The organism is Serratia sp. CY74737, assembly GCF_052166775.1.
Lineage (GTDB): Bacteria > Pseudomonadota > Gammaproteobacteria > Enterobacterales > Enterobacteriaceae > Serratia > Serratia ureilytica.
This window is the reverse complement of record NZ_JBJNOF010000007.1, coordinates 1-114,093: the sequence shown is the minus strand read 5'-3', so window position 1 is coordinate 114,093 and position 114,093 is coordinate 1. Positions and strand designations below refer to the sequence as shown.

Genomic DNA, 114,093 nt, shown 5'->3' with positions numbered 1-114,093 from the left:
ACAACCCGGAGATCGTCGCCGCCCGTGAAGCGCGCATCCCGGTGATCCGCCGCGCTGAAATGCTGGCGGAGCTGATGCGTTTTCGCCACGGCATCGCTATCGCCGGCACGCACGGCAAAACCACCACCACGGCGATGGTCTCGAGCATTTACGCCGAAGCCCGCCTGGACCCGACCTTCGTTAACGGCGGGCTGGTGAAGGCGGCGGGCACCCACGCACGATTGGGGTCCAGCCGTTATCTGATCGCGGAAGCGGATGAGAGCGATGCGTCGTTCCTGCATCTGCAGCCGATGGTGGCCGTGGTCACCAACATCGAAGCCGACCACATGGACACCTACCAGGGCGACTTCGAGAACCTGAAGCAGACGTTTATCAATTTCTTGCACAACCTGCCGTTCTACGGTCGCGCGGTGATGTGCATCGACGATCCGGTGGTGCGTGAGCTGCTGCCGCGCGTGGGTCGTCATATCACCACCTACGGCTTCAGTGAAGATGCCGACGTGCGCATCGAAGACTACCGGCAGATTGGGCCGCAGGGGCACTTTACCCTGAGCCGTCAGGACAAACCGTTGCTGACGGTGACGCTGAACGCGCCGGGCCGCCACAATGCGTTGAACGCAGCGGCGGCGGTGGCGGTAGCGACCGAAGAAGGCATCGACGACGAAGATATCCTGCGCGCGCTGGCGGGCTTCCAGGGCACCGGGCGCCGCTTCGATTTCCTCGGCGAGTTTCCGCTGGAGCCGGTTAACGGCAAAACGGGCAGCGCGATGCTGGTGGACGATTACGGCCACCATCCGACCGAAGTGGACGCCACGCTGAAGGCGGCGCGCGCCGGTTGGCCGGACAAGCGTCTGGTGATGATCTTCCAGCCGCACCGCTACACGCGCACCCGCGATCTGTACGACGATTTCGCCAACGTGCTGTCGCAGGTGGATGTGCTGCTGATGCTCGACGTGTACGCCGCCGGCGAAGCGCCGATCCCGGGCGCGGACAGCCGCTCGCTGTGCCGCACCATCCGCAGCCGCGGCAAGCTGGATCCGATCCTGGTTTCCGATGCCGATACCGTGCCGGAAACGCTGGCGCAGCTGTTGCAGGATGAAGACCTGGTGCTGGTGCAAGGCGCCGGCAACGTGGGCAAAATCGCCCGTAAACTGGCCGAGCTGAAGCTGCAGCCGCCGAAGAAAGAGGAGGAGCACCATGGCTGATAAAGTTGCAGTTCTGCTGGGTGGCACCTCCGCTGAACGTGACGTTTCTCTGCAGTCCGGCGCCGCGGTGCTGGCCGGCTTGCGCGAAGCCGGTATCGATGCGCATGGCGTCGATACCCGCGATTTCCCGGTGACCCAGTTGAAAGAGCAGGGGTTCACCAAAGTGTTTATCGCGCTGCACGGCCGCGGCGGCGAGGACGGCACCCTGCAGGGGCTGCTGGAGTTCCTCGAGTTGCCTTATACCGGCAGCGGCGTGATGGCCTCGGCGCTGACCATGGACAAATGGCGCACCAAGATGGTGTGGCAGTCGATGGGCCTGCCGGTGGCGCCTTACGTGGCGCTGAATCGCCAGCTGTATCTCGGCGCCGAAAAAGCGGCGCTGCTGGCGCGCGTGGCGGATCTCGGTCTGCCGGTGATCGTCAAGCCGAGCCGTGAAGGCTCCAGCGTCGGCATGAGCAAGGTCACCGAAAGTGCGGCGTTGGCAGCGGCGCTGGAAGAAGCCTTCCGCCATGACGACGATGTGCTGGTGGAGAAGTGGTTGAGCGGCCCGGAATACACCGTGGCGATGCTGGGCGACCAAGTGTTGCCGTCGATCCGCATCCAGCCGGCCGGCGTGTTTTACGACTACCAGGCCAAGTACATTTCGGACGATACGCAGTACTTCTGCCCGAGCGGTTTGAGCGCCGAGCAGGAAGCCGAGATGGCGGCGTTGGCGCTGCGCGCCTACCGCGGTCTGGACTGCAGCGGCTGGGGCCGCGTCGACGTGATGCAAGACAGCGATGGCAGCTTCTATCTGCTTGAGGTGAACACCTCTCCGGGCATGACCAGTCATAGCCTGGTGCCGATGGCGGCGCGCCAGTTTGGATTAAGCTTCTCGCAGCTAGTGGCGAGAATTTTGGAGTTGGCCGACTGATATGTCGCAAGCTGCCCTGAATGCGCGCGATCGCGAGGTGGATAACGGCCCGCGCCGCAGCAATGGAACCCAGTTGGCGGGAATGATTTTCCTGCTGATGGTGTTGGGAACGGTCGTGTGGAGCGGTTGGGCGGTGCTTGGCTGGATGAAAGACGCCAGTCGCCTGCCGCTCTCAAGGCTGGTGGTGACCGGCGAACGCCATTACACCACCAACGATGATATTCGTCAGGCGATCCTGGCGCTGGGCGCGCCCGGCACCTTTATGACGCAGGATGTGGACGTCATCCAGCAGCAGATCGAACGTCTGCCGTGGATCAAGCAGGCCAGCGTGCGCAAACAATGGCCGGATGAGCTGAAGATCCATCTGGTGGAGTACGTCCCGGTGGCGCGCTGGAACGATTTGCACATGGTGGACGCCGAGGGCAAAGCGTTCAGCGTGCCGGCGGAGCGGGCGGGCAAGCAGAAGTTGCCGCTGCTCTACGGGCCGGAAGGGAGCGAGCAGGATGTGCTGGAAGGCTATCGGGCGATGAGCGCCACGTTGGCGGCCAGCAAATATACGCTGAAAATGGCGGCGATGACCGCGCGCCATTCCTGGCAGCTGGCGCTGGACAACGATGTCCGGCTTGAGCTGGGGCGCGATGACCGCAACGGGCGTTTGCAGCGGTTTATCGAGCTTTACCCGGTATTGCAGCAGCAGGGCCAGGCGGAGAGCAAGCGTGTCAGCTATGTCGATCTGCGCTACGAGTCCGGCGCTTCGGTAGGGTGGGCTCCGGTGTTGGTCGATCCGCAGGCGCTTGGCGGTCAGCAAAACAGTAATCAGCAACAGAATCAGGCACAGGCAAAACAACAATGATCAAGTCGACGGACAGAAAACTGGTAGTTGGACTGGAGATCGGTACTGCAAAAGTCTCCGCGTTGGTAGGGGAAGTTCTGCCCGATGGCATGGTCAACATTATCGGGGTGGGCAGCTGCCCGTCTCGCGGCATGGATAAGGGCGGCGTAAACGACCTGGAGTCGGTGGTGAAGTGCGTACAGCGCGCCATCGATCAGGCCGAGCTGATGGCGGACTGCCAGATCTCGTCGGTGTACCTGGCGCTGTCGGGCAAACACATCAGCTGCCAGAACGAAATCGGCATGGTGCCTATCTCGGAAGAGGAAGTGACGCAGGACGACGTGGAGAACGTGGTGCACACCGCCAAATCGGTGCGCGTGCGTGACGAACACCGCATCCTGCACGTGATTCCTCAGGAATACGCCATCGATTATCAGGAAGGCATCAAAAACCCGGTTGGGCTGTCCGGCGTGCGCATGCAGGCCAAGGTGCATCTGATTACCTGCCATAACGATATGGCGAAGAACATCGTCAAGGCCGTGGAACGTTGCGGCCTGAAAGTTGACCAACTTATTTTCGCCGGTCTGGCCGCGAGCTACGCGGTGCTGACCGAAGATGAACGCGAACTCGGCGTTTGCGTGGTGGATATCGGCGGCGGCACCATGGATATGGCGGTGTACACCGGCGGTGCGCTGCGCCACACCAAAGTGATCCCTTACGCCGGGAACGTGGTCACCAGCGATATCGCTTACGCCTTCGGCACGCCGCCGACCGACGCGGAAGCGATTAAAGTTCGACACGGTTGTGCGCTTGGGTCGATTGTTAGCAAGGATGAGAATGTAGAGGTGCCTAGCGTCGGGGGACGTCCTCCGCGCAGTCTGCAAAGACAGACGCTGGCTGAAGTCATTGAGCCACGCTACACCGAACTGTTGAATCTGGTTAACGATGAAATTTTGCAATTGCAGGAGCAACTGCGTCAGCAAGGGGTGAAGCATCATCTGGCGGCAGGTATCGTGCTGACCGGTGGCGCCGCCCAGATTGATGGCCTGGCAGCCTGTGCGCAACGGGTGTTCCACACCCAGGTACGCATCGGCCAACCCTTGAACATCACGGGTCTGACGGATTATGCGCAGGAGCCTTACTACTCGACGGCGGTAGGTCTGCTGCACTATGGAAAAGAGTCTCACCTGAGCGGTGAGACAGAAGTAGAAAAACGCGCCTCGGTGGGCAATTGGTTTAAACGCATCAATAGCTGGCTGAGAAAAGAGTTTTAATGTTTCAACAAAGAGATCATGCTGAGTAATCTTTTTATGATCTCGCAGCGACAGGCACAAAACGGAGAGAAACTATGTTTGAACCAATGGAACTAACCAATGACGCGGTGATTAAAGTCATCGGCGTCGGCGGCGGCGGTGGCAACGCCGTTGAACACATGGTGCGCGAGCGCATCGAAGGTGTTGAATTCTTCGCTGTGAACACGGACGCCCAGGCGCTCCGCAAAACGGCGGTTGGCCAAACCATCCAGATTGGTAGCGGTATTACCAAAGGTCTGGGTGCGGGCGCGAACCCGGAAGTGGGTCGCAATTCAGCGGAAGAAGACCGCGAAGCCCTGCGCGCAGCGCTGGACGGCGCAGACATGGTCTTCATCGCGGCCGGCATGGGCGGCGGTACCGGTACCGGTGCGGCGCCAGTGGTGGCTGAAGTAGCTAAAGATTTGGGTATTCTGACCGTGGCCGTGGTGACCAAGCCTTTCAACTTCGAAGGCAAGAAACGCATGGCATTCGCGGAGCAGGGTATCGCTGAACTGTCCAAACACGTGGACTCGCTGATCACCATCCCGAACGACAAGCTGTTGAAAGTTCTGGGTCGCGGCATTTCCCTGCTGGACGCGTTCGGCGCGGCCAACGACGTGCTGAAAGGCGCGGTGCAGGGTATCGCCGAGCTGATCACCCGTCCGGGCCTGATGAACGTCGACTTCGCCGACGTGCGCACCGTGATGTCCGAAATGGGCTACGCGATGATGGGTTCCGGTGTGGCTTGCGGTGAAGACCGTGCCGAAGAAGCGGCCGAAATGGCGATCTCCAGCCCACTGCTGGAAGACATCGACCTGTCCGGCGCGCGCGGCGTACTGGTCAACATCACCGCCGGCTTCGACCTGCGTCTGGATGAGTTCGAAACCGTGGGTAACACCATCCGTGCGTTCGCTTCCGACAACGCCACCGTGGTTATCGGTACCTCGCTGGATCCGGAAATGAACGACGAACTGCGCGTAACCGTGGTTGCAACCGGTATCGGTATGGACAAGCGTCCTGAAATCACCCTGGTGACCAATAAGCAGGCCAGCCAGCCGGTGATGGATCACCGTTATCAGCAGCACGGCATGTCGCCTCTGCCGCAGGAAGTGAAACCTGCCGCGAAGGTGGTCAACGACCAAGCTGCGCAGCCGAATAAAGAGCCCGACTATCTTGATATTCCAGCCTTCCTGCGTAAACAGGCAGACTAAGAATATCCTGAGAATTTGGAATCTCCGCTCTTTGTGCTAAACTGTCCCGCCAGCCATGCTGTATGCTTGGCTGGTAGGATGGATAACATTGCGAGATAAAACGATGATCAAACAAAGGACATTAAAACGTATTGTTCAGGCGACTGGCGTCGGTTTGCATACCGGCAAGAAAGTCACGCTGACAATGCGCCCAGCGCCGGCTAATACCGGGGTCATCTATCGTCGCACTGACTTGAATCCACCGGTTGATTTTCCGGCTGATGCAAAATCCGTGCGTGATACCATGCTCTGTACTTGCCTGGTGAATGAGCATGACGTGCGTATTTCGACCGTTGAGCATCTTAACGCCGCGCTGGCTGGGCTGGGCATCGACAACATCGTCATCGAAGTCGACGCCGCTGAAATCCCAATCATGGACGGCAGCGCCAGTCCGTTCGTGTTCTTGCTGCTGGATGCCGGCATCGAAGAACTGAACTCGGCGAAGAAATTCCTGCGTCTGAAAGAGACCGTACGCGTTGAAGATGGCGACAAGTGGGCCGAGCTGTCCCCGCATAACGGGTTCCGCCTGGACTTCACCATCGACTTCAACCACCCGGCCATCGACGCCAGCTCTCAGCGCTATCGTCTTGATTTCTCGGCTGAGTCGTTCGTGCGTCAAATCAGCCGCGCGCGCACCTTCGGGTTCATGCGTGATATCGAATACCTGCAGTCCCGCGGCCTGGCCCTGGGCGGCAGCTTCGACTGTGCCATCGTGGTAGACGACTACCGCGTGCTGAACGAAGACGGTCTGCGTTTCGAAGACGAATTCGTACGTCACAAAATGCTGGACGCCATCGGCGACCTGTTCATGTGCGGCCACAACATCATTGGCGCGTTCACCGCGTTCAAGTCTGGCCACGCGCTGAACAACAAACTGCTGCAGGCCGTGCTGGCCAAGCAGGAAGCGTGGGAATACGTGACCTTCCAGGACGAAGCCGAAATGCCATTGGCATTCAAGGCACCGTCTACCGTATTGGCGTAAGGTCTGCATTCCTCGCCTGCGAATAACGGCAGGCGCATCCCCTGAGAGCCTGAGAATTCAGGCTCACGATGGTGTGGTGCTGGCTGTCCGGTATTTTGCAGTCCGTGTCGCTGATTACTTATCACGACTGGTTGTGTTGGTACCCTCTCCGGCCAATGCAGCCAGCCGTTCCAATATCTTGCGCAGTTTCTCTGGGCTACGGCTCGCCAATCCCCTCAGCTCTTCCGCACTCTCCAGACTCAAATGCCGCATCGGCACGGGTTTTTCCGGCGCTTTTTCGGCGTTTTGCACCTGGTTGCTGCCTTTCGCCATCAAGGCCGGATTAATCCTGATGTCGATCGACGACAATGATGGTAGAATTTGCGCTCGTAGTGCAGACAGCAAAGCGGGTTGTTCGTAGCGCAAGCGCATCATCCAACTGGCATTTGCCGTTTCGAGCACTAAAATACCCTGTCGGAAATTCGCGACGCGGCACCAGGGATGCAGGGGAGCGGGCAACAGGCCTTTCACTGCACGGTTAAGCTTGAGCAGCGCCACCGCGCGTTGCTGGACGTTATGCAGCGGCCCTTTGCTGCCGGCAGACGCGTCGTCGAACAGGACATCTAATAATTGTGGACGGCTATCGCGCATAATGGGCTCCGGCGGATTATAAACTCGTGATCGGTATTCTAAATCGTTGGCGACAATTTGGCAGACGTTATTTCTGGCCCCATCTCCTGTTAGGGATGGTTGCGGCCACGCTTGGCGCGCCTTCCAATTTGTCCGGCGCACCCGATCAGGCCGCATTGCCGAGCACATCGTCCAGCCTTAACCGGCAAAATTCGGCCAACGGCACCTTCAACAGCCTGGCCCTGCTGCAGGACGCGCATCGCCGTCCTACCTTCAGCGTAGATTATTGGCAGCAACATGCGCTGCGTACCGTCATTCGTCACCTCTCTTTCGCGCTGGCGCCGCAGGCGGTTTATGCGCGGGTGCAGGAGAGCGAAGCCGAAGCGGAACCCCCTTTGCAGGTAGCGCAACTGGCGCTGCTTTCTACTCTCAACGCGCTGCTGACGCACGAGCCGAAGCCGCCGACCATCATTCGCCACACCCACCTTGAGGTGCTGCCAACGCTGGCGCGGCACCAGACCGGCCTGTGGGTGGCGCAGGTGCAGGGCATTCGCGCCGGGCCCGTCGCCCTCGTCTGATCTCGCCCTTTGGGCACAAAAACCATAAATAATAGCAAGTTGACTGCCGCGCTCGGCGGTCATGACAGAGATATCAAACATCATGTTAGTGAAATTATTAACCAAAGTTTTTGGCAGCCGTAACGATCGTACCCTGCGCCGCATGCGCAAAGTGGTTGAGCAGATCAACCGCATGGAACCGGACATGGAAAAGCTGTCCGATGACGAGTTGAAAGCGAAAACCAACGAATTCCGCGCGCGCCTGGAGAAAGGCGAATCGCTGGAAAGCCTGATCCCGGAAGCCTTCGCCGTGGTGCGTGAGGCGAGCAAGCGCGTGTTCGGCATGCGTCACTTCGACGTGCAGCTGCTGGGCGGCATGGTACTGAACGACCGCTGCATCGCCGAGATGCGCACCGGTGAAGGTAAAACCCTGACCGCGACGCTGCCGGCTTATCTGAACGCCCTGAGCGGCCGCGGCGTGCACGTCGTGACCGTCAACGACTATCTGGCGCAGCGCGACGCCGAAAACAACCGTCCGCTCTTCGAGTTCCTCGGCCTGAGCATCGGCATCAACCTGCCGGGCATGCCGGCGCCGGCCAAGCGCGAAGCTTACGCCGCCGACATCACCTACGGCACCAACAACGAGTACGGCTTCGACTACCTGCGCGACAACATGGCGTTCAGCCCGGAAGAGCGCGTGCAGCGCAAACTTCACTATGCGCTGGTGGATGAGGTGGACTCCATCCTGATCGATGAAGCGCGTACGCCGCTGATCATCTCCGGCCCGGCAGAAGACAGCTCGGAGATGTACATCAAAGTCAACAAGCTGATCCCTAAACTGATCCGCCAGGAAAAAGAAGACTCCGACACCTTCAAAGGTGAAGGGCACTTCTCGGTGGACGAGAAGGCGCGTCAGGTACACCTGACCGAACGCGGTCTGATCCTGATTGAAGAGATGCTGGTGGAGGCCGGCATCATGGATGAAGGCGAATCGCTGTACTCGCCGACCAACATCATGCTGATGCACCACGTTACCGCCGCGCTGCGCGCCCACGTGCTGTTCACCCGCGACGTGGACTACATCGTGAAAGACGGCGAAGTGATCATCGTCGATGAGCACACCGGCCGTACCATGCAGGGCCGCCGCTGGTCCGACGGTCTGCACCAGGCGGTGGAAGCCAAAGAAGGCGTGGAGATCCAGAACGAGAACCAGACGCTGGCTTCTATCACCTTCCAGAACTACTTCCGTCTGTACGAGAAGCTGGCCGGGATGACCGGTACCGCCGATACCGAAGCCTTCGAATTCAGCTCGATCTACAAGCTGGACACGATCGTGGTGCCAACCAACCGTCCGATGATCCGTAAGGATATGCCGGATCTGGTGTACATGACCGAGAAAGAGAAGATCGGCGCCATCATTGAAGACATCCGAGAGCGTACCGCCAAAGGCCAGCCGGTGCTGGTGGGGACCATCTCGATCGAGAAATCCGAAGTGGTGTCCCGAGAGCTGACCAAAGCGGGCATCGACCACAAGGTGTTGAACGCCAAATTCCACGCCATGGAAGCGGACATCGTCGCCCAGGCCGGCCAGAGCGGTGCGGTGACCATCGCCACCAACATGGCGGGTCGTGGTACCGATATCGTGCTGGGCGGCAGCTGGCAGGCCGAAGTGGCGCTGCTGGAAGAACCGACCGAAGAGCAGATCGAAGCCATCAAAGCCGCCTGGAAAGAGCGCCACGACGCGGTGCTGGCGGCGGGCGGCCTGCATATCATCGGCACCGAGCGCCATGAATCGCGCCGTATCGATAACCAGCTGCGCGGCCGTTCCGGTCGTCAGGGCGACGCCGGTTCATCCCGCTTCTACCTGTCGATGGAAGATGCTCTGATGCGTATCTTCGCCTCGGATCGCGTGTCCGGCATGATGCGTAAACTGGGCATGAAAGAAGGCGAAGCGATTGAGCACCCGTGGGTGACCAAGGCGATCGCCAACGCGCAGCGCAAAGTGGAAAGCCGCAACTTCGATATCCGTAAGCAACTGCTGGAATACGACGACGTCGCCAACGATCAGCGCCGCGCCATCTACAGCCAGCGCAACGAATTGCTGGACGTGTCCGACGTGAGCGAAACCATCGCCAGCATCCGCGAGGACGTGTTCAAGAGCACCATCGACAACTACATCACGCCGCAGTCGCTGGAAGAAGAGTGGGATATTCAGGGGCTGGAAGAGCGCCTGAAGAACGACTTCGATCTGGAGATGCCGATTGCCCAGTGGCTGGACAAAGAGCCGGAGCTGCACGAAGAGACGCTGCGCGAACGCATTCTGGAGAACGCCAAAGAGCAGTACCTGCGTAAGGAAGAAGTGGTCGGCAGCGAAATGATGCGCAACTTCGAGAAGGGCGTGATGCTGCAGACGCTGGATTCCCTGTGGAAAGAGCACCTGGCGGCGATGGACTACCTGCGTCAGGGCATCCACCTGCGCGGCTATGCGCAGAAGGATCCGAAGCAGGAGTACAAGCGCGAATCCTTCAACATGTTCGCCACCATGCTGGAATCGCTGAAATATGAAGTGATCAGCGTGCTGAGCAAGGTACAGGTGCGGATGCCGGAAGAGGTGGAAGCGCTGGAACAGCAGCGCCGTGAAGAGGCCGAGCGCCTGGCGCAGCAGCAACAGCTGAGCCACCACGACGAGAACGCGCTGGTGACCGAAGATCCGAACGCGCCGGCGACCGCCGAGCGCAAAGTGGGCCGCAACGATCCTTGCCCATGCGGTTCCGGCAAGAAATACAAGCAGTGCCACGGCCGCCTGCAGTAATGCCGGCCGCGGTTGACCGATAATACCCGGGGGTTCAGCTTGCTGAGCCCCTGTTTTTTGGCACCCATCAGGAGGGTGAGATGAAACATCTGAATATCGCCGTGGGCATCATCCGCAATGCTCAACGGGAGATCTTTATTACCCGCCGCGCCGCTGACGCGCACATGGCCGGATTTTGGGAGTTTCCCGGCGGCAAGATCGAACCGGGTGAGACGCCGGAACAGGCGCTGAGCCGCGAGCTGCGTGAAGAGACCGGTATCGAAGCCGAGCGGGCCGAACTGCTGGAGGTGGTGGAACATCGCTTCAGCGATCGCATCGTGACGCTGAATTTTTATCTGGTGGAGCATTGGGCGGGCGAGCCGTTTGGCCGTGAGGGGCAGCCGATGCGCTGGGTAAAACAGGCGGAGCTGCGTGAAGACGAGTTCCCGGAAGCCAACGCCGGCATTATCCAACTGCTGGTGGCGCAGGCTGGTGCCGCGCAATAACACTATCGGCCTGGCGTGCGCCAGGCCTTCAATCGGCGATTAGCGGTCGTCGAGTTCGCTCCAGTCCTCACTTTCCGACAGATCGCTGTTGCTCGGAATGCGCTTCTCTTCATCGGCCCACTCGCCAAGATCGATCAGCTGGCAGCGCTTGCTGCAAAACGGCCGGAACGGGCTGACTTCGCCCCAAACCACGCCGGTGCCACAGGTTGGGCATTTCACTACGGTCGTCATAACGGTTCCTTACGCCTTCTGGCGGTGCTGAGAAGGCTTGCTTTCATGAGTTCAACAACAGGCCAGTTCGAACGTCAGGCGTTCAGGCACCATGCCATGTTCGCTGTCCAACGGCAGGAAACGAATGGCATAACGCGTCTTGTGGCCGGAAATTTGCGGATAAAGCTGCGGCGCCAGATGAAGGCGCAGGCGCAGCAGGTCCGCCCCTTCGGCGTTGTCCTGGAAAAAGCCGTTCAGACTGATTTGATTGCGGAACGGCCCCGACTGACGGATCAGATCCAGCACCATGATCAGCGCCTGGTTCAGCGGATCCAGCGACTGCAGCCAGGCGGCGACGTCGGCATCGCGATCCTGCTGCGGCGCATGCATCCACATGTGCAGGGTCGGCAAATCGAAGCTGCAGCAGCCGCCGGGAATGTTCAGACGCTGGCGCACCAGGCCGATCAGCCGGTCTTCACGCAGTGCCTGACCGAGGCGCGGTGCCGCCATCAGCGCCGATGAACGCGACTTCAACTGGCCGCGCAACTGCTCGATCAGCGCCATATCCACGCCCGGCACATCGGCCCAGGCCAACAGTTTTTGCTGCTGACGCTCCAGCTCTTTGAGCAGTTCGGTGCGTACCTCGCCGCGCTCCAGTACGTCCAGCAAATCGGAGACGGTGCGGAAAAAGGTAAGGGCGATGGCGGTTTCGCTCAGGGCGCGCTGGCCGTGCAGCTGTTGCAGTAAAAACTCGATGCGCAGCCAGGTACGCATTTTTTCGTTCAGCGGGTGTTCAAAGAGAACGGTTGGGGAAACATCACTCATGCAGTTTAATCCTGTTGGGGCGCTGTTGCCGCCAGTTCAAGGTAGCGACGATGCAGTGCGGCGACCCGTGGCTCTATCCCCTGAGCGGCGTCGCTGTTGTCAATAATGTCATCCGCCACGGCGAGGCGCTGCTGGCGCGTGGCCTGGGCGGCGAGAATGCTCTGCGCTTGCTCGCGGCTGATGCCGTCGCGCGCGATGGTGCGAGCCAACTGGGTTTCGGTGTCGACGTCGATCACCAGCACCCGATCGGCGCGATCCTGCAGGCCGTTTTCCACCAGCAGCGGCACGACCCACAGCGCGTACGGGCTGGCCGCCTGCGCCAGTTGGCGTTGGGTCTCGCGGTGTATCAGCGGATGCAGCAGTTGGTTCAGCCAGGTTTTATCATCGGGGTGGCTGAAGATGCGCTGACGCAGAGCAGCGCGGTTGAGCACGCCGTCCGGCAGCAACATTTCATTACCAAATCGCTCGGCGATCGCGGCCAGAGCAGGGGTGCCCGGCTCAACGACCTGACGGGCGATCACGTCGGCATCGACAATGGCTGCGCCGTGGCGCGCAAAGGCGTTCGCAACGGTCGTTTTGCCGCTGCCTATGCCCCCGGTCAACGCAACAATGTAGGCCATGGTGTTAGGTGCATCCGATGTTCATAAAAAAATAATAGACGAATCATAAAGCGATCGCGCAGAAGTGCAAGTCGGCAGGCGGCGCTTGCGCCTCGGCCCCGTTTGGACGGCGAGAAAAAGCGCAGCGGCACGGCAGAAATGAGCGGGCAATCACACTGCGATTATGCAGGTAAATTTGTCGGATTGTAGCGTAAATAAAGGCGAATTCGCAGTCTTGTTCGGCGATTATTAGCGCGTATTATAACGTCACTGGAACTGGCATTAATCTCGCCGTCATCTTTCCGCGCCACGGGAAAGCCGTCGGGCAGAGGTTCGAATATCCTCCTTGCGATCCGTCGCCATTAACCAGGAAATCATAAGTCATGCGTATTGAAGAAGATTTGAAGTTAGGCTTTAAAGACGTGTTGATCCGCCCTAAGCGTTCCACGTTGAAAAGCCGTTCCGAGGTTGAACTGGAACGTCAGTTTACCTTCAAGCATTCAGGTTGCAGCTGGTCCGGCGTGCCGATTATCGCCGCCAACATGGACACGGTGGGCACCTTCCGCATGGCCGAGGCCCTGGCTTCTTTCGATGTTCTCACCGCCGTACACAAACATTACAGCGTCGAGCAATGGGCTGACTTCGTGCAGCGCATGCCGGAATCGGTGCTGCGCCACGTGATGGTGTCCACCGGCACCTCAGAAGCCGACTTCGCCAAAATGCAGCAGATCCTGGCTCTGTCTCCGGCGCTGAAATTCATCTGTATCGACGTGGCCAACGGCTACTCTGAACACTTCGTCGCCTTCCTGCAGAAAGCGCGCGAAGCCTGCCCGAATCACGTCATCTGCGCCGGCAACGTAGTGACCGGCGAGATGGTGGAGGAGCTTATCCTCTCCGGCGCCGACATCGTTAAAGTCGGCATCGGGCCGGGATCGGTATGCACCACCCGCGTGAAGACCGGCGTGGGCTATCCGCAGCTGTCGGCGGTGATCGAATGCGCCGATGCGGCCCACGGGCTGGGCGGCCAAATCGTCAGCGACGGCGGCTGCTCGGTGCCGGGCGATGTCGCCAAAGCCTTCGGCGGCGGCGCGGACTTCGTGATGCTGGGCGGTATGCTGGCCGGCCACGACGAGTGCGAAGGCACCGTGGTGGAAGAGAACGGCGAGAAATTCATGCTGTTCTACGGCATGAGCTCCGAGTCAGCGATGAAGCGCCACGTCGGCGGCGTGGCGGAGTATCGCGCGGCCGAAGGCAAAACCGTCAAGCTGCCGCTGCGAGGCGAGGTGGAGTTCACCGTGCGTGATATCCTCGGCGGCCTGCGTTCCGCCTGCACCTACGTCGGCGCCGAGCGTTTGAAAGAGCTGACCAAGCGCACCACCTTTATCCGCGTGGCGGAGCAGGAAAACCGCGTCTTCGGCAGCAAATAAGCCGCACCTTGCATTCGGGCGCAGCGCACCGCGGCGCCCGCTATCCTTTTACCCTTATCCCAACACGCTGCCCAGTTGAAAGATAGGCAGATACATGGCGATCACCAAAGCGCCGACAATCCCACCTACCACTAGCATCAGCAGCGGCTCCAGCGTTTGCGCCAGCGTATCGGCCAGCTCGTGCGTCTGCCGTTCATACCACTGTGCCAATTTATCCAGCAAGGCGTCCAGCGAGCCGGACTCTTCGCCCACCCGCACCAACTGCCGGCACAGCGGCGGAAACAGCGGTTGCAGGGCCAGGGCATGATGAAAGGCTTCGCCTTCGGCGATCTGCCGTTGCACCTGCTCCAGCGCCTGTTTGTACAGCAGATGGTCAGCCGCCAGCGCCGCCGCGTTCAACCCTTCCACCAGCGTCAGCCCGGCGCGTTGGGTCATGGTCAGGATGCGAAATGTTTGGCTCAGCGCGCCGCCGCTCACCAGCCGGGCGATCAGCGGCAGGCGCAGCAAGAGTGCCTGTTCACGTCTGCGCCACGGCGGGCGCGGGTGCAGCCAGCGGCCATAGCCGAACAGCGACGCGCCCAGCAGCAGCGCCAGATAGGGGCCGGTGGCGATCAACTGCGCAGACAACGCCAGCAACCCTTGGGTAAACCAGGGCAGCGGCGCATCGAACGATTGATAAACCTTAGCGAATTCCGGCAGCACCATCACCAGCATCAACACGCTGACCATCAGCGCCACCGCGCAGATGAAGAGGGGATAACGCAGAGCTTTGGTCACCTTGCGGCGCAGCAGCAACTGGGCCTCCTGTTGTTGCGCCAGCTGCAGGCAGCAGCGATCGAGGTTGCCGGTCAGTTCACCGATGGCGATCAGCTGGCGATAGATCAGGGGAAAAATCCCCGGTTGTTCGGCGAGGGTTTCGGAAAGCGGTTGCCCTTCGCGCACCTGGTCGGCCAGCTGGCGCAACAGGCAGCGCCAGGCTGCCGAAGGATGCTCTGCTGCCAGCAACTGCAGCGCATTGACCAGCGGCAACCCCGCCTGCAGCAGAGTGGCGAGCTGGCGGGTGAAGTGGATTAGCGGTTCTCCACGCCATTGGCCGGGCGTAACGCGTTTGCCGTGCCCGATTCGGCACGGTTGCAGGCCTTGTTCGATCAGCAACCGGCTCACCTGCCGTTTTTCCCCGCTCATCAGTTCGCCGCGGCGTAAGGCGCCCTGTGCGTCGAAAGCCTGCCAAAGAAACAGCCGGCGCGCTTTCATGGTGCGGCTATGCCAGGCTGGACGACGTCGATCACGCGGTACAGTTCTTCCAGCGAGGTCGTGCCTTCGGCGGCCAGCGCCAGGCCCGCTTGCAGCAGCGAAAGCTGCCCCTGTTCGCGGGCGATATCCGCTAGCAGACTGGGAGCGGCGTTCGCCAGCAATGCCGCCTGTATTTCCGGCGTAATGGCCAACAGTTCATATACGCCGATGCGCCCATAGTAACCGCCGAAGCAATGCTCGCAGCCATCGGCGCGCCAGACAGTGAGCGGTTCCGGCCAGATCGCGCTGGGAAAATGCGTCGGCTGGCTGTGCGGATAGCGGCAGTGGCGGCACAGTCTGCGCACCAACCGCTGCGCGACGATCAGCTTCAGACAGCCGGCGAGCAGGTAGCCGGGGATCCCCATGTGCATCAGCCGCGTCAGGGTTTCGCCGGTGGAGTTGGTATGCAGCGTCGACAGCACCAGGTGGCCGGTTTGCGCGGCCTTGACCGCGATCTCGGCGGTTTCCGCATCGCGGATCTCGCCGATCATGATGACGTCTGGATCCTGGCGCAGCAGGGCGCGCAACACCCGGGCGAAGCTCAGCTCGGTTTTGGCGTTGATCTGGGTCTGATTAACGCCGAACAGCGGGATCTCGACCGGATCCTCGACGCTGCACAGGTTGCTCTGCGCATCGTTCAACTGGCGCAGACCGCTGTACAGCGTCACCGTTTTGCCGCTGCCGGTCGGGCCGGTCACCAGGATCAACCCTTGCGGGCAGGCCAGCGCCGTCGCGTAGCGCGCCAGATCCGCCCGGCTCATGCCTAACTGATCCAGCGGCAGTTCTTGTTGCTCGCCCTGCTGAACGCGCAGCACCACCTTTTCGCCGTGCAGCGTCGGCAGAGTGGCGATACGCATGGCATAGCGCGCGCTGTCCAGCGTCAGGCTGAGCTGCCCGTCCTGAGGCTGACGGCGCTCGGCGATATCCAACTGGCCGAGGATCTTCAGCCGGGCGATGAGGCGCGCGGCCAGCTGCGGCGGCGGTGAGGTGAGGGTTTGCAGCACGCCGTCGATGCGCAGACGAATGCGAAAATGCTGCCGAAAAGGCTCGAAGTGGATGTCCGAGGCGCGGCGCTGGATGGCCAGGCGTAGCGTCTGGTTGATGAATTGCACCACCGGCGCATCGCCGTCGTCGGGGTAGGCGATGTCGGTTGTGTCCTCTTCGGCCGCCAGCGGCGCCGAGAGCGGCTCGTGGCGCTGGTTAAGCGCCAGCTCCAACCTGGCCGCCGGCCATTGTTCCAGATGGATGCGTTTGCCGGTGGCGAAACGCAGCGCCGCCAGCAGCCCCTGCGGCGCTTCTTCGCTGAGCGCGACCGTCAGGGTGGTCGGGTCCTCGCTCAACGCCAGCGCCTGATAGCGCCGACACAGGGTGTGAACCTCTTCGCTGATTTGCGCGTTCATCGCCGTTACTCCGCCGCGTCGTCGAAGCGGAAGACTTCCCGGCACACCTCAACCAGCGTCGCGTTTTCGCTGCTGCACAGCCGGGTCCAGCGGGTCAGCCCATCGGCGTTCGACTTGGGGGTTAACGCCACCGCCAGCCCCTGCAGCGTTTGGGTGCCGGTCAGCGTGATTACGCCTTTAACGACTTTCACCCCGCTGACGTAACGCGACGCGCCGCCGCTGGGAATGCCTTTGCTGCCGGCTTCACAGCCGGCGGGCGCGCCTTCATCCAGCACGCACAACTCGACCGCCAACTTATATGGCGCCATGGTTTGCAGCATGTCGGTCATCGCCGCTTTCTGGATGTAGCGCTGGTAGGCGGGAATGCCGATGGCGCTGAGGATGGCGATGATGGCGATCACCACCATCAGTTCGATCAGGCTAAAGCCGCGTTGCGTTTCCATGCGTTGTTTCCTCCATAAGGGTGTGGAAAACAACGGTAGCGGTTTGCGCGGGGGAACGGCGAGCGGGTTTTACGCGTTTCTCGGCGTGCTTCCATCAGTATTGATGTCGTTTGCAGCGGAGGGAAAAACGGTGCGAGGGGCTTCGCAAATCTGCGTTAACGCCCCCGGCGGCGGCCGGGGGCGAGGGGATCATTTGAAGCGCATCGACAGATCGAGCGCGGTCACATGTTTGGTCAGCGCGCCGACCGAAATGTAATCCACGCCGGTCTCGGCGAAGGTGCGCAGCGTCTCGCTGGTGACGTTGCCGGACACCTCCAGCTGGGCGCGGCCCTGGGTTTGGGCGACCGCCTGACGCATCATCTCGACGCTGAAGTTGTCCAGCATGATGATGTCGGCGCCGGCGTCCAGCGCCTGCTGCAGCTCATCGAGCGATTCGACTTCCACTTCCACCGGCACGTCGGCGTGCAGCCAGAAGGCTTTTTCCACCGCGTTTTTGATCGAGCCGGAGGCGATGATGTGGTTTTCCTTGATCAGGAAGGCATCGGACAGCCCCAGCCGGTGGTTGCTGCCGCCCCCGCACAGCACGGCGTATTTCAGCGCGGTGCGCAGGCCGGGTAAGGTCTTGCGGGTATCGAGCAGGCGAGTCCGGGTGCCTTCCAGCAGGGCCACGTAGCGGCTGACCTCGGTCGCCACGCCGGAAAGCGTCTGCACGAAGTTCAGCGCGGTGCGCTCGCCGGTCAGCATCACCCGCGCCGGGCCGCGCAGCCGGCAGAGCGGTTGGTTCGGCGTCAGACGGTCGCCGTCCGCCACCAGCCACTCCACCTGCACCTGATTGCCCAACTGAATAAAGACTTCGTTCAGCCAGCGGCGGCCACAGAACACGCCGGCTTCGCGGGTGATGACGGTGGCTTCGGCCTGTTTGTCTGCCGGTAACAATTGCGCGGTAATATCGCGCCCGGCGTCGACTTCACCCCCCAGGTCTTCGCGCAGCGCCTGGGCGACGGCATAGGGAATATCACTTTCAATTCGTTCAAGAAGCTCGGTGCGGCGACGGTCGGCACTGTAGCGGCGTGTCGGCATGGAAAACTCCGAAATGGACGGTTAGATCGTAGGGGAACATGCTACTCTGTTGCAGGAATAAGTACCACCGCAGAGAGGTGTCTGATGCAGTTGGAAAATGGCTGGATTGTCGGGGTGACGCGAGTGGTTTCGCCGCACTGCGATCGGCGCCCGGATGACGAGCCGCCCTCGCTGCTGGTCATCCATAACATCAGCCTGCCGCCCGGCGAATTCGGTGGCCCCTATATCGACCAGCTGTTCACCGGCACGCTCGATCCCGCGCAGCACCCTTATTTCGCCGAGATCCATCAGCTGCGAGTGTCTGCGCACTGTCTGATCCGCCGCGACGGGGAGATCGTGCAGTATGTGCCCTTCGACCAGCGCGCGTGGCACGCGGGCGTTTCTCTGTATCAGGGGCGCGAACGGTGCAACGATTTCTCCATCGGCATCGAGCTGGAAGGCACCGACCAGTTAGCCTACACCGAGGCGCAATATCGCACGCTGCAGGCGGTCACCGCGCTGCTGGCCGAACATTATCCGCCGCTGGTGGCCAATATCGCCGGGCATTGCGATATCGCCCCCGGCCGCAAAACCGATCCCGGGCCGGCGTTCGATTGGGATCGCTATCTGGCATCTCTGGAACAACGCGGCGCGCCCGCCGACGCTATGCTTGAGACAAGAAAAAGGGAGAGGAATCGCTAATGACGCTGTTTACGCTGTTGCTGGTTTTGGCCTGGGAGCGCCTGTTCAAGCTGGGGGAACACTGGCAGCTGGATCATCGCCTCGAAGTGGTATTTCAGCGGCTGCATCGGGTTTCGCTGGCGCAGACGCTGGCGATGACCGCCGCCTGGATGGTGATCGTCTGGGGCGTTCTGTGGTTGTCGCACGGGTTATTCTTCGGCGTGGTGACGCTGCTGCTGTGGATCGTCATCGATCTGCTGTGCGTCGGCGCCGGCATCAAGCGCAAACACTATCGCGCCTACCTGAAAGCGGCGCGGCAGGGGGATACCCATGCCAGCGATCAGATGGCGGAAGAGCTGGCGTTGATCCACGGTTTGCCGGTGGACTGCAGTGAAGAGCTGCGTCTGCGCGAGCTGCAAAACGCGCTGCTGTGGATCAACTTCCGTTATTACCTGGCGCCGCTGTTCTGGTTCGTGGTCTTTGGGCCGTACGGGCCGATCGCGCTGGCGGGATATGCCTTCCTGCGCGCCTATCAAACCTGGCTGGCGCGCCACAATACGCCGCTGGAGCGTTCGCAGTCGGGCATCGATCATCTGCTAAACTGGCTGGACTGGATCCCGGTGCGTTTGGCCGGGGTGGCCTATGCGTTGTTCGGCCACGGCGAGCGCGCGTTGCCGGCCTGGTTCGCCTCACTCGGCGATCGGCATTCGTCGTCGTATCAGGTGTTGACGCGGCTGGCGCAGTTCTCGCTGGCGCGCGATCCGCATATGGATCCGGTGCAAACGCCGCGGGCGGCGGTGACGCTGGCGCGCAAGGTGACGATGATCATCGTGGTGGTGGTGGCGCTGTTGACCATTTACGGCACGCTGCTGTAAACCGCCGTGAAAAACAAAACGGGCGCCTCGGCGCCCGTTTCTTTTTTGCCATCCGGCCGGGATTACAGCTTGGCGAAGCAGCGACGCGCGGCGTCGACGGTGCGCTGGATGTCTTCCTTGCTGTGCGCCACGGACATGAAGCCCGCTTCGAAGGCGGACGGCGCGAGATACACCCCCTCTTCCAGCATCAGGTGGAAGAAGCGCTTGAAGCGTTCCACGTCGCACTGCATCACGTCCTGGTAGCAGGTGACCGCCGGCGCGTCGGTGAAGAACAGGCCGAACATGCCGCCGACGTTGTTGACCACCAACGGAATATTCTCTTCCTGCGCCGCGTGCAGCAGGCCAGCGGCCAGCATCTCGGTCAGTTCGGTCAGCGTCTGATGCACGCCGACCTGCGACACTTCGGTCAGGCAAGCGTAGCCCGCTGCCATGGCGATCGGGTTGCCGGACAGGGTGCCCGCCTGGTAGACCGGGCCGGTCGGCGCCAGCGCGTCCATCACCTCGCGACGGCCGCCGAAGGCGCCCACCGGCATGCCGCCGCCGATGATTTTGCCGAGGCAGGTCAGATCTGGCTCGACGCCGTAATAGGATTGTGCGCCGGCCAGCGCGACGCGGAAGCCGGTCATCACTTCGTCGATGATCAAGAGCGCGCCGTACTTGTCGCACAGGGCGCGCAGGCCCGGCAGGAATTCCGGCAGCGGCGGCACGCAGTTCATGTTGCCGGCGACCGGCTCGACGATGATACAGGCGATCTCGGACGGGTACTGTTCGAAGGCGGCGCGCACCGAATCCAGATCGTTATAGGTGCAGGTCAGGGTGTGTTTGGCGAAGTCGGCCGGCACGCCCGGTGAGTTCGGCTGGCCGAGGGTCAGCGCGCCGGAGCCGGCTTTCACCAGCAGGCAGTCAGCGTGGCCGTGGTAGCAGCCTTCGAACTTGATGATTTTATCGCGGTTGGTGTAGCCGCGCGCGAGGCGGATAGCGCTCATGGTGGCTTCGGTGCCCGAATTCACCATGCGCACCATATCCATCGTCGGCACCAGCTCGGTGACCAGCTGCGCCATTTTGACTTCCATCTCGGTCGGCGCGCCGAAGCTCAGGCCGCGCTGCGCCGCTTCGATCACCGCGTCGCGGATCGCCGGGTGGTTATGCCCCAGCACCATCGGCCCCCAGGAACCGACATAGTCGATATAGGCCTTGCCGTCGGCATCGAACAGGTAAGCCCCGTCTGCACGCTCGATAAACAGCGGCACACCGCCCACGCCGGTGAATGCACGCACCGGAGAGTTTACCCCGCCGGGGATCAACTGTTGCGCCTGGGCGTACAGACTTTCGGACTTGCTGTGTAGGCTCATAAATCGGCTCCTGGATTCTCTTTTGAATGATTTGACCGCGCTATTCTAGAGGAGAGCGCCGCGTTATGAAACGATCACAGTCAGATACCATTAACGGCAGCGCCCGCCGCCGGGTTGGGGTAGAATTATCGCCCTGCCTATTTGTATTACAAATTACCTGACGAATCACTCGCGATGACAGAATCACAATCACAGCCAGTCGGGACGTTGAGCCCGCGTCTTAGCCGCAGCGATGCGGTGCGCCAGTTTATCCGCCGCGATAAAACGCCGGTGGCGATCCTGTTGATGGCCGCGTTGGTGGGGACGCTGGCCGGTTTGCTCGGCGTGGCCTTCGATAAAGCGGTTGAGTGGGTGCAGCAGCAGCGGCTGGCTTCGCTGGCGCAGGTCGCCGACTTCTGGATCCTGGTGTGGCCGCAGGCGTTTATCTTGTCCGCCGCGCTGGCGGCGCTGGGTTATTACCTGGTGCGGCGCTTTGCGCCTGAGGCGGGCGGTTCGGGCATTCCTGAGATCGAAGGCGCGCTGGAGGAGCTGCGGCCGGTGCGCTGGTGGCGCGTGATACCGGTGAAATTCATCGGCGGCATGGGAACGCTGGGGGCGGGCATGGTGCTGGGGCGCGAAGGGCCTACGGTACAGATGGGCGGCAACGTCGGGCGCATGGTCTTGGACGTGCTGCGCATTCGCGGCGCCGAGGCGCGCCATTCGCTGCTGGCGACCGGGGCCGCCGCCGGGCTGTCCGCCGCGTTCAACGCGCCGCTGGCCGGCATTCTGTTTATCATCGAAGAGATGCGGCCGCAGTTTCGCTACAACCTGATCTCGATTAAAGCGGTGTTTATCGGCGTTATCATGTCGAGCGTGGTGTTCCAGCTGTTCAACGGCCAAGGCTCGGTGATCGCGGTCGGCAAACTCGCCTCGGCGCCCATCAACACCTTGTGGCTCTATCTGGTGCTGGGCGCGATATTCGGCGCGGTGGGCGTGGGATTCAACGCGCTGATCTTTCGCACTCAGGACATGTTCGCGCGCCTGCACGGCGGCAAAATGCGCAATGTGCTGCTGGTGGGCGGGCTGCTCGGCGGCGTGTGCGGCATTCTGGGGCTGATCCAGCCGGAGGCGGCGGGCGGCGGCTTTGGGCTGATCCCGATCGCCGCGGCGGGCAATTACAGCGTCGGCATGTTGATGTTCATTTTCATTACCCGCATCTTCACCACGCTGCTGTGCTTCGGTTCCGGCGCGCCGGGCGGCATCTTTGCGCCGATGCTGGCGCTGGGCACGCTGTTCGGCACCGCCTTCGGGCTGGCGGGGGCGCATTTGTTCCCGCAGTACGGCATCGAGGCGGGCACTTTCGCCATCGCCGGCATGGGGGCGTTGTTCGCCGCCACGGTGCGCGCCCCGCTGACCGGCATCGTGTTGGTGCTGGAAATGACCGACAACTACCAGCTGATTTTACCGATGATCATCACCTGCCTCGGCGCTACGGTGGTGGCGCAGCTGCTCGGCGGCAAGCCGCTGTATTCGTCGATCCTGGCGCGCACCCTGCAACGGCAGGAGGCGCAGTTGGCGCGGGAAGCGGCGGAGAAAACAAGTAAAGAAAATACAACAAATGCGGTGAATACTTGAACGCAACACTCAGGTATCGGATAATCGTTAATATTAATCAGGCAGCCCTGGTCGCGATCTGATGCTGAACAATGTTGGGAGTAAAGAGTATGAGTGATGAAACGGCACTGCCCCTGCAATTTACCGAGGCAGCAGCAAACAAGGTCAAGTACCTGATTGCTGACGAAGAAAATCCGAACCTGAAGTTGCGGGTTTATATTACCGGCGGCGGCTGCAGCGGATTCCAGTACGGTTTCACTTTTGACGACAAGGTCAACGATGGCGACATGACCATCGAGAAGCAGGGCGTGGCGCTGGTGGTCGATCCGATGAGCCTGCAGTATCTGGTTGGCGGTTCGGTGGACTACACCGAAGGGCTGGAAGGATCGCGCTTCGTGGTGACCAACCCGAATGCCAAAACCACCTGCGGTTGCGGTTCGTCGTTCAGCATCTGAGTTTGTCTGTCAGAATATCAACCCGCTCGCTTTCCGGCCGGCGGGTTTTTTTATGCCTACCATTCCACAAGGATCACTGCCACGCCGTTCTCCTGGGCCGGTGGGCTGTGGATGATATTCGGCTGTGCCGTCGCGTGGCTGCATTCGCCCCGCAGGGCGGCGGCTCAGCGTTCGAGAATAAAGGCGGGCAGCTTGAGGTGCCAGCGGATGGCCGCCAGCCGAATGGCCAGCGTGATGACCATGCCCAGCATCATGGCCTGTTGCAGCGGCATGTTGAAGGTGTAAAACGCCGTGGCGTGTGCGATGCCACCGATGATGCAGGCGGTGGCGTAAATTTCGGTGCGCAGGATCATCGGGATCTCGCGCGCCAGCACGTCGCGGATAATGCCGCCGCCGACGCCGGTGATCACTCCCATGCAGATCGCCACCAGCGGGCCGGTGCCGGCTGCGAAAGCCTTGTTGACGCCGATGCCGACGAACACCGCCAGCCCGACGGCGTCGAGCACCGGCAGCACCCATTGCGGCAGACGGCGCGGCTGGCGCACCAGCAGCAGCGTCAAGACGCAGGTGATCATCGCCACCACCAGATCGGTGGGATCCTTGACCCAGAACACCGGGCCGTTGGCCAGCGCCATATCGCGGATGGTGCCGCCGCCGACCGCGGTAACCACGCCCAACACCAACACGCCGAACGGATCCATGCGCAGTTTGCCGGCCAGCAGTACGCCGGAGACGGCGAACACCGCCGTACCGAGAATATCCAACCAGAACACCAGCATCAGCGGATCTCCGCCAGCTGGCGGCACAGTTGTTGCGCCGCCAACAGCAGCCGCGGCCCGCCGCGATTGAACCAGTCTTCATTCAGCGCGATCACCGGCACCTGCAGCTGCGGCGCCCAGAAGGCTTTCACATTGGCGGCCTCTTTCGCGCCGCCGGTGATGACGATGGCCTGGGGTTGGCGCGCCAGCACCTGCTCGCGGCTGATCTGCGGCCAAGGCGTGCGGCTGTCGGCGAAGATGTTCTGCGCGCCGCACAGCGCCAACACCTGGCTCTGCAGCGTGGCGCCGGAGCTGGTGAACAGCGGCTGGGTGCCGAACTGCAGCAACACGCGTCGCGGAGGGTTATCGGCGTACTGTTGCCTGAGATCGGCGAACTGGCGGCGAAGGCCGGCGGCGGCCTGATGCGCCTGGTCCGGGTGCGGGCTGTATTGCGCCAGCTTATCCAGCAAGCCGGCGATCCCTTCGAGATTATCGGCGTCCGCATAGAAGATCGGGATGCCGAATGCGGCGAGCTGATCCAGCACGCGCTGCGGATTGCCGCCGCGCCAGGCGAGGATCAGATCCGGCTTGAGCGCCAGCACCCGCTCCAGGTTGATGCCCTGCCAGGAGGCCACCTGCTCCAGCCTGGCGGCCTGCGGCGGATAATCGGAATAGGCGCTCGCCGCCACCAGCACCTCGCCCATGCCGGCGGCATAGGCGAGTTCGGTCGCATTGGGCGCCAGGCTGATCACTCGCTGGGCGGCCCCGGCCGGCAGGGCCAGCCAGAACGCCAGCAGCCAGAGCGCCGAGGTGAAGCGCAGCCTCACATCAACCGCGCTTGGCCAGGGTTTGCAGCATGGCGTTGACCATCAGCGTAGACTGCTTGGCCGCTACCACCAGGAACTCGTCAAAGCTCATGTGCGACTCGCTGTCGGCGACGTCGGAAATGGCGCGCACCACCACGAACGGCGTGCCGAACAGATGGCAGACGTGGGCGATCGCCGCGGCTTCCATTTCCACGGCGGCGACGCGCGGGAAGGTGGCGCGGATGCGCGCCAGCGGCTCGGCGCCGTTGATGAAGGCGTCACCGCTGCAGATCAGGCCGCGCACCGCGTGCAGATCCAGCTGTTTGATGCAGCTTTCCGCCAGCGCGATCAGTGCGTCGTCGGCGACGAACGCCGCCGGGCAGCCGGCCATCTGGCCCGGCTCGTAGCCGAAGGCGGTGACGTCGGCGTCGTGGTAGCGCACTTCTTCCGACACCACGATGTCGCCCACGCGCAGCGTGCTGGCCAGGCCGCCGGCGGAGCCGGTATTGATCACCACGTCCGGGCTGCAGTGCTCCAGCAGCAGGGTGGTGCCCATGGCTGCGGAGACTTTGCCGATGCCGGATTTCAGCAGGGCCACTTCAACGCCGCCGATCTGGCCGGTGTAGATTTCGCAGCCCGCGCGCTGGATGGTTTGACGGTTTTCGATTTGATCGCGCAGCAGGGTGACTTCCTGCTCCATTGCGCCGATGATGCCTACTTTCATAAATAACACTCGCTGATTGGCCGTGAGAATTGCGGCATAGTCTATCATGGCTGTGTATCAGAGATAATGCGTTGCATCCGCCGCCGGGAATTGTTATCACGGGGGCAGGGCGCAACGGCGGAGAAACAGATGTCCGGGATCGACTTCAAGCAAAAAATCAGCTTCCAACGGCCTTTCAGCAAACCGATCGAGGCCGAGGAAGAGTACGACATCGTGCGGCAGTTCGAGAGCGATCGCGGGCGCATCGTCAACTCGGCCGCCATTCGCCGTTTGCAGCAAAAAACCCAGGTGTTTCCGCTGGAGCGCAACGCGGCGGTGCGCAGCCGCCTGACGCACTCGATGGAGGTGCAGCAGGTTGGGCGCCATATCGCCAAAGAGATCCTCAACCGCTTCAAACAGGCGGGTAAGATCGATGAATTCGGCCTGACCCGGCTGCTCGATCCGTTTGAGAGCATCGTGGAAATGGCCTGTCTGATGCACGATATCGGCAATCCGCCGTTCGGTCACTTCGGCGAGTCGGCGATCAACGACTGGTTCGCCCAGCGGCTCGATCCTGCCAGCTGCGGCAGCGAGCCGGGCAGTCACGATCGCTGCCAGGTCGCGTCGCTGCGGCTGCATGAAGGGGAGAGCGATCTGAACCGGCTGCGCAGCCGGATCCGTCAGGATCTCAGCCATTTCGAGGGCAACGCCCAGGCGATCCGCATGGTGTACAGCCTGCTGAAACTCAATCTGACCTACGCGCAGGTCGGCTGCATTTTGAAATACACCCGCCCGGCTTATTGGGCGGGCGACATCCCCGCCAGCCACAGCTATTTGATGAAAAAGCCCGGCTATTATCTGGCGGAAGAAGCCTTTGTCGATAGGCTGCGGCGCGAGCTGCACATGGGCGAGTTCGATCGTTTTCCGCTGACCTACATCATGGAGGCCGCCGACGATATCTCATACTGCGTGGCCGATCTGGAAGACGCGGTGGAGAAGAGCATTTTCACCGTCGAGCAGCTGTATCAGCACCTGATTCAGGAGTGGGGCGAGGTGGTGCCGGGCGATCTGTTCGACAAGACCGTCGCCAGCGCGTTTCGCAAGATCGACCGCGGCGGCGCGCGGCGCAGCGCGGAAGATCAGTTCTTCATGTATCTGCGGGTGTTTACCGTGGCGCGGCTGGTGCCGCACGCGGCGCAGCGATTTATCGACAATCTTGACGCGGTTTATCAGGGCAGTTTCAATCAGGCGCTGCTGGAAGATTCCAGCCCGGCCTATCAACTGCTGAAAATATTTAAAAATGTGGCGTTCAAGCACGTGTTCAACCACCCGGAGGTCGAGCAGCTCGAGCTGCAAGGCTACCGGGTGATCAGCGGCCTGCTGGACATTTACAGCCCGCTGCTGGCGATGTCGCTGGCGGACTTCAGCCGGTTGGTGCGCGAGGACAGCCATCGCGCTTACCCGATCGAAACGCGCCTGTTCCACAAGCTGTCCACCAAGCATCGGCTGGCTTATGTGGAAGCGGTAGAAGGGCTGCAGCATTTATCGCCGGAGCAGCAAACCATTCGGGAATATTATTTCCGCGCGCGTTTATTGCAGGACTATATCAGCGGAATGACCGACCTTTATGCCTATGATGAATATCGTCGATTAATGGCGGCGGAATAATTAAGCGGAGGAATAATTATCAGCAATTCCAACCGGTTGGCTGTCTCGAGTTTTGTAAAGACGAACAATATTTGTTTACTATTGCCAATCATCTGTGCCGGAACTTCGGGCTATTAATTAACTCTGAATAAGCACGCAAGACAGCCATTCTTTTTTGAACGACTTTATAAGAGACACACAGATGAAAAAAACCGCATTAGTTCTGAGCGCACTGGCATTCAGCATCGGTATGGCGATGGGCCCGGTTACGGCCAGCGCCGCTGAAACCGCGTCTTCCAGCACCCAGCAGTTGCCGAGCCTGGCGCCGATGCTGGAGAAGGTGATGCCTTCCGTCGTGAGCATTAACGTTGAGGGCAGCACCACGGTCAATACGCCGCGCATGCCGCAACAGTTCCAACAGTTCTTCGGTGAAGATTCGCCGTTCTGCCAGGACGGTTCACCGTTCCAGGGCTCGCCGATGTGTCAGGGCGCTGAACAGCCCGGACCGGATGGCCAGCAGCCGCAGGGCACGCAGCAGAAATTCCAGGCGCTGGGCGCCGGGGTGGTTATCGATGCCGCCAAGGGCTATGTGGTGACCAACAATCACGTGGTGGACAACGCCAATAAGATCCAGGTGCAGCTGAGCGACGGTCGTCGTTTCGACGCCAAAGTGATCGGCAAGGATCCGCGTTCCGACATCGCCCTGATCCAGTTGAAAGATTTCAAGAACCTGACGGCGATCAAGATGGCGGACTCCGATCAGCTGCGCGTCGGCGATTACACCGTGGCGATCGGCAACCCGTACGGGCTGGGTGAAACCGCTACCTCGGGCATCGTGTCCGCCCTGGGGCGCAGCGGCCTGAACATCGAAAACTACGAAAACTTTATCCAGACCGATGCGGCAATCAACCGCGGCAACTCCGGCGGCGCGCTGGTTAACCTGAACGGCGAGCTGATCGGCATCAACACCGCGATCCTGGCACCGGACGGCGGCAACATCGGCATCGGCTTCGCCATTCCGAGCAATATGGTGAAAAACCTGACGGCGCAAATGGTCGAGTATGGCCAGGTGAAACGCGGCGAGCTGGGCATCATGGGCACCGAGCTGAACTCGGAGCTGGCCAAGGCGATGAAGGTCGACGCGCAGCGCGGCGCCTTCGTCAGCCAGGTAATGCCGAAATCTTCCGCCGCGAAGGCGGGCATCAAGGCCGGTGACGTGATCGTCACCATGAACGGCAAGGCCATCTCCAGCTTCGCCTCGTTCCGGGCAGAGATCGGCACGTTGCCGGTCGGCAGCAAGATGTCGCTGGGCATTATCCGCGACGGCAAGCCGATAACGATTGACGTCACGCTGGAGCAAAGCGCGCAGACCCAGGTGGCCTCGGGCAATATCTACACCGGCATTGAAGGCGCCGAGCTGAGCAATACCCAGGTCGGCAACGTGAAAGGCGTTAAGGTCGACAGCGTGAAAGCCGGCAGCGCCGCCGCACGCATCGGCCTGAAAAAGGGCGACGTGATCCTGGGCGTGAACCAACAGCCGATCCAGAACCTGGGCGAGCTGCGTAAAATCCTCGACAGCAAACCGTCGGTGCTGGCGTTGAATATTCAGCGCGGCGATAGCCAGCTGTACCTGCTGGCGCAGTGATAAACGTCAGGCGCTAAAAGCAACAAAGGCACGCTACGGCGTGCCTTTTTGCATTATGGCAATGGCATGAGGATTCAGGCCGGTTGCGCCAGATGCGCGCGCGCCGCGTGGATCACCAGTTCAATCTCATCCAACAGCTCCAGCCACTCCGGCTCCAGTTCGTCGTTGGTGATGCCCTGGCGCAGCTGCCGCTCGAGGTAGAAACACAGCTGCTTGAGGCGCGGCACGCCGCTGTAGCTGCAGCTGCCGTGCAGCTTATGGACCAGGTCGAGGATCTCGTCGTCGTGTTGCCCCTCGAGCAGCGCCTGCACCCGTTCGCGCACCTGCGGCAGGAAATCGAGCAGCATTTGCAGTAGATCGCGCGCCAGATCCGGTTTATTGGCCGCCTGGCGCAGCGCCAGCGGCCAGTCGAGCGACAGCGGGGCATCGTCGGCGACGGCGCTTTCCACGTCGCCGCTGTGGTAGCGCGACAGCACGCGGGTTAGCATTTTCTCGTCGATCGGCTTGGCCAGGTAGTCGTCCATCCCCGCCTGCAGCAGATGCTCGCGTTCGCCGCTGGCGGCATGGGCAGTGACGGCGACGATCGGCGTGGAGTTGTGGTGCGGCAGTTGGCGGATCAGTTCGCTGGCGTGAATGCCGTCCATCTTCGGCATTTGAATGTCCATCAGGATCAGATCCAGCACGTTGTTGCGCGCCAGCGCCAGCGCTTCCTCACCGCTCTCGCACAGCAGCGTTTTTTCCACCTGTTCGCCCAGCAGCGTGCCGATCAGCTTCAGGTTGGCCGGGTTGTCGTCGACCGCCATCACCGTCAGCGGCAGACGTTTGCGCTCAGGCGGGGCGGCGAGCCGATCGGGCGTTTCCATTCTCAGCAGCGGGAACAGACGCGTGCTGGTGATAGGCTTGATCAGGCAGCCGAGCGCGCCTTGTTGCTTAAGCAGCTCGGCGTCGATCTGCGCCTGGCACGGCAGCGCCAGAATGACCCGATCGGCCAGCTTCAGCGAGGCCAACAATTTGTCCTGATGCTGCGCCATGTTGTCGCGGAACGGGATCGGCACGCCGGCCAGCAGGAAATCGTAATGGCCTGACGGCAGCTGGCCCAGCGTCGGCGAGTGGGTGATCACCAGCTGCGTGACGCTGAGCATGTTGAGCGTCGCCTGTGCCGCCGTCGGGTTGGACTCGATGTAGGCGAGCGTTTTGCCGTTCAGATCCGGCAGGTTCGGCGCCAGCGACAGCATGCCCTCGTTCAGATCCAGCGTGATGTGGAACCAGAAGGTCGAGCCGCGATTCAGCTGGCTGTGGAAGCAGATGTCGCCGCCCATCTCCTTCACCAGCTTTTGCGTGATCACCAACCCCAGCCCGGTGCCGCCGTGGCGGCGGGAGATGCTGGCGTCCGCCTGACGGAACGCCTGGAACAGCTGCGACTGCTGGCGTTCGGAGATGCCGATGCCGGTGTCGTGGATCTGCACTTCCACTTCCACCCGGCGCTCCAGCTGTTTGCGCAGCTCGACGCGAATATCGATATTGCCGGTTTCGGTGAACTTGATGGCGTTGCCCAGCAGGTTGGTGATGATTTGCTGCAGGCGCAGCGAGTCGCCGATCACCTGCTCCGGCACGTCGTTGTGCACATCCAGCGTCAGCTCCAACCCTTTGTCATGGGCGCTGGGGGCCAGCAGCACCACCACTTCGTCCAGCGTTTCGCGCAGGGCGAACGGAATATGCTCCAGCACCAGTTTGCCGGCCTCCAGCTTGGAGAAGTCCAGCACGTCATTGATGATGGTCAGCAGGTTGTTGGCCGAGCGCTCGATGGTCTGCAAATAGTCGGTTTGGGTCGCGCTCAGATCGGTTTTCAGCATCTGGCGGGTAAAACCGATCACGCCGTTGAGCGGGGTACGCAACTCGTGCGACATGTTGGCCAGGAATTCGGACTTGATGCGCGCCGCCTCCTGCGCGCGTTTTTTCGCCAGATCCAGTTCGACGTTCTGGATCTCCATCTGCTCCAGCGTTTCACGCAGGTCAGACGTGGCCTGATCGATGTTCTGCTGCATCTCTTCATGATAGGCGGTGAGCGACATCGCCATCGAGTTGATGCCGTTCTTCAGCATGTGCAGCTCGCCGAGCATGTAGCCCTCCACGCGGCTGTCGAGCTGGCCGCGGCGGATGCGATCGACGGTGTTCACCATGTTGCGGATCGGGCCGGTCACGTCGCGCATCAGGCGGTAAGCGAACAGGATGGCGATGCACATGCACAGCAGCAGCAGCAGGGTGGAGACGAACACCTCTTTATACTGCTGCAGCCGCACCGACTGCAGATCCAGCTCGATCGCCACATAGCCCAGGTTGTTGTCGGGGTGGCTGCCGCCGTCGGCGGTTTCATCCGGATACTGATTTTCCGACAGGATCGGCGTGCGCAGGATCAGCGAATCGCCGCGCCGGGTGAGCATCAGTTCGGTGGGCAACGGCACGCCTTTCGGCAACTGCAGCTGAGCGAAGTTGTGGTGATAATTGGAGGTGACGAACAGGTTGTTCTGCGCATCGAACACGGTGATCGACCGCACGATGTCCGAATGGCGGCGGTGCAGCAGGCTGACCAGTTGCCTGACCGATTCGCGGCTGCGGAACGTCATGCCGTACTCGCTGGCTACCGCCAGCGGCTCGATGATGCTGGCGCCGGCGTCGACCAATTGCTCCTGCAGCTCGTTATAGCGGTGCACCACGAAGAAGGTGCTGAGCAGCAAACCAATCAGCAAGGTCGGGGCCAGAATCAGGATCATCATGCGCGCACGCAGGCTGTATTTGGTCATGGGATTCCAATGTGGGAGAATTGACAGCTGACACTAGCTTAATGAACCAGCACACAATCGACAAATATGGCGCAATTCTACTCTCCCAAACGCCGCGTGACGACCCGGCAGAGCTCACAAATCTTCACCGTGACGGTGAGCGATCTCGATCCTTTCGGCCAGGGCGTGGCGCGCCACGACGGCAAAGCGGTGTTCGTGCCGGGCGTATTGCCGGGCGAGCAGGCGGAAATCCAGCTGACCGAAGACAAGCGCCAGTTCGCCAAAGGCAAGCTCAAGCGCCTGCTGAGCCGCAGCCCGCAGCGGGTGGAGCCGCGCTGCCCGCATTTCGGCGTGTGCGGCGGCTGCCAGCAGCAACATGCGGATGAGGCGCTGCAACAGCAGAGCAAGGCGGCGGCGCTGGTGCGCATGATCGCCCGCGAAACCGGAGTAACCCCGCAACAGGAACCGGTGATCGCCGGCCCGGAATACGGCTATCGCCGCCGCGCCCGCCTGAGCCTGGCGTGGCAGCCGAAGCTGCAGCGCCTGATGATGGGGTTTCGACAGGCGGCCTCCAGCGAGCTGGTGGCGGTGGAGCACTGCCCGGTGCTGCGCCCGGAGCTGGAACAGCTGCTGGCGCCGGTGCGCGCCTGCCTGAGCGGGCTGCAGGCGGTGCGGCGGCTGGGGCATGTGGAGCTGGTGCTGGCGGATAACGCCCCGCTGCTGGTGCTGCGCCATCTCGATGCCCTGAAAGAGGCGGATCGCCAGGCGCTGTTGGCGTTTGGCGAGCGGGAAAAGGTCGCCGTTTATCTGGCGCCGGACAGCGATCGGGTGGAAAAACTGTGCGGTGAAACGCCGTATTATCAGGTTGACGGGCTACGCTTAGACTTCAGTCCGCGCGACTTTATTCAGGTCAATGACGCCGTAAACCAACAAATGGTGGCGCAGGCCCTTGAATGGCTCGACATTCAACCCAATGATCGGGTGCTGGACCTGTTCTGCGGCATGGGGAATTTCACCCTGCCGCTGGCGCGCCGCGCCGCTGAGGTGGTGGGCATCGAAGGTGTTGCCACGCTGGTAGCGAATGGGCAATATAATGCACATAAGAATAAGCTGAATAATGCGTCGTTCTTCCATGAGAATCTGGAGGACGACGTTGAGCGGCAACCTTGGGCAGCACAAGGGTTTGATAAGGTGATGCTGGATCCCGCCCGCGCCGGTGCGGCCGGGGTGATGTCACACATTGTAAAACTGGCGCCGGCGCGGGTGGTGTATGTTTCCTGTAACCCCACCACGCTGGCTCGCGACAGCAAAGTGCTGTTGAACGCCGGTTATCGTCTTGCGCGCGTGCGGATGTTGGATATGTTTCCGCACACGGGGCATCTTGAATCAATGGCGCTGTTTATCAACGAGCGCGCGCCAGAGGTCGCTGCAAAGTAGGGAGAAGTTATGGTTGCGGTAAGAAGTGCACATCTGAATACGGCGGGTGAGTTCGCTCTCGATGAGTGGATCGCCGGCTTGGGGCTACCCAACCCGCAGTCATGTGAGCGATTGGCCGCAACCTGGCGTTATTGTGAGCAGCAGACCCAAAACCATCCCGACGCCTCGCTGCTGTTGTGGCGCGGCCTGGAGATGGTGGAAATCCTCTCGACGCTGAGCATGGACAACGACAGCATGCGCGCCGCGCTGCTGTTCCCGCTGGTGGATGCCGGCATCGTGCAGGAAGAGATCCTGACGGAAACGTTCGGCAAGGGCATCGTCGCCCTGGTGCATGGCGTGCGGGACATGGACGCTATTCGCCAACTGAAAGCCACCCAAAACGATTCGATGGCCTCCGAACAGGTCGACAACGTGCGCCGCATGCTGCTGGCGATGGTGGAGGATTTCCGCTGCGTCGTCATCAAGCTGGCGGAGCGCATCGCCCACCTGCGCGAGGTGAAAGACGCGCCGGAAGACGAACGCGTGCTGGCGGCGAAAGAGTGTTCCAACATCTATGCGCCGTTGGCTAACCGGCTCGGCATCGGCCAGCTGAAGTGGGAGCTGGAGGATTTCTGCTTCCGCTACCTGCACCCGGAAGAATACAAGCGCATCGCCAAGCTGCTGCATGAGCGCCGCATCGATCGCGAACAGTTCATCGACGATTTCGTCGCCGGGCTGCGCGCCGAGATGGCCAAAGAAGGCATTCGGGTGGAGATCTACGGCCGGCCGAAACACATCTACAGCATCTGGCGCAAGATGCAGAAAAAGCACCTGGCGTTCGACGAACTGTTCGACGTGCGTGCGGTGCGCATCGTGGCGGAGCGTCTGCAGGATTGCTATGCGGCATTGGGCATCGTGCATACCCACTTCCGCCATCTGCCGGATGAGTTCGACGACTACGTCGCCAACCCCAAACCCAACGGCTACCAGTCGATCCACACCGTGGTGCTGGGGCCGCGCGGCAAAACCGTCGAGATTCAGATCCGCACCCGGCAAATGCATGAAGACGCCGAGCTGGGCGTGGCCGCACACTGGAAGTACAAAGAGGGCGCGGGGGTTACCGTGCGCTCCGGCTATGAAGAGCGCATCGCCTGGCTGCGTAAGCTGATCGCCTGGCAGGAAGAGATGGCGGACTCCGGCGAGATGCTCGACGAAGTGCGCAGCCAGGTGTTCGACGATCGGGTCTATGTATTTACCCCGAAAGGCGACGTGGTCGATCTGCCGGCCGGCTCCACGCCGCTCGATTTCGCCTACCACATTCACAGCGACGTTGGTCACCGCTGCATCGGCGCCAAGATCGGCGGCCGCATCGTGCCGTTTACCTATCAGCTGAAGATGGGCGATCAGATTGAGATCATCACCCAGAAACAGCCGAACCCGAGCCGCGACTGGCTGAACCCGAACCTGGGCTACGTGACCACCAGCCGCGGGCGCTCGAAGATCCACAACTGGTTCCGCAAGCAGGATCGCGACAAGAACATTCTTGCCGGCCGCCAGATGCTGGATAACGAATTGGAACACCTCGGCATCAGCCTGAAAGAGGCCGAGAAGCTGCTGATCCCGCGCTACAACATGAACTCGCTGGACGAGGTGCTGGCGGCGATCGGCGGCGGGGACATTCGCCTGAACCAGATGGTGAATTACCTGCAGGGCAAGTTCAACAAGCCGAGCGCCGAAGAGCAGGATCGCGAGGCGCTGCGCCAGCTGGTGCAGCAGAAAGCGCCGCCGCCGGCCCGCAACAAGGATAACGGCCGCGTGGTGGTGGAGGGCGTGGGCAACCTGATGCACCACATCGCCCGCTGCTGCCAACCGATCCCGGGCGACGACATCGTCGGCTTTATCACCCAGGGGCGCGGCATCTCGATCCACCGTGCGGACTGCGATCAGCTGGCCGATTTGCAATCGCATGCGCCGGAGCGCATCGTCGATGCGGTGTGGGGCGAAAGCTACTCCAGCGGTTATTCGCTGGTGGTGCGCGTGATGGCCAACGATCGCAGCGGGCTGCTGCGCGATATCACCACCATTCTGGCCAACGAAAAGGTCAACGTGCTGGGCGTCGCCAGCCGCAGCGATACCAAGAAGCAGTTGGCCACCATCGATATGGACATCGAAATTTATAACCAGCAGGTGCTGGGCCGGGTGCTGGCGAAGCTGAACCAGCTGCCGGACGTGATAGACGCCAAGCGTCTGCACGGCAACTAACTCCTGCGCCTTTCGGGCCGCATCCGAGGTCGATGCGGCCTGAACTCCATCAGTTCCGGCGGACATGTCCGTGCGCCCCCATTTTCTCAGAGATTTTTTATGACCCAATCCACTCCGCTGCAGCGCCTGCTGAACATCATGAAAACGCTGCGCGACCCGCAGAACGGTTGCTCATGGGACCGTAAGCAAACCTTCGCCACCATCGCGCCCTACACGCTGGAAGAGACTTACGAAGTGCTGGACGCCATCGAACGGCAGGACTACGCCGATCTGCGCGACGAACTGGGCGACTTGCTGTTCCAGGTGGTGTTCTACGCCCAGATGGGGCAGGAACAGGGGCTGTTCGATTTTGATGAGGTGTGCACCGCCATCAGCGACAAGCTGGAGCGCCGTCATCCGCACATCTTCGGCGACGCTGAGGGCGGAGACAGCGAAGCCGTGGCGGCGCGCTGGGAGCAGCTCAAGGCCGGCGAGCGCGCCGAAAAAGCGCTGCACTCGGTGCTGGACGACATTCCGCAGGCGTTGCCGGCGTTGATGAAGGCGCACAAGATCCAAAAACGCTGCGCCTCGGTCGGCTTCGACTGGAACACGCTGGGCCCGGTGCTGGACAAAGTGTATGAAGAGATCGACGAAGTGATGCACGAAGCCCGCCAGGCGGTGGTCGATGAGAGCAAGTTGGAAGAGGAGATCGGCGATCTGCTGTTCGCCACGGTGAACCTCTCGCGCCATTTGGGCCACAAGGCCGAGAACGCATTGCAGGCGGCCAACCGCAAGTTCGAACGCCGCTTCCGCGAGGTGGAGGCGATCGTCAAGCAACGCGGGCTACGCTTGGAAGACGCCACGCTGGAGCAGATGGAAGACGCCTGGCAACAGGTGAAACGCCAGGAAAGTTGAATCGCTGCAACGACAATGTTGAATGTTGATCACAAACAAGGTTCACTCAGGCTGAAACGGTTAAGCTTACGGTCAGGTCACAGGCGCAGGGCTGCCGTCGGCAGCAAAAGGCCAACAAACTGAAATCTAAGGTGTTTTATCGCTCGAGAGGGGCGGTAAAAAGAAATTTTCTCCGCTAACTCTTTGTATTTCCTGGAGGGTTTTGGGCGCGCCAGCGGAGTAAACCCTGATGAACACGGGAGGGCGGCCGAGATGATGGACAGCAAAACGATCGTTTGTAGGTCAGGAGAGGTTCGGGTATACTACTTTCCCGTCCTGGTTCTTCCATCGTCTTTAAACCTAAACTCTCAGGTTCAGCATGACAACTAATTATATTTTTGTGACCGGCGGGGTCGTATCCTCTCTGGGTAAAGGCATTGCCGCAGCCTCTCTGGCGGCTATTCTTGAAGCCCGTGGCCTCAACGTTACCATCATGAAACTGGACCCGTACATCAACGTGGATCCGGGCACCATGAGCCCGATTCAGCATGGGGAAGTTTTCGTCACCGAAGACGGCGCAGAAACCGATCTGGATTTGGGTCACTACGAGCGCTTCATCCGCACCAAAATGTCGCGTCGCAACAACTTCACCACCGGCCGCATCTACTCCGACGTGCTGCGTAAAGAACGCCGCGGCGACTATCTGGGCGCGACCGTGCAGGTCATTCCGCACATCACCAACGCGATCAAAGAACGCATCATCGAAGGCGGCGAAGGCCACGATGTGGTACTGGTGGAAATCGGCGGCACCGTCGGCGATATCGAATCGCTGCCGTTCCTCGAAGCCATCCGTCAGATGGCGGTGGAAGTGGGCCGCGAGCACACCCTGTACATGCACCTGACGCTGGTGCCGTACATGGCGGCGGCGGGCGAAGTGAAAACCAAGCCGACCCAGCATTCCGTAAAAGAGCTGCTTTCCATCGGTATTCAGCCTGATGTGCTGATTTGCCGTTCCGACCGCGCGGTTCCTGCTAACGAACGCGCGAAAATCGCGCTTTTCTGCAACGTGCCGGAAAAAGCGGTTATCTCTCTGAAAGACGTTGATTCTATTTATAAAATCCCAGGCCTATTGAAATCTCAGGGGCTGGACGATTATATTTGTAAACGATTCAGCCTGAACGCGCCGGAAGCCAACCTGGCCGAATGGGAACAGGTGATCTACGAAGAAGCCAATCCGGGCGGCGAAGTGACCATCGGTATGGTCGGCAAATACGTTGAGTTGCCGGACGCCTACAAGTCGGTGATCGAAGCGCTGAAGCACGGCGGGCTGAAAAACCGTCTGACCGTGAACATCAAGCTGATCGACTCGCAGGACGTGGAAACCCGCGGCGTGGAAGTGCTGAAAGGGCTGGACGCGATCCTGATCCCGGGCGGCTTCGGCTACCGCGGCGTGGAAGGCAAAGTGATGACCGCACGCTATGCGCGCGAGAACAACATTCCTTACCTGGGCATTTGCCTGGGCATGCAGGTGGCGTTGATGGAGTTCGCTCGCAACGTGGCGGGGATGGAGAACGCCAACTCCACCGAGTTTATGCCAGACTGTAAGTACCCAGTGGTGGCGTTGATCACCGAATGGCGCGATGAAGACGGCAACGTCGAAGTGCGCAGCGAAGAAAGCGATTTGGGCGGCACGATGCGCGTAGGTGGCCAACAGTGCAACCTGAGCGACAACAGCCTGGTGCGTCAGCTGTACGGCGAACCGACCATTGTCGAGCGTCATCGTCACCGTTACGAAGTTAACAACATGCTGTTGAAGCAGATCGAAGCCGCAGGGCTGCGTGTCGCCGGTCGTTCCGCCGACAACAAGCTGGTCGAGATCATTGAACTGCCGAATCACCCGTGGTTTGTGGCCTGTCAATTCCACCCGGAATTTACATCGACGCCGCGTGATGGGCATCCGTTGTTCGCCGGCTTTGTGAAAGCCGCAGGCGAGCATCAGAAGCGCCAGGTGAAATAAAATATTTGGTAGGCGGCGCGCGGTGAGAACCGCGCGCTGTTTGTCTGGAGTTTTAGTTTAACTTGTACTGAGGAAAACCTAATGTCCAAAATCGTTAAAGTCATCGGTCGTGAAATCATCGACTCCCGCGGTAACCCGACTGTTGAAGCCGAAGTTCATCTGGAAGGCGGTTTCGTCGGCCTGGCTGCTGCGCCGTCAGGTGCTTCTACCGGTTCCCGCGAAGCGCTGGAACTGCGTGACGGTGACAAGTCTCGTTTCCTGGGTAAAGGCGTACTGAAAGCCGTTGCTGCAGTAAACGGTCCGATTGCTCAGGCAGTACTGGGTAAAGATGCCAAAGACCAGGCGAACATCGACAAGATCATGATCGAGCTGGACGGCACCGAAAACAAATCCAACTTCGGCGCCAACGCCATTCTGGCGGTTTCCCTGGCAGCAGCGAAAGCGGCCGCAGCCTCTAAAGGCATGCCGCTGTACGAGCACATCGCTGAACTGAACGGCACCCCAGGCAAATTCTCCATGCCACTGCCGATGATGAACATCATCAACGGCGGCGAGCACGCTGACAACAACGTCGACATTCAGGAATTCATGATTCAGCCGGTTGGCGCGAAGACCCTGAAAGAAGCGGTGCGCATCGGTTCCGAAGTGTTCCACCATCTGGCGAAAGTTCTGAAAGCCAAAGGCATGAACACCGCCGTGGGCGACGAAGGCGGCTACGCGCCAAACCTGGGTTCCAACGCCGAAGCGCTGGCGGTTATTGCTGAAGCGGTAAAAGCGGCGGGCTACGAGCTGGGCAAAGACGTCACTCTGGCGATGGACTGCGCGGCTTCCGAATTCTACAAAGACGGTAAATACGTGCTGGCCGGCGAAGGCAACAAAGCCTTCACTTCCGAAGAGTTCACTCACTTCCTGGAAGAGCTGACCAAACAGTACCCAATCGTGTCTATCGAAGACGGCCTGGATGAATCCGACTGGGCGGGCTTCGCTTACCAGACCAAAGTGCTGGGCGACAAAATTCAGCTGGTGGGCGACGACCTGTTCGTGACCAACACCAAGATCCTGAAAGAAGGCATCGAGAAAGGCATCGCTAACTCCATCCTGATCAAGTTCAACCAGATCGGTTCTCTGACCGAAACGCTGGCGGCTATCAAGATGGCGAAAGACGCCGGCTACACTGCGGTGATCTCTCACCGTTCCGGTGAAACCGAAGACGCAACCATCGCCGACCTGGCGGTAGGGACTGCAGCTGGCCAGATCAAAACCGGTTCCATGAGCCGTTCTGACCGCGTTGCCAAGTACAACCAACTGATCCGCATCGAAGAAGCGCTGGGTGACCGTGCGCCGTTCAACGGCCTGAAAGAAGTTAAAGGCCAGTAAGTTCGACCGATTCGGTTGCTAAATAAAAACCCGCCGTGGCGGGTTTTTTTATGGCTGACGTACCAATGTTAATCCTGTTTTATTTATTAACAATCGCTGCGTTTAACCTAATAAATTTATTGTGCAGTTTTCTTGCCGGTTTTTATATTCCGTTTTTATTTGCTTTATAATTATTCGTTACTAGACTGCCAATAAGGCGGCGTTATTTTTTTCTTGCCGTTAAATATCGCCATCATCGTAATGCGTTCTTTCATACTGCCGGGTTTCGGCTGGGGGAGGGCCAGATGCGACAGCGAGTCGTCATTATCGGCGGTGGAACCGGCGGCACCATGCTAGCCAATCTGCTGGCCGTGAAATTGCACTGGGAAATTCTCAATAATAAAGTTGAGTTATTAATGATTTCGGATTCGCCGCTGCATTATTACAAGCCGGCGTTTATGTATGTTGCATTCAATAATTTTTTCAAGCAGGAGCTCACGCGTTCACAGCGGAGTTTATTGCGGCCGGAAATACAGTTTGTCGTCGATAAAGCGGAATCTTTTGATTTAAAACAGCGGTATATCATTACGCAAAGCGGCAAGCATTATCCGTATGACTTCCTGGTTTTCGCCACCGGCTGCGTGCCCTGGCCGGAGCGCATCGAAGGGTTGGCGCAGGCGGGCGATCATTTCTACCAGTATCAGGCCGCGCGGCGGTTGGCGCATAAGCTGGCGACGATCGAGAAAGGTCGCATTTTCATCACCGTGTCCTTCCCTGAAACGCCCAACGTGCCCCATCAGTGCGGCATTGCGCCGATCGAAACCACCCTGATGCTGGACGACTACCTGCGGCGGCGCGGCGTGCGCAAGGCGGTAGAGATTGTGTACACCTACCCGACCATTTCCCAACTGCTGCGCAACTGCCTGTTTTTACAGCGCCCGACCGGCGAAGCGTTGCCCGCCATTTTTGCCGCGCGCGACATTCGCCACCAGCGTGGGTTTACCCTCAGCCGGGTGGACGCTCAGCGCAACATCGCCTATTCCGCCGAGGGGGAAGAACAGCCGTTCGACATTCTGATGGCGACGCCGCCCATCCGTGCAGTGGAGGCGGTGCGCAATACCGGGTTGAGCGAGAGCCAAAACGGCGAAGGCTGGCTGCCGACCGATCATCAAACGCTGCAGGTCTACGGCCAGCAGGGGGTGTATGTCATAGGCGATACCGTGGATTTGCCGGTCAGCAAGGCCGGTGGCTCTTGCCATAATCAGGCGCCGGTCATTGCCGACAACATCGTGGCGGAAATGCGGCTGGGCCAAACCGTGAGCCATTATGACGGCAAGGTGCAGGCGGTCGCGCAAATGGGGCTGAATGCCGGCATGCCGCTGGTGTACGACTACCGTCACGACGTGCTGCCGACGCCCGCCACCAAGGCGGGCGGCATGCTGCGCAACGGGTTCAACCGCGGCCTTTACTGGGCCACGGTAAGGGGGCTGATATGACGGAAAGCACGGTGCATGCGGCTGACCTGCAATCATTGGCGGCGTTGCTCGAGAAACTGCAGCCGCTGCTGGCGGGCGGCCGTTTGGATAACGTGATCGATCTGTTGTCGCTGCTGTCGGACGTGGTGGACATCGCCGACAACGCGCTGGTGGAGAAACTGGCCGGCGTCTTTGAAGGTTTGGTGACCATCGGTTGGGAAGGCGGAACGGCGCTGCAGATGGCGCACAGCGAGCTGCAGTTGAATCCTCCGCCGGCCAGTTTTCGCGCGCTGTACGCCTTGCTGAAGCAGCCGGACACCCTGCTGGGGTTGACGCTGCTGCTGCGTACTTTACAAATCATCGGCCAGCGCACGCGAGACAGCGCATTGCCGCCGGCCTTTTCGGATGAATCAAAAAATTAAGCTTCACCCACTCAGGTAAGGAGTTGTGTTATGTCCGCTACAGCAGTTGGCCACGACTTTGCCACTCGGGCTATTCATTACGGCTACGATCCGCAGAGGTATCAGGGGGCACTGTCTCCGCCGGTGTTTATGAGCTCTACGTTTGCTTTTCCCACTGCAGAATACGGCGGCGCCTGCTTTGCCGGCACCGAGCCGGGGTACTTTTACTCGCGCATCGCCAATCCGACGTTAAACCTGCTCGAGCAACGCGTCGCCAACCTGGAGGAGGGGGAGGCGGCGGTGGCGTTCGCTTCCGGCATGGGGGCGATCACCGCCTGTTGCTGGACGCTGCTCAGACCGGGCGATGAGCTGATTGTCGACGAAACCGTGTATGGCTGCACCTTCAGCTACTTTCATCATGGCCTGGCGCGCTTTGGCGTCAAGATAACCCACGTTGATCTGACCCGGCCGGAGCGGCTGGCGGCGGCCATTGGACCGCGTACCCGCCTGGTGTATTGCGAAACGCCGGCCAATCCCAATATGCGTTTGATCGATATCGCCGCCGTGGCGGAGATTGCCCATCGGCATCAGGCGCTGTTGCTGGTGGACAACACCTATTGCACGCCCTATTTGCAGCGGCCTTTGGCGTTAGGCGCCGATATCGTGGTGCACTCGGCGACCAAATACCTCGGCGGACACGGCGATCTCCTGGCCGGAATAGCGGTGACGCGTCAGGCGTTGGCCGAAGCGATCCGTCTGGAGGGGCTAAAGGACATGACCGGGGCGGTACTGTCGGCGCAGGATGCCGCGCTGGTGCTGCGCGGGATGAAAACCCTGCCGCTGCGCATGGATCGTCATTGCGATAACGCGCAGCGCCTGGCGGAGATGTTGGCGGAGCATCCGGTGGTCGAGCGGGTATATTACCCCGGCCTGGCGAACTTCCCGCAGCATGCGTTGGCGCAGCGGCAAATGGCGCGCCCCGGCGGCATGCTGGCGTTTGAGCTGCGGGGTGGCCTGCGTGCGGGCATTCGTTTCCTCAACGCGCTGCAGCTCATCTTGCGCGCGGTCAGCCTGGGCGATTGCGAAAGCCTGGCGCAGCACCCAGCCAGCATGACGCACTCGGCCTACACGCCGGAAGAGCGGAAACGGCACCACATCAGCGAGGGGCTGGTGAGGTTGTCCGCCGGGCTGGAGGCGTTTGACGATCTGCAGGCGGATATCCTGCAGGCGTTGGCGCAGGCGCAATAAAAAACCCGCCGCAGCGGGTTTTAGCAGAAGCGAGCGTTACATCTGTTGCGTCACCGCGGTCACCGGTGAACCGCCGCCTTTCTTGCGCACCCACAGCCAGTAAGCCACGGTGAGTAAAGCGATCCACACCAGCCCGACGTACAGCGCGATGCGGCTCTCTTCGAAATAGCCGAGCAGGCCGATGACGAATGCCATAAAGGCGGTCGCCAATGCCGGCGCCACCGGCCACCACGGCACCGGGAAGCTCAACTGACGCGTTTCTTCCGGCGACAGCGTGCGGCGCATGACGATCTGCGACAGCAGGATCATCAGCCACACCCAGACGGTGGCGAAGGTGGCGATCGAAGCGATGATCATGAAGACCTTCTCCGGGATCAGGTAGTTGAGCACCACCGCCAACAGCAGGGCGACCGACATCACCAGCACCGTCATCCACGGCACGCCGCTGGCGGTCAGTTTGGTGAAGCTGCGCGGCGCCTGGCCGTCCTGCGCCATGCCGTACATCATGCGGCCGGCGCCGAAGATATCGCTGTTGATGGCCGAAATGGCGGCGGTGATCACTACCACGTTCAGCACGTTGGCGGCGGAGCTGATGCCGAGGTTGCTGAAGATCTCAACGAACGGGCTGCCGTTCTGGCCGATGCTGTTCCACGGATAGATCGCCATCAGCACCGTCAGCGTCAGCACGTAAAACAGCAGGATGCGCACCGGCACGGCGTTGATCGCCTTCGGCAGCACTTTGGCGGGGTCTTTCGCCTCGCTGGCGGTGATGCCGATGATCTCGATGCCGCCGAAGGCGAACATCACCACCGCCAGCGAAGCGATCACGCCGCCGATGCCGTTAGGCATAAAGCCGCCGTGCTGCCACAGGTTGCTGATGCCGGTGGCGTGCTGGGTTTGCCCGAAACCGAACAGCATCACCGCTGCACCGCCGACGATCATCGCCACGATGGCGGCGACCTTGACCAGCGACAGCCAGAACTCCAGCTCGCCGAAGACCTTGACGCTGCACAGGTTGAGCGCGCCGATAAACAGGATGATGCTGAGCACCCAAACCCACTGAGCGACGTCCGGGAACCACAGCCCCATATAGATGCCGAAGGCGGTGACGTCCGCCAGGGCGACGATCACCATTTCGAAGGTGTAGGTCCAGCCGGTGAGGAACCCGGCCAGCGGGCCGAGATAGTGGCTGGCGTAGTGGCCGAACGAGCCGGAAACCGGCTGATGCACCGCCATTTCCCCCAGCGCGCGCATCACCATGAATACCGCCGCGCCGCCCACCAGATAGGCCAGCAGCACCGCCGGGCCGGCCAGTTGGATGGCGCCGGCGGAGCCGTAGAACAGGCCGGTGCCGATCGCCGAGCCGAGAGCCATGAAACGGATATGCCGCGCGTTTAGTCCGCGTCTGAGTTGTGTCGTTTCGTTACGCATGTTGTTTCCCGTTAAGTGTTTGCCGAACAGGCACGCGCTGCCCGCACCGGGTGGAACGCACCCGGCGGGGCAGAACAAACTGCGTGATTCAGTGTGTGATGATTATGCCTGGCTAGGCAGCAGCGCCGCAGGCAGCAGCGATGTCAGATGACCGGCCGCCAAGAGTTGGCTGGCGGCTTCAATGTCGGGGGCGAAGAAACGATCCTTGTCGTAGAAACTGACATGCTCGCGCAGCAGACGGCGCGCCTGCTCCAGACCTTCCGAGGTCTTCAGGCCGTTGCGGAAATCCAGGCCCTGGCAGGCGGCCAGCCATTCGACCGCCAGAATGCCGCGCACGTTGTCCGCCATGCTCCACAGACGGCGACCGGCGGCCGGCGCCATGGAGACGTGGTCTTCCTGGTTGGCGGAGGTCGGGATGCTGTCGACGCTCGACGGATGCGCCAGCGCTTTGTTTTCGCTGGCCAGCGCCGCGGCGGTGACCTGAGCGATCATGAAGCCGGAGTTCACGCCGCCGTTTTCCACCAGGAACGGCGGCAGTTGCGACATGTGTTTGTCCATCATCAGCGAGATGCGGCGCTCGGACAGCGAACCGATTTCGGCGAACGCCAGCGCCAGGTTATCGGCGGCCATCGCCACCGGTTCGGCATGGAAGTTGCCGCCGGACAGCACGTCACCCTGTTCGGCGAACACCAGCGGGTTATCGGAGACGGCGTTGGCTTCTATCTCCAGCACCTCGGCGGCCTGGCGGATCTGCGTCAGGCAGGCGCCCATCACCTGCGGCTGGCAGCGCAGGGAGTAAGGATCCTGCACTTTTTCGCAGTTGCGGTGCGAGTCGGAGACTTCGCTGCGCGCGCCGAGCAGGTGGCGGTAGGCGAGGGCGGCGTCGATCTGGCCGCGCTGGCCGCGCACCTCATGGATACGCGCATCGAACGGGCTGCGGGAGCCCAGCGCCGCTTCCACCGTCAGGCTGCCTGCCACGGTCGCGGCGGCGAACAGGTCTTCCGCGTCGAACAGGCCGCGCAGCGCGAAGGCGGCGGAGACCTGAGTGCCGTTCAGCAGCGCCAGGCCCTCTTTCGCCGCCAGCGTCAGCGGTTTCAGACCGGCCTTGGCCAGCGCTTCGGTCGCCGGCAGCCATTGGCCCTGATGACGCGCCTGGCCTTCGCCCAGCAGCACCAGGCTCATGTGCGCCAGCGGCGCCAGGTCGCCGGAGGCGCCGACCGAGCCCTTCAGCGGGATATGCGGATAAACTTCGGCGTTGACCAGCGCGATCAGCGCCTGGATGACTTCCAGACGAATGCCGGAGAAGCCGCGCGACAGGCTGTTGATTTTCAGCACCATGATCAGGCGCACCAGATTGTCGTCGGTGGGCTCGCCCACGCCGGCGGCGTGTGACAGCACGATTGAACGCTGCAGGTTTTCCAAATCGTCACGGGCGATGCGGGTCGAAGCCAGCAGGCCAAACCCGGTGTTGATGCCGTAAGTGGTGCGGTTTTCTTCAACGATGCGTTCCACGCAGGCCACGCTCTGCTGGATAGGGCCGTAGGCGTTGTCGTCCAGCGTCAGCGTCACCGGATGTTGATACACGTCGCGTAGCTGGGCCAGCGTCAGTTTGCCAGGGCGAATAGTCAGCGCTTTCATGCTTTTTCTCCTTGGGTCGCGGCAACCATCGGCAGGTTCAGGCCTTGCTCACGGGCGCAGTCGATAGCGATATCGTAACCGGCGTCGGCGTGACGCATGACCCCGGTAGCCGGGTCATTGTGCAGGACGCGGGCAATGCGCTCGGCGGCTTCGTCGGTGCCGTCGCAGACGATCACCATGCCGGAGTGTTGGGAGAAGCCCATACCGACGCCGCCGCCGTGGTGCAGGGAAACCCAGGTGGCGCCGCTGGCGGTATTCAGCAGCGCGTTCAGCAGCGGCCAGTCGGAAACGGCATCTGAGCCGTCTTTCATCGCTTCGGTTTCACGGTTCGGGCTGGAAACGGAGCCGGAATCCAGGTGGTCACGGCCGATGACGATCGGGGCGGACAGTTCGCCGCGGCGCACCATCTCGTTGAACGCCAGGCCCAGCTTGGCGCGCTGGCCGAGGCCAACCCAGCAGATGCGCGCCGGCAGGCCCTGGAAGCTGATGCGCTCGCGCGCCATGTCCAGCCAGCGGTGCAGGTGCTCGTCATCCGGGATCAGCTCTTTCACCATAGCGTCGGTTTTGTAGATGTCCTGCGGATCGCCGGACAGCGCCGCCCAGCGGAACGGCCCGATGCCGCGGCAGAACAGCGGACGGATGTAGGCCGGCACGAAGCCCGGGAAGTCGAAGGCGTTGTCGACGCCGGTTTCTTTCGCCATCTGGCGAATGTTGTTGCCGTAGTCGAAGGTCGGCACGCCCATCTGCTGGAACGCCAGCATGGCTTTGACGTGATCGGCCATCGATTGCTTGGCGGCGGCGACCACTTTGGCCGGCTCGGTTTGCGCGCGCTGGCGATACTCTTCCCAGCTCCAGCCCTTCGGCAGGTAGCCGTTCAGCGGATCGTGGGCGCTGGTCTGGTCGGTGACCATGTCCGGGCGCACGCCGCGGCGCACCAGCTCAGGCAGGATTTCCGCCGCGTTGCCGCACAGAGCGATGGAGATGGCTTTGCCTTCTGAGGTGTATTTCTTGATGCGGGCCAGCGCGTCGTCCAGATCTTTGGCCTGCTCATCGACGTAGCGGGTTTTCAGACGGAAATCGATGCGGCTCTGCTGACATTCGATGTTCAGCGAGCAGGCGCCCGCCAGCGTCGCGGCCAGCGGCTGCGCGCCGCCCATGCCGCCCAGACCGGCGGTCAGCACCCAGCGCCCCTGCAGGCTGCCGTCGTAGTGCTGGCGGCCCGCTTCGACGAAGGTTTCATAGGTGCCCTGAACGATGCCCTGGCTGCCGATGTAGATCCAGCTGCCGGCGGTCATCTGGCCGTACATCGCCAGGCCTTTGGCGTCCAGCTCGTTGAAGTGTTCCCAGGTTGCCCAGTGCGGCACCAGGTTGGAGTTGGCGATCAGCACGCGCGGCGCGTTGCTGTGGGTTTTGAAGACGCCGACCGGTTTGCCGGACTGCACCAGCAGGGTTTCGTCTTCTTCCAGCGTTTTCAGGGTTTCGACGATCTTGTCGTAGCAATCCCAGTCGCGCGCGGCGCGGCCGATGCCGCCGTACACCACCAGCTCGTGTGGGTTCTCCGCAACTTCAGGATCGAGGTTGTTCATCAGCATGCGTAACGGCGCTTCGGTCAGCCAGCTTTTTGCGTTTAATTGTGTGCCGCGTGGCGCGCGTACATCGACATTGCGAACTTTGTTATTTGTAGTCACAGCAGTTTCCTCAAACAGTATCGGTGCAGATTCCATGCCGCGGTGGGGATGAGTACCACGGCATAACAATGCGTAGGGCTTATTAACATATACTTGTATGTACAAGCATATGCAACACTGACCAGTTGCCGCTGAAAAGTGGCATAAGAAAAAGTTATTTTCTTTTTATATCAGGTTGATATGCGATTTTTTATCGCCGGTCTCAGGTACGGAAAGCCGGAGAAAAGTGAGCTGTTCGGCAAAAATGAATTAAAATTGACTCATTTTTGGGCGGCTAGTCACAATATTTTTACAGTCTGATTACAGTTGACGGCGGAGGATAAAAAAGCCCTATCACCGCAGGAAGAAAGCCCGCCGTGGGCGGGCTTGCAAGGGTCAGGCGGCCGGCTGCAGCGTCGGTTTGCGGCTCATCTTGCACACCGTGGCGATGGCGGCGATCAGCGCCGGCACGCACAGGAACATCAGGATGCTCTGCACTTCCCACTGCATGGCCAGCAGTTGGGCGCCCATCATGGTGCCGGCGACGCCGCCGAAGCGGCCGATGCCCTGCATCCAGGCGATGCCGGTGGCGCGGCTGTGGGTCGGGTAGAAGGTCGCCGCCAGCGTTTGCAGCCCGGACTGCGCGCCGTTCATGGTGACGCCCATCAGGAAGATGAAGGCGCCCAGCAGCACGATCTGTTTATCCTCGGTGGCCATCGCCACGATCAGCAGGGCGGTGACGACAAAGCCGCTCGAGACCACTTTGTGCGCATTCCAGCGGTCCATCAACCAGCCGGCCACCAGGATGCCCAGCGTGCCGCCGAAGGTGAACAGCGAGGTGAGCATCGCCGATTGCTCCAACTGATAGCCCAATCCCTGCATCAGGATTGGCATCCAGCTCAGCAACACGTAGTAGATCACCAGCCCCATAAAGTAGGTCAGCCACAGCATCAGCGTGCCGAGCAGGTAAGGGCGGCTGAACAGCAGGCCGACGCTGGTCTTGGTCTGCGCCAGCTTCTCTTCGTACAGATAAAAACGCGTCACGCCGTTGAGGCTCTGGCTAACGAAGCGCTGCGCGATGCGCTTGATCTTCGCCGCATCCTGGCCGCGGTTAACCATATATTTAACCGACTCCGGCAGCAGCAGGATCAGCAGGACAGTCAATACCAGCGGCGCGATGGCGCCGAGCAGCAGCACGCTGTGCCAGCCGTAGGTCGGGATCAGCCACGATGAAATGGCGCCGCCGCCGGCCGCGCCCAGCGGAAAACCGCAGTACATGGTGTTGATCGCCAGCGAACGGCAGCGCTGCGGCGCGTATTCGGAGATCAAGGTAATGGCGTTGGGCATCGCCGCCCCCAGCCCGAGGCCGGTGAGGAAGCGCCACAGCGTCAGGCTGTTGAGCGAACCGGCGTAGGCGGTGGCCAGGCTCGACAGGCCAAAGAACAGGCAGGAAAACACCAGCACGCGCTTGCGGCCGATGCGGTCGGAGATCGGCCCGGCGATCAGCGCGCCGAGCGACAGCCCCAGCAGCGCAGCGCTCAGCACCGGCCCCAGATCCTGCTTCACGATGCCCCAGTCTTTGGCGACCGAGGGGGCGATATAGCCCATGGCGGCGGTATCGAAACCGTCGATGGCGAGGATCAGAAATCCGAGAATGATCAGTGTCCAGTGAAACAGCGAAAACTTGCTGTCGTCGATGGCCTGTTGAATGTTTAACTCGCTGGTGGAATGAGTCATGGCACCCTCTAAACGCAGATGTAGTCGTGATGGATGGAACGTGGCCGAAACTGGCGCTCGGCTTGTGTTTGCTTGTATATACATCTGCGCGTCGGCGCTTTATGTCAAATATAATTATCTTATTTGTTAACTGTGTGTTGTTTTCTGTGGGGCAGGTTGCACCGCCGATGAAAGGCCAAAGACCGGTTAACAAATTAAATGAACGCCATTGGCGGTGAGATATGCTGACGGCGGCGCGGAGGATAAAATTTAATACAATTTTGGCCGTTTGGTCGCCGGGCCGGAATCTGCGATAATCGCTTTTTACTTTTCCAGATTGAGAAACCGATGCAGTACCCGATCAACGAGATGTTCCAAACCTTGCAGGGCGAAGGCTTTTTCACCGGCGTGCCGGCCATTTTTATCCGCCTGCAGGGCTGCCCGGTAGGGTGCAGCTGGTGCGACACCAAACATACCTGGGAAAAGGAAGCCCATCGGGAAGTCGACCTGCAACGGATCCTGGTCAAAACAGAAGAGAGCGACGCCTGGGGCAATGCCAGCGCCGAGCAACTGCTGGCGGTGATGCGTCAGCAAGGCTACACCGCGCGTCATGTGGTGATCACCGGCGGCGAACCCTGCATCTACGATCTGGCACCGCTGACCGAGCTGTTCGAACAGCACGGCTACCGTTGCCAGATTGAAACCAGCGGCACCCACGAAATTCGCTGTTCCGCCAACACCTGGGTGACGGTTTCGCCCAAGGTGAATATGCGCGGTGGCATGAAGGTGTTGGATCAGGCGCTGCGGCGCGCCGACGAGGTGAAGCATCCGGTGGCGCGCGAGCGCGACATCGAGGCGCTGGATACGCTGCTGGCGACGTTGCAGGATGACAAGGCGCGCATTATCGCACTGCAGCCGATCAGCCAGAAAGAAGAGGCGACCCGTCTGTGTATTGAAACCTGTATCGCGCGCAATTGGCGGCTGTCGATGCAGACCCACAAGTATCTGAACATCGCCTAAAATCAGGGCGCCATTGCGGCGCCCTTTCTTTTAACCTTTATATACGCATCCCGCCGTACAGGTCTCTTTCACCATCACCGCCGTCAATTCCGGCAGCTGGGGCTTGAGCTGCTGCCAAATCCAGGCGGCGAGCACTTCGCTGGTGGGATTTTCCAATCCTGGAATATCGTTCAGATAATGGTGATCCAGCCGTTCCCAGATCGGGGAAAACACAGCCTTGAGCTCGGCGAAATCCATCACCCAACCGGTGTGGGGATCCACTTCACCGGTCACTTCCAGACGCACCATAAACGAATGCCCATGCAGACGGCCGCATTTATGGCCCTCCGGCACGTGCGGCAAGCGGTGTGCGGCTTCAAACTGAAAATCTTTAAACAGCGTGGTTGCCATTATTACGGCCTCATTGACTCAAAAACCGCCGCATAGTACCGGAAAGCGCGTCTGCTTGCCATTTATACCGTTATGGTCTACCGCCACGGCCAACGCGCCCGTTTAACACTTTTTTTGTTTGGTGTTTGCGGCACCTATCGGCTGGGGTTATGAGCCGAAATGTTGAACGGTGAAAAAACGATGAAAAAAAGCGCTTTAATTTCATCTGGATAAAAAACTTTGTTTAACGGTTTAAGCGTTATGCCTTACCAGAAAAACAGCTTAGTCATTTTGGTTATGATTTATTGCTATCCCTTATTTAATCGTTGCTATTCTGCTCGGTAACCTTACAAACTCTCCTGATCTTTTCCGCACACCCGACGCAGCGAAGAGACAGCGACTGACACTGGCGCGCGCCTGGCAGGAAAGGCGCTAAGTATAGGAAATAAGTACAGCAATGACGACTCAGGCTCCTCCAACATCTTTGCTCCCGCTGACGCCCGAACAGCTGGCGCGCCTACAGGCGACGATCGGCGACTATTCGCCGACGCAGCTGGCGTGGCTGTCCGGTTATTTTTGGGGCATGGTCAATCAACAGCCCGGAGCCGTGGCCATTGCGCCTGTTGCCCCTGCGGCTGCCGCCGGCATCACCATCATTTCCGCTTCGCAGACCGGCAATGCGCGCCGCCTGGCGGAGCAGCTGCGCGACGATCTGCTGGCCGCCAATCTGAGCGCCACGCTGATCAGCGCCGGCGACTACAAGTTCAAGCAGATAGCTCAAGAGCGCCTGCTGGTGATCGTCGCCTCCACGCAAGGGGAAGGTGAGCCGGCGGAAGAAGCGGTGGCGCTGCATAAATTCCTGTTCTCGAAAAAGGCGCCGAAGCTGAATGATACCGCTTTTGCGGTGTTCGGGCTGGGCGACACCTCTTATGAGAATTTCTGTCAGTCCGGTAAAGATTTCGACGCCAAGCTGGCCGAACTGGGCGCCGAGCGCCTGGTGGAGCGCGTGGATGCCGACGTGGAGTATCAGGAACTGGCCGCCGCCTGGCGCAAACAGGTGGTGTCGGTGCTGAAGGCGCGCGCGCCGGCCGAAAGCGCCGCGCCGGGCGCGTTGGCCAGCGGCGCGGTCGACCTAATCGACAGCAGCCCGTACAGCAAGGAACAACCGCTCACCGCCCAACTGGCGGTCAAGCAGAAAATTACCGGCCGCGCGTCCGATAAAGACGTGCGCCATATCGAGATCGATTTGGGCGATTCGGGCCTGCGCTACCAGCCTGGCGATGCGCTCGGCTTATGGTTCGACAACGATCCGGCGCTGGTGGACGAATTGGTGCAGCTATTGTGGCTGAAAGGCGACGAGCCGGTCGAGGTGGAAGGGCAAACCCTGCCGCTGGCGCAGGCGCTGCGCAGCCATTTCGAGCTGACGCAGAACACCACGCCGATCGTCGATAAATACGCCGCGCTGTCGCGCGACGAAACGCTGATCGGCCTGCTGGCGGATAAAGCCGCGCTGCAGCAGTACGCGCACAACACGCCGATCGTCGACATGGTGCGCCAGGCGCCGGCGGATCTGAGCGCCGAACAGCTGGTCGGCCTGCTGCGCCCGCTGACGCCGCGCCTGTACTCCATCGCCTCTTCGCAGGCGGAGAACGAAAGCGAAGTGCACATCACCGTGGGCGTGGTGCGTTACGACATCGACGGGCGCGCTCGCAGCGGCGGCGCCTCCGGTTTCCTGGCGGACCGCCTGGAGGAGGACGGCGACGTGCGGGTGTTTATCGAGCACAACGACAACTTCCGTCTGCCGGCCAACCCGGAAACGCCGGTGATCATGATCGGCCCGGGCACCGGCATCGCGCCGTTCCGCGCCTTTATGCAGCAGCGCGACGCCGACGGCGCCGGCGGCAAAAACTGGCTGTTCTTCGGCAACCCGCACTTTACCGAAGATTTCCTGTACCAGGTTGAATGGCAGCGCTACGTGAAAGACGGCCTGCTCACCCGCATCGATCTGGCCTGGTCCCGCGACCAGCAACATAAAATATACGTACAAGACAAACTGCGCGAACAGGGCGCGGAAGTGTGGCGCTGGATTCAGGAAGGCGCGCACATTTACGTCTGCGGCGATGCCAATCGCATGGCGAAAGACGTGGAACACACATTACTGGAACTGGTGGCCGAGCACGGTGGCATGGATACCGAGCAGGCGGATGAATTTTTAAGTGAGCTGCGCCTTGAGCGCCGTTATCAGCGAGATGTTTACTGATGAGTGATAAACACCCCGGGCCTTTGGTGGTCGAAGGCAAACTGGCCGATGCGGAGCGCATGAAGAAGGAGAGCAACTTCCTGCGCGGCACCATCGCCGAAGATTTGAACGACGGCCTGACCGGCGGCTTCAACGGCGACAACTTCCTGCTGATCCGTTTTCACGGCATGTACCAGCAGGATGATCGTGACATTCGCGCCGAACGCGCCGAGCAGAAGCTGGAGCCGCGCCACGCCATGATGCTGCGTTGCCGCCTGCCGGGCGGCGTCATCAGCCCGCAGCAGTGGCTGGGCATCGACAAGTTCGCGCAGGAGAGCACGCTGTACGGCAGCATTCGCATCACCAACCGCCAGACGTTCCAGTTTCACGGCATCCTGAAAGGCAACGTCAAACCGGTGCACCAGTTGCTGAATCGCCTGGGGCTGGACGCACTGGCGACCGCCAACGACGTGAACCGCAACGTGCTGTGCACCTCCAACCCGGTGGAGTCCGAGCTGCATCAGGAAGCCTACGAGTGGGCGAAGAAGATCTCTGAACACCTGCTGCCGCGTACCCGCGCCTACGCAGAGGTATGGCTGGATCAGGAAAAGGTGGCCACCACCGACGAAGAGCCGATTCTGGGGCCGACCTACCTGCCGCGCAAATTCAAAACCACGGTGGTGATCCCGCCGCAGAACGACGTCGATCTGCACGCCAACGACATGAACTTCGTGGCGATCGCCGAAAACGGCAAGCTGGTGGGCTTCAACCTGCTGGTGGGCGGCGGGCTGTCCATTGAGCACGGCAACAAGAAAACCTACGCGCGTCAGGCCAGCGAGTTCGGCTACATTCCGCTCGAGCATACGTTGGCGGTGGCGGAAGCGGTGGTCACCACGCAGCGCGACTGGGGCAACCGCACCGACCGCAAGAACGCCAAGACCAAATACACGCTGGAGCGCGTCGGGGTGGACGTTTTCCGCGCCGAAGTGGAAAAGCGCGCCGGCATCACCTTCGCGCCGATCCGCCCGTATGAATTCACCGGCCGTGGCGATCGCATCGGTTGGGTGAAGGGCATCGACTATCAGTGGCATCTGACGCTGTTTATCGAGAACGGCCGCCTGCTGGACTATCCGGGGCGCCCGCTGAAGACGGGCATGGCGGAGATCGCCAAGATCCATAAAGGCGACTTCCGTCTGACGGCGAACCAAAACGTGATCATCGCCGGCGTGCCGGAAAGCGAGAAGGCCAAGATCGACGCCTTGGCGCGCGATCATGGCCTGATCGACGACCAGATCAGCGAGCAACGCAAGAACTCGATGGCCTGTGTGTCGTTCCCGACCTGCCCGCTGGCGATGGCGGAGGCCGAGCGCTTCCTGCCGCAGTTCGTCACCAAGGTTGAGGAGATCATGCATCGGCACGGGATGGGCGACGAGCATATCGTGCTGCGCATCACCGGCTGCCCGAACGGCTGCGGCCGCGCGCTGCTGGCGGAGCTGGGGCTGGTGGGCAAGGCGGTCGGCCGCTATAACCTGCATTTGGGCGGCAACCGCGAAGGCACGCGCATTCCGCGCATGTACCGCGAAAACATCAACGAAGACGAGATCCTGAGCGAGATCGACCTGTTGGTGGGGCGCTGGGCGAAGGAGCGCAACGCCGGCGAAGGCTTCGGCGACTTCACCGTTCGCGCGGGCATCGTCAAACCGGTGCTGGATCCGGCGCGAGATTTCTGGGAGTGAGGCCGGGCGGCCCCTGGGCAGAGGGGCCGCACAGGTCATTTCAAGTATCAGGAGAGACAACATGGCTGAATTCGATCTGGCGGCGCTAAACGCGTTGCCCAAATCCGGGCAGGCGCTGGCATTGGCGGTGGTCAACGGCCAGCTGGAGAGCCTCAGCGCCGAACAGCGCGTCGAATGGGCGCTGGAGCATCTGCCCGGCGAGTTTGTACTCTCGTCCAGTTTCGGCATTCAGGCGGCGGTGTGTCTGCACCTGGTGACGCGCATCCGGCCGGATATCCCGGTGATCCTGACCGACACCGGTTACCTGTTCCCGGAAACCTACCGCTTTATCGATCAACTGACCGACCAGCTGAAGCTGAATCTGCAGGTGTTCCGCGCCGAACAGTCTCCCGCCTGGCAAGAGGCGCGCTATGGCAAGCTGTGGGAGCAGGGCGTGGAAGGGATTGAAAAATACAACCAGATCAACAAGGTCGAGCCGATGAACCGCGCGCTGGAGACGCTGGGCGCGCAGAGCTGGTTCGCCGGCCTGCGGCGCGAACAGTCCGGCAGCCGCGCCAATCTGCCGGTGCTGGCGGTGCAGCGTGGGGTGTTCAAGATCCTGCCGATCATCGACTGGGACAACCGCAAGATTTACCAGTATTTGACCGAACACGGGCTGAGCTACCACCCGTTGTGGGAGCAGGGCTACCTGTCGGTCGGCGATACCCACACCACCCAAAAGTGGGAGCCGGGCATGAGCGAGGAAGAGACGCGCTTCTTTGGCCTGAAGCGCGAGTGCGGTCTGCACGAAGGCTAAACGACGCGAATGACATCACAGGGCTCAGCAATGCTGGGCCCTGCTTTTTTACGGGCTACTTTTTCTTTTGCGCTTTCGGCGGGTGCGCCTGCGTCAGCTCTTTGATCAAGGGCAGCAGGATCTGCACGCTGTCGCGGCTGCGTTTGTCGATCCGCCCCGGCAGGTAGCGATCCAGATATTGCAGGTTGTCGTACTGCGGGCGGTGCCAGGTGATACCCTGCGGGAAGTGCGGGCTGACGGCGCGCTGCTGGTAGCCATCTTTGTCGCCCAGCGACCAGTTGGTGGCCTCCACTGACAATACCGGGATGCCTGCGGCGTCGAACACCTCTTGATCGGAACAGCAGCCGGTGCCTTGCGGATGCTGCGCGTTGCCTGGGTTGGTGGCGGCGGCGATGCCGTAGCGGTGGGCGATATCCAGCGCGCGATCGCGGGAGCGCTTCGCCATCTGCGGCGGCGTGTTGCGCCCGGCGTTGAAGTACAGACGATCGCCGGTGATCAGGCTGTCGAGGTTGATCACCAGCACGGTGTTGCTTTTCTCTTCCGCGCTCATGCGCTGCAGGTAGTTCTGCGCGCCCAGCGAACCGATCTCTTCAGCGCTGGTGGCGACGAAGCGCAGGCCGTAGGCGGTGGGGATATCCTTCAGGCGTTCCGCCAGCTCCAGCATCACGCCGATGCCGGAGGCGTTGTCGTCGACGCCCTGCAGCGTCAGGCCGCCGAGATTGTTATCCAGATCCTCGTCGCTCTGCGGCGTATAGGTGTCGAAGTGGGCGACGATCACGACCTGTTTCGGGCTGTTGCCGTTGCGGGCGGCGATCACCGAGCTGGCGGTGACGTTATTCCAGTTCTTCTTGCCGTCTTTGCTGGTGTAGAGATAGCGCGTGTTGACGCTGCGAATATCGCTTTGGTAACCCATCTTGCCGAACTGCTGCTTGAGATAGTCGGCGGTGAGCAATTCTGCCGGGCTGCCCGCCATGCGGCCGGGGAAGTAAGTGGCGATGTGGCGGGTCTGTTCGGCGGCGAAACGGCCCATTGGCGCGTCTTTTACGGGCTGTGCGGCACAAACGCTGAAGACGCCGCCGAGTGCGAGGGCCAGCAGGCTGGTCTTCAGGTAAAAACGGGAAAACATACCGAAAAATCCTTCTTTGCTATCGGCGCTGCCGATCATTTTTCTTCGGCGCCCAGTATGAGACGACGGGCGGCATTACACAATTTCCCTGTCTCTTAATTTTCGCGCGAACGCGCAAATCGCCGTCGCGATGAGCATGGTTTGCCTCCTGCGCTGCGGCCTATATTCCATAAAGGAACTAATCATTCCTTTTCGTCATTTCAGAGGCTAAATCTCAGCCCGTATAGTCACACTATCTTTCTGTTATATGAAAAGGCTGTTGTGGACTATCTACCAATATTCGCCGACCTGAAACAACGTCCGGTGCTGGTCGTTGGCGGTGGTGACGTGGCGGCGCGCAAAGTCTCCCTGCTTCAGCGCGTCGGGGCTGAAATACGGATAGTTGCGCAGTCGCTCTCACCGGAACTGGAACAACAACGTCAGCAAGGGCGGGTGCTCTGGCTGGGCAAAACCTTTGATCCGCAGCAACTGGACGACGTGTTTCTGGCGATCGCCGCCACGGACGACAATGCGCTGAACGCTGCGGTGTTCGCCGAGGCGGATAAACGCCGGGTGCTGGCCAACGTGGTGGACGATCAGCCGCGCTGTTCGTTCATCTTCCCGTCGATCATCGATCGCTCGCCGCTGGTGGTGGCCGTATCGTCCAGCGGCCAGGCCCCGGTGTTGGCGCGGTTGCTGCGCGAAAAGCTGGAGGCGTTGCTGCCCGCCAGTTTGGGGCAGATGGCGCAGGTGGCGGGCCGCTGGCGTGGCCAGGTCAAACAGCGGTTGGCTTCGATCGGCGAACGTCGCCGTTTCTGGGAAAACACCTTCGGCGGTCGTTTCGCCACGCTGGTGGCCAACGGCCAGACGGCGCAGGCGGAACGCCAGCTGGAGCAGGATTTACACCGCTTCGCCGCAGGCGATGAGGGCGCTCAGGGCGAGATAGCGCTGGTGGGCGCCGGGCCGGGCGACGTGGGGTTGTTGACCCTGCGCGGGCTGCAGGTGATGCAGCAGGCGGACGTCGTGCTGTATGACCATCTGGTCAGCGGCGAAATCCTCGATCTGGTGCGCCGCGACGCCGAGCGCATCTGCGTGGGCAAGCGCGCCGGCGCGCACTCGGTGATCCAGGAAGAGACCAATAGGCTGCTGGTGGAACTGGCGCAGCAGGGCAAGCGCGTGGTGCGCCTCAAGGGCGGCGATCCGTTCATCTTCGGCCGCGGCGGCGAAGAGCTGCAGGTGGCCGCCGCCGCCGGCATTCCGTTCCAGGTGGTGCCGGGCGTCACGGCCGCCGCGGGGGCGACCGCCTACGCAGGCATTCCGCTGACGCACCGCGACCACGCGCAGAGCGTGACCTTTATCACCGGCCACTGCCGCCCCGACGGCGATGGCCTGGACTGGGCCGATCTGGCCCGGGCGCGGCAGACGCTGGCTATCTACATGGGCACCATGAAGGCGGCGGACATCAGCCAGCGCTTGATCGCCCACGGTCGCGACGCCGCGACGCCGGTGGCGGTGATCAGCCGCGGCACGCGCGCCGATCAGCAGGTGCAGATCGGCACGCTGGAACAACTGGAATATCTGGCCCAACGGGCGCCGTTGCCGGCGCTGCTGGTGATCGGCGAAGTGGTGGAACTGCACCACCAAATCGCCTGGTTCGGGCATCAATCGCAGACGGAAGGGGCCGCGCGCCCGGCCGTCGTGAATTTGGCATAGGCAAGGCTTTTAAGGACCTGTTATGGACGAAAAACGACTCACTCATTTGCGGCAATTGGAGGCGGAGAGTATCCATATCATCCGTGAAGTCGCCGCTGAATTCGCCAACCCGGTGATGCTGTATTCCATCGGCAAAGACTCTTCCGTGATGCTGCACCTGGCGCGTAAGGCGTTCTTCCCCGGCACGCTGCCATTCCCGCTGCTGCACGTCGATACCGGCTGGAAGTTCCGCGAAATGTACGAATTCCGCGATCGCACCGCGAAGGAGTACGGCTTCGAGCTGCTGGTGCATAAAAACCCGGAAGGGGTGGCGATGGGCATCAATCCGTTCGTGCACGGCAGCGCCAAGCATACCGACATCATGAAAACCGAGGGCCTGAAGCAGGCGTTGAACAAGTACGGTTTCGACGCCGCCTTCGGCGGTGCGCGGCGCGACGAGGAGAAATCGCGCGCCAAAGAGCGCATCTATTCGTTCCGCGATCGCTTCCATCGCTGGGATCCGAAAAACCAGCGGCCGGAGCTGTGGCACAACTACAACGGCCAGATCAACAAAGGGGAGAGCATCCGCGTCTTCCCGCTGTCGAACTGGACCGAGCTGGATATCTGGCAGTATATCTTCCTGGAAAACATCGACATCGTGCCGCTGTATCTGGCGAAACCGCGCCCGGTGGTGGAGCGCGACGGCATGCTGATGATGGTGGACGACGATCGCATCGATCTGCAGCCGGGTGAAGTGATCAGCCAGCGCATGGTGCGTTTCCGCACCCTGGGGTGCTGGCCGCTGACCGGCGCGGTGGACTCGCAGGCGCAAACCCTGCCGGAGATCATCGAAGAAATGCTGGTCTCCACCACCAGTGAACGCCAGGGGCGGATGATCGATCGCGATCAGTCCGGCTCGATGGAGCTGAAAAAGCGTCAAGGGTATTTCTAAGGAGCCGCCGGATGAACAACGCAATTGCACAACAAATCGCTGACCAGGGCGGCGTCGAATCCTATCTGCACGCGCAGCAGCACAAGAGCCTGCTGCGCTTTCTGACCTGCGGCAGCGTCGACGACGGCAAAAGCACCCTGATCGGCCGCCTGCTGCACGATACCCGCCAGATCTACGAGGATCAGCTGTCGACGCTGCACAGCGACAGCAAACGCATCGGCACCCAGGGCGAGAAGCTCGATTTGGCACTGCTGGTGGACGGTCTGCAGGCCGAGCGCGAGCAGGGCATCACCATCGATGTGGCCTATCGCTACTTCTCGACCGAAAAACGCAAGTTTATCATCGCCGATACCCCGGGGCATGAGCAGTACACCCGCAACATGGCCACCGGTGCCTCTACCTGCGATCTGGCGATCCTGTTGATCGATGCGCGTAAAGGGGTGCTGGATCAGACTCGCCGCCACAGCTTTATCGCGACTCTGCTGGGCATTCGCCATCTGGTGGTCGCGGTAAACAAAATGGATCTGGTGGACTATCAGGAAGCGGTGTTCGAGCAGTTCAAACAGGATTACCTGACCTTCGCCCAGCAGCTGCCAGGCGATCTGGACATCAAGTTTGTGCCGCTGTCGGCGTTGGACGGCGACAACGTGGCGAGCGAAAGCGCCCATATGCCGTGGTACAGCGGCCCGACCCTGCTGGAAGTGCTGGAGAGCGTTGACGTGATCAGCGAGCGAGAAAACCAGCCGCTGCGCTTCCCGGTGCAGTACGTTAACCGCCCGAACCTCGATTTTCGCGGCTATGCCGGCACGCTGTCCGCCGGCGTGGTGCGGGTGGGGCAACGCATCAAAGTGCTGCCTTCCGGCGTGGAGTCCAGCGTGGCGCGCATCGTGACCTTCGACGGCGATCTGCCAGAGGCGGTACCGGGCGAAGCGATTACGCTGGTGCTGAAGGATGAAGTAGACATCAGCCGGGGCGATCTGCTGGTCGACGCCGGCGAAAGTCTGCAGGCGGCGCAGAGCGCGCTGGTGGACGTGGTATGGATGGCCGAGCAGCCGCTGGTGCCGGGCCAGAGCTACGACATCAAGATCGCCGGTAAAAAGACCCGCGCGCGCGTGGAGAGCATCCGCCATCAGGTGGAGATCAATACGCTGGCGCAGCATCCGGCCGACACGTTGCCGCTCAACGGCATCGGATTGGTGGAACTGACCTTCGACGAACCGCTGGTGCTGGACAGCTACCAGAGCAATCACGACACCGGCGGGCTGATCTTTATCGATCGCATGAGCAACGTGACGGTTGGCGCCGGTCTGGTGCGTGAAACGCTGCAGGCCGCATCGGCGGCGCGCGGCGAATTCAGCGCCTTCGAACTGGAGCTGAATGCGCTGGTGCGCAAGCACTTCCCGCACTGGGGCGCGCGCGATCTGCTCGGTGGCCGATAAGGTGGCCGTTGAACTGAGGGCGACAGGGCCGGACGACGAAAATGTGGTTTGGCATCCGCACGCGGTGACGCGCGCGGATCGCGAAGCGCGCAACGGCCATCGCGGCGCGGTGCTGTGGTTTACCGGGCTGTCCGGCTCGGGCAAATCCACCGTCGCCGGCGCGCTGGAGCAGGCGCTGCATGGGCTCGGCGTCAGCACCTACCTGCTGGATGGCGATAACGTGCGCCACGGTCTGTGCCGCGATCTCGGCTTCTCCGACGAGGATCGGCGCGAGAACATTCGCCGGGTGGGGGAAGTGGCCAAGCTGATGGTGGACGCCGGGCTGGTGGTGCTGACCGCATTCATTTCGCCGCACCGCACCGAACGGCAGATGGTGCGTGAGATGCTCGGCGACGATCGCTTTATCGAGGTGTTTGTCGATACGCCGTTGGCGATCTGCGAGGCGCGCGATCCGAAGGGATTGTATAAGAAAGCGCGCGCCGGCGAGCTGCGCAATTTCACCGGTATCGACGCGGTTTACGAGGCGCCGCAGCAGCCGGAAATCCACCTTGATGGCCAACAATTGGTAACAAATTTGATTGCGCAATTGTTAGACGTGTTGCGTGGTCAGGCTATTATCAAACCCTGAATTCAAAAAAAGCGTGTGGCGTTTTTCGCCATGCGCTTTTTACTCTAAGCCGCCGCAGAGCGAGCCGAATAACCAGGGATCACTATGCAAAATGTCACGCCTATCTTGATCGACTCCAAGCAGTCAAAACAGGAGAAAGAGGAGCCTTCTTATTCTTTCCTGGGCGGCGTCAGCGGCTTTGTTTTCTACTGGCTGGCGTTCGCGTTGCCGTTTTTGGTTTACGGTTCCAATACGCTGTTTTTCCTGCTTTATACCTGGCCATTCTTCCTGGCGCTGATGCCGCTGTCGGTGCTGATCGGCATCACCCTCAGCATGCTGCTGCGCGGCCGTCTGATCCTGACGCTGCTGCTGACCGGCGCCATCGTGCTGTGCCTGTTCTGGCTGGTGTTCAGCTTCTTGACCGGGTGGTGAGAGAGCGGGCGCCGATGCCGGCGCCCGAAGGATTGCAAAGCGGTGCCGAAGGTTACAAAACTTTGCTCAGAAACGCCTGTGTGCGCGGATTAGCCGGATGGCTGAAGATCTGCTGCGGCGCGCCTTCCTCCTGAATGATCCCCTGATCGATAAACAGCACCCGATCGGCCACCTCGCGGGCAAAGCCCATCTCATGCGTGACCACCACCATGGTCATGCCCTCGTGTGCCAGCGATTTCATCACCGCCAACACTTCGCCCACCAGCTCCGGATCGAGCGCGGAGGTGGGTTCGTCAAACAGCATGATCTTCGGCTCCATCGCCAGCGCGCGGGCGATCGCTACCCGCTGCTGCTGGCCGCCGGAGAGGCTGTTGGGGTAGGCGTCTATCTTGTCGAGCAGCCCGACCTTGCGCAGCAGCTGCTCGGCTTGCACGATGGCTTCGGCGCGCGGCCGTTTCTTCACGCTCACCGGTGCCATGATGATGTTTTCCAACACCGTCATGTGCGGGAACAGGTTGAAGCGCTGGAACACCATACCCACGCTTTCACGCATCTTGTTCAGGTCGGTTTTTTGATCGTGGACGGCGAAGCCGTTGACCTCGATCTCGCCGCCGGAGAGCGTTTCCAGCGCGTTGATGCAGCGCAGGAAGGTGCTCTTCCCGGAGCCGGAAGGGCCGATGACGCACACCACTTCGTTGGCGGCGATCCGGCAGGAAATACCGCGCAGCACGTGGCTCTCGCCGAACTGTTTTTGCAGGTTATGTACGCGAATCACTTTTACCGAACCTCTTTTCCATGTGTTGCACCAGCAGCGAGAGCAGGAAGGTGATGACCCAATAGACCAGCGAAATGGTCAGGTAGGGCTCCCAATAGGTGGCGTAGGCGCCGGAGACGGTGCGGGCGGCATAGGCCAGATCCGCCAGGCCGATGGCGGAGGCTAGCGACGAATCCTTGACGATAGCGATGGCGTTGTTGCCCAGCGGCGGCAGCATGCGCCGGAAGGCTTGCGGCAGGATCACCTGGCGCATGGTCTTGCCGTAGCTCATGCCCAGCGAGCGCGAGGCTTCCATCTGGCCGCGGTCAATCGACTGGATCCCGGCGCGGAAGATCTCCGACACATAGGCGCCGGCGTTGAGCGTGATCGCCACTACGCAGGAGAGAAAGGCACCGTAGTCGGCGCGCAGCGCGCGGGCAAAATCGACGCTCATCAGGCCGCTGGTGACCAGCAGGCCGTCGCGCGGGTTGATGAATAGCGGCACCAGCGCGAAGTGCACCACCATGATTTGTACGAACAGCGGCGTGCCGCGAAAGGCGCTGATGTAAATGCGCACCGGCCACTGAACGCCGTAATGCAGGATGGGTTTCCAGATGCCGTGCGGCGCCTGCGCCAAGCGCCCCAGACCGAGGATCAATCCCCAGGTGGTGCCCAGCAGCACGCAGATAATGGTGCATTTGATGGTCATCCAGGCGCCTTCCATAAACAGCGGCGCGTATTCCTGGATGATCTCCCAGCGGAAGTTCAAGGGGTATTCCTTCTTGGTAGGCTGAAACGGTGGTGCGCCGACGACCTGGCGGGCGCCGGCGACAGGGCATTATTCCGCCGGCAGCGTCGGTACGTTGCTGTCGAACCAGGTTTGGTAGATCTTGGCGTAGGTGCCGTCGGCGATGATTTTCTTCAGGCCGGCGTTGATTTTGTTGCGCAGCTCATCGTTGCCTTTGGCGACGGCGATGCCGAAATACTGGCGTTCGAACTTGGCGTCGGGCACCAGCTTGAAGGCTTTCTCAGGGTGGGTTTTGATGTAGAACTTGGCCACGCCGACGTCGCCGACCGCCGCGCCGATGCCGTCTTCATACAGCTCTTGCAGCATCAGCGGGGTATTGTCGAAGCGTTTGATGGCGGTGCTGTTTTTGCCCAGTGCGTCGGACACCACGATGTCGCCGGTGCTGGAGTTCACCACGCCGACCTTCAGCGTTTTCAACGCGGCAATGGAGTCTACCTTCGAGTCTTGCGGCACCACGATGGCCTGCTCTGCCGGGAAGTAAGGCGCAGAAAAATCAACCATTTGTTTGCGTTTATCGGTGATGGTGATGCCGGAGATGATGATATCGCGATCGCCGGAATTCAGCGTGGCGAAGATCCCTTCCCACGGCGTATTGATCAGTTTTATTTGGAAACCTTCGGCCTTGGCTACCGCTTTGATAATGTCGATGTCGAAACCTTCCAGCTGCTTTTGGCTGTTTTCAAACTCGAACGGCCGATAGGTGCCGCCGGAGCCGACGACGTAGGTAGGTTCAGCCGCCAGCGCGGCGGTGGAGAAGGTGGCTGCCAGGCAGGCGCCGATCAGAACTAAACGTTTTAACATCGCGATCCCCGATAATGAATGGTTATATATTGGAATTATTTATGCACTATGATTGCATAAAAATAAGCTTCAATGAATGAAAGTGCAACCACTGCATGAGGATTATTCTTTCTATGGTGTTAAATATTCACTTCTTGCTTTGCCTTGGCGTAAGCGACGGGTCAGGATGCGATGGTGCAGTGATTCTTGCTGCATAATGGAGGAAGGGCAGTGTGTGTATCAGCGGAAAACGCGGCGCGCGCGCCGGACTAAAGCGGCTTTTTTTGCCGCTTTCGCAGCGGAATTAGGCGATAAACACGGGAATCCTTCATCCGTATTCTGAATTTGGCGTTGAAATGCCGCTCTCAGTGTGGAGTCCAACGAGAAGTTGTGGGATGATTGGTCGGTTTTTCAGGGGGCGGAGATGGGAAAACTTACGCTGCTATTGCTGGCATTGCTCGGTTGGTTACAGTATTCACTGTGGCTGGGCAAAAATGGTATTCACGATTACGTGCGGGTCAATGAAGACGTTGCGGTCCAACAGGGCAACAACGCGAAGTTGAAAGCGCGTAACGATCAGCTGTTTGCCGAAATCGATGATTTGAACGGCGGTCAGGAAGCGATCGAAGAGCGAGCGCGTAATGAGCTGGGCATGATCAAGCCCGGTGAGACTTTCTATCGTCTGGTTCCTGACCAATCCAGACGCAACGCGGCGTCTTCCTCGCAAAATAACGCACAAAAATAACGCATGAATCACTCCGCAGGCACCTTTCCCTCGGTGATTGCCGTCCTGCCCGCTGCCGGTATCGGCAGCCGCATGCAGGCGGAATGCCCGAAGCAATATTTAACCATCGGCCGGCACAGCATCGTCGAACACGCTATCCATGCTCTGTTGCGCCACCCGCGCATTGAACGGGTAATCGTGGCAATCGGCCCGGAAGATCGTCAGTTCGAACGGCTGCCCATCGCTCAGGATCCGCGGGTGACCGTCACCGAGGGCGGCAAACAGCGCGCCGATTCGGTGATGGCCGGGCTGAAACTGGCGGGTGATGCGGACTGGGTGCTGGTGCACGACGCTGCGCGTCCCTGCCTGCACGCCGACGATCTCGAGCGCCTGCTGGCGATCACCGCACACAGCAAGGTGGGCGGCATTCTCGCCGCGCCGGTGCGCGACACCATGAAGCGCGCCGAACCCGGCCGCGACACCATCGCCCACACCGTTGAACGGCAGGATCTGTGGCATGCGCTGACGCCGCAGCTGTTTCCGCTGCCGCTGCTCAAGCAGTGCCTGCAGCGCGCGCTGGATGAAGGCGCGAACGTCACCGACGAAGCCTCGGCGCTGGAGCATTGCGGTTATCATCCGCTGCTGATCGCCGGCCGGGCGGATAACATTAAAGTAACGCGGCCGGAGGATTTGGCGCTGGCGGCGTTCTATTTGACTCAGTTGGACAATTAAGGAGCGCACCATGCGTATCGGTCACGGTTTTGACGTACATAAATTCGGCGGCGAAGGCCCGTTGGTGATCGGCGGTGTTCGCATCCCTTACGACAAAGGTTTGTTGGCCCACTCCGACGGCGACGTTGCGCTGCACGCCGCGACCGACGCCTTGCTGGGCGCGGCGGCGCTGGGCGATATTGGCAAGCTGTTCCCCGATACCGATCCGGCCTTCAAGGGCGCGGACAGCCGCGAGCTGCTGCGCGAAGCCTGGAAGCGCATCCGCGCCAAAGGGTACCGCCTCGGCAACCTCGACATCACGATTATTGCCCAGGCGCCGAAAATGGCGCCGCACATCCCGCAGATGCGCGTCTTCCTGGCGGAAGATCTGCAGTGCCATATGGATGACGTCAACGTGAAGGCCACGACCACCGAGCAGCTCGGCTTCACCGGGCGCGGCGAGGGCATCGCCTGCGAAGCGGTCGCCTTGCTGATCAAGGAATAACCGCATGGATATGGCGAATCTGACCTGGCTGCATGGCCAGCCGCAGAGCACCGGGGTGTTGAAAGCCAATCCGGAAGACTTCGTGGTGGTGGAAGACCTGGGCTTTGCGCCGGACGGCGAAGGCGAGCATGTGCTGGTGAACATCCGTAAAAACGGCTGCAATACCCAGTTCGTGGCCGACTATCTGGCGCGCTTTGCCGGTATTCACGCCCGTTCCGTCAGCTATGCGGGCTTGAAGGATCGCCACGCGGTGACCGAACAGTGGTTCTGCCTGCATATGCCGGGCAAAGACACGCCGGATTTCTCACAGTTTGCGCTGGAAGGCTGCGAGGTGCTCTCGTTCGCCCGCCACCTGCGCAAAATGCGCATCGGCAATCTGAAGGGCAACCACTTTACGCTGGTGCTGCGCCAGATTTCCGATCGTCAGGACGTTGAGCGCCGCCTGCAGGCTATCGCCGCGCAGGGCGTGCCAAACTATTTCGGCAGCCAACGCTTCGGCCGCGGCGGCAACAATCTGGTGATGGCGCGCCGCTGGGCGAACGACGAAATCCGCGTTAAAGAGCGCAGCAAGCGCAGCTTCTACCTTTCCGCCAGCCGCAGTGCGCTGTTCAATCTGATAGCCGGCCGGCGCCTGGCCGACGGCCTGCAGCGCACCGTGCTGGAAGGGGATGCCCTGCAGTTGAGCGGCCGCGGTAGCTGGTTCGTCGCCAAAGCCGATGAGCTGGAGACGTTGCAACAGCGGCTGGATGCCGGCGAGCTGGCGATCACGGCCTCCTTGCCGGGCGATGGAGAGCCAGGCACCGCCGGCCAAGCCTTGGCTTTTGAACAACAATGCTTGGCGGAACAACCGGAATTGCTTACGCTTTTAAAGCGCGAGCGTGTCGAACCCGCTCGCCGGGCCCTGCTGTTGCAGCCGCAAAATTTGCAGTGGAACTGGTGGGATGACGTTACCGTGGAACTGCGCTTCTGGCTGCCGGCAGGCAGCTTTGCTACCAGCGTGGTTCGCGAAATCATGCAGCAGGATAACAGTGATGCGGATATTGCTGAGTAACGATGACGGCGTCAGCGCCCCAGGCATTCAGGTGCTGGCGGCGGCGCTGCGGGAGTTTGCCGAGGTGCAGGTCGTGGCGCCGGATCGTAACCGCAGCGGTTCTTCCAATGCCCTGACGCTGGAGTCGCCGCTGCGCACGCAGACGCTGGCCAACGGCGATATCGCGGTGCTGCAGGGGACGCCGACCGACTGCGTTTATCTTGGCGTCAACGCATTGATGCGCCCTGCGCCGGATATCGTGGTCTCCGGCATTAACGCCGGACCGAATTTAGGCGATGACGTCATCTATTCCGGCACCGTCGCGGCGGCGATGGAGGGCCGGCACCTGGGGCTGCCCGCGCTGGCGGTGTCGCTGAACGGTCACCAACACTACGTGACCGCAGCGGCCATTACCTGCCGCATCTTGCGTGCGCTGCAGCGTGAACCGTTACGCACCGGAAAAATCCTGAATATCAACGTGCCGGATTTGCCGCTGGCGGAGATCAAAGGCCTGCGCGTCACTCGCTGTGGCAGCCGCCATCCCGCCGATAAGGTCTTCTGCCAGCAGGATCCGCGTGGACAAAATCTCTACTGGATCGGGCCGCCTGGTGATAAATTTGATGTCGGGCCGGATACCGACTTTGCGGCGGTGGAACAAGGCTATGTGGCGATCACGCCGCTACAGGTGGATCTGACCGCCTACGCGGCGCAGGAAGTCGTGAAAACATGGTTAACCAAGGCAGAGGTTAGCGGGGAATGGTGAACAAGCGTATGCAAACATTGCTGACGCAGCTGCGTCAGCAAGGGATCCGGGACGAAAAGCTGCTGCGAGCGATCGAAGCGGTGCCGCGCGAGCGTTTTGTCGACGAAGCACTGGATCACAAAGCCTACGAAAACACTGCATTACCGATCGGTTCCGGCCAGACCATTTCTCAGCCCTATATGGTGGCGCGGATGACCGAGCTGCTGAATCTGAAGCCCACTTCACGGGTGCTCGAGATCGGCACCGGTTCCGGTTATCAAACCGCCATCCTGGCGCATCTGGTGCAACACGTTTGTTCCGTCGAGCGCATCAAGGGGCTGCAGTGGCAGGCCAAGCGCCGCCTGAAGCAGCTCGACCTTCATAATGTTTCCACTCGCCACGGCGACGGCTGGCAGGGCTGGGCGTCGCGCGGCCCGTTCGATGCGATCATCGTCACTGCCGCGCCGCCGGAGATCCCGCAGGCGCTGGTTGAGCAGTTGGACGACGGCGGCATTTTGGTGTTGCCGGTGGGCGAGCAGGCCCAAACCCTCAAACGCATTCAGCGCCATGGCAACGATTTCGTGGTCGACGCGGTAGAGGCGGTGCGCTTTGTGCCGCTGGTGAAAGGCGAATTGGCCTAGCGATTGTCTGATTTTTCGACCGTCTGAAAAATCTGTTGCACTTTCATCACGTGCGGATAAGGTTTTCTCGTTTCAATCAGGCTAATTTTCACTAGAATTGGCCTTTCTACGTAGTTGTCTTATGGTGCGGTGACGCCAATGTGGTTAGCATTGGCGCGCGTTTTGATGCTCCGGCGGGAGATGACCTGGCGTTCAGGGATCGGCCGGCGGCGCCTTTACATCGCAGAAACTGGGAAGTGGCAAAAGCTCGGCTACGATGTAAAGGGTATTTTGGATATATCACTGATATTGCTGTCATGGGGGAAGCATGAGCACGGGAAGCCCAATGATTACGTTACGCCGGGTTGCGGTGTGTACGATGGTAAGTTTGTGGTTGGCGGGTTGTACAAACACGGCCTCGACGTCAGCCCCTATCAGCAGCGTGGGCGGCGGCGGCGCCGTTCCATCCGGCAATAATAATGGCGGAGCGCAGCAGGCCAGCCCAGAGGGCCGCATTGTCTATAACCGCAGTTATAACGCTATCCCTAAAGGGAGCTACAGCGGCGGCGACACCTATACGGTCAAGCGCGGTGATACGCTGTTTTACATCGCCTGGATCACCGGCAATGATTTCCGCGACCTGGCGCAGCGCAACAATATTCCCGAGCCTTACAGCCTGAATGTTGGCCAAACCATTCAACTTGGTAATGGTTCTGCCAATGGCGGCGGCGGTATGCTGGCGACGACTGACGCGACCAAAGGCGGTGTTCCGAAGCCACCTTCCAGCACCCAGATCCAGACGGCAACGGTTGATTCTCAATCAACTAACGCGTATTCTGAAAACTCGGGTAAACAGAATGTAGGTAAGATGTTACCTGCAGCGGGCGCCGCAGCGGTTGGGACCGCGACTGCGCCTGTTACCGCACCGGAAGCCGCTCCACCAGTGAGCAGCACCGTCAGCAACAGCGCTCCGGTCAGTACCTGGAGATGGCCGACTGACGGCAAGATTATTGATAACTTTTCCTCATCAGAAGGTGGGAATAAGGGCGTCGATATCGCCGGTTCCCGTGGGCAGCCTATCTTCGCTACCGCCGATGGTCGCGTAGTGTATGCAGGCAACGCTTTACGGGGTTACGGTAATCTAATCATCATCAAACATAATGATGATTACCTGAGCGCCTACGCTCATAACGACACAATGCTGGTCCGGGAACAACAAGAAGTGAAGGCGGGTCAAAAAATAGCCACCATGGGTAGCTCCGGTACCAGTTCAGTACGTTTGCATTTTGAAATTCGTTACAAGGGGAAATCCGTAAACCCGCTGCGTTATCTTCCGCAGCGATAGATTGGGCAGAATACGCTGAGATTCTGCTCGCGGTATCACGGGTAGGAGCAGCATATGAGCCAAAATACGCTGAAAGTTAACGAGTTACATGATGATGCGGATTTCGACGAGAATGGAGCTGAGGCTGAGTCGTTTGATGAAAAAGCGCTGGTAGAAGAAGAGGCCAGCGAGAACGATTTAGCGGAAGAAGAGCTGTTGTCTCAAGGCGTTACGCAACGCGTATTGGATGCGACGCAGCTCTATCTGGGTGAGATCGGTTATTCACCTCTGTTGACCGCAGAGGAAGAGGTCTATTTTGCGCGGCGTGCTCTGCGCGGTGACGTGCCGTCCCGCCGTCGCATGATTGAAAGCAACCTGCGGCTGGTGGTGAAAATCGCCCGCCGCTACAGCAACCGCGGTCTGGCGCTGCTGGATCTGATCGAAGAGGGTAACCTCGGTCTGATCCGCGCGGTGGAAAAATTCGACCCGGAACGCGGTTTCCGTTTCTCCACTTACGCAACCTGGTGGATCCGTCAGACGATTGAACGGGCGATCATGAACCAAACCCGCACCATTCGTTTGCCTATCCATATCGTCAAAGAACTGAATGTTTATCTGCGCACCGCGCGCGAGCTTTCCCATAAACTGGATCATGAACCGAGCGCTGAAGAGATTGCCGAGCAACTCGACAAGCCGGTGGATGACGTCAGCCGCATGCTGCGCCTGAATGAGCGCATCACCTCGGTGGATACGCCGCTGGGCGGGGATTCGGAGAAAGCACTGCTGGACATTCTGGCCGACGAGAAGGACAACGGGCCTGAAGACACCACGCAAGACGACGATATGAAGCAAAGCATCGTCAAATGGCTGTTCGAACTGAACGCCAAACAGCGTGAAGTGTTGGCGCGTCGTTTCGGCCTGCTGGGCTATGAAGCGGCGACGCTGGAAGACGTGGGCCGGGAGATTGGCCTGACGCGTGAACGCGTCCGTCAGATTCAGGTTGAAGGTCTGCGCCGCCTGCGTGAGATTCTGCAGATGCAGGGCCTGAGCATTGAGGCGCTGTTCCGCGAATAACGCCGGTTGTTGAATCGCATCAAATAAAAACGGTGAGCATGATGCTCACCGTTTTTTTATGCCCGCGTTTGACGTCTGACTACACCATATTTTTCAGCCGGTAGATCCATTCCAGCGCCTGGCGCGGCGACAGGGAATCCGGATCCAGCGCCTCCAGGGCTTCTACTGCCGGCGAAGTCTCTTCCTGCAACAGCGTCATCTGGGTGGCATCGACGCTGCCCGACGCGGTGTGGCTGGAGATGGATTCCAGCTCGCGCAGCTTTTGACGGGCGCGCTTGATGACGTCGCGCGGCACGCCGGCCAGCGCGGCGACCGCCAGGCCATAGCTTTTGCTGGCGGCACCGTCCTGCACGCTGTGCATAAAAGCGATGGTGTCGCCGTGCTCAAGCGCGTCCAGATGCACGTTGACCACGCCTTCCATTTTTTCCGGCAGCGTCGTCAGCTCGAAGTAGTGGGTGGCGAACAGCGTCATCGCTTTGATGCGGTTGGCCAGGTTCTCGGCGCAGGCCCAGGCCAGCGACAGGCCGTCGTAGGTGGAGGTGCCACGGCCGATTTCATCCATCAACACCAGGCTGTGCTCGGTGGCGTTGTGAAGAATATTGGCGGTTTCGGTCATCTCCACCATGAAGGTGGAACGGCCGGAAGCCAGATCGTCCGCCGCGCCGACGCGGGTGAAGATGCGATCCACCGGGCCGATGGTGGCTTTGGCAGCCGGAACGTAGCTGCCGATGTGCGCCATCAGCACAATCAGCGCCGTTTGCCGCATATAGGTACTTTTACCGCCCATGTTCGGGCCGGTGATGATCAGCATGCGGCGCTGTGGCGACAGGGAGAGCGGGTTGGAGATAAACGGTTCGCTCAGCACCTGTTCCACCACCGGGTGGCGGCCTTCGGTAATGCGGATCCCCGGCTGGTCGCTCATGACCGGGCAGGCGTAGTTCAGGGTGTCGGCGCGCTCGGCCAGGTTGGCCAGCACGTCCAGCTCGGCCAGCGCGGCGGCGCTTTGCTGCAGTTCCGCCAGGTGCGGCAGCAGCAGATCGAACAGCTCGTCGTACAGGCTTTTCTCGATCGCCAGCGCTTTGCCCTTGGAGGTGAGTACCTTGTCTTCGTACTCTTTCAATTCCGGGATGATGTAGCGCTCGGCGTTTTTCAGCGTCTGGCGACGTACATAGTGGATCGGCACCAGGTGGCTCTGGCCGCGGCTCACCTGGATGTAGTAGCCGTGTACGCCGTTGAAGCCGACTTTGAGCGTATCCAGCCCCAGCTTTTCACGTTCGCGGATCTCCAGCCGATCGAGGTAGTCGCTGGCGCCGTCGGCCAACGCGCGCCACTCGTCCAGCTCGCTGTTGTAACCGGGGGCGATCACGCCGCCGTCGCGCACCAGCACCGGCGGCGATTCAACGATCGCGCGTTCCAGCAGTTCGCGCAGCTCGTCGAACTGGCCTACCTGAGATAGCAGTTGCTGCACATGCGGCGTATCCACATCTTGCAGCAGCGCGCGGATGTCCGGCAGTTGCTGGAAAGCATGACGCATGCGGGCCAGATCGCGTGGACGCGCAGTGCGCAGCGCCAGGCGCGCCAAAATTCGCTCCTGATCGCCCACCTGGCGCAGCGAAGGCTGCAGATCGGCGAACCGTTCCTGCAATGCGCCGATCGCCTGTTGGCGGGCGGTCAGCACCTTGATGTCACGGGTCGGCATGTGCAGCCAGCGTTTCAGCATGCGGCTGCCCATCGGCGTGACTGTGCGATCGAGGATCGCCGCCAGCGTGTTGTCGCTGCCGCCGGACAGGCTCTGCGTCAGCTCCAGGTTGCGGCGGGTGGCGGCGTCCATGATGATGCCGTCCTGCTGACGCTCCATGGTGATGCCGCGAATGTGCGGTAGCGAAGTGCGCTGGGTATCTTTCACGTACTGCAACAGACAGCCGGCAGCGCGCAGCGCCTGATGCGCCTGCTCGACGCCGAAGCCGGTCAAATCGCGGGTGCCGAACTGCAGGTTGAGTTGTTGGCGTGCGGTCTCCAGTTCGAATTCCCACAGCGGACGGCGGCGCAGGCCGTGGCGCTGCTCGATCAGCGCCATTTGTTCGAAGGTTTCCGGGTAGAGCAGCTCGGCCGGATTGGTGCGCTGCAGCTCGGCGGCCATGGTCTCTAGATCTTGCGGCTCGGCGACGCGGAAGCGGCCGGAGCTCACGTCCAGCGTGGCGTAACCGAAGCCGCGTGCATCCTGCCAGATCGCCGCCAGCAGGTTGTCCTGGCGCTCTTGCAGTAGCGCTTCGTCGGTGATGGTGCCGGGGGTGACGATGCGTACCACTTTGCGCTCGACCGGCCCTTTACTGGTGGCCGGATCGCCGATCTGTTCACAGATGGCGACGGATTCGCCGAGTTGAACCAGCTTGGCCAGGTAGTTCTCCACCGCGTGGTGCGGCACGCCGGCCATCGGGATCGGCTCGCCCGCCGAGGCGCCGCGTTTGGTCAACGAGATATCCAGCAGTTGGGAAGCGCGCTTGGCGTCGTCGTAAAACAGCTCGTAGAAGTCACCCATGCGGTAGAACAGCAGGATTTCAGGATGCTGGGCCTTGAGGCGCAGGTACTGCTGCATCATCGGCGTGTGCGAATCGAGTTTATCGGTGCTATTCATGCGATTATTTTTCCAATCCATTGAATGTAAAGGGAACTGTGATTTTCATTGTCGTCATTCGCTATCACATTGTTTCAGCAGGCGTCGCCCCACTCAGCGCTTGGCGGGCGGCGCAAATCAAATCATCAAAACGCCAAACGGCGCACTCAAACCTGAGGTTTGCACAGACGCTTATACTAGCCCAGCGGGCAATCGGCTGTCACAGGTAAAAATGGGAAGCGCTGCGCAAGGCGGGTTTGTAACGCGGTGAGATTGTTGTTCGCCTGCGGGCAACAACGCAAGTGGCCGCCCGGAGTGGTGGTGAAGCTATTGTTCGGGAGTGAGAGGCAAGGGAATGAAGTCCTGTACATTCCTTGATATAATGTCTTCAGCAAATTTGCGAACAGAGGTTGTCATGAGTAACAGCAAAAAAGTGCAGGTGGGTTATGCTAAGCCGTCCCGTACGGACATTGCGCGTTCCGTGGCGACATCAACGGCGGTTGAAACAGGTCAACCCTCAGCCAGAGTTGAAGCTTCTTTAGAAGAAGCGCGTAAAAAATTTGCTCATTTACGCCTTGCCTAATACCTTCTTAGTGCTTGACTGACCCAGTGTTTCATCGGTTCGTAGTTCATGTTCATACCTGAGTGAATCGCTGAGATATATTGGGCTCTGTTTTGTTCCCAGCTTTGATAATCCAACGGTTTATGCCCGCCCTGAACCGCCATCACATCGGCCAACAGCCGTGACAAACGGCCATTCCCTTCTCTGAAGGGATGTATGAGTATCAGTTCAACATGGATTATTGCAATCGCTTCTATCAGCTGTTCTTCGCTCATGGCTGAGCAAGGTGTGTAACGAGCCAGGTATTCCACCTCGAAATCGTCCAGTAGTTTGGGCAATCGCGTCGAAGGGGCAAACATAAAGCCCCCTTTGCTGATATTGACAGTTCTTGCTTGTCCAGCCCATGCATAGATATTGCCTAACCAGCGGCGATGCCAGCCCTTGATCATCTCGACGGTGATTTTCCCTAACGGAAAATGCTGTTCGAAAACGGAATGGTAGAGCTGTTCCAGCAATACCAATTCGGCATCGTCGAGTTCATTGCTATCGGCAATACCCAGCTTGTTGGCTAGAACTTGCTCGCCGGATTCTTTCTCATATTGGCCTTCGCTGCTGGAAACATGGTATCGGCTCATGCTTACGCTCGGTAAATGAGGCGGGAGATAAGGCAAGTATAATCAGCGATACGCGGCGGAATAATTTAATTAAAATCAGGTTGTTAAGTTAGGATTAATCATAAGTATGATTAATGGCATCGAAGTAAATAGTTTCAATTTATTGGATGTTAACGATACAACGCGAGTGGCCGCCCGCTGAGGCGGCGTAGAGGTTATTGCGCGGCGGTGAGAGGCAAGGGCAGTTGATAGATGCGGAAGCTGTCGGGCACTTCGGTTTCATGGCCGGGCAGCAGGCGGTGGCGGATGCGCGACTCGCTGACGAAGGCGCAGCCTTGTGGGGTGATAGTCAGGTTGACCGGCGACTCCATGCCTTCGCGCAAAACCTCAATCCGATGCATGCCGGTCGCTTTTGGCAACGCGATCCGCAGGATCCGCCCTTGGCCGCTCTGGATCCCGTTCTCCAGCACGATCAATGCGCCGTCCGGCGCCAATCCCATTCCGTCCGGGTTTTCAATCAGGCGCGGCAGCTGCATTTCCGTCAGCTGCGGCTTTGGATCGTGATAGCTGAGAGTGTAAAGCTTACCGGTGCCGAAATTGGCGACAGCCATCAGCCGATCGTCGAGCAGCACGATCCCGGCGGCGCCCAGCCCGCTCGGAGCCGCCAACCGCGCATCCTGAAACAGCGTACTGAATGCCGCTTCGCCCGGCCGCAGGCGCAGGATGCCGCCGCCTCGGGTTTCTGTCACGTACACCGTACCGTCTGCGCCGAGCACGATATCGTTGCCCATTTCCCCCGTCGGCAGCGCCAGGCTGCGGTTGAGCGTGCCATCGGCGACGTTCAGCGCATAGATGCGGTTGGCGCGCGATTTGCCGCCGGAAAGGAAGTCCGGCGAATTGCCCCACAGCAACCCGCGCCGTTCGTCCAGCCGCAGCGCGTTTGAGGCGAACACCGTGTCAGCGCCAGGGAAAAAGGTTTCCCACGCTTTACCCGGCCGCTTGCGCAGCACGTTGCCGCTGGTGATCAGGCCGACATACAGCGTGCCGTCCGCCGCGCGGGCGATGCCGTTGGGATAAAGCGCGCCGGGCGGCAGCGTCATGCTGCTTTCGGCGCAGTGGGTATTGGCGGCGGCCTGCGCCGGAGTGGTCAGGGGGAGTGCGGCGGCGAGGGTGAACAACGCTGCTCGCGCGGTAAGCGCATATGACATGTCTTCTCTCCTGGAATGACGGAAAAGGGGCTACCAGCGATCGGGGCGGGCAGTGTGCGCCATCGGCGCCTCCAGCGCGGCCACGTCTTGCGGCGATAAGCTGAGATTAAGCGCCGCTAGCGCATCCTGCAGATGGTGTGGCTTGGACATGCCCACCAGCGGCGATGCCACGCCGGGTTTGGCCAGCAGCCAGGCCAGCGCGATCTGCGCCGGTGGAACGCCGCGCGCGGCCGCCACCTCCGCTACCGCCGCGACGGTGCGTTCCACTTCGTTTCTGCCGCCGTACCAACGTGGCGCCTGTTCGTCGGTGGCGGCGCGCAGCGTGCCGGCGTTGCCGGAACCGGCCAGCACGCCGCGGGCCAGCGGCGACCAGGGCGTCAGGCTGAGCCCCTCCTCCAGACACAGGGGGATCAGCTCCTCTTCATCTTCACGCGTCACCAGGTTGTATTGGCTTTGCAACGAAATAAACGGCGCCAGGTGGTGCTGACGTTGAAAGGCCAGCATTTTCATCAGGCGCCAGGCGTGCAGCGAGGAGGCGCCGAGATAGCGGATCTTGCCCGCCCGCACCAGGCCATCGAGGGTGTCGGCGGTTTCTTCGATCGGCGTTTCGGTGTCGAAGCGGTGCAGCACAAACAGATCGAGGTAATCCGTCCCCAACCGCTGCAAAGAAGCGTCGACGCTGTGCAGCAGGTGCTTGCGCGACAGCCCTCGGCTGTTCGGCTGCGCGTCCATCGGAAAGTAGGCCTTGGTGGCGATCACCACGTCTTCGCGGCGGGCGAACGCCTTCAGGGCGCGGCCGAGAATGCGCTCGCTTTCTCCGCCGGAGTAAATGTTGGCGGTATCAAAAAAATTGATGCCCGCTTCCAGCGCTTCGCGGATAAAGGGGCGCGCTTCGTCTTCCTTCAGCACCCAGGGGCGCCAGGCCGGATCGCCATAGGTCATGCAGCCCAGGCAGAGACGAGACACTTTCAGGCCGCTGTCGCCAAGCCGAACGTAGTTCATGGCATCGTCTCCTCAGCGCGTGCCGGCGATGGTGTAACCGCCGTCCACCAGCAGGCTTTGGCCGGTGATGAAGCGGGCCTCGTCCGTCGCCAACCACAGCGCCACATCGCCGATGTCTTCCGATTCGCCCAAGCGGCCGGCGGGCGTATGGGCGATAAAGGGCGCGAACGCCGCGCTGTCGGCTACGCTGCCGCGCGCCATCGGCGTGTCGATGATGCCGGGGTTGATATTGTTGACGCGGATGCCCTGGCCGCTGTATTCGAGCGCCACCGCGCGGATCATCGCATCGAGCGCCCCTTTGCTGGCGGAGTAGCTGGATGAGCCGGCCAGCGCGCCGTGGGTCAGCCAGGAGGAGGTGTTAACGATCACGCCGCCCGACCGCTGAGCCAGGAAGGTTTCAATCTCGTATTTCATCGCCAGCCAGACGCCTCTGAGGTTAATGGCAATCACCCGGTCAAAATCCTCGCTGCTCTGTTCGGTGATGGGGGCGAAGTTGCCGATGATGCCGGCGTTGTTGAAAGCGACGTCGAGCCGGCCGTAGTGGGCGGTCACCGCGGCGAGCAGCCGGCGGATATCGTCTTCTTGGGAGACGTCGGTCACGATGGGCAGGGCATCGCCGCCAGCCAGCGCGATATCGCGCGCCGTGGCTTCGATCTCCGCCGCGCGCCGGCCGGCCAGCGCCACGTTGGCGCCTTCGCGGGCATAGGCCAGCGCGGCGGCGCGGCCGATGCCGGTGCCGCCGCCGCTCACCAGTACGACTTTGCCCGCCAGACGGCGCGGCGTTTCATGGGTTGGAGCTGTAGCATTAATCATCGCATCGATACCTGGTAATGGGTTCGATCGCAATGCTATGTTGTTAGATGACGGATAACTATCCGCTAAAAATTCATCTCACTATTAGATAATTTATATCAATAGCATGAAGAAACCCGAACTGTCCGGCCTGGCGGCCTTCGTGGCTATCGCCAGTGAACGTAGCTTCCGCCGCGCCGCCGCCCGATTGGGCGTGACGCCGCCGACGCTGACCCACACCCTGCGCGAACTGGAAGCGCAGGTGGGCATTCGCCTGCTGAACCGCACCACCCGCAACGTCTCGCCGCCGACGCTGACCCACACCCTGCGCGAACTGGAAGCGCAGGTGGGCATTCGCCTGCTGAACCGCACCACCCGCAACGTCTCGCCGACGGAGGCCGGAGAGCATCTGCTGGCGCAGCTGGTGCCGGCTTTTACCGACATCGACGCCGCGCTGGAGAGCCTGAATGCGTTTCGCGAAGGGCCACGCGGCCTGGTGCGTATCAACGCGCCGCGTTCGGCGATCGATCTCGCCATCGTGCCGCATCTGGGACGGCTGGCCAGCGAATACCCCGGCATTACGCTGGAAGTGGTGGCGGACGAGGGGTTCGCCAACATCGTCGAGCAGGGCTTTGACGCTGGCATCCGGCTCGGCGAGGATCTGCACAACGATATGCGCGCGGTGCGCCTGACGCCGGATCTGCGTTTTGCCATCGTCGCCACGCCGGATTACTTTCAACGGCACGGTGAACCGACGCACCCGCAGGATTTACTGCAGCATCGCTGCATCGGTTGGCGCAAAGCTTCTTCAGGCGAGCGCTACAAATGGGCTTTTCAGCAGGGGGAGCAGCGATTTTCCGTGGCGGTTAACAGCCCATTGATACTCGATGACGGCAGGATGATGGTGCAGGCGGCGCTGGCGAACGTCGGCATCGCTTTTGCCATCGAGCAGGAGGTGGAAGAATATCTGGCGAGCGGGCGGCTGCGGCGGGTGCTGGCCGATTGGTGCGCGCCGTTTCCCGGTTTTTACCTCTATTACCCCAACCGCAGAAACCATTCCGTGGCGCTGGCCACGGTGATTGAGTTGCTGCGTCTGCCCACGTAATCCTCTTCACCTGCCATCGCGTTCGGATGGCAGTAGGCGAATCAAGCTTGAACTATTTTTATTCCCTCGCCGTTTGTTCAGACGCAAATAAACCCTTAAATTCCCAGCGAGTTTATAACTTGCTGTTTATAATTGCTATTTGATTATTTATTACGAATATTCTGAGTTTTTATCGGTTATTTGAGAGCCCGGTCACACTATTTTTTTGTGCGAAATGTGAAGAGGGTCAATCCATCAGGTCAATGAGAGACGGTTCTGTCTCCTTCTGGCTTACCGATCCTTTTTTCATGCTCCGTATACTGTCTGTAACCAGGGCAACGTGACGGAAATTTTCATAAGGAATGTGCGTGAAGCAATCGTGATTGCATCTGGCATACAAATAACACCGGGTTTTTTTGATTATCTGAGGTGCTTGGTATGGAAAAGAAAAAAATCTATCTGTTTTGTTCTGCCGGTATGTCCACTTCCCTGTTGGTATCAAAAATGAAGGCGCAGGCCGAAAAATATGAAGTGCCGGTGATCATCGCCGCCTATCCGGAAGCGCTGGCTGCGGAGAAGGGGATTGAAGCGGATCTGATCCTGCTGGGGCCGCAGATCGCCTACACCCTGCCGGAAGTGCAGAAACAGTTGCCCAATAAACCTGTTGAAGTCATCGATCCGCTGCTGTACGGCAAGGTCGATGGGCTGGGCGTGCTGAAGGCCGCGGTGGCCGCCATCAAGAAAGCCAATCAATAACAGGAGGCCGCCGTGAATACCCTCATTGCCTCGCTCGAGAAGGTTATCCTGCCTTTCGCCGTAAAAATCGGTAAGCAGCCCCACGTCAACGCCATCAAAAACGGCTTTATCCGCCTGATGCCGCTGACCTTGACCGGGGCGATGTTCGTGTTGATCAACAACGTGTTCCTGAGCTTTGGCGAGGGATCGTTCTTCTATTCGCTGGGCGTGCGATTGGACGCCTCCACCATCGAGACGCTCAATAGCCTGAAGAGTATTGGCGGCAGCGTTTACAACGGTACGTTGGGGATCATGTCCCTGATGACGCCGTTCTTTATCAGCATGGCGCTGGCCGAAGAGCGCAAGGTCGATCCGCTCGCTTCAGCGCTGCTGGCGGTGGCGGCCTTCATGACCGTCACGCCGTTCAACGTCGGCGAGGCCTATGCGGTGGGCGCCAATTGGCTGGGCGGTGCCAATATCATTTCCGGTATGGTGATCGGGCTGGCGGTGGCTGAGATGTTTGCCTTCATCGTGCGGCGCAACTGGGTGATCAGCCTGCCGGACAGCGTGCCGGCTTCGGTGTCGCGCTCCTTCTCGGCGCTGATCCCCGGCTTCATCATCCTCTCCATCATGGGGCTGGTGGCATTCGCGCTGGCGCACTGGGGCACCAACTTCCACCAGATCATCATGGACGGCATTTCGGCGCCGCTGGCCAAGATGGGCAGCGTGGTGGGCTGGGTATACGTGCTTTTCTCTTCGCTGCTGTGGTTCTTTGGCGTACACGGTTCCATGGCGCTGGCGGCGCTGGACAGCGGCATCATGACGCCTTTCGCGCTGGAAAACGTGGAGCTGTACAACAAATACGGTTCGGTCGAGGCGGCGGTGGCCGCCGGTAAAGAGTTCCACATGTGGGCGAAACCGTTCGTCGACTCTTATATTTACCTCGGCGGCACAGGTTCGACGCTGGGCCTGATCATCGCCATCTTCATCGCCTCGCGCCGCGAAGATTACCGCCAGGTCGCCAAGCTGGCGACGCCGTCCGGCATCTTCCAGATCAACGAACCGATTCTGTTCGGCCTGCCGGTGATCATGAACCCGGTGATGTTCATTCCGTTCATCCTGGTGCAACCGGTACTGACCATTATCACCTCGCTGGCTTATTACTCCGGGCTGATCCCGCCGATCACCAACATTGCGCCCTGGACCATGCCGGTCGGCCTGGGGGCGTTCTTCAACACCAACGGCAGCATCATGGCCATGTTGCTGAGCCTGTTCAACCTGGCGGTCGCCACCGTGATTTATCTGCCGTTCGTGGCGATCTCCAACAAGGCGCAGAGCCAGATCGACGCGGCGACGGAAAGCGAAGAAGACATCGCCAAGGCGCTGAAATTCTAACTGTGGAACGGGGCGGCGCGGCCGCCCCGCGAGGGACACGAGTATGGAATATCAATTTGCCGACGGGTTCTGGTGGGGCAGCGCCACCTCCGCGCCGCAGTCTGAAGGTGCGGCAGCGCGGGGCGGCAAGAGCCGCAATATCTTCGATTATTGGTACGAGATCGCGCCCGAGCGCTTTCACGATCGGGTGGGGCCGGCCGAGGCCTCGACCTTTTACGACCATTTCCGCACCGATATCGGGCTGCTCAAAACGCTGGGCCACAATACCTTCAGAACCTCGATCTCGTGGTCACGGCTGATCCCGGACGGCGACGGCGAGGTGAACCCGCAGGCGGCGGCATTCTACAACGCGATGATCGATGAGCTGTTGGCGCAGGGCATCACCCCGTTTATCAATCTCTACCACTTCGATATGCCGCTGTGCATGCAGCAGCGCGGCGGCTGGGAAAGCCGGGCGGTGATCGACGCCTATGCGCGTTACGCCGACATCTGCTTCGGCCTGTTTGGCGATCGGGTCACCCACTGGTTCACCTTCAACGAGCCGATCGTGCCGGTAGAGGCCGGTTACCTGAATGACTTGCATTACCCTTGCGTGGTGGACTTCAAACGGGCGGTTACCGTGGCGTATCACAGCGTGCTGGCGCACGCCATGGCGGTGCAACGTTTCAGAGCGCGGGGGCTGCCGGGGAGCATCGGCATCATTTTGAACCTGAGCCCAACCTATCCGCGCTCCGACGCGCCGGAGGATCTGCAGGCGGCACACGACGCCGATCTGCTGCTCAATCGCAGTTTCCTCGACCCGGTCGCCAAAGGGCGTTATCCGGCGGCGTTGCTGCATCTGTTGGCGCAGCATGGGCTGATGCCTTACTGCGAACCGCAGGACGCGCAACTGATCGAAGGCGGCGTGGTGGATATCCTCGGCGTCAACTATTACCAGCCGCGCAGGGTACAGGCGAAAGCGGGGCGCCGCGCCGGGGAGCCGATCGCATCGCCGGAGGACTTGTTCAGTTACTATGCAATGCCGGGCCGCAAAATCAATCCGCATCGCGGCTGGGAGATCTATGAGAAGGGGTTGTACGACATCCTGATGGATCTGAAAGAGAACTACGGCAATCTGCCTTGTTATATTTCCGAAAATGGCATGGGCGTTGAGGGCGAAGAGGCGTTTATCGGCGCCGATGGGCGGGTGGAGGACGATTACCGCATCGACTTTATTCGCGAGCACCTGAAGTGGCTGCACCGCGCGCTGGCGGAAGGCTCGCAGTGCAAAGGCTATCATCTGTGGACCTTTATCGACTGCTGGTCCTGGCTGAACGCCTACAAGAATCGTTATGGGCTGGTGCGGCTGGATCGGGCGGAGCAGCGGCGCACCATCAAAAAAAGCGGCTACTGGTTTGCCGAGGCGGCCAGACGCAACGGATTTGACTAACGGGAGGCCGGCGCCGTGTCCGATAACCGAATTTCGCTGAGTGCGAACGACGTGAAGCTGATTCGCGAGCAGGATTTCTTTAACTGCAAAGACTTTCACCTGTTCATCTACAACAAGGTGGAAAGCGCCACCGGGCTGCATCAGCACGACTATTACGAATTCACCATCGTGCTGAGCGGCAAATGCTATCAGGAGATCAACGGCAAGCGGGTGCTGCTGGAACGCGGGGATTTCGTCTTTATCCCCATCGGCTCTTACCACCAGAGCTTTTACGAGTTCGGCGCGACGAAAATCTTCAACGTGGCGGTCAGCAAAGCGTTCTTTGAAGAGCACTATTTGCAGCAACTGCCGCGCTGCTTTGTCGCCTCGCAGGCCTACAGCCTGAGAAGCGAGTTTTTGGCCTATATCGAATCGGTGGTGAGTTCGCCGCAGTTTCGCGAGGACGATTTCGCCGAATTCCTCGAAACGCTGACCTTCTACGTGATCAGCCGCATTCGTCACTATAAAGAAGACAATGACGGCGGCGATGATATCCCGCAGTGGCTGAAGAACACCCTCGCCGGCATGCATGACAAGGCGATGTTCGGCGAGCGGGCGTTGGCGAACATGGTGGCGCTGTCGGGGAAAACTCAGGAGTACCTGACCCGGGCGATGCGGCGCTACTACCAGAAGACGCCGATGCAGGTGATCAACGAGATCCGCATCAACTTCGCCAAGACGCAGCTGGAGGTCACCAACTATTCGGTTTCCGATATCGCTTTTGATTCCGGCTATGGCGACGTCAGTCTGTTCATTAAAAACTTCAAGCGGCTCACCGACGTGACCCCAGGCAACTACCGAAAAAAGTGTTACGGCCCTCTTTAGGGCCGCTCCCGATCAGTATCAACGCCGATATGCCGATGAGCTTCAGGGCGCCGGTCGGTTAATCATTTGATTTATATCTTAGCGAAGGGGAATGCCGCACCGGTCGGTCGGCCCTCCCTTGCCAAAAATTCATCCCGCGGGAGCCACTATGGAAAAACTACTGATCGTGAATGCCGACGATTTCGGTCTGAGCAAAGGGCAGAACTATGGCGTTGTCGAGGCGTATCAGCATGGCGTCGTTTCCTCCACCACGGCGATGGTGAACGGCGGCGGCGCGGAGCATGCTGCAGCGCTCAGCCGACAATATCCCGGATTGCCGATCGGGCTGCACTTCGTTTTGACCCATGGCAGGCCGCTGGGTGCCATGCCTTCGCTGGCCAACGAGCGCGGCGAGCTGGGTAAATGGCTGTGGCGCCGCGCCGAGGCCGGCGAGCTGCAGTTGGACGAGATTCAGGAAGAGCTGCAGCGCCAGTTCGCGCGGTTCGTGACGCTGTTCGGCAGGCCGCCGACGCACATTGACAGCCACCACCATGTGCATATGCAGCCGCAGATTTACCCGCTGGTGGAGGCGTTCGCGCTGGCGCATGATTTGCCGCTGCGCATCGATCGCGAAGAGGCGAAACGGCGTGGCATCACGCTGCATGCCCCCTACAGCACGGACGCTTTCGACGCGGGATTCTACGGTGAGACGATTTCCGAAACGTTGTTCCTGCAAAGGTTGGTGCGCGCCGACGAGCAGGGCGCCGAGTCACTGGAAATGATGTGCCACCCGGCCTTTCTCGACGCGACGATCCTGCAGAGCCAATACTGCCATCCGCGCCTCGCCGAGCTGGATGTGTTGACTGCGCCGACGCTGAAAGCGGCGATCGCCGAACGCGGTTTTCTGCTGGGCTCTTTCCGGGATCTGTAACGCAGTCATTTACAGCATGGCGTGCGCCTTTTTCAGACCGGTGTCTTCTTCCGGATCCGCCCCCTGAGCTGAGGGTTCCGCCTCCTGTTCTTCGGGCTGCGGCTCCTCGACATCGGGCGCCGCTTCCGGCGGCGGCATGGTGTCGTGAATGATCTGCTCATCGAAGGTTGGATTGAGCGCCGGTGACAGCGGCGAGCTGGCGAGACTGTCCGGCAGCGCAATATGCGGCACCGGCGCGTCCTGCGCCAGCTGCGGTTCCTCTGCTTTGGCCGTCCGGCTCAGGGCTGCCAGCAGCACGCCGCACAGGGCGAAGAAGGCGTACAGAATATTGCCGCCAAGCGGCTCGATCAGCGCGCCGACCGCCAACGGCCCGATGCTGGCGCCGACGCCGAACGCCATCAGCAGACAGGCGGCCAGCGAGACGCGGCGCTCCGGCTCGATCAGATCGTTGGCCAGCGCCACCGCCAGCGGGTAGAGCGTAAACTGCAGCATGCTGACGACGAATCCTACCGCCAGCAGCAGCGGAAAATCGATGTGCGGCAGCAGCGCCAGCGGCAGCGCCGCCACGATCAGCAGAATGGCGTTGAGGCGCATCAGCAAGGGGCGGTTATAGCGATCCGACAGCCAACTGAGCGGGAATTGCGCCACCAGCCCGGCGAAGATGGAGAGCGCCATGAACAGGCCGGTTTGCTGAGTGGTTAAGGACTGCAGGCTGGCGTAGACCGGCGCCAGCCCGTAAAACGAGCCCACGACCATGCCGATCACCAGCGTGGTGGCCAGCACCTTGGGAATGGCGCCGACAAAATAACGCAGTTCCATCGGCGCCGGCGACATGTGGCGCGCATTGGTGCGGGTAGTCAGAGCGATCGGCACCAGACAGAGCGCGAAGCACAGCGCGATCACCAGCAGCGTGGCGATACCCAGATTGCTTTGCAGCATCAGCACGATCTGGCCCAGCGACATGCCGAGATAGGTCGCCGCCATATAGAAGCCGAACACCATGCCGCGCTGGTTGGATTCCGCCTGGTCGTTCAACCAGCTTTCCAGCACCATATACTGGCACATCATGCACAGCCCGATCACCAGACGCAGCGCGACCCAGGCGGGAATGAACGCCGTCAGACCGTGCCCCAGCACCGCCGCGGTGATGATGCCGGCGCAGGCCACGTAGGCGCGGATATGCCCGACGCGGGCGATGAGAAAGTGGCCGACCTTGCCGCCGATCACCAACCCGATGTAGTTGGCGGCGATGATGGCGCCGATCAGCGCGCTGCTGACGTGGATGGAGGCCAGCCGCAGCGAGACATAGGTGGTGAGCAGGCCTGAGCCCAACAGCAGCAACAGGGTGGTGGTGTACAACGGCAAGAATACGCCCAACGTTTTTTTCACGCTATCATCCTAATCTCTTCTGGTGCGCCCTGAGGCCGCCGCCGCAGCGCGCCGCCTCCGTGATGTTCCTTGTGCTGGTGCGCCGCCGCTCAATGGGGCGCTTCTTTTGATACTAGCAGCTTGGCCGGGCGCTTAAAACCGCACCTCCTGCGAGGCGCTGCGCATTTCTGCGCGCCGGCCGCCGTGTCGCCTTGATAAATGCTACTATCGGGCGCATATACCTGAATTCGCGAGGGAGGGGTTATGAGTGAAAACCAACTGCGCCGGCTCAGCGTGCTGGCGGGGGAAAAACTGAAGGCTCAGGGCCGCTGGATCACCTGCGCGGAATCCTGCACCGGCGGCGGCATCGCCAAGGCCATTACCGATATCGCCGGCAGCTCCGCCTATTTCGATCGCGGTTTCGTCACCTACAGCAATGCGGCGAAGCATGATCTGCTGGGGGTGAGCGAAGCTACGTTGGCGGCGCATGGCGCGGTCAGCGAAGAGGTGGTGCGCGAGATGGCGATAGGGGCGCTGCGGGCGGCGCAGGCCGATCTGGCGCTGTCGGTGAGCGGCATCGCCGGCCCGGACGGCGGCAGCGTGGAAAAGCCGGTCGGCACCGTGTGGTTCGGCTTTGCCAGCAGCGATGGCCGGGGGGTGTCGCGCAAGATGCAATTCGAGGGCGACCGCGATGCGGTGCGGCTGCAGGCGACGATTTTTGCGCTGCAAACCGCCATCGACGAATTTTTGTAAATTAGGCTTGATACTGTATGACCATACAGTATAATTAGTGACATTTCCTGCACAACATACATTCAGTGGCAGTGTGGGGTAACACCGGCATTGCGAAACGAAGGAGCAAAAATGGCTATTGATGAGAACAAGCAAAAGGCGTTAGCTGCGGCACTGGGCCAGATTGAGAAACAGTTCGGCAAAGGCTCCATCATGCGCCTGGGTGAAGACCGCTCCATGGACGTGGAAACCATCTCCACCGGCTCACTGTCACTCGATATCGCTCTGGGCGCCGGCGGCCTGCCGATGGGCCGCATCGTCGAAATCTACGGCCCGGAATCGTCCGGTAAAACCACCCTGACGCTGCAGGTGATCGCCGCCGCGCAGCGCGAAGGCAAAACCTGTGCGTTCATCGATGCCGAGCACGCGCTGGATCCTATCTATGCGAAGAAGCTGGGCGTCGATATCGACAACCTGCTGTGCTCCCAGCCGGACACCGGCGAGCAGGCTCTGGAAATCTGTGATGCGCTGACCCGCTCCGGCGCGGTTGATGTCATCATCGTCGATTCCGTGGCGGCGTTGACGCCGAAGGCGGAAATCGAAGGTGAAATCGGCGATTCGCACATGGGGTTGGCGGCGCGCATGATGAGCCAGGCGATGCGTAAGCTGGCCGGCAACCTGAAAAATGCCAATACCCTGCTGATCTTCATCAACCAGATCCGTATGAAAATTGGTGTGATGTTCGGCAACCCGGAAACCACTACCGGTGGTAACGCTCTGAAGTTCTATGCTTCGGTGCGTCTGGATATCCGTCGTATCGGTGCCATCAAAGAGGGCGACGAAGTGGTGGGCAGCGAAACCCGCGTGAAAGTGGTGAAGAACAAAATCGCTGCGCCGTTCAAACAGGCTGAGTTCCAAATCATGTACGGCGAAGGCATCAACAGCCGTGGCGAGCTGGTCGATCTGGGCGTGAAGCACAAGATGATCGAAAAAGCCGGCGCCTGGTACAGCTATAACGGCGAGAAGATCGGTCAGGGCAAGGCGAACGCCTGTAATTTCCTGAAAGAAAACCCGGCTATCGCCGCCGAGCTGGATAAGAAACTGCGCGACCTGCTGCTGCACAGCGGCGGTGAGCTGGTGGCTGCCTCCGGTGACGACTTCGAAGATGACGAAGCGGAAACCAGCGAGCAGTTTTAATCGCTGAAGATGTGCGCTGCCGTTTATGTGGCGCACATCCCCTGAATTCAGGCTTGAATGATGAATGACTTGCTAAGCCGCGCCATGCGCCTGCTGTCGCAACGCGATCATAGTGAAGCTGAACTGCGCCGCAAACTTGCGGCGCAGCCGTTTGTGGCGAAAGCCCGGTTTGGCGGCAAGGGGCCGCATGCGCCGACATCGCCGCCGCCGGTAGCCGAAGAGCCGGTAGATCCCGCGCTGATCGATCAGGTTATCGTCTACTGTTACCAGCACAACTGGCTGGACGATAAGCGTTTCGCCCACAGCTACATCGGCAGCCGCAGCCGCAAAGGTTATGGCGCGCAGCGCATCCGCAGCGAACTGATGCAAAAGGGCGTGGATAAAGCGCTGGTGCAGGACGCGTTGGCGGAATGCGATATCGACTGGTGCGAACAGGCGAAACAGGTGGCGCAGCGAAAATTTGGCGATGCGTTGCCAACCGACTGGAAAGAGAAAGCCAAAGTGCAGCGTTATCTGCTCTATCGCGGCTTCTTCCAAGAAGAAATTCAGTCAATTTACCGTGATTTTGCGCAATGAGCGCACACGGGGTTTTACTTCCCTCTGAAGAAAATTTATCTTATCCCCACTTTTTGTTCGTGAGCTGGTTGTCATCGTCGGGATGACGCGCCACCGGCTCACGTGTCGTTATTCTAGCCTTTCCAGGAAAATTATGAGCAAGAGCACCGCTGAGATCCGTCAAGCGTTTCTCGATTTCTTTCATAGTAAGGGTCATCAGGTTGTAGCAAGCAGCTCCCTGGTGCCTAACAATGATCCGACATTGCTGTTTACCAATGCCGGCATGAACCAATTTAAGGATGTTTTCCTGGGGCTCGACAAACGCGCCTATTCCCGCGCCACCACCTCGCAGCGCTGCGTGCGCGCAGGCGGCAAGCATAACGACCTGGAAAACGTCGGTTATACCGCTCGTCACCACACCTTCTTTGAAATGCTGGGCAACTTCAGCTTCGGCGATTACTTCAAGCACGACGCTATCAGCTACGCGTGGGAACTGCTGACCGGTGAAAACTGGTTCAACCTGCCGAAAGAGAGACTGTGGGTCACCGTGTATGAAACCGATGACGAAGCATTCGACATCTGGCAGAAGCAAATCGGCGTACCGGCCGAGCGCATTATCCGCATCGGCGATAACAAGGGCGCGCCTTTCGCTTCAGATAACTTCTGGCAGATGGGTGATACCGGCCCATGCGGCCCGTGCACCGAGATTTTCTACGATCACGGCGATCACATCTGGGGCGGCCCTCCGGGCAGCCCGGAAGAAGACGGCGACCGCTACATCGAGATCTGGAACATCGTTTTCATGCAGTTCAACCGTCAGTCCGACGGCACCATGCTGCCGCTGCCGAAACCTTCGGTGGATACCGGTATGGGTCTGGAACGTATTGCGGCGGTGTTGCAGCATGTGAACTCCAACTATGAGATCGACCTGTTCCGCACCCTGATCGCCGCCGTGGCGAAAGTGACCGGCGCGACCGATCTGGATAACAAATCCCTGCGCGTTATCGCCGACCACATTCGTTCCTGTGCCTTCCTGGTGTCGGACGGCGTGATCCCGTCTAACGAAAACCGCGGCTACGTGCTGCGCCGCATCATTCGTCGCGCGATCCGCCATGGCAACATGCTGGGCGCGAAAGACACCTTCTTCTACAAGCTGGTGGCGCCGCTGATCGAAGTGATGGGCCCGGCGGCCGACGAGCTGAAACGCCAGCAATCGCTGGTGGAGCAGGTGCTGAAAACCGAAGAAGAACAGTTTGCCCGCACGCTGGAGCGTGGCCTGGCGCTGTTGGACGAAGAGCTAGCCAAGCTGCAGGGCGATACCCTGGACGGCGAGACCGCTTTTCGTCTGTACGACACCTACGGCTTCCCGGTGGATCTGACCGCAGACGTCTGCCGCGAGCGCGGTCTGAAAGTCGACGAAGCGGGCTTTGAAGAAGCGATGGAAGCGCAGCGCCGCCGCGCGCGCGAATCCAGCGGTTTCGGCGCCGACTACAACAGCCTGATCCGCGTGGACGGCAGCAGCCAGTTCAGCGGCTATGATCATGACGAGCAGCAGGCGACGGTGATCGCGCTGTTCCGTGACGGCCAGCCGGTCGAGCAGATCAACGCCGGCGAAGAGGCGGTGGTGGTGCTGGACGAGACGCCGTTCTACGGTGAATCCGGCGGCCAGGTCGGCGATAAAGGCGTGCTGAAAGCCGCCGGCGCCGAGTTTGTGGTCAACGACACCCAGAAATACGGTCAGGCTATCGGCCATCAAGGCAAGCTGGCGCAAGGTTCGCTGAAGCTGAACGATCGCGTGGATGCGCAGATCGACACTGAGCGCCGCAACAGCATCCGTCTGAACCACTCCGCGACCCACCTGCTACACGCCGCGCTGCGCCAAACGTTGGGCGAGCACGTTGCGCAGAAAGGCTCTCTGGTTAACGACAAATACCTGCGCTTCGACTTCTCGCATTTTGAAGCGATGAAGCCGGAACAAATTCGCGCGGTGGAAGATCTGGTTAACCAGCAGGTGCGTCGTAACCTGCCGGTGCAGACCGAGCTGATGGCGTTGGAAGACGCGAAAGAGAAGGGCGCAATGGCGCTGTTCGGTGAGAAGTACGACGACAACGTGCGCGTGCTGACCATGGGCGACTTCTCCACCGAGCTGTGCGGCGGCACCCACGCCAGCCGCACCGGCGATATCGGCCTGTTCCGCATTCTGAGCGAATCGGGCACCGCGGCGGGCATCCGCCGTATTGAAGCGGTGACCGGCGCTGGCGCTATCGCTACGCTGCATCAGCAAAGCGATTTGTTGCAAGACGTTGCTCAATTGGTGAAGGGCGACAACAACAACCTGACCGATAAAGTGCGCTCGGTGCTCGATCGCACGCGCGTGCTGGAAAAAGAACTGCAGCAACTGAAAGATCAGCAGGCGGCGCAGGAAAGCGCGTCGCTGTCCAGCCAGGCGAAAGTGGTTAACGGCGTGAAGCTGTTGGTCAGCCAGTTGGACAATGTCGAAGCCAAAATGCTGCGCACCATGGTGGATGACCTGAAAAATCAATTGGGTTCGGCCATTATCGTGTTGGCGACGACGGCTGATGACAAAGTCAGCCTGGTCGCAGGCGTGACCAAGGATCTGACTGACCGCGTGAAAGCCGGCGAGTTGATCGGCAACGTGGCGCAGCAGGTCGGCGGCAAGGGCGGTGGTCGCCCTGATATGGCGATGGCGGGGGGGACGGATATCAACGCCCTGCCAGCGGCGTTAAACAGCGTAGAAGCCTGGGTGGCCTCAAAGCTGTGAACATAAATAAATAGCACGGACAAACGCCATAATACTTTGTTGATTATGGCGTTTTCATACTGTGCTAACACAATTTAGTTACAATTGCGGGAACAAAGTTTTTCTGGTCGGCTAAACTTACCATTATCTGAGGTGGGACCAAGTCTGCTTACACTTATTGTGGATTGCGCGGCTTACGTTTTCACCACATATGATGGATAATGACGGGGAAACTGAGAGACCCGACTCTTTTAATCTTTCAAGGAGCAAAGAATGTTAATTCTGACTCGTCGAGTTGGTGAAACCCTCATGATTGGCGATGAGGTTACGGTCACTGTGCTAGGGGTAAAAGGCAACCAGGTGCGTATTGGTGTGAACGCCCCCAAAGAGGTTTCAGTTCACCGTGAAGAAATCTATCAGCGCATTCAGGCAGAGAAGTCTCAGCAGACGACTTACTGATTCCGAAGCAGCGTCTCGTTGCCAGACGAGACGCTACTGCATCGTTTTACCCACTTCTTTCGTTCTCCCCTCTCTTTTTCGTGATTATTTTCCCGGTTAGTTTCCTGCTTTATTGCTGCAGACGTTGCGGTTGCCTGTTGATAAAACGCCCTTTTTGCCGTGAAATCGCCCATGTTGGGTGCGAATTGTGCAAACGCGCATGAGTTGGGAAAAATTGTTTGACTTAAAAGTCGGAGAAAGTAATATGTGCGCCACGCAGTGCCGATGAGCTTCTCCAAAGCAAGTTAGGCACAATTCGAAAGAAGCGTATGGTGAGGTGGCCGAGAGGCTGAAGGCGCTCCCCTGCTAAGGGAGTATGCGGTCAAAAGCTGCATCCGGGGTTCGAATCCCCGCCTCACCGCCATTTGCATCCGTAGCTCAGCTGGATAGAGTACTCGGCTACGAACCGAGCGGTCGGAGGTTCGAATCCTCCCGGATGCACCATATTTTGCAGTATGGTGGGGTAGTAACAACGTACCATACGGTATCAAAAAAGAATTCCTGTGCATCCGTAGCTCAGCTGGATAGAGTACTCGGCTACGAACCGAGCGGTCGGAGGTTCGAATCCTCCCGGATGCACCATTCTTAATCTCACTCGTTGCGAAGAGAAATCTCCAAGCGGGTGGAAGAAAAGAAAGTGTTACCAGGGAGGATAACGTTGCTTAAGCAACGGCCCGCAGGGTGAGGCGCTAGCGCCGAATCATCCTCCCGGATGCACCATTCTTCAAGTCTGGCTTTATTAGCAAAGCCGGCATGCGGTAAAAATAGTAATGCATCCGTAGCTCAGCTGGATAGAGTACTCGGCTACGAACCGAGCGGTCGGAGGTTCGAATCCTCCCGGATGCACCATCTAAGAGAAGCCCGCCTTAGCGGGTTTTTGCTTTTCTGTTATTCGTGAAACAGGCAAGCGGCAAAAACAGTCATGCATCCGTAGCTCAGCTGGATAGAGTACTCGGCTACGAACCGAGCGGTCGGAGGTTCGAATCCTCCCGGATGCACCATGTTTAACCTCCCGTATCGCGAAGAGAAATCGTCATGCGGGTGGTAAAAAGAAAGTGTCCTTGGGGAGGATAACGTTGCTTTAGCAACGGCCCGCAGGGTGAGGCGTTGGCGCCGAATCATCCTCCCGGATGCACCATCTAAGAGAAACCCGCTTCGGCGGGTTTTTCGCTTTTCAGCATTTAACCATTCTCTACTTCACCCCTGTCCTCCTTTGCGCCCGATAGGGCACAGCACATTCCGTTATGACGCAGTCAGCGACAACCCAACGGCTTTACGCTAAAGTAGTTTTCTTTCCTCAACGATCATGGAGTAACGATGTTCGACCGCTATCAGGGTCTTATTTTCGACATGGACGGCACGATTCTGGACACCGAGCCAACGCACCGTAAAGCGTGGCGTGAAGTGCTGTCCCGTTATGGCATGACGTTTGATGAAGCGGCCATGGTGGCGCTGAGCGGTTCGCCGACCTGGCGCATCGCGCAGGCGATTATCGCCAGCCATCAGGCCGATCTCGATCCTCATCACCTGGCCGCGGAGAAAACCCGCGCGGTGGAAGCGATGCTGCTGGACAGCGTGCGTCCATTGCCGCTGATCGAGGTGGTGAAGTCCTATCATGGCCGCCGTCCGATGGCGGTCGGCACCGGCAGCGAGCACCGCATGGCGGAAATGCTGCTGCGTCATCTCGGCCTGTTCAACTGCTTCGACGCGATCGTCGGTGCGGACGACGTGCAGCGCCACAAACCGGAACCGGACACCTTCCTGCGCTGCGCCGAACTGATCGGCGTGCGGCCGGAAAAATGCGTGGTGTTTGAAGACGCTGATTTCGGCATTCAGGCGGCGAAAAGCGCCGGTATGGCGGTGGTAGACGTCCGTACGCTGTGAGTAGTACGCTAGCCGTAATATCGTTATTTGGCAGTAGCTTCCTCAGTGCGACGCTGCTGCCGGGAAATTCAGAAATCGTTCTGGTCGCCTTGCTGACCCAGAGTCGCGTCTCGCCGGAGTTGCTGGTGCTGGCCGCGACCCTGGGCAACACGCTGGGTGGCTTGACCAATGTCATTATCGGGCGCCTGTTACCGGCGTTGAAACCACAGCGGGGGCTGGCAACGGCGCTCGGGTGGCTGCAACGCTTCGGCCCGGCTGCGCTGTTGCTCAGCTGGGTGCCGGTGGTGGGCGATTTGTTGTGCGTGTTGGCAGGTTGGCTGCGCATGCCCTGGGGCTCTGTCGCGCTGTTTCTGTGTATCGGAAAGGCGCTGCGTTACATCGTTTTGGCTATGATAACGGTACAGGGCATCGCCTGGTGGCAGTAACCAAGTGAATATAACTCAATATTCTCTCGGGTGCGGATTCAGTATGCTTACGAGTTATTGTTTTTAGAAGCGGGAGGTCAATTTGATCCCGGACGTATCACAGGCGCTTTCTTGGTTGGAAGCCCATCCCCAGGCATTAAAAGGCATTCGTCGCGGCATCGAGCGTGAAACGCTGCGGGTCACGCCGAACGGCACCTTGGCGACCACCGGGCATCCGGAAAAGCTGGGCGCGGCATTGACGCACCACTGGATCACCACGGATTTCGCCGAAGCGCTGTTAGAGTTCATTACGCCGGTTGATGACAATATCGATCACCTGCTGACGTTCCTGCGCGATATTCATCGCTACGTGGCGCGCAATATCGGCGATGAGCGCATGTGGCCGCTCAGCATGCCGTGCTTTATCGAAGCTGAGCAGGATATCGAGCTGGCGCAGTTCGGCTCGTCGAACATCGGCCGCATGAAGACGCTGTACCGCGAAGGGTTGAAGAATCGCTACGGCGCGCTGATGCAGACCATTTCCGGCGTGCACTACAACTTCTCGCTGCCGCTGGAGTTTTGGCAGGCCTGGGCCGGCGTGCAGGACGCAGAAAGCGGTAAAGAGCAGATCTCGGCGGGCTATTTCCGCCTGATCCGCAACTATTATCGTTTCGGCTGGGTGATCCCGTATCTGTTCGGGGCATCGCCGGCCATTTGTTCTTCGTTCCTCAAGGGGCGCGAGACCAATCTGCCGTTCGAGCGCACCGAGCAGGGGATGTGCTACCTGCCGTACGCCACTTCGCTGCGCCTGAGCGACCTGGGTTATACCAACAAGTCGCAAAGCAATCTGGGCATCACCTTTAACGATCTGCACAGCTATGTGGCCGGTTTGAAGCGGGCGATCGCCACGCCTTCCGAAGAGTTCGCCAAGCTGGGCGTGAAAGAGGGTGACCGTTACCTGCAGCTGAACAGCAACGTGCTGCAAATCGAGAACGAGCTGTATGCGCCGATCCGGCCGAAGCGCGTGACCCAAAGCGGCGAGACGCCGTCTGACGCGCTGCTGCGCGGTGGTATCGAATACATCGAAGTGCGTTCGCTGGACATCAACCCGTTCTCGCCGATCGGCGTGGATGCGGTGCAGGCGCGTTTCCTGGATCTGTTCCTGGTGTGGTGCGCGCTGGCCGATGCGCCGGAGATGAGCAGCGATGAACTGCTGTGCACGCGCAAGAACTGGAACCGGGTGATCCTGGAGGGCCGCAAGCCGGGCCAGACCATCGGCATCGGCTGTGGCGCCAGCCATGAGCCGCTGGAGAAAGTCGGCAAGGCGCTGTTCGCCGATCTGCGCCGGGTGGCGGAAGTGCTGGACGGCGAAGCCGGCGATCGTCAATACCAGCAGGTGTGCGATGAGCTGGTCGCCGCGTTTGACGATCCTGAGCTGACCTTTTCCGCGCGCATTCTCAAGGCAATGAAGGCGGAAGGCACCGGGCGCGTCGGTTTGCAGCTGGCGGAGCAGTATCGCCAGACATTGCTGGAAGAACCGTTGGAAATCCTGAACGAAGCCGAGCTGGATAAAGAGCGAGAAACCTCGTGGCAGCGTCAACGCGACATAGAAGCCAATGATACGCTAAGCTTTGAAGCGTTCCTGAAGCAAAACGGCGGAAGCTGAAAAAGAAAAAGGCCACATCAATGTGGCCAAATATGCATCTCTGATGACAGGGATGATGATAACAAATGCGCGTCTTTCACATACTCAGACTCGCAGGGTTGGAAAAGGTTTCCCGGTTAGGAAAAAAAGTTTCGAAATAAATGCTCTTTTACGAGGAGGTAGCGAAATGCCATTGCTGGATAGCTTTACCGTCGATCATACCCGTATGGCAGCTCCGGCTGTCCGCGTTGCAAAAACCATGAAAACGCCTCATGGCGATACCATCACGGTGTTTGATCTGCGCTTTTGCCGCCCGAACCTGGAAGTGATGCCCGAGCGCGGCATTCACACGCTGGAGCACCTGTTCGCCGGCTTTATGCGTGACCACCTGAACGGCCAGGGCGTGGAAATTATCGACATCTCCCCGATGGGCTGTCGCACCGGTTTCTACATGAGCCTGATCGGCGTGCCGGAAGAGCAGCGCGTTGCCGATGCCTGGAAAGCGGCGATGGCCGACGTGCTGAAAGTGACCGACCAGCGCAAGATCCCTGAGCTTAACGAGTATCAGTGCGGCACCTACCATATGCACTCGCTGGAAGAAGCGCAGGAAATCGCCAAGCACATTCTGGATCACGGCGTGGTGGTGAACCACAACGACGAGCTGGCGCTGCCGAAAGAGAAGCTGCAGGAACTGCATATCTAGTCGTGCGTGGCCCGCAAAATAAAAAAAGACGCGATTTCGCGTCTTTTTTACGTTCTGGCCGAGGACTAATGATGGCCGACGCTGGACTGCAGCGAGGTGATCGGCGTGACCCGCACCTGTTTAATCATGTTGCCCTGCACGTCGAGGATATCGATATCGTAATGACCGATGCGCACCCGGGTGCCGATTTCGGGGATCTCTTCCAGCTCTTCCAGCAGCATGCCGTTGACGGTGCGAGCCTCGTTGGCCGGCAAGGTCCAGTTGAAGGCCTTGTTCAGTTCGCGCACGTTGGCGGTGCCGTCGATCAAGACCGAACCGTCGCTCTGCGGCGTGACTTCTTCCGCCAGCGTGGGTGACATCGAGGTGGTGAAATCGCCCACGATCTCCTCGAGGATGTCTTCCACCGTGACCAGGCCCTGAATGTCGCCGTACTCGTCGACCACGATGCCGACCTTCTCTTTGTTGCGCTGGAATTTCACCAGCTGCACGTTGAGCGGCGTGCCTTCCGGAACGAAATAGATCTCATCGGCGGCGCGCAGCAGGTTTTCTTTGTTGAACTCTTTTTTCTCGGTCATCAGGCGGTAGGCTTCGCGCACGCGCAGCATGCCGATCGCATCGTCCAGCGAGCTGCGATACAGCACGATGCGGCCGTGCGGCGAGTGGGTCAGCTGGCGCATGATCGACTTCCAGTCGTCGTTGACGTCGATGCCGACGATCTCGGTGCGCGGCACCATGATGTCGTTGACCGTCACCTTTTCCAGATCCAGCACCGAGATCAGCATGTCCTGATTGCGGCGGGAGATCTGCGACTGGGATTCGCGCACGATGGTGCGCAGCTCATCCTTGCTGACGGCGTCGCTGATGCGCACGTTGGTGCGAATGCCGAACAGGCGCAAGGTCAGGCTGGTGATGCCGTTGAGCAGCCAGACCAGCGGGAACATCACCTTTTGCAACGGGGCCAGCAGGACGCTGCTGGGGAAGGCGATGCGTTCCGGATAGAGTGCGGCGAAGGTCTTCGGCAGCACTTCGGCGAACAGCAGCACGGCGAAAGTCAGTATGCCGGTCGCAATCGCCACGCCGAGATCGCCATACAGCCGCATGCCGACGATGGTCGCCAGCGCCGAAGCGAGGATGTTGACCAGGTTGTTGCCGATCAGCACCAGGCCGATCAGCCGATCCGGTTTTTGCAGCAGCTTCTCGACCCGACGCGCCGAGCGGTTGCCCTGTTTGGACAGGTGACGCAGGCGATAACGGTTGAGCGTCATCATGCCGGTTTCGGAGGCGGAGAAGTAAGCGGAGACCACGATCATGATCACCAGGATAATGATGAGGGTCCCCGTCGACACATGCTCCAATGCAGTATTCCTTATAGAGAGGGAGAATTGAGCCAGGCTGGCCTAGCGCACCATCACCTGCTGAATCAGACGGCTGCCGAAGTAGGCAAGCGTCAGCAGGAAGGCGCCGGCGAAGCTGAACCAGACGACGCGGCGGCCGCGCCAGCCCTCATGGTAGTGGCCCCACAACAGCACGATATACACGAACCAGGCCATGATCGACAGCACGGCTTTATGCACGTTCTCTTTGCTGAACAGATTATCCATGTACAGCAGGCCGGTGCACAGGGTGAGCGTCAGCAGCACCACGCCGATCTGGGTGATATGGAACATCTTGCGCTCAATGCTCATCAGCGGCGGCATGTCGGCGCTGAAGGTCAGCTTCTTGTTTTTCAACAGGTAGTCGAGCCAGGCGAGCTGCAAGGCATAGAGCGCGGCGATGATCAGGGTGGCGTAAGAGAACAGCGCCAGGCCGATATGCACCATCAGTTCCGGGCTGGCCTCCAGGTGAGTGATGAACTCGCCGGGCATAAAGCTGGCGAAGGCCAGGTTGATCATCGCGAAGCTGTAGACGATTGGCAGCAGGAACCAGCCGCGATCGCGCGAAGCGACGAAGGTCATCACCGAGCAGATGATCAGGCTGACGATGGAACCAATGTTCAGCAGGCTGAGATTCTGCCCGGCGCTGACGTCAAAGATGCGCTGCTGCAGCGCGATGGCGTGGCAAATCAGCGCCACCACCGCCGAGACGAGGGCAAGCCGACGGTATGCGCTATTCTTCCGCAACAAACTGGGAATGATCAGTCCAAGGCTGAGCAGGTAGGCCATCAAAGCCACAATGGAGAAAACTGGCATAGCGTTTAATTTTGCTTCGGCGTGGTTAATTGGAGTGTCAGTATAACGTTGCGCGCGTTTCACTCCAACCTATCTCCAACGCTGAGGCAGAGATCCTGCTCGCTTCGTGTTATCATCGGCACAATTGTGTCGCCGGAGCGGCCTGTCATTACACGTTGAGCATGAGACGATGTTTGAAAATTTAACCGATCGATTGTCGCGCACGTTGCGCAATATCAGCGGCCGCGGGCGGCTGACCGAAGAAAATATCAAGGAAACCCTGCGTGAAGTGCGTATGGCATTGCTGGAAGCGGACGTTGCGCTGCCGGTGGTGCGCGATTTCATCAACCGCGTAAAAGAGAGCGCGGTTGGCCATGAAGTCAACAAGAGCCTGACGCCGGGGCAGGAGTTCGTCAAGATCGTCAAGGGTGAGCTGATCGCCGCGATGGGCGAAGTCAACACCGAGCTGAATCTGGCGGCTCAGCCGCCGGCGGTGGTGCTGATGGCGGGCCTGCAGGGCGCCGGTAAAACCACCAGCGTCGGTAAGCTCGGCAAGTTCCTGAAAGAAAAACAGAAGAAGAAAGTGTTGGTGGTTTCCGCGGACGTTTATCGCCCGGCGGCGATCAAACAGCTGGAAACGCTGGCGGAAGGTGTCGGCATCGATTTCTTCCCGTCCGACGTCAAAGAAAAACCGATCGACATCGTCAACCGCGCGTTGCAGCAGGCCAAGCTGAAGTTCTATGACGTACTGATCGTCGATACCGCCGGCCGTCTGCACGTTGACGAAGCGATGATGGACGAGATCAAACAGGTGCACGCGGCCATCAAGCCGGTGGAAACCCTGTTCGTGGTCGACGCCATGACCGGCCAGGACGCCGCCAATACCGCCAAGGCGTTTAACGAAGCGCTGCCGCTGACCGGCGTGGTGCTGACCAAGGTCGACGGCGATGCGCGCGGCGGTGCGGCGTTGTCCATCCGCCACATCACCGGCAAGCCGATCAAGTTCCTCGGCGTCGGCGAGAAGACCGAAGCGCTGGAGCCGTTCTATCCGGATCGCGTGGCGTCACGCATCCTGGGCATGGGCGACGTGCTGTCGCTGATCGAAGATATCGAAAGCAAGGTCGACCGCGAGCAGGCGGAGAAACTGGCCAACAAGCTGAAGAAGGGCGACGGTTTCGATCTGACCGACTTCCTGGAGCAGCTCAAGCAGATGCGCAACATGGGCGGCATGGCCAATATGCTGAGCAAGCTGCCGGGCGCGGGCCAGCTGCCGGATAACGTCAAGTCGCAGATGGACGACAAAGTGTTGGTGCGCATGGAGGCGATCATCAACTCGATGACGCTGAAAGAGCGCGCCAAACCGGAAATCATCAAGGGCTCGCGCAAGCGCCGCATCGCGATGGGGGCCGGCATGCAGGTGCAGGACGTCAACCGCTTGCTGAAGCAGTTCGACGAAATGCAGCGTATGATGAAGAAGATGAAGAAAGGCGGTATGGCGAAGATGATGCGCGGCATGAAAGGTATGATGCCGCCGGGCTTCCCAGGCCGCTGACGGGCCTCCGCACGCCGAGTGCGGGCGCTTTCAGCATTCGCCGTTCGCGGTGAAAACCGCCCGAAATTTGACAGGCTGCAAAAGTTGTCCCCTGCGATCGACGCTTTAGATTGCTTTTTGCGCCAAAATGAGTAAAATTTTCGGGCTTTTTATATTGCAACCGGGCCCCGTCCCTCAATGGGGCCCGGCTGTTTTATTAACTAAAGAGGATGTTATGGTAACAATTCGTTTGGCACGTGGCGGCGCTAAAAAGCGTCCGTTCTATCAAGTAGTAGTGACCGACAGCCGCAACGCTCGTGATGGTCGTTTCATCGAGCGCGTAGGCTTCTTCAACCCGATCGCTTCCGGTCAGGCTGAAGCACTGCGTCTGGACCTGGACCGCATCGAGCACTGGGTTGGTCTGGGTGCAACCGTTTCTGATCGCGTTCACGCGCTGATCAAAGACGCTAAGAAAGCAGCTTAATCTGTCGCGGTGGTGGCAATGAGCAAGCAACTCAAACCGGTAGCGCCTAAGCAGCCGATTGTACTCGGTAAAATGGGGTCCGCTTACGGCATTCGTGGTTGGCTCAGAGTGTTTTCATCCACCGAGAACGCCGAAAGCATTTTTGACTATCAGCCGTGGTTTATCCAGCAGGCGGGTCAGTGGCAGCATATCGAGTTGGAAGACTGGAAGCGCCACAGTCAGGATCTGATCATCAAAGTCAAAGGCATTGACGATCGGGACGCGGCGAATCTGCTGACCAATCGCGAGATTATGGTGGATTCTGAGCAACTTCCTCCGCTGGAGGGTGACGATTACTACTGGAAAGACCTGATGGGCTGCCAGGTAGTCACCACCGCCGGCTACGAGCTGGGTAAAGTCATCGATATGATGGAAACCGGCTCGAACGATGTGATGGTTGTGAAAGCGAACCTGAAAGATGCGTTCGGCATGAAGGAGCGGTTGATTCCGTTTCTTCATGGGCAGGTTATCAAGAAAGTCGATCTCACTGCCCGCGTGATTGAGGCAGATTGGGATCCTGGTTTTTGACCCCCGGATCAAACGGTCGAAGCAAGTGGAATAACGGTAAGGGGATTGGCTTGTGTTCATCGGTATTGTAAGCCTGTTTCCTGAGATGTTCCGCGCTATCACCGATTACGGGGTGACTGGCCGGGCAGTAAAAAATGGCCTGCTGAGCGTGCAGTGTTGGAGTCCACGCGACTTCACCTACGACCGGCATCGTACCGTGGACGATCGCCCTTACGGCGGCGGCCCGGGAATGCTGATGATGGTGCAACCTTTACGGGAAGCCATTCATGCGGCGAAAGCAGCGGCAGGCGAGGGAGCAAAGGTGATTTATCTGTCACCTCAGGGGCGCAAGCTGGATCAAACCGGCGTGTGCGAACTGGCGGCCAATCAGAAGATGATTCTGGTGTGCGGCCGTTATGAAGGGATAGACGAGCGCGTAATCCAAACCGAAATTGACGAAGAATGGTCAATCGGCGATTACGTTCTCAGCGGCGGGGAACTGCCGGCGATGACCCTGATTGATTCAGTCGCCCGTTTCATACCGGGTGTGCTGGGCCATCAGGCCTCAGCGGAGGAAGACTCCTTCGCCGACGGATTGCTGGACTGCCCGCACTATACCCGCCCCGAGGTGTTGGAAGGAATGGAAGTACCGCCGGTTCTGCTGTCGGGCAACCATGCCGAGATACGTCGCTGGCGCTTAAAGCAGTCGCTGGGCCGAACCTGGCTTAGAAGACCTGAACTTCTAGAAAGCCTAGCTCTGACTGACGAGCAAGCGGTGTTGCTGGCTGAGTTCCAACGGGAACATCAGGCCAGGCAACAGGACTATGAAGGAAACGTCTGACATCAGACGGGACCGATATATCAGTTTACCTAGGGTAAGAGACATATTATGAGCAACATTATTAAGCAACTTGAACAAGAGCAGATGAAACAAGACGTACCTGCATTCCGTCCGGGTGATTCCGTGGAAGTGAAGGTATGGGTCGTTGAAGGTAGCAAAAAACGTCTGCAGGCATTCGAGGGCGTGGTTATCGCTATCCGTAACCGCGGTCTGCACTCTGCATTCACTGTTCGTAAGATTTCCAACGGCGAAGGTGTTGAGCGCGTATTCCAGACTCACTCCCCAGTAATCGACAGCATTACTGTTAAACGTCGTGGTGCCGTTCGTAAAGCTAAACTGTACTACCTGCGTGAACGTACTGGTAAGGCTGCTCGTATCAAAGAGCGTCTGAACCGCGTTAACTAACGCTGCATCCAAAAGTTAATAGTTATCAGGGGTTGGCCTATGCCAACCCCTTTTTTTATCTGAAAATCCGGCTGCGTTGCATTTGCGAGATTTGGCCACGTTGTAGCGACATTAAAAAGCCTGCATCAGCAGGCTTTTTGCATTACAGCGCGGCGGCGCTGTGTTTCTGCTGACTCTCCGGCGGGTGAGGCTGCGCCGGGATAATGTCATCGCCAGGTTTGACGATCACCCGCGCGACGGACTCGTGCGTGGCGAACGTGCAGCTGCAATTGATGTTGCGGCATTGATGGTAACGCTCTTTGGTCGACTCGCTCAGATAGCGGCTGGAGCGAGTGTGGGCCACGTGACCGCATAATGGACAGTGCATCATAAGAACCCCCTTGAACAAATTAAGTGAAATTGTTGTGGCATCACCACTTAGGCGAGCGAGCCCGTCATGATGAGGCAATACCTTGCAAGCACAGTGCGCGTTCCATGGCGCGTCGCTGTTCCAGCCCCTTGTTTTTCTTTCCATTTACATAAACCCAGCGTGGCAACTGATCGCAGGCCTGCTGCCACTGACCCTGCTGCAGCAGCGCGACCAGCGTGGAATGGCAGGCGGCGCTGATACCCACGTTGAAGGCGAAGGCGATCACCGCATCATAGGTTTCTTGCGAGAGCGTTTGCGGCAGACAGGCGGCCATGCCGCGCTCGGTGCGGCGAACATCGTCTACCAAATCCACAGCGGCTTTCCGTTCATCTATCGCCTTGCCCGGGATGACGCCGGCGGTGTGCCCAATGCCCTGTGTCCATACCCCGGCGTTGCACTGGTAAGGAGACAGTCGGCAACCTTCGAGATCGGCGATCAGCCTGAGGCCGGTTGCTGAGGTTTGCAGCTCGCCGAACGATGGCAACAACACGGCGATGGCTAAAACGGCGGCGACGCTGCAGCGTTTAACGATTGCACTCATCGAAAATTTTCCTCCGTGATGCCGCATTGCGCTCAATAGCCTTCAAGATCTGCAGGCTTTTACGTCGGTAATACCAGTTCACCAGGAAAGTGCCGATGCCTACTGCGGCGCCGACTAAAAAGGCAATGTCCTGCGGAGACAGTTTGCCCAGCCAGGCGAGGAACAGCGCCATGGCATAGGTGATGAATGAGGTGATTTTCTCCATAGCTTATGCTCGCTTCGTTTACAGAACCTCGGGATCCGAAGGTATCGATGCGTGGCAGCTCGCTATCGATATCCGTCATGCTCCTGGCCTGTATAATAATTACTGTATATGCATACAGTATTAAGCTATTTGCTAAAGTCGTCAATGGGTGGGGTGAATATTTTTAGCAGATTGTGCAAAAGGTGACTGCAGACATAAAAAAGCCCATCGATGATGGGCTTCGAGAAATAATGGGCGGGCAGGTTACAGGCCGTAGACCAGCGTGACCGAGGTTGTCGTGTCGGTGTTCTTCGGCGCGGAGGCCGGTGGCTTGCTGTTGTAGGTCACTGTGTAAGCTACGCGCAGTGAAAAGCGATCGTTGATCGCCACGTTCAACGCGCTTTCCGAGTTCAGCGTGGTTTCTTCGTTCGCCAGTGCGGAGACGCCCTGAATGAACTTAGTGTTGTCGGTCAGCTGATAGGAATAGTTGGCCGCGCCATAGGCCAGCCCTTTGGTCGAGCGGCCGCCGCCATGGTATTCGTCATGGCGCACGCCGGGACCGAATTCCACCCGCAGGTCGCTGAGCGGCCCGTTGAGGATTTGACGGCCATAGCCGCTGGTCAGCGTGGAGCGTGAGTCGTAACCGTTGAAACGGTCGCTCAGCCAGCTGGCCTGGCCGAACAGGTAGTTGCGATCGGTCAGGTTATAGCGCGTACGGCCGCCGGCCTGATACTTTTCGGACGAGCGCACGTTGGAGGAGGTGGTGTTGTTGGCCGCCCCCCACAGGCTGTACGCCGCGTCGGTGTTGAACCAGGTCATGTTGGTATTGGCCAACAGAGTGGAACTCTGCGAGTTGCCGGACTGGGCGTTGTAGCCCGCCTGCACGTTGCCTTCGAACGGTTTCTTGGCGGTGGCCGGATCGTCCATCGCGGTGAAAAGCGTATTGTCGGCAAGGGCTGAAACACTGGTGAAAGTCGTTAAGCAGCAAATATACAGCGGAAAAGCGCGACGAGCGCGGGAAGAGAGCATCTTGGATCCAGTTGTTAAGGGTGATTATTGTTGATGACGGTCACATTATATCGGTTCATTTCGGCGACAAAAATAGCCGCCATTAGCTTAAGTTTTTAATTTTTATCCCTCATTTATTCGCTTTTCTTCTACTTAAATTCATCGCTTTCGACGGCATTTCGTGCTGATCCTGCTTCGCCCGACCGTCGGTGCCGAGATGGGCCGTGCATCCTCGCTGTAAAATTTAATGTACAAATATGTTTACATTCATTGGCTTTGTTAGGCATGAGGGGTTATAGCGTGGTGATGGGTTTATTATTTGTTTAATTGGTTGTATTTGTTGTATTTAAAGCAATTTTTGCAACCCTGACTCAAAGGTGGTTTAAGCAAGATAATGACGGTAATCTTTTATTTACGGAAAATGGATTGAAAACTTTACATATCGTGATAGGGTAGACCCTTGAAACGCTCAATGTTCCATTTCAACGCATAACGCCAAACGACAGGAATAGCATCATGCAAAAAGACGCGCTCAATAACGTACACATCAGTGCAGAACAGGTTCTCATCACGCCGGAGGAGCTGAAGAACCAGTTCCCGCTCAGCGCCGACGACGAAAATGAAATCGCCACTGCGCGTAACACCATCGCCAACATTTTGCAGGGGCGCGATCATCGCCTGTTGGTGGTGTGTGGGCCTTGTTCGATCCACGATCCGGATGCGGCGCTGGACTACGCCCGTCGTTTGAAAACCCTGGCGGCTGACTTGAGCGATCAGCTGTATATCGTTATGCGCGTCTACTTTGAAAAACCCAGAACCACTGTCGGCTGGAAAGGTTTGATCAACGATCCGTACATGGACGGTTCGTTTGATGTTGAAGCAGGCTTGCATATCGCGCGTCGCCTGTTGCTGGATCTGGTGGGCATGGGCTTGCCGTTGGCTACCGAAGCGTTGGATCCGAACAGCCCGCAGTACCTGGGCGATTTGTTCAGCTGGTCGGCGATCGGCGCGCGTACCACCGAATCTCAGACCCACCGAGAAATGGCATCCGGCCTGTCGATGCCGGTCGGGTTCAAAAACGGCACCGACGGCAGCCTGGGCACCGCTATCAACGCCATGCGCGCCGCTGCCATGCCGCATCGCTTCGTCGGCATTAACCAGGCAGGCCAGGTTTGCCTGCTGCAGACTCAGGGCAACCCGGATGGGCACGTGATCCTGCGCGGCGGCAAAACTCCGAACTACAGCGCTGAGCACGTTGCGGCCTGTGAAAAACAGATGCTTGAGGCGGGACTCCACCCGTCCTTGATGATAGATTGCAGCCATGGCAACTCGAATAAAGACTATCGCCGTCAGCCGGCGGTTGCCGAGTCCGTGGTGGAGCAGATCAAGGCGGGTAACCGCTCAATCACCGGCATTATGCTGGAGAGCCATCTGCATGAGGGCAATCAGTCTTCCGAACAGCCGCGTGCAGACATGCGTTACGGTGTGTCCGTCACCGACGCCTGCATCAACTGGGAGAGTACGGAAACCCTGTTGCGCCATATGCATCAGGAACTCGGCGCTGCGCTGACGGCCCGCACGGGAGAAAAGTAAGTTATGGTGGCAGAACTGACCGCGCTGCGCGATCAAATCGATGAGGTGGATAAAGCGCTGCTGGATCTGCTGGCGAAACGCCTGCATCTGGTAGCGGAAGTGGGCGAAGTCAAAAGCCGTCATGGCCTGCCGGTTTACGTACCGGAGCGCGAAGCCGCGATGCTGGCATCGCGCCGCCGGGAGGCGGAAAATCTCGGCGTGCCGCCGGATCTGATCGAAGATGTGTTGCGCCGCGTGATGCGCGAGTCTTACGTCAGCGAGAACGATAAGGGCTTTAAAACCCTGTGCCCGCAGCTGCGGCCGATCGTCATTATCGGCGGCAACGGTCAAATGGGCAGGTTGTTCAATCGCTTGCTGACGCTGTCGGGTTATCAGGTCAGGGTGTTGGATCAGGAAGATTGGCCGCAGGCGGAGCAGCTGTTGGCGGATGCCGGCATGGTGATCGTCAGCGTGCCGATCCACGTGACCGAGCAGGTGATAAGCCGCCTGCCGACGCTGCCTGCCGATTGTATTCTGGTGGATCTGGCGTCGGTGAAGAACCGGCCTTTGCACGCGATGTTGGCGTCGCACAGCGGCCCGGTGGTCGGTCTGCATCCGATGTTCGGCCCGGACGTGGGCAGCGTGGCCAAGCAGGTGGTGGTCTACTGCGACGGCCGCCAGCCGGAGGCGTATCAGTGGCTGCTTGAACAGTTGCAGGTGTGGGGCGCGCGGCTGCATCGCATCAGCGCGGCCGAGCACGATCAGAATATGGCGTTTATTCAGGCGCTGCGGCACTTCGCTACCTTCGCCTACGGGCTGCACCTGGCGGAAGAGAACGTGCAACTGGAGCAACTGCTGGCGCTCTCTTCGCCAATCTACCGGCTGGAGCTGGCGATGGTTGGCCGCCTGTTCGCACAGGATCCGCAGCTGTACGCCGATATCATTATGTCGTCGGAAGAAAACGTGGCGCTGATTAAACGTTACTACCAGCGCTTCGGCGAGGCGATAAAGCTGTTGGAGCATGGCGACAAACAGGCGTTTATCGAGAGCTTCCGCAAGGTAGAGCATTGGTTCGGCGATTACGCCCAGCGCTTCCTGGTAGAGAGCCGCACGCTGTTGCGGCAGGCTAACGACAGCCGGCAGTAAAACTGCGGGCAGTAAACATAAAGGGTTCGGCTTGGCCGAACCCTTTTTTACAGTTTCAGGATGGGTTGACCGGCACCACGGTGTCGCTTGGGTAACAGCCCAGCACCTTCAGCGAGCGGGTGATCGGCGCCAGATCGCGCAGCGCTTTTTGCATCGCCTCGGCGCGCAGGTTGGCCTGCACATCGATATAGAACATCTCCTCCCACGGATTGCCGTTGATCGGACGTGATTCCAGCTTGGTCATGATGATGCCGTTATCGCGCAATACCAGCAGCGCTTCGACCAGCGCGCCGGATTGTTGGCCGGTCGCCATGATCAGCGTGGTTTTTGCCGGCACCTGTTCGGAGACATCGATCGCTTTGCGCGCCAGGACGATGAAGCGAGTGATGTTTTGCTGCTGGTTGGCGAGATTGTGTTCCAGTACCTGCAGCCCGTACAGCGCGCCGCCGGCCTCGCTGCCCAGTGCAGCCACCTTCGGTGAATTCAGCTTGGCGACTTTCTCCATCGCGGCCGCCGTGCTTTCGGTGTATTCGATTTTCCAGTGCGGGAAGCGGTTAAGGAACTGGCTGCACTGTTGGAACGGCTGCGGATGGCTGTAGACGGTTTCTATCTGGCTCAGATCGCTGTCGCCGGCGATCAGAACGCAGTGGTTGATAGGGTTAGTCAGTTCGCCGACGATCGACAGGCTGGTGTGTTGCAGCAGATCGTAGACCTCGTTTATCGAACCGGAGCTGGTGTTCTCGATCGGCAAAATCGCGTAGTCCGCCTGGCCGGTTTCCACCTGGGCGAAAATATCCTGAAACTTCTGGCAGCCGCATTCGATCAGCCGATCGAAGTGGCGGGCAGCGTATTGGCGCGCCGCCAGATGTGAATAAGAGCCTTTCGGGCCGAGGAAAGCGATGCGGGCGGAATGCTGGCTGACGGGGTTGAGCTGGTGCTGCAACAGCGCCTGCTGGGTCAGAACGGAGTCTTCAATGATCAGTTGGAACAGGCGGGTGACGTAGAAACCGTCCAGGTCGTAAGGCTTGGCGGCGGCGATCAGCGCATCCAGCAGATCGCGTTCGCGCTCTTTGTCACGGATCGGGCGGTGAGAGTGCAGCTTAGTCTTGCCGACTTCGATCGCCAGCTCACGGCGTTCCGCCAGCAAGGCCAACAGTTTCAAGTCCAGTGCGCTGATGCGCTCGCGCAGCACCAATAACGGGTTGTCAGTCATAATCAGCTTCCGCCTTCAGTTCTTATTCGTTGTAAAACAGCCATAAAAAAAGCCTCCTGTTTCCAGGAGGCCTTGTTGTTCGTCTTCGCATTCTTTCTCACACGACGAAACGCCTCCCAGTCAGGGGAAGGTAAAAAAGAATGCGAAGAAAAACGGTGTGCGTGGCATGGTCTACCTAAGGTTAATGCGAACAGGTTTTAAAGTAACCGCTGGCTTTTACCCCGTCAACAAAAATACCCGACAAAAAACGCGCCCCTGGGCGCGTTTGATGCGGCAATCGCTGTCGGACGGTTATTCCTGCTCTTGCGTGACTTCCGGCACAATGTCTTTCACGCTGGCATTGCAGCGGCGCGCTTCGCCTTTGTGCTGCACCTTGTTCAACTGGCGCTCCAGTTTGGCGATCAGCTCGTTAACGGCGGTATACATGTCATCATGTTTGGCGCTGGCGACCAGCGGGCCGTTAGGCGTGGTAATGGTAGCGTCGGCGACAAACCCTTGCGGCTCTTTGGATAAGACGATATGCGGGTTAATCAGCTGGGTCTGCCATTTTTCCAGTTTGGTGAGACGGTCTTCGACGTGATTGCGGATTGCGGGAGTGATATCCATTTGTTTGCTGGTAATGTTCAATGTCATATAACTTACCTCTCTGTCTTTCCGTCTTGGTGAATCCAGCATACCCCGCTTTTTGTTTAAATGCGTGATGTAAATCACGATTTTTTGTCACTTTTTGCAAAGTTAGTTCAATCTGTGATTCAGCATTTGAATTGGCTATCTAATGCTTGAGAGTTGCCGCTGGATAGCGCATTATCGATGAGTTGACCGGTGAGGAGCGCTAGCTAACACCGTGTTTTTACTTGTGTATTTTTCCAGTAAAAACCAGGTCGACGCCAATGAAAACGGCAGCCTTGGCTGCCGTTTGGTTTTTCTGCCGGTGCCGACGCGCGCTTATTGCGGGTTGGCGGCGATCACTTTGGCCACTTTGTCAGCCTGGCCGTTCAGCTGCAGCTGCTTGTAGGCATTTTCCATCAGCGGCAACACGTCGTGCGTCGCTTTGGTATCCGGGAATTCACGCAACATCTGCTCGGCGCGATTAACTACCGCGACGTAAGCACCACGTTTAGTGTAGTATTCCGCCACCGAAAGCTCATACTTGGCCAAACGATCTTTCAGATACACCAAACGCTTGTTGGCGTCGGTCGCGTATTGGCTGTTCGGGTATTGCTGAATCAACTGGCTGAAGTCGCGGAATGCAGCGCGAGCGTGCTGAGGATCGCGGTCCGAACGGTCAACCCCGAAGAAGCCCTGCAGCGCGCTGTCATCAAGCGCCATGTCGGTCAGGCCGCGCATGTACATCACGTAATCGATGTTCGGGTGCGTCGGATTCAGGCGCATGAAGCGATCGATGGATGCCTGAGCCATTGGCAAGTCGGCAGCCTTATAATAGGCGTAAATCAAATCCAGCTGGACCTGCTGGGAATACGGCCCGAAAGGATAGCGGTTATCTAACGCTTCGAGTTGCGTAATCGCGCCCTTGAAGTTACCGTCCTGCAGTTTTTGCTGCGCGGTAGCATAGATTTCCGAAGGCGGGTTGTCGGGAACCGCATCCTTGGATGTGGAGCAACCTGCCAGCGCCAGGCTCAACGTGGCTGCCGCCACCAGATATTTCATACGCGTCATGACGTTTTGATTATCCTCAGGGTGTTATTCCGGGAGACTGTCCGTTAAGCTCCCGACAAAGACCAGGTACAATAGCACATTATATTAAACGGCATCGCCGTGAAAACCCAACGTTAACGAAGAAGCTGCATATGGCACAACAAGTACAACTCACCGCAACGGTGGCCGAATCTCAACTCGGACAACGTTTAGATCAGGCTTTGGCCGAATTGTTCCCTGATTATTCACGATCTCGCATAAAAGAGTGGATCCTGGGCGATCGGGTGAAGGTCAATGGCAAAACGTCAAACAAACCGAAAGAGAAGGTGCTGGGCGGAGAGACGGTCGCCATCGATGCACAGATAGAAGAAGAAGCGCGTTGGGAGCCGCAGGATATCGCGCTGGATATCGTCTATGAAGACAGCGATATCCTGGTGATCAACAAGCCGCGCGATTTGGTGGTGCACCCTGGCGCCGGTAACCCGGACGGCACGGTGCTCAATGCGCTGCTGCATCACTACCCGGAAATCGCCGACGTGCCGCGTGCCGGCATCGTGCACCGTCTGGATAAAGACACCACCGGCCTGATGGTGGTGGCGAAAACCGTGCCGGCGCAAACCCGGCTGGTGGAGGCGCTGCAGGCGCGCGAAATCACCCGTGAATACGAAGCGGTGGCGATCGGCACCATGACGGCAGGCGGTACGGTAGAAGAACCCATCGCGCGCCATTCCACCAAGCGCACTCACATGGCGGTGCACCCGATGGGTAAGCCGGCGGTGACGCACTATCGCATTATGGAGCACTTCCGCGCGCACACTCGTCTGCGCCTGCGCCTGGAAACCGGCCGTACTCACCAGATCCGCGTGCACATGGCTTACATTAGCCATCCGCTGGTGGGCGATCCGCTGTACGGCGGCCGTCCGCGTCCGCCGAAAGGCGCTTCGGAGGCCTTCATCAACACGCTGCGCGGCTTTGACCGCCAGGCGCTGCACGCTACCATGCTGCGTTTGTATCACCCGATCAGCGGCATCCAGATGGAGTGGCATGCGCCGCTGCCGCAGGACATGGTCGATCTGATCAACGCGCTGAAGGCGGACACCGAAGAATTCAAAGATCAGATGGACTGGTAATGCGCTCGCTCATTCTGCCCGACTGGCCGTTGCCTCCCGGCGTTAAAGCTTGCAGCACCACGCGCGATGGTGGCGTCAGCCTGCCACCTTATGACTCGCTGAACCTCGGCGCTCACGTGGGTGACGAGGCGCAAGCGGTGAAGCGCAATCGGGAACGGTTGGTTACCGCCGCCGGCTTGCCGCAGATGCCGGTATGGCTCGAGCAGGTGCACGGCACCCGCGTGGTGACGTTGACGGGACAAGCGCCCGCCGATCTGCGGGCGGATGCGGTGTACAGTAACGTGCCGGGTCAGGTGTGCGCAGTGATGACGGCGGATTGTCTGCCGGTGCTGTTCTGCTCGCAGCAAGGCGACGAAGTGGCGGCCGCTCACGCCGGTTGGCGTGGGCTATGCCACGGCGTGCTGGAGCAAACCGTGGCGGCGTTCAGCGCCGCACCGGGCCAAATCAGCGCCTGGCTGGGGCCGGCGATCGGCCCGCAGCAGTTCGAGGTCGGGCCGGAGGTGCGCGCCGCTTTCATGGCGGAAGACGCTGAGGCCGCAGCGGCATTTACCCCGCATGACGATAAGTTTTTGGCTAATATCTACTTGCTGGCTCGCCAACGCTTGTTGCGTGCGGGCGTTCAGGCCATTTATGGCGGCGACCGCTGTACGGTTAACGAAATGAGCCATTTTTTCTCCTATCGACGCGATGGAATAACCGGACGTCTGGCAAGTTTAATCTGGCTGATATAACCTATTGAATTAGGACGATCCAACGACGCATGGCGTTGTACCGAAAATTTAGCGTCGAGATAACCTTGAAAATTTGAGGGATGACCTCATTTAATCTCCAGTAGCAATTTCGACCCATCTTGGAGGTGTTATGCGTCTGGATCGTCTTACCAACAAATTCCAGCTTGCCCTCGCCGATGCCCAGTCACTAGCCCTTGGGCACGACAACCAGTTTATTGAACCGCTACATCTGATGAGCGCCCTGCTCAATCAGGAAGGGGGCACGGTTCGTCCACTATTAACTTCCGCAGGTATCGATGCCGGGCGTGTGCGCACCGAGATCGAACAGGCGCTGTCCCGTTTACCGCAGGTAGAAGGCACCGGTGGCGACGTTCAACCGTCCCACGAGTTGGTGCGCGTTTTGAACCTGTGCGACAAGCTGGCGCAAAAGCGTGCGGACAAATTCATTTCTTCCGAGCTGTTTGTGCTTGCGGTGCTGGAAGACCGTGGCTCGTTGACCGACTTGTTGAAAGCGGCCGGCGCGACGGCCGACAAAATCAGTAAAGCCATTGAACAAATGAGAGGCGGTGACAGCGTGGAAGACCAAGGCGCCGAAGACCAACGGCAGGCATTGAAGAAATACACTATCGATCTGACCGAACGTGCTGAGCAGGGCAAACTTGACCCGGTGATCGGTCGTGACGAAGAGATCCGTCGCACCATTCAGGTGCTGCAACGCCGTACCAAAAACAACCCGGTGTTGATCGGCGAGCCTGGCGTGGGTAAAACCGCCATCGTCGAAGGCCTGGCGCAGCGCATCATTAACGGCGAAGTGCCGGAAGGGCTGAAGCACAAGCGCGTATTGTCCCTCGATATGGGCGCCTTGATCGCCGGCGCCAAATATCGCGGCGAGTTTGAAGAGCGTCTGAAAGGCGTGCTCAACGATCTGGCCAAGCAGGAAGGCAGCGTTATCCTGTTTATCGACGAACTGCATACCATGGTCGGCGCCGGTAAGGCGGATGGCGCGATGGACGCAGGCAACATGCTGAAGCCGGCGCTGGCGCGCGGCGAGCTGCACTGCGTCGGTGCCACCACGCTGGATGAATACCGTCAATATATAGAGAAGGATGCGGCGCTCGAACGTCGTTTCCAGAAAGTGTATGTGGCTGAGCCGAGCGTGGAAGACACCATTGCTATTCTGCGCGGCCTGAAAGAGCGTTACGAACTGCACCACCACGTGCAGATAACCGACCCGGCCATTGTGGCGGCGGCAACGCTTTCGCACCGCTATATCGCCGATCGTCAATTGCCGGACAAGGCTATTGACCTTATCGACGAAGCGGCGTCCAGCATTCGCATGCAGATGGACTCCAAGCCGGAGTCGCTCGACAGGCTTGAGCGCCGCATCATCCAATTGAAACTGGAACAGCAGGCGCTGAATAAAGAGTCTGACGACGCCAGCAAGAAACGCCTGGACATGCTGAGCGATGAGCTGGGGCAGAAAGAGCGCGAATACTCGGAGCTGGAAGAAGAGTGGAAAGCGGAAAAAGCGTCGCTCTCCGGCACCCAGAACATCAAGGCAGAACTCGAGCAGGCCAAAATCACCCTGGAGCAGGCGCGTCGCGTCGGCGATCTGGGGCGGATGTCGGAACTGCAGTACGGCAAAATCCCTGAGCTGGAAAAACAGCTCGCCGCCGCCACGCAGGCCGAAGGCAAGAGCATGAAGCTGCTGCGCAACCGGGTGACCGATGCGGAGATTGCAGAAGTGCTGGCGCGTGCCACCGGGATCCCGGTCGCAAGAATGCTGGAAGGCGAGCGCGACAAGCTGCTGCGCCTGGAACAAGAACTGCATTCGCGAGTGATTGGCCAGGACGAAGCGGTCAGCGCAGTCTCCAATGCGATTCGCCGCAGCCGTGCGGGGCTGTCCGATCCTAACCGACCGATCGGTTCGTTCCTGTTCCTCGGCCCGACCGGGGTAGGGAAAACCGAGCTTTGCAAGGCGCTGGCTTCGTTCCTGTTCGACAGCGACGACGCCATGGTGCGTATCGATATGTCCGAGTTTATGGAGAAACACTCCGTTTCGCGTCTGGTCGGCGCGCCTCCGGGCTATGTCGGTTATGAAGAGGGCGGCTACCTGACGGAAGCCGTACGTCGCCGGCCTTATTCGGTGATTCTGCTGGATGAAGTCGAGAAAGCGCACCCGGACGTGTTCAATATTCTGTTGCAGGTGTTGGATGACGGCCGCCTGACCGATGGTCAAGGCCGCACCGTCGATTTCCGCAATACCGTGGTGATCATGACGTCCAACCTGGGTTCCGATCTGATCCAGGAGCATTTCGGTCAGATGAACTACGCGCAGATGAAAGAGTCGGTGATGGAGATGGTAAGTCACCACTTCCGTCCGGAGTTCATCAACCGTATCGACGAAGTGGTGGTATTCCACCCGCTGGGCGAGAAACACATCGCCGCGATCGCCAAGATTCAGTTGTCGCGTCTGTACAAGCGTTTGGAAGAGCGCGGTTACGAAGTGACCATGACCGAACCGGCCCTGGCGCTGTTAAGCAAAACCGGCTACGACCCTGTATATGGCGCGCGCCCGTTGAAACGCGCTATTCAGCAGGAAATCGAGAACCCGCTGGCGCAACAAATCCTGTCCGGCAAGCTGATACCTGGCAAGCTGGTGACGTTGGATGTGGAAAACGACCATATCGTTGCCCGCCAATAACGGCGATTAAGGATAATAAAGATGAAAGGGAGCGGGGGACCGCTCCCTTTTCTTTATCTTCGTTTGTCCCTATTTACAGGGGTTGCCGCTATTACTGCGCTAAAATCGGCATTTTTTGACTAATAAACATCCTAAAAAGGTGTTTTTGGTGGTTATTTAAGCGCTTGAAAGGTTTTTTGCATTTAGGGGTTGCGGCCTGCCGAGAACTCCCTATAATGCGCCTCCACTGACCGGGAACAACGACTGACAAGCCGCCGGGTCAGCGAGAGGAAAGCGAAATAAACGCTTGACTCTCCGGGTGAAAAGCGTAATATACGCCACCTCGAGTTAGCAAGCGAAAGCGCCTAACTCACTGCTCTTTAACAATTTATCAGACAATCTGTGTGGGCACTCCACAAGACGATATCCAGCATCTTCGGAT

General features: G+C 59.7%; 106 protein-coding genes, 5 tRNA genes, 1 pseudogene and 1 other annotated feature (1 of these 113 only partly in view). Of the genes and pseudogenes, 73 read left to right on the top strand and 39 right to left on the bottom strand.

Going from position 1 to position 114,093, the window contains the following annotated elements; genetic code table 11:
• The 6 genes from murC to lpxC all read left to right on the top strand — a co-directional run.
• On the top strand, nt 1–1,205 hold the 3' portion of the coding sequence (murC, locus tag ACJ8PE_RS11890; RefSeq protein ID WP_094143818.1) for a UDP-N-acetylmuramate--L-alanine ligase. Its footprint begins 271 nt before the window's first position; 1,205 of the gene's 1,476 nt are visible here — the last part of the coding sequence; its start codon lies beyond the left edge, outside the window; it ends in the stop codon at nt 1,203–1,205.
• Nucleotides 1,198–2,118: a D-alanine--D-alanine ligase gene (locus ACJ8PE_RS11885; RefSeq protein ID WP_033651670.1), complete on the top strand. Its 921-nt coding sequence runs from the start codon at nt 1,198–1,200 to the stop codon at nt 2,116–2,118. The genes murC and ACJ8PE_RS11885 overlap by 8 nt, the downstream gene beginning before the upstream one ends.
• Before the next feature lies 1 nt (nt 2,119).
• On the top strand, nt 2,120–2,971 hold the full coding sequence (gene ftsQ / locus ACJ8PE_RS11880; RefSeq protein WP_004932761.1) for a cell division protein FtsQ: 852 nt from the start codon (nt 2,120–2,122) through the stop codon (nt 2,969–2,971).
• On the top strand, nt 2,968–4,224 hold the full coding sequence (gene ftsA, locus ACJ8PE_RS11875) for a cell division protein FtsA (protein ID WP_004932758.1): 1,257 nt from the start codon (nt 2,968–2,970) through the stop codon (nt 4,222–4,224). The genes ftsQ and ftsA overlap by 4 nt, the downstream gene beginning before the upstream one ends.
• Nucleotides 4,225–4,298: 74 nt before the next feature.
• The gene (gene ftsZ / locus ACJ8PE_RS11870; RefSeq protein ID WP_004932757.1) at nt 4,299–5,453 is read left to right on the top strand and encodes a cell division protein FtsZ; all 1,155 of its coding nucleotides are present in this window, start codon (nt 4,299–4,301) and stop codon (nt 5,451–5,453) included.
• Nucleotides 5,454–5,556: 103 nt separating this feature from the next.
• Nucleotides 5,557–6,474: a UDP-3-O-acyl-N-acetylglucosamine deacetylase gene (gene lpxC / locus ACJ8PE_RS11865; protein WP_004932754.1), complete on the top strand. Its 918-nt coding sequence runs from the start codon at nt 5,557–5,559 to the stop codon at nt 6,472–6,474.
• A gap of 114 nt (nt 6,475–6,588) precedes the next feature.
• Here lpxC and ACJ8PE_RS11860 read toward each other — a convergent pair whose 3' ends face one another.
• Entirely contained in the window at nt 6,589–7,104 is a 516-nt protein-coding gene (locus ACJ8PE_RS11860; protein WP_004932751.1) for a DUF721 domain-containing protein, read from the bottom strand.
• Nucleotides 7,105–7,130: 26 nt separating this feature from the next.
• Between ACJ8PE_RS11860 and secM the strand changes: the two genes are divergently transcribed.
• From secM to mutT, 3 genes are all read left to right on the top strand, one after another.
• Nucleotides 7,131–7,661 (top strand): secA translation cis-regulator SecM, encoded by a 531-nt coding sequence (gene secM / locus ACJ8PE_RS11855; protein WP_033641856.1) that lies wholly within the window; start codon nt 7,131–7,133, stop codon nt 7,659–7,661.
• Nucleotides 7,662–7,743: 82 nt separating this feature from the next.
• Entirely contained in the window at nt 7,744–10,452 is a 2,709-nt protein-coding gene (gene secA / locus ACJ8PE_RS11850) for a preprotein translocase subunit SecA (protein WP_042783690.1), read from the top strand.
• An 80-nt stretch (nt 10,453–10,532) separates the two neighbouring features.
• Nucleotides 10,533–10,937, top strand: a complete 405-nt coding sequence (gene mutT, locus ACJ8PE_RS11845; RefSeq protein ID WP_042783691.1) for an 8-oxo-dGTP diphosphatase MutT — start codon at nt 10,533–10,535, stop codon at nt 10,935–10,937.
• 39 nt (nt 10,938–10,976) lie between these two features.
• Here mutT and yacG read toward each other — a convergent pair whose 3' ends face one another.
• Both yacG and zapD read right to left on the bottom strand, forming a co-directional pair.
• Nucleotides 10,977–11,168, bottom strand: a complete 192-nt coding sequence (gene yacG, locus ACJ8PE_RS11840) for a DNA gyrase inhibitor YacG (RefSeq protein ID WP_025301578.1) — start codon at nt 11,166–11,168, stop codon at nt 10,977–10,979.
• A 51-nt stretch (nt 11,169–11,219) separates the two neighbouring features.
• Nucleotides 11,220–11,960: pseudogene (gene zapD / locus ACJ8PE_RS11835) on the bottom strand (cell division protein ZapD); the annotation flags it as partial.
• Here zapD and ACJ8PE_RS11830 point away from each other — a divergent pair.
• Nucleotides 11,848–12,078, top strand: coding sequence for a hypothetical protein (locus tag ACJ8PE_RS11830; RefSeq protein WP_227414610.1), 231 nt, complete (start codon nt 11,848–11,850; stop codon nt 12,076–12,078). The pseudogene zapD and the gene ACJ8PE_RS11830 overlap by 113 nt on opposite strands.
• Here ACJ8PE_RS11830 and coaE read toward each other — a convergent pair.
• Complete coding sequence (gene coaE / locus ACJ8PE_RS11825) at nt 11,978–12,592, bottom strand: dephospho-CoA kinase (protein WP_197793026.1); 615 nt, start codon at nt 12,590–12,592, stop codon at nt 11,978–11,980. The genes ACJ8PE_RS11830 and coaE overlap by 101 nt on opposite strands.
• A gap of 362 nt (nt 12,593–12,954) precedes the next feature.
• Between coaE and ACJ8PE_RS11820 the strand changes: the two genes are divergently transcribed.
• The gene (locus ACJ8PE_RS11820) at nt 12,955–13,998 is read left to right on the top strand and encodes a GMP reductase (RefSeq protein WP_015376656.1); all 1,044 of its coding nucleotides are present in this window, start codon (nt 12,955–12,957) and stop codon (nt 13,996–13,998) included.
• A gap of 54 nt (nt 13,999–14,052) precedes the next feature.
• Here the strand turns inward: ACJ8PE_RS11820 and hofC are convergent, their stop codons facing one another.
• The 4 genes from hofC to nadC form a co-directional block, all read right to left on the bottom strand.
• The gene (hofC, locus tag ACJ8PE_RS11815) at nt 14,053–15,252 is read right to left on the bottom strand and encodes a protein transport protein HofC (RefSeq protein WP_197793025.1); all 1,200 of its coding nucleotides are present in this window, start codon (nt 15,250–15,252) and stop codon (nt 14,053–14,055) included.
• The gene (gspE, locus tag ACJ8PE_RS11810; RefSeq protein ID WP_197760809.1) at nt 15,249–16,691 is read right to left on the bottom strand and encodes a type II secretion system protein GspE; all 1,443 of its coding nucleotides are present in this window, start codon (nt 16,689–16,691) and stop codon (nt 15,249–15,251) included. Before gspE ends, hofC begins: the two co-directional genes overlap by 4 nt.
• Nucleotides 16,692–16,696: 5 nt before the next feature.
• Nucleotides 16,697–17,134, bottom strand: a complete 438-nt coding sequence (gene ppdD, locus ACJ8PE_RS11805; RefSeq protein WP_033651664.1) for a prepilin peptidase-dependent pilin — start codon at nt 17,132–17,134, stop codon at nt 16,697–16,699.
• A gap of 189 nt (nt 17,135–17,323) precedes the next feature.
• Nucleotides 17,324–18,214, bottom strand: a complete 891-nt coding sequence (gene nadC, locus ACJ8PE_RS11800; protein WP_197793024.1) for a carboxylating nicotinate-nucleotide diphosphorylase — start codon at nt 18,212–18,214, stop codon at nt 17,324–17,326.
• An 84-nt stretch (nt 18,215–18,298) separates the two neighbouring features.
• On the opposite strand from nadC, the gene ampD reads away from it, so the two are divergent.
• Both ampD and ampE read left to right on the top strand, forming a co-directional pair.
• Complete coding sequence (gene ampD / locus ACJ8PE_RS11795; protein WP_197793023.1) at nt 18,299–18,895, top strand: 1,6-anhydro-N-acetylmuramyl-L-alanine amidase AmpD; 597 nt, start codon at nt 18,299–18,301, stop codon at nt 18,893–18,895.
• On the top strand, nt 18,895–19,749 hold the full coding sequence (gene ampE / locus ACJ8PE_RS11790; RefSeq protein ID WP_033631795.1) for a beta-lactamase regulator AmpE: 855 nt from the start codon (nt 18,895–18,897) through the stop codon (nt 19,747–19,749). Before ampD ends, ampE begins: the two co-directional genes overlap by 1 nt.
• A 62-nt stretch (nt 19,750–19,811) precedes the next feature.
• Here the strand turns inward: ampE and hemL are convergent, their stop codons facing one another.
• Nucleotides 19,812–21,101, bottom strand: a complete 1,290-nt coding sequence (gene hemL, locus ACJ8PE_RS11785; RefSeq protein WP_197760805.1) for a glutamate-1-semialdehyde 2,1-aminomutase — start codon at nt 21,099–21,101, stop codon at nt 19,812–19,814.
• 174 nt (nt 21,102–21,275) lie between these two features.
• Here hemL and clcA point away from each other — a divergent pair, with 174 nt between their 5' ends.
• Complete coding sequence (clcA, locus tag ACJ8PE_RS11780) at nt 21,276–22,715, top strand: H(+)/Cl(-) exchange transporter ClcA (protein WP_197793022.1); 1,440 nt, start codon at nt 21,276–21,278, stop codon at nt 22,713–22,715.
• Between the two features lie 89 nt (nt 22,716–22,804).
• On the top strand, nt 22,805–23,149 hold the full coding sequence (erpA, locus tag ACJ8PE_RS11775; protein WP_033641865.1) for an iron-sulfur cluster insertion protein ErpA: 345 nt from the start codon (nt 22,805–22,807) through the stop codon (nt 23,147–23,149).
• A gap of 164 nt (nt 23,150–23,313) precedes the next feature.
• Here the strand turns inward: erpA and ACJ8PE_RS11770 are convergent, their stop codons facing one another.
• The 3 genes from ACJ8PE_RS11770 to mtnN are packed head-to-tail and all read right to left on the bottom strand — an operon-like array spanning nt 23,314 to nt 25,437.
• A complete protein-coding gene (locus tag ACJ8PE_RS11770; protein ID WP_047025210.1) occupies nt 23,314–23,928 on the bottom strand; it encodes a TRIC cation channel family protein in 615 nt (204 codons plus the stop codon).
• Nucleotides 23,928–24,734, bottom strand: a complete 807-nt coding sequence (btuF, locus tag ACJ8PE_RS11765) for a vitamin B12 ABC transporter substrate-binding protein BtuF (protein WP_047025211.1) — start codon at nt 24,732–24,734, stop codon at nt 23,928–23,930. The genes ACJ8PE_RS11770 and btuF overlap by 1 nt, the downstream gene beginning before the upstream one ends.
• Nucleotide 24,735: 1 nt before the next feature.
• Nucleotides 24,736–25,437, bottom strand: coding sequence for a 5'-methylthioadenosine/S-adenosylhomocysteine nucleosidase (gene mtnN / locus ACJ8PE_RS11760; RefSeq protein WP_019455094.1), 702 nt, complete (start codon nt 25,435–25,437; stop codon nt 24,736–24,738).
• A 129-nt stretch (nt 25,438–25,566) separates the two neighbouring features.
• Between mtnN and dgt the strand changes: the two genes are divergently transcribed.
• Nucleotides 25,567–27,084, top strand: coding sequence for a dGTPase (gene dgt, locus ACJ8PE_RS11755; RefSeq protein WP_099785551.1), 1,518 nt, complete (start codon nt 25,567–25,569; stop codon nt 27,082–27,084).
• A gap of 181 nt (nt 27,085–27,265) precedes the next feature.
• The gene (gene degP, locus ACJ8PE_RS11750) at nt 27,266–28,708 is read left to right on the top strand and encodes a serine endoprotease DegP (RefSeq protein ID WP_033641869.1); all 1,443 of its coding nucleotides are present in this window, start codon (nt 27,266–27,268) and stop codon (nt 28,706–28,708) included.
• Between the two features lie 74 nt (nt 28,709–28,782).
• On the opposite strand, the gene barA is transcribed toward degP, so the two are convergent.
• The gene (barA, locus tag ACJ8PE_RS11745) at nt 28,783–31,509 is read right to left on the bottom strand and encodes a two-component sensor histidine kinase BarA (protein WP_033641870.1); all 2,727 of its coding nucleotides are present in this window, start codon (nt 31,507–31,509) and stop codon (nt 28,783–28,785) included.
• Nucleotides 31,510–31,575: 66 nt separating this feature from the next.
• Between barA and rlmD the strand changes: the two genes are divergently transcribed.
• The 8 genes from rlmD to ACJ8PE_RS11705 all read left to right on the top strand — a co-directional run bounded on the left by rlmD (nt 31,576) and on the right by ACJ8PE_RS11705 (nt 42,536).
• The gene (gene rlmD, locus ACJ8PE_RS11740; RefSeq protein WP_197793018.1) at nt 31,576–32,925 is read left to right on the top strand and encodes a 23S rRNA (uracil(1939)-C(5))-methyltransferase RlmD; all 1,350 of its coding nucleotides are present in this window, start codon (nt 31,576–31,578) and stop codon (nt 32,923–32,925) included.
• A gap of 9 nt (nt 32,926–32,934) precedes the next feature.
• Entirely contained in the window at nt 32,935–35,166 is a 2,232-nt protein-coding gene (gene relA / locus ACJ8PE_RS11735; RefSeq protein WP_033641872.1) for a GTP diphosphokinase, read from the top strand.
• 99 nt (nt 35,167–35,265) lie between these two features.
• Nucleotides 35,266–36,060, top strand: coding sequence for a nucleoside triphosphate pyrophosphohydrolase (gene mazG / locus ACJ8PE_RS11730; protein ID WP_116286807.1), 795 nt, complete (start codon nt 35,266–35,268; stop codon nt 36,058–36,060).
• A gap of 358 nt (nt 36,061–36,418) precedes the next feature.
• Complete coding sequence (gene pyrG / locus ACJ8PE_RS11725; RefSeq protein WP_004932674.1) at nt 36,419–38,056, top strand: glutamine hydrolyzing CTP synthase; 1,638 nt, start codon at nt 36,419–36,421, stop codon at nt 38,054–38,056.
• An 81-nt stretch (nt 38,057–38,137) separates the two neighbouring features.
• Nucleotides 38,138–39,433, top strand: a complete 1,296-nt coding sequence (eno, locus tag ACJ8PE_RS11720; protein WP_004932670.1) for a phosphopyruvate hydratase — start codon at nt 38,138–38,140, stop codon at nt 39,431–39,433.
• Nucleotides 39,434–39,717: 284 nt separating this feature from the next.
• On the top strand, nt 39,718–40,908 hold the full coding sequence (locus ACJ8PE_RS11715) for an NAD(P)/FAD-dependent oxidoreductase (protein ID WP_197793017.1): 1,191 nt from the start codon (nt 39,718–39,720) through the stop codon (nt 40,906–40,908).
• A complete protein-coding gene (locus tag ACJ8PE_RS11710) occupies nt 40,905–41,309 on the top strand; it encodes a hypothetical protein (RefSeq protein ID WP_197793016.1) in 405 nt (134 codons plus the stop codon). The genes ACJ8PE_RS11715 and ACJ8PE_RS11710 overlap by 4 nt, the downstream gene beginning before the upstream one ends.
• 30 nt (nt 41,310–41,339) lie before the next feature.
• The gene (locus ACJ8PE_RS11705; protein WP_197760790.1) at nt 41,340–42,536 is read left to right on the top strand and encodes a methionine gamma-lyase; all 1,197 of its coding nucleotides are present in this window, start codon (nt 41,340–41,342) and stop codon (nt 42,534–42,536) included.
• Nucleotides 42,537–42,572: 36 nt separating this feature from the next.
• Here the strand turns inward: ACJ8PE_RS11705 and ACJ8PE_RS11700 are convergent, their stop codons facing one another.
• The 4 genes from ACJ8PE_RS11700 to ACJ8PE_RS11685 form a co-directional block, all read right to left on the bottom strand.
• A complete protein-coding gene (locus ACJ8PE_RS11700) occupies nt 42,573–43,967 on the bottom strand; it encodes an amino acid permease (RefSeq protein ID WP_197760788.1) in 1,395 nt (464 codons plus the stop codon).
• Between the two features lie 102 nt (nt 43,968–44,069).
• Nucleotides 44,070–45,605: a histidine ammonia-lyase gene (gene hutH / locus ACJ8PE_RS11695; RefSeq protein WP_025301604.1), complete on the bottom strand. Its 1,536-nt coding sequence runs from the start codon at nt 45,603–45,605 to the stop codon at nt 44,070–44,072.
• Complete coding sequence (hutU, locus tag ACJ8PE_RS11690) at nt 45,602–47,293, bottom strand: urocanate hydratase (protein WP_025159649.1); 1,692 nt, start codon at nt 47,291–47,293, stop codon at nt 45,602–45,604. Before hutU ends, hutH begins: the two co-directional genes overlap by 4 nt.
• Nucleotides 47,294–47,668: 375 nt before the next feature.
• Entirely contained in the window at nt 47,669–49,009 is a 1,341-nt protein-coding gene (locus ACJ8PE_RS11685; protein ID WP_197793014.1) for an MFS transporter, read from the bottom strand.
• Between the two features lie 327 nt (nt 49,010–49,336).
• On the opposite strand from ACJ8PE_RS11685, the gene queE reads away from it, so the two are divergent.
• Nucleotides 49,337–50,008 (top strand): 7-carboxy-7-deazaguanine synthase QueE, encoded by a 672-nt coding sequence (queE, locus tag ACJ8PE_RS11680; protein ID WP_197793013.1) that lies wholly within the window; start codon nt 49,337–49,339, stop codon nt 50,006–50,008.
• A 30-nt stretch (nt 50,009–50,038) separates the two neighbouring features.
• Here queE and queD read toward each other — a convergent pair whose 3' ends face one another.
• On the bottom strand, nt 50,039–50,398 hold the full coding sequence (queD, locus tag ACJ8PE_RS11675; protein ID WP_004932638.1) for a 6-carboxytetrahydropterin synthase QueD: 360 nt from the start codon (nt 50,396–50,398) through the stop codon (nt 50,039–50,041).
• Between the two features lie 436 nt (nt 50,399–50,834).
• Here queD and cysJ point away from each other — a divergent pair, with 436 nt between their 5' ends.
• The 3 genes from cysJ (at nt 50,835) to ACJ8PE_RS11660 (ending at nt 55,148) form a co-directional block, all read left to right on the top strand.
• Complete coding sequence (gene cysJ, locus ACJ8PE_RS11670) at nt 50,835–52,637, top strand: NADPH-dependent assimilatory sulfite reductase flavoprotein subunit (protein ID WP_404769019.1); 1,803 nt, start codon at nt 50,835–50,837, stop codon at nt 52,635–52,637.
• Nucleotides 52,637–54,352 carry an assimilatory sulfite reductase (NADPH) hemoprotein subunit gene (cysI, locus tag ACJ8PE_RS11665; RefSeq protein WP_197793011.1) on the top strand — a complete coding sequence of 572 codons (1,716 nt, stop codon included), beginning with the start codon at nt 52,637–52,639 and terminating at the stop codon, nt 54,350–54,352. Before cysJ ends, cysI begins: the two co-directional genes overlap by 1 nt.
• 61 nt (nt 54,353–54,413) lie before the next feature.
• Nucleotides 54,414–55,148, top strand: a complete 735-nt coding sequence (locus ACJ8PE_RS11660) for a phosphoadenylyl-sulfate reductase (protein ID WP_033641881.1) — start codon at nt 54,414–54,416, stop codon at nt 55,146–55,148.
• Between the two features lie 55 nt (nt 55,149–55,203).
• Here ACJ8PE_RS11660 and ACJ8PE_RS11655 read toward each other — a convergent pair whose 3' ends face one another.
• On the bottom strand, nt 55,204–56,274 hold the full coding sequence (locus ACJ8PE_RS11655) for an aminopeptidase (protein WP_197793010.1): 1,071 nt from the start codon (nt 56,272–56,274) through the stop codon (nt 55,204–55,206).
• 261 nt (nt 56,275–56,535) lie between these two features.
• Here ACJ8PE_RS11655 and cysG point away from each other — a divergent pair, with 261 nt between their 5' ends.
• From cysG to ACJ8PE_RS11630, 5 genes are all read left to right on the top strand, one after another.
• A complete protein-coding gene (gene cysG, locus ACJ8PE_RS11650; RefSeq protein WP_103101731.1) occupies nt 56,536–57,966 on the top strand; it encodes a siroheme synthase CysG in 1,431 nt (476 codons plus the stop codon).
• Between the two features lie 22 nt (nt 57,967–57,988).
• Entirely contained in the window at nt 57,989–58,897 is a 909-nt protein-coding gene (gene cysD, locus ACJ8PE_RS11645; RefSeq protein ID WP_033641883.1) for a sulfate adenylyltransferase subunit CysD, read from the top strand.
• Between the two features lie 11 nt (nt 58,898–58,908).
• Complete coding sequence (gene cysN / locus ACJ8PE_RS11640; RefSeq protein ID WP_197760782.1) at nt 58,909–60,336, top strand: sulfate adenylyltransferase subunit CysN; 1,428 nt, start codon at nt 58,909–58,911, stop codon at nt 60,334–60,336.
• On the top strand, nt 60,275–60,964 hold the full coding sequence (gene cysC / locus ACJ8PE_RS11635; RefSeq protein ID WP_197760780.1) for an adenylyl-sulfate kinase: 690 nt from the start codon (nt 60,275–60,277) through the stop codon (nt 60,962–60,964). Before cysN ends, cysC begins: the two co-directional genes overlap by 62 nt.
• Before the next feature lie 84 nt (nt 60,965–61,048).
• Nucleotides 61,049–61,375: a DUF3561 family protein gene (locus ACJ8PE_RS11630; protein WP_171402985.1), complete on the top strand. Its 327-nt coding sequence runs from the start codon at nt 61,049–61,051 to the stop codon at nt 61,373–61,375.
• 52 nt (nt 61,376–61,427) lie between these two features.
• Here ACJ8PE_RS11630 and ACJ8PE_RS11625 read toward each other — a convergent pair whose 3' ends face one another.
• The 3 genes from ACJ8PE_RS11625 to ACJ8PE_RS11615 all read right to left on the bottom strand — a co-directional run bounded on the left by ACJ8PE_RS11625 (nt 61,428) and on the right by ACJ8PE_RS11615 (nt 63,738).
• Nucleotides 61,428–62,150 (bottom strand): amino acid ABC transporter ATP-binding protein, encoded by a 723-nt coding sequence (locus tag ACJ8PE_RS11625; protein ID WP_197760778.1) that lies wholly within the window; start codon nt 62,148–62,150, stop codon nt 61,428–61,430.
• Nucleotides 62,134–62,853, bottom strand: coding sequence for an amino acid ABC transporter permease (locus ACJ8PE_RS11620; RefSeq protein ID WP_042706788.1), 720 nt, complete (start codon nt 62,851–62,853; stop codon nt 62,134–62,136). Before ACJ8PE_RS11620 ends, ACJ8PE_RS11625 begins: the two co-directional genes overlap by 17 nt.
• A gap of 114 nt (nt 62,854–62,967) precedes the next feature.
• The gene (locus ACJ8PE_RS11615) at nt 62,968–63,738 is read right to left on the bottom strand and encodes a basic amino acid ABC transporter substrate-binding protein (protein WP_197760776.1); all 771 of its coding nucleotides are present in this window, start codon (nt 63,736–63,738) and stop codon (nt 62,968–62,970) included.
• A gap of 403 nt (nt 63,739–64,141) precedes the next feature.
• On the opposite strand from ACJ8PE_RS11615, the gene ftsB reads away from it, so the two are divergent.
• From ftsB to rpoS, 8 genes are all read left to right on the top strand, one after another.
• On the top strand, nt 64,142–64,462 hold the full coding sequence (ftsB, locus tag ACJ8PE_RS11610) for a cell division protein FtsB (RefSeq protein ID WP_016929043.1): 321 nt from the start codon (nt 64,142–64,144) through the stop codon (nt 64,460–64,462).
• Nucleotides 64,463–64,465: 3 nt separating this feature from the next.
• Nucleotides 64,466–65,173 (top strand): 2-C-methyl-D-erythritol 4-phosphate cytidylyltransferase, encoded by a 708-nt coding sequence (ispD, locus tag ACJ8PE_RS11605; RefSeq protein WP_004932598.1) that lies wholly within the window; start codon nt 64,466–64,468, stop codon nt 65,171–65,173.
• Nucleotides 65,174–65,183: 10 nt separating this feature from the next.
• Nucleotides 65,184–65,657 (top strand): 2-C-methyl-D-erythritol 2,4-cyclodiphosphate synthase, encoded by a 474-nt coding sequence (gene ispF / locus ACJ8PE_RS11600; protein WP_004932594.1) that lies wholly within the window; start codon nt 65,184–65,186, stop codon nt 65,655–65,657.
• A 4-nt stretch (nt 65,658–65,661) separates the two neighbouring features.
• Nucleotides 65,662–66,708, top strand: a complete 1,047-nt coding sequence (gene truD / locus ACJ8PE_RS11595; protein ID WP_033641888.1) for a tRNA pseudouridine(13) synthase TruD — start codon at nt 65,662–65,664, stop codon at nt 66,706–66,708.
• Nucleotides 66,689–67,450: a 5'/3'-nucleotidase SurE gene (gene surE, locus ACJ8PE_RS11590; RefSeq protein ID WP_197793007.1), complete on the top strand. Its 762-nt coding sequence runs from the start codon at nt 66,689–66,691 to the stop codon at nt 67,448–67,450. Before truD ends, surE begins: the two co-directional genes overlap by 20 nt.
• The gene (locus ACJ8PE_RS11585; RefSeq protein ID WP_004932585.1) at nt 67,444–68,070 is read left to right on the top strand and encodes a protein-L-isoaspartate(D-aspartate) O-methyltransferase; all 627 of its coding nucleotides are present in this window, start codon (nt 67,444–67,446) and stop codon (nt 68,068–68,070) included. The genes surE and ACJ8PE_RS11585 overlap by 7 nt, the downstream gene beginning before the upstream one ends.
• 325 nt (nt 68,071–68,395) lie before the next feature.
• On the top strand, nt 68,396–69,394 hold the full coding sequence (gene nlpD / locus ACJ8PE_RS11580; RefSeq protein WP_033641891.1) for a murein hydrolase activator NlpD: 999 nt from the start codon (nt 68,396–68,398) through the stop codon (nt 69,392–69,394).
• A gap of 54 nt (nt 69,395–69,448) precedes the next feature.
• Nucleotides 69,449–70,447, top strand: a complete 999-nt coding sequence (rpoS, locus tag ACJ8PE_RS11575) for an RNA polymerase sigma factor RpoS (protein WP_019455119.1) — start codon at nt 69,449–69,451, stop codon at nt 70,445–70,447.
• 79 nt (nt 70,448–70,526) lie between these two features.
• On the opposite strand, the gene mutS is transcribed toward rpoS, so the two are convergent.
• Entirely contained in the window at nt 70,527–73,082 is a 2,556-nt protein-coding gene (gene mutS / locus ACJ8PE_RS11570; RefSeq protein ID WP_101453864.1) for a DNA mismatch repair protein MutS, read from the bottom strand.
• A 394-nt stretch (nt 73,083–73,476) separates the two neighbouring features.
• Here mutS and ACJ8PE_RS11565 point away from each other — a divergent pair, with 394 nt between their 5' ends.
• On the top strand, nt 73,477–73,644 hold the full coding sequence (locus ACJ8PE_RS11565; protein WP_162882342.1) for a hypothetical protein: 168 nt from the start codon (nt 73,477–73,479) through the stop codon (nt 73,642–73,644).
• Here the strand turns inward: ACJ8PE_RS11565 and ACJ8PE_RS11560 are convergent.
• The 4 genes from ACJ8PE_RS11560 to ACJ8PE_RS11545 all read right to left on the bottom strand — a co-directional run bounded on the left by ACJ8PE_RS11560 (nt 73,641) and on the right by ACJ8PE_RS11545 (nt 77,260).
• Nucleotides 73,641–74,258: a Fic/DOC family protein gene (locus tag ACJ8PE_RS11560; RefSeq protein WP_089191196.1), complete on the bottom strand. Its 618-nt coding sequence runs from the start codon at nt 74,256–74,258 to the stop codon at nt 73,641–73,643. The two genes, ACJ8PE_RS11565 and ACJ8PE_RS11560, sit on opposite strands and share 4 nt — an antisense overlap.
• A gap of 194 nt (nt 74,259–74,452) precedes the next feature.
• Nucleotides 74,453–75,445, bottom strand: a complete 993-nt coding sequence (locus tag ACJ8PE_RS11555) for a Vgb family protein (protein ID WP_230079616.1) — start codon at nt 75,443–75,445, stop codon at nt 74,453–74,455.
• 30 nt (nt 75,446–75,475) lie between these two features.
• The gene (locus tag ACJ8PE_RS11550) at nt 75,476–76,447 is read right to left on the bottom strand and encodes an aldo/keto reductase (RefSeq protein ID WP_197793005.1); all 972 of its coding nucleotides are present in this window, start codon (nt 76,445–76,447) and stop codon (nt 75,476–75,478) included.
• Between the two features lie 12 nt (nt 76,448–76,459).
• Nucleotides 76,460–77,260, bottom strand: a complete 801-nt coding sequence (locus ACJ8PE_RS11545) for an SDR family NAD(P)-dependent oxidoreductase (RefSeq protein ID WP_232099398.1) — start codon at nt 77,258–77,260, stop codon at nt 76,460–76,462.
• A 106-nt stretch (nt 77,261–77,366) separates the two neighbouring features.
• On the opposite strand from ACJ8PE_RS11545, the gene ACJ8PE_RS11540 reads away from it, so the two are divergent.
• The 6 genes from ACJ8PE_RS11540 (at nt 77,367) to chbG (ending at nt 83,656) form a co-directional block, all read left to right on the top strand.
• Entirely contained in the window at nt 77,367–78,344 is a 978-nt protein-coding gene (locus tag ACJ8PE_RS11540) for a LysR substrate-binding domain-containing protein (protein WP_442536762.1), read from the top strand.
• A gap of 417 nt (nt 78,345–78,761) precedes the next feature.
• Nucleotides 78,762–79,079, top strand: a complete 318-nt coding sequence (locus tag ACJ8PE_RS11535; protein ID WP_033641898.1) for a PTS sugar transporter subunit IIB — start codon at nt 78,762–78,764, stop codon at nt 79,077–79,079.
• A 12-nt stretch (nt 79,080–79,091) separates the two neighbouring features.
• The gene (gene chbC, locus ACJ8PE_RS11530) at nt 79,092–80,453 is read left to right on the top strand and encodes a PTS N,N'-diacetylchitobiose transporter subunit IIC (protein ID WP_016929034.1); all 1,362 of its coding nucleotides are present in this window, start codon (nt 79,092–79,094) and stop codon (nt 80,451–80,453) included.
• Nucleotides 80,454–80,496: 43 nt separating this feature from the next.
• Nucleotides 80,497–81,882, top strand: coding sequence for a glycoside hydrolase family 1 protein (locus ACJ8PE_RS11525; RefSeq protein ID WP_197793004.1), 1,386 nt, complete (start codon nt 80,497–80,499; stop codon nt 81,880–81,882).
• Nucleotides 81,883–81,897: 15 nt separating this feature from the next.
• Nucleotides 81,898–82,746 (top strand): transcriptional regulator ChbR, encoded by an 849-nt coding sequence (gene chbR / locus ACJ8PE_RS11520; RefSeq protein WP_043135810.1) that lies wholly within the window; start codon nt 81,898–81,900, stop codon nt 82,744–82,746.
• A gap of 148 nt (nt 82,747–82,894) precedes the next feature.
• Nucleotides 82,895–83,656: a chitin disaccharide deacetylase gene (gene chbG / locus ACJ8PE_RS11515; RefSeq protein ID WP_197760762.1), complete on the top strand. Its 762-nt coding sequence runs from the start codon at nt 82,895–82,897 to the stop codon at nt 83,654–83,656.
• A 9-nt stretch (nt 83,657–83,665) separates the two neighbouring features.
• Here chbG and ACJ8PE_RS11510 read toward each other — a convergent pair whose 3' ends face one another.
• Complete coding sequence (locus ACJ8PE_RS11510; protein ID WP_197793003.1) at nt 83,666–85,045, bottom strand: MFS transporter; 1,380 nt, start codon at nt 85,043–85,045, stop codon at nt 83,666–83,668.
• A gap of 243 nt (nt 85,046–85,288) precedes the next feature.
• On the opposite strand from ACJ8PE_RS11510, the gene pncC reads away from it, so the two are divergent.
• From pncC to recX, 3 genes are all read left to right on the top strand, one after another.
• On the top strand, nt 85,289–85,777 hold the full coding sequence (gene pncC / locus ACJ8PE_RS11505) for a nicotinamide-nucleotide amidase (protein ID WP_197793002.1): 489 nt from the start codon (nt 85,289–85,291) through the stop codon (nt 85,775–85,777).
• A gap of 111 nt (nt 85,778–85,888) precedes the next feature.
• On the top strand, nt 85,889–86,953 hold the full coding sequence (gene recA / locus ACJ8PE_RS11500; RefSeq protein ID WP_004932541.1) for a recombinase RecA: 1,065 nt from the start codon (nt 85,889–85,891) through the stop codon (nt 86,951–86,953).
• A gap of 60 nt (nt 86,954–87,013) precedes the next feature.
• Entirely contained in the window at nt 87,014–87,529 is a 516-nt protein-coding gene (recX, locus tag ACJ8PE_RS11495; RefSeq protein ID WP_033651636.1) for a recombination regulator RecX, read from the top strand.
• 40 nt (nt 87,530–87,569) lie between these two features.
• Here the strand turns inward: recX and ACJ8PE_RS11490 are convergent, their stop codons facing one another.
• Nucleotides 87,570–87,713, bottom strand: a complete 144-nt coding sequence (locus ACJ8PE_RS11490) for a hypothetical protein (RefSeq protein WP_162180460.1) — start codon at nt 87,711–87,713, stop codon at nt 87,570–87,572.
• Between ACJ8PE_RS11490 and alaS the strand changes: the two genes are divergently transcribed.
• From alaS to luxS, 11 genes are all read left to right on the top strand, one after another.
• Entirely contained in the window at nt 87,663–90,290 is a 2,628-nt protein-coding gene (alaS, locus tag ACJ8PE_RS11485) for an alanine--tRNA ligase (RefSeq protein WP_197760758.1), read from the top strand. The two genes, ACJ8PE_RS11490 and alaS, sit on opposite strands and share 51 nt — an antisense overlap.
• 252 nt (nt 90,291–90,542) lie before the next feature.
• Nucleotides 90,543–90,728 carry a carbon storage regulator CsrA gene (csrA, locus tag ACJ8PE_RS11480; RefSeq protein ID WP_004091602.1) on the top strand — a complete coding sequence of 62 codons (186 nt, stop codon included), beginning with the start codon at nt 90,543–90,545 and terminating at the stop codon, nt 90,726–90,728.
• A gap of 310 nt (nt 90,729–91,038) precedes the next feature.
• Nucleotides 91,039–91,131, top strand: a tRNA-Ser gene (locus ACJ8PE_RS11475).
• Between the two features lie 3 nt (nt 91,132–91,134).
• Nucleotides 91,135–91,211, top strand: a tRNA-Arg gene (locus ACJ8PE_RS11470).
• Nucleotides 91,212–91,272: 61 nt separating this feature from the next.
• Nucleotides 91,273–91,349 (top strand) — tRNA-Arg (locus ACJ8PE_RS11465).
• 190 nt (nt 91,350–91,539) lie between these two features.
• Nucleotides 91,540–91,616: transfer RNA gene (locus ACJ8PE_RS11460), tRNA-Arg, on the top strand.
• 75 nt (nt 91,617–91,691) lie between these two features.
• Nucleotides 91,692–91,768 (top strand) — tRNA-Arg (locus ACJ8PE_RS11455).
• A gap of 316 nt (nt 91,769–92,084) precedes the next feature.
• Nucleotides 92,085–92,651 (top strand): fructose-1-phosphate/6-phosphogluconate phosphatase, encoded by a 567-nt coding sequence (yqaB, locus tag ACJ8PE_RS11450; protein WP_103774037.1) that lies wholly within the window; start codon nt 92,085–92,087, stop codon nt 92,649–92,651.
• The gene (locus ACJ8PE_RS11445) at nt 92,648–93,076 is read left to right on the top strand and encodes a YqaA family protein (RefSeq protein ID WP_004932520.1); all 429 of its coding nucleotides are present in this window, start codon (nt 92,648–92,650) and stop codon (nt 93,074–93,076) included. The genes yqaB and ACJ8PE_RS11445 overlap by 4 nt, the downstream gene beginning before the upstream one ends.
• Nucleotides 93,077–93,158: 82 nt before the next feature.
• Complete coding sequence (gene gshA, locus ACJ8PE_RS11440; protein WP_197760756.1) at nt 93,159–94,721, top strand: glutamate--cysteine ligase; 1,563 nt, start codon at nt 93,159–93,161, stop codon at nt 94,719–94,721.
• Nucleotides 94,722–94,887: 166 nt separating this feature from the next.
• A complete protein-coding gene (gene luxS / locus ACJ8PE_RS11435) occupies nt 94,888–95,403 on the top strand; it encodes an S-ribosylhomocysteine lyase (RefSeq protein WP_033641910.1) in 516 nt (171 codons plus the stop codon).
• 65 nt (nt 95,404–95,468) lie between these two features.
• Here luxS and ACJ8PE_RS11430 read toward each other — a convergent pair whose 3' ends face one another.
• On the bottom strand, nt 95,469–96,758 hold the full coding sequence (locus ACJ8PE_RS11430) for an HlyC/CorC family transporter (protein ID WP_016929024.1): 1,290 nt from the start codon (nt 96,756–96,758) through the stop codon (nt 95,469–95,471).
• Between the two features lie 42 nt (nt 96,759–96,800).
• Entirely contained in the window at nt 96,801–97,592 is a 792-nt protein-coding gene (locus tag ACJ8PE_RS11425) for a cytochrome C assembly family protein (protein ID WP_004932506.1), read from the bottom strand.
• Between the two features lie 169 nt (nt 97,593–97,761).
• Between ACJ8PE_RS11425 and ffh the strand changes: the two genes are divergently transcribed.
• The 5 genes from ffh (at nt 97,762) to rplS (ending at nt 101,378) form a co-directional block, all read left to right on the top strand.
• Nucleotides 97,762–99,123: a signal recognition particle protein gene (gene ffh / locus ACJ8PE_RS11420; protein ID WP_004932504.1), complete on the top strand. Its 1,362-nt coding sequence runs from the start codon at nt 97,762–97,764 to the stop codon at nt 99,121–99,123.
• Nucleotides 99,124–99,337: 214 nt separating this feature from the next.
• On the top strand, nt 99,338–99,586 hold the full coding sequence (gene rpsP, locus ACJ8PE_RS11415; RefSeq protein WP_004932501.1) for a 30S ribosomal protein S16: 249 nt from the start codon (nt 99,338–99,340) through the stop codon (nt 99,584–99,586).
• Between the two features lie 18 nt (nt 99,587–99,604).
• Nucleotides 99,605–100,153 (top strand): ribosome maturation factor RimM, encoded by a 549-nt coding sequence (rimM, locus tag ACJ8PE_RS11410; protein ID WP_019455135.1) that lies wholly within the window; start codon nt 99,605–99,607, stop codon nt 100,151–100,153.
• Nucleotides 100,154–100,205: 52 nt separating this feature from the next.
• Nucleotides 100,206–100,973 (top strand): tRNA (guanosine(37)-N1)-methyltransferase TrmD, encoded by a 768-nt coding sequence (gene trmD / locus ACJ8PE_RS11405; protein WP_004932485.1) that lies wholly within the window; start codon nt 100,206–100,208, stop codon nt 100,971–100,973.
• Nucleotides 100,974–101,021: 48 nt separating this feature from the next.
• On the top strand, nt 101,022–101,378 hold the full coding sequence (gene rplS / locus ACJ8PE_RS11400) for a 50S ribosomal protein L19 (protein ID WP_015376707.1): 357 nt from the start codon (nt 101,022–101,024) through the stop codon (nt 101,376–101,378).
• A gap of 142 nt (nt 101,379–101,520) precedes the next feature.
• Here rplS and ACJ8PE_RS11395 read toward each other — a convergent pair whose 3' ends face one another.
• The 4 genes from ACJ8PE_RS11395 to ACJ8PE_RS11380 form a co-directional block, all read right to left on the bottom strand.
• On the bottom strand, nt 101,521–101,748 hold the full coding sequence (locus ACJ8PE_RS11395) for an ogr/Delta-like zinc finger family protein (RefSeq protein WP_021505301.1): 228 nt from the start codon (nt 101,746–101,748) through the stop codon (nt 101,521–101,523).
• A gap of 64 nt (nt 101,749–101,812) precedes the next feature.
• Nucleotides 101,813–102,328, bottom strand: a complete 516-nt coding sequence (locus ACJ8PE_RS11390; protein WP_197793000.1) for a lysozyme — start codon at nt 102,326–102,328, stop codon at nt 101,813–101,815.
• Nucleotides 102,312–102,533: an HP1 family phage holin gene (locus ACJ8PE_RS11385; RefSeq protein ID WP_033652732.1), complete on the bottom strand. Its 222-nt coding sequence runs from the start codon at nt 102,531–102,533 to the stop codon at nt 102,312–102,314. The genes ACJ8PE_RS11390 and ACJ8PE_RS11385 overlap by 17 nt, the downstream gene beginning before the upstream one ends.
• A gap of 243 nt (nt 102,534–102,776) precedes the next feature.
• Nucleotides 102,777–103,541, bottom strand: coding sequence for a DUF481 domain-containing protein (locus ACJ8PE_RS11380; RefSeq protein ID WP_033641933.1), 765 nt, complete (start codon nt 103,539–103,541; stop codon nt 102,777–102,779).
• Between the two features lie 495 nt (nt 103,542–104,036).
• On the opposite strand from ACJ8PE_RS11380, the gene ACJ8PE_RS11375 reads away from it, so the two are divergent.
• Nucleotides 104,037–105,113, top strand: a complete 1,077-nt coding sequence (locus tag ACJ8PE_RS11375; RefSeq protein ID WP_016929016.1) for a 3-deoxy-7-phosphoheptulonate synthase — start codon at nt 104,037–104,039, stop codon at nt 105,111–105,113.
• Between the two features lie 3 nt (nt 105,114–105,116).
• The gene (gene tyrA / locus ACJ8PE_RS11370) at nt 105,117–106,238 is read left to right on the top strand and encodes a bifunctional chorismate mutase/prephenate dehydrogenase (RefSeq protein ID WP_197760740.1); all 1,122 of its coding nucleotides are present in this window, start codon (nt 105,117–105,119) and stop codon (nt 106,236–106,238) included.
• Between the two features lie 55 nt (nt 106,239–106,293).
• Here tyrA and pheA read toward each other — a convergent pair whose 3' ends face one another.
• The 4 genes from pheA to bamD all read right to left on the bottom strand — a co-directional run bounded on the left by pheA (nt 106,294) and on the right by bamD (nt 109,128).
• Entirely contained in the window at nt 106,294–107,451 is a 1,158-nt protein-coding gene (pheA, locus tag ACJ8PE_RS11365) for a bifunctional chorismate mutase/prephenate dehydratase (RefSeq protein WP_033641936.1), read from the bottom strand.
• 42 nt (nt 107,452–107,493) lie between these two features.
• Nucleotides 107,494–107,620, bottom strand: a sequence feature (Phe leader region).
• A complete protein-coding gene (locus tag ACJ8PE_RS11360) occupies nt 107,572–107,619 on the bottom strand; it encodes a hypothetical protein (RefSeq protein WP_101428074.1) in 48 nt (15 codons plus the stop codon). (Overlaps the previous feature by 48 nt.)
• Nucleotides 107,621–107,742: 122 nt before the next feature.
• Nucleotides 107,743–108,084 carry a ribosome-associated translation inhibitor RaiA gene (gene raiA, locus ACJ8PE_RS11355; protein WP_004932457.1) on the bottom strand — a complete coding sequence of 114 codons (342 nt, stop codon included), beginning with the start codon at nt 108,082–108,084 and terminating at the stop codon, nt 107,743–107,745.
• 312 nt (nt 108,085–108,396) lie between these two features.
• Nucleotides 108,397–109,128: an outer membrane protein assembly factor BamD gene (bamD, locus tag ACJ8PE_RS11350; protein WP_004932456.1), complete on the bottom strand. Its 732-nt coding sequence runs from the start codon at nt 109,126–109,128 to the stop codon at nt 108,397–108,399.
• Between the two features lie 131 nt (nt 109,129–109,259).
• Between bamD and rluD the strand changes: the two genes are divergently transcribed.
• From rluD to clpB, 3 genes are all read left to right on the top strand, one after another.
• Nucleotides 109,260–110,237 (top strand): 23S rRNA pseudouridine(1911/1915/1917) synthase RluD, encoded by a 978-nt coding sequence (gene rluD / locus ACJ8PE_RS11345; protein WP_004932452.1) that lies wholly within the window; start codon nt 109,260–109,262, stop codon nt 110,235–110,237.
• On the top strand, nt 110,237–110,968 hold the full coding sequence (gene yfiH, locus ACJ8PE_RS11340; protein ID WP_197760734.1) for a purine nucleoside phosphorylase YfiH: 732 nt from the start codon (nt 110,237–110,239) through the stop codon (nt 110,966–110,968). The genes rluD and yfiH overlap by 1 nt, the downstream gene beginning before the upstream one ends.
• Nucleotides 110,969–111,098: 130 nt before the next feature.
• Nucleotides 111,099–113,672, top strand: coding sequence for an ATP-dependent chaperone ClpB (clpB, locus tag ACJ8PE_RS11335; protein WP_025301647.1), 2,574 nt, complete (start codon nt 111,099–111,101; stop codon nt 113,670–113,672).
• Nucleotides 113,673–114,093 lie beyond the last annotated feature (421 nt).

Coding starts and splice junctions, on each gene's coding strand:
- ACJ8PE_RS11885 (WP_033651670.1), top strand. CDS start 1,198: ATGGCTGATAAAGTTGCAGTTCTGCTGGGTGGCACCTCCGCTGAACGT.
- ftsQ (WP_004932761.1), top strand. CDS start 2,120: ATGTCGCAAGCTGCCCTGAATGCGCGCGATCGCGAGGTGGATAACGGC.
- ftsA (WP_004932758.1), top strand. CDS start 2,968: ATGATCAAGTCGACGGACAGAAAACTGGTAGTTGGACTGGAGATCGGT.
- ftsZ (WP_004932757.1), top strand. CDS start 4,299: ATGTTTGAACCAATGGAACTAACCAATGACGCGGTGATTAAAGTCATC.
- lpxC (WP_004932754.1), top strand. CDS start 5,557: ATGATCAAACAAAGGACATTAAAACGTATTGTTCAGGCGACTGGCGTC.
- ACJ8PE_RS11860 (WP_004932751.1), bottom strand. CDS start 7,104: ATGCGCGATAGCCGTCCACAATTATTAGATGTCCTGTTCGACGACGCG.
- secA (WP_042783690.1), top strand. CDS start 7,744: ATGTTAGTGAAATTATTAACCAAAGTTTTTGGCAGCCGTAACGATCGT.
- mutT (WP_042783691.1), top strand. CDS start 10,533: ATGAAACATCTGAATATCGCCGTGGGCATCATCCGCAATGCTCAACGG.
- yacG (WP_025301578.1), bottom strand. CDS start 11,168: ATGACGACCGTAGTGAAATGCCCAACCTGTGGCACCGGCGTGGTTTGG.
- ACJ8PE_RS11830 (WP_227414610.1), top strand. CDS start 11,848: ATGGCGGTTTCGCTCAGGGCGCGCTGGCCGTGCAGCTGTTGCAGTAAA.
- coaE (WP_197793026.1), bottom strand. CDS start 12,592: ATGGCCTACATTGTTGCGTTGACCGGGGGCATAGGCAGCGGCAAAACG.
- ACJ8PE_RS11820 (WP_015376656.1), top strand. CDS start 12,955: ATGCGTATTGAAGAAGATTTGAAGTTAGGCTTTAAAGACGTGTTGATC.
- hofC (WP_197793025.1), bottom strand. CDS start 15,252: ATGAAAGCGCGCCGGCTGTTTCTTTGGCAGGCTTTCGACGCACAGGGC.
- gspE (WP_197760809.1), bottom strand. CDS start 16,691: ATGAACGCGCAAATCAGCGAAGAGGTTCACACCCTGTGTCGGCGCTAT.
- ppdD (WP_033651664.1), bottom strand. CDS start 17,134: ATGGAAACGCAACGCGGCTTTAGCCTGATCGAACTGATGGTGGTGATC.
- nadC (WP_197793024.1), bottom strand. CDS start 18,214: ATGCCGACACGCCGCTACAGTGCCGACCGTCGCCGCACCGAGCTTCTT.
- ampD (WP_197793023.1), top strand. CDS start 18,299: ATGCAGTTGGAAAATGGCTGGATTGTCGGGGTGACGCGAGTGGTTTCG.
- ampE (WP_033631795.1), top strand. CDS start 18,895: ATGACGCTGTTTACGCTGTTGCTGGTTTTGGCCTGGGAGCGCCTGTTC.
- hemL (WP_197760805.1), bottom strand. CDS start 21,101: ATGAGCCTACACAGCAAGTCCGAAAGTCTGTACGCCCAGGCGCAACAG.
- clcA (WP_197793022.1), top strand. CDS start 21,276: ATGACAGAATCACAATCACAGCCAGTCGGGACGTTGAGCCCGCGTCTT.
- erpA (WP_033641865.1), top strand. CDS start 22,805: ATGAGTGATGAAACGGCACTGCCCCTGCAATTTACCGAGGCAGCAGCA.
- ACJ8PE_RS11770 (WP_047025210.1), bottom strand. CDS start 23,928: ATGCTGGTGTTCTGGTTGGATATTCTCGGTACGGCGGTGTTCGCCGTC.
- mtnN (WP_019455094.1), bottom strand. CDS start 25,437: ATGAAAGTAGGCATCATCGGCGCAATGGAGCAGGAAGTCACCCTGCTG.
- dgt (WP_099785551.1), top strand. CDS start 25,567: ATGTCCGGGATCGACTTCAAGCAAAAAATCAGCTTCCAACGGCCTTTC.
- degP (WP_033641869.1), top strand. CDS start 27,266: ATGAAAAAAACCGCATTAGTTCTGAGCGCACTGGCATTCAGCATCGGT.
- barA (WP_033641870.1), bottom strand. CDS start 31,509: ATGACCAAATACAGCCTGCGTGCGCGCATGATGATCCTGATTCTGGCC.
- rlmD (WP_197793018.1), top strand. CDS start 31,576: ATGGCGCAATTCTACTCTCCCAAACGCCGCGTGACGACCCGGCAGAGC.
- relA (WP_033641872.1), top strand. CDS start 32,935: ATGGTTGCGGTAAGAAGTGCACATCTGAATACGGCGGGTGAGTTCGCT.
- mazG (WP_116286807.1), top strand. CDS start 35,266: ATGACCCAATCCACTCCGCTGCAGCGCCTGCTGAACATCATGAAAACG.
- pyrG (WP_004932674.1), top strand. CDS start 36,419: ATGACAACTAATTATATTTTTGTGACCGGCGGGGTCGTATCCTCTCTG.
- eno (WP_004932670.1), top strand. CDS start 38,138: ATGTCCAAAATCGTTAAAGTCATCGGTCGTGAAATCATCGACTCCCGC.
- ACJ8PE_RS11715 (WP_197793017.1), top strand. CDS start 39,718: ATGCGACAGCGAGTCGTCATTATCGGCGGTGGAACCGGCGGCACCATG.
- ACJ8PE_RS11710 (WP_197793016.1), top strand. CDS start 40,905: ATGACGGAAAGCACGGTGCATGCGGCTGACCTGCAATCATTGGCGGCG.
- ACJ8PE_RS11705 (WP_197760790.1), top strand. CDS start 41,340: ATGTCCGCTACAGCAGTTGGCCACGACTTTGCCACTCGGGCTATTCAT.
- ACJ8PE_RS11700 (WP_197760788.1), bottom strand. CDS start 43,967: ATGCGTAACGAAACGACACAACTCAGACGCGGACTAAACGCGCGGCAT.
- hutH (WP_025301604.1), bottom strand. CDS start 45,605: ATGAAAGCGCTGACTATTCGCCCTGGCAAACTGACGCTGGCCCAGCTA.
- ACJ8PE_RS11685 (WP_197793014.1), bottom strand. CDS start 49,009: ATGACTCATTCCACCAGCGAGTTAAACATTCAACAGGCCATCGACGAC.
- queE (WP_197793013.1), top strand. CDS start 49,337: ATGCAGTACCCGATCAACGAGATGTTCCAAACCTTGCAGGGCGAAGGC.
- queD (WP_004932638.1), bottom strand. CDS start 50,398: ATGGCAACCACGCTGTTTAAAGATTTTCAGTTTGAAGCCGCACACCGC.
- cysJ (WP_404769019.1), top strand. CDS start 50,835: ATGACGACTCAGGCTCCTCCAACATCTTTGCTCCCGCTGACGCCCGAA.
- cysI (WP_197793011.1), top strand. CDS start 52,637: ATGAGTGATAAACACCCCGGGCCTTTGGTGGTCGAAGGCAAACTGGCC.
- ACJ8PE_RS11660 (WP_033641881.1), top strand. CDS start 54,414: ATGGCTGAATTCGATCTGGCGGCGCTAAACGCGTTGCCCAAATCCGGG.
- ACJ8PE_RS11655 (WP_197793010.1), bottom strand. CDS start 56,274: ATGTTTTCCCGTTTTTACCTGAAGACCAGCCTGCTGGCCCTCGCACTC.
- cysD (WP_033641883.1), top strand. CDS start 57,989: ATGGACGAAAAACGACTCACTCATTTGCGGCAATTGGAGGCGGAGAGT.
- cysN (WP_197760782.1), top strand. CDS start 58,909: ATGAACAACGCAATTGCACAACAAATCGCTGACCAGGGCGGCGTCGAA.
- cysC (WP_197760780.1), top strand. CDS start 60,275: ATGCGCTGGTGCGCAAGCACTTCCCGCACTGGGGCGCGCGCGATCTGC.
- ACJ8PE_RS11630 (WP_171402985.1), top strand. CDS start 61,049: ATGCAAAATGTCACGCCTATCTTGATCGACTCCAAGCAGTCAAAACAG.
- ACJ8PE_RS11620 (WP_042706788.1), bottom strand. CDS start 62,853: ATGGAAGGCGCCTGGATGACCATCAAATGCACCATTATCTGCGTGCTG.
- ACJ8PE_RS11615 (WP_197760776.1), bottom strand. CDS start 63,738: ATGTTAAAACGTTTAGTTCTGATCGGCGCCTGCCTGGCAGCCACCTTC.
- ftsB (WP_016929043.1), top strand. CDS start 64,142: ATGGGAAAACTTACGCTGCTATTGCTGGCATTGCTCGGTTGGTTACAG.
- ispD (WP_004932598.1), top strand. CDS start 64,466: ATGAATCACTCCGCAGGCACCTTTCCCTCGGTGATTGCCGTCCTGCCC.
- ispF (WP_004932594.1), top strand. CDS start 65,184: ATGCGTATCGGTCACGGTTTTGACGTACATAAATTCGGCGGCGAAGGC.
- truD (WP_033641888.1), top strand. CDS start 65,662: ATGGATATGGCGAATCTGACCTGGCTGCATGGCCAGCCGCAGAGCACC.
- surE (WP_197793007.1), top strand. CDS start 66,689: ATGCGGATATTGCTGAGTAACGATGACGGCGTCAGCGCCCCAGGCATT.
- ACJ8PE_RS11585 (WP_004932585.1), top strand. CDS start 67,444: ATGGTGAACAAGCGTATGCAAACATTGCTGACGCAGCTGCGTCAGCAA.
- nlpD (WP_033641891.1), top strand. CDS start 68,396: ATGATTACGTTACGCCGGGTTGCGGTGTGTACGATGGTAAGTTTGTGG.
- rpoS (WP_019455119.1), top strand. CDS start 69,449: ATGAGCCAAAATACGCTGAAAGTTAACGAGTTACATGATGATGCGGAT.
- mutS (WP_101453864.1), bottom strand. CDS start 73,082: ATGAATAGCACCGATAAACTCGATTCGCACACGCCGATGATGCAGCAG.
- ACJ8PE_RS11565 (WP_162882342.1), top strand. CDS start 73,477: ATGAGTAACAGCAAAAAAGTGCAGGTGGGTTATGCTAAGCCGTCCCGT.
- ACJ8PE_RS11560 (WP_089191196.1), bottom strand. CDS start 74,258: ATGAGCCGATACCATGTTTCCAGCAGCGAAGGCCAATATGAGAAAGAA.
- ACJ8PE_RS11555 (WP_230079616.1), bottom strand. CDS start 75,445: ATGTCATATGCGCTTACCGCGCGAGCAGCGTTGTTCACCCTCGCCGCC.
- ACJ8PE_RS11550 (WP_197793005.1), bottom strand. CDS start 76,447: ATGAACTACGTTCGGCTTGGCGACAGCGGCCTGAAAGTGTCTCGTCTC.
- ACJ8PE_RS11545 (WP_232099398.1), bottom strand. CDS start 77,260: ATGATTAATGCTACAGCTCCAACCCATGAAACGCCGCGCCGTCTGGCG.
- ACJ8PE_RS11540 (WP_442536762.1), top strand. CDS start 77,367: ATGAAGAAACCCGAACTGTCCGGCCTGGCGGCCTTCGTGGCTATCGCC.
- ACJ8PE_RS11535 (WP_033641898.1), top strand. CDS start 78,762: ATGGAAAAGAAAAAAATCTATCTGTTTTGTTCTGCCGGTATGTCCACT.
- ACJ8PE_RS11525 (WP_197793004.1), top strand. CDS start 80,497: ATGGAATATCAATTTGCCGACGGGTTCTGGTGGGGCAGCGCCACCTCC.
- chbG (WP_197760762.1), top strand. CDS start 82,895: ATGGAAAAACTACTGATCGTGAATGCCGACGATTTCGGTCTGAGCAAA.
- pncC (WP_197793002.1), top strand. CDS start 85,289: ATGAGTGAAAACCAACTGCGCCGGCTCAGCGTGCTGGCGGGGGAAAAA.
- recA (WP_004932541.1), top strand. CDS start 85,889: ATGGCTATTGATGAGAACAAGCAAAAGGCGTTAGCTGCGGCACTGGGC.
- recX (WP_033651636.1), top strand. CDS start 87,014: ATGAATGACTTGCTAAGCCGCGCCATGCGCCTGCTGTCGCAACGCGAT.
- alaS (WP_197760758.1), top strand. CDS start 87,663: ATGAGCAAGAGCACCGCTGAGATCCGTCAAGCGTTTCTCGATTTCTTT.
- ACJ8PE_RS11490 (WP_162180460.1), bottom strand. CDS start 87,713: ATGAAAGAAATCGAGAAACGCTTGACGGATCTCAGCGGTGCTCTTGCT.
- csrA (WP_004091602.1), top strand. CDS start 90,543: ATGTTAATTCTGACTCGTCGAGTTGGTGAAACCCTCATGATTGGCGAT.
- yqaB (WP_103774037.1), top strand. CDS start 92,085: ATGTTCGACCGCTATCAGGGTCTTATTTTCGACATGGACGGCACGATT.
- luxS (WP_033641910.1), top strand. CDS start 94,888: ATGCCATTGCTGGATAGCTTTACCGTCGATCATACCCGTATGGCAGCT.
- ACJ8PE_RS11425 (WP_004932506.1), bottom strand. CDS start 97,592: ATGCCAGTTTTCTCCATTGTGGCTTTGATGGCCTACCTGCTCAGCCTT.
- ffh (WP_004932504.1), top strand. CDS start 97,762: ATGTTTGAAAATTTAACCGATCGATTGTCGCGCACGTTGCGCAATATC.
- rpsP (WP_004932501.1), top strand. CDS start 99,338: ATGGTAACAATTCGTTTGGCACGTGGCGGCGCTAAAAAGCGTCCGTTC.
- rimM (WP_019455135.1), top strand. CDS start 99,605: ATGAGCAAGCAACTCAAACCGGTAGCGCCTAAGCAGCCGATTGTACTC.
- rplS (WP_015376707.1), top strand. CDS start 101,022: ATGAGCAACATTATTAAGCAACTTGAACAAGAGCAGATGAAACAAGAC.
- ACJ8PE_RS11395 (WP_021505301.1), bottom strand. CDS start 101,748: ATGATGCACTGTCCATTATGCGGTCACGTGGCCCACACTCGCTCCAGC.
- ACJ8PE_RS11390 (WP_197793000.1), bottom strand. CDS start 102,328: ATGAGTGCAATCGTTAAACGCTGCAGCGTCGCCGCCGTTTTAGCCATC.
- ACJ8PE_RS11385 (WP_033652732.1), bottom strand. CDS start 102,533: ATGGAGAAAATCACCTCATTCATCACCTATGCCATGGCGCTGTTCCTC.
- ACJ8PE_RS11380 (WP_033641933.1), bottom strand. CDS start 103,541: ATGCTCTCTTCCCGCGCTCGTCGCGCTTTTCCGCTGTATATTTGCTGC.
- ACJ8PE_RS11375 (WP_016929016.1), top strand. CDS start 104,037: ATGCAAAAAGACGCGCTCAATAACGTACACATCAGTGCAGAACAGGTT.
- tyrA (WP_197760740.1), top strand. CDS start 105,117: ATGGTGGCAGAACTGACCGCGCTGCGCGATCAAATCGATGAGGTGGAT.
- pheA (WP_033641936.1), bottom strand. CDS start 107,451: ATGACTGACAACCCGTTATTGGTGCTGCGCGAGCGCATCAGCGCACTG.
- raiA (WP_004932457.1), bottom strand. CDS start 108,084: ATGACATTGAACATTACCAGCAAACAAATGGATATCACTCCCGCAATC.
- bamD (WP_004932456.1), bottom strand. CDS start 109,128: ATGACGCGTATGAAATATCTGGTGGCGGCAGCCACGTTGAGCCTGGCG.
- rluD (WP_004932452.1), top strand. CDS start 109,260: ATGGCACAACAAGTACAACTCACCGCAACGGTGGCCGAATCTCAACTC.
- yfiH (WP_197760734.1), top strand. CDS start 110,237: ATGCGCTCGCTCATTCTGCCCGACTGGCCGTTGCCTCCCGGCGTTAAA.
- clpB (WP_025301647.1), top strand. CDS start 111,099: ATGCGTCTGGATCGTCTTACCAACAAATTCCAGCTTGCCCTCGCCGAT.